The 115,343-nt window shown below is 42.5% G+C and carries 82 protein-coding genes (2 of these 82 cut by a window edge); 41 read left to right on the top strand and 41 right to left on the bottom strand.

The genetic code is table 11. From position 1 onward, the window contains the following. Positions 1–470 carry the 3' portion of a 2'-5' RNA ligase family protein gene (locus COR50_RS19625; RefSeq protein ID WP_098195573.1) on the top strand. 40 nt of this gene lie to the left of the window's left edge, so 470 of the gene's 510 nt are visible here — the last part of the coding sequence; the start codon falls outside the window, past its left edge; it ends in the stop codon at positions 468–470. Here the strand turns inward: COR50_RS19625 and COR50_RS19620 are convergent. The 6 genes from COR50_RS19620 to COR50_RS22370 all read right to left on the bottom strand — a co-directional run bounded on the left by COR50_RS19620 (position 460) and on the right by COR50_RS22370 (position 5,987). After that, entirely contained in the window at positions 460–2,655 is a 2,196-nt protein-coding gene (locus tag COR50_RS19620; protein ID WP_098195572.1) for a polysaccharide lyase family 8 super-sandwich domain-containing protein, read from the bottom strand. The genes COR50_RS19625 and COR50_RS19620 overlap by 11 nt on opposite strands. A 251-nt stretch (positions 2,656–2,906) precedes the next feature. Further along, the gene (locus tag COR50_RS19615) at positions 2,907–3,548 is read right to left on the bottom strand and encodes a LuxR C-terminal-related transcriptional regulator (protein ID WP_098195571.1); all 642 of its coding nucleotides are present in this window, start codon (positions 3,546–3,548) and stop codon (positions 2,907–2,909) included. A gap of 132 nt (positions 3,549–3,680) precedes the next feature. After that, positions 3,681–4,898 (bottom strand): lanthionine synthetase C family protein, encoded by a 1,218-nt coding sequence (locus tag COR50_RS19610; protein ID WP_098195570.1) that lies wholly within the window; start codon positions 4,896–4,898, stop codon positions 3,681–3,683. A 463-nt stretch (positions 4,899–5,361) separates the two neighbouring features. After that, entirely contained in the window at positions 5,362–5,553 is a 192-nt protein-coding gene (locus COR50_RS19605; protein WP_098195569.1) for a hypothetical protein, read from the bottom strand. 35 nt (positions 5,554–5,588) lie between these two features. After that, entirely contained in the window at positions 5,589–5,771 is a 183-nt protein-coding gene (locus tag COR50_RS19600) for a hypothetical protein (protein WP_098195568.1), read from the bottom strand. A 54-nt stretch (positions 5,772–5,825) separates the two neighbouring features. Then, complete coding sequence (locus COR50_RS22370) at positions 5,826–5,987, bottom strand: class I lanthipeptide (protein WP_157761016.1); 162 nt, start codon at positions 5,985–5,987, stop codon at positions 5,826–5,828. A gap of 221 nt (positions 5,988–6,208) precedes the next feature. Between COR50_RS22370 and COR50_RS19595 the strand changes: the two genes are divergently transcribed. Further along, the gene (locus tag COR50_RS19595; RefSeq protein ID WP_098195567.1) at positions 6,209–9,346 is read left to right on the top strand and encodes a lantibiotic dehydratase; all 3,138 of its coding nucleotides are present in this window, start codon (positions 6,209–6,211) and stop codon (positions 9,344–9,346) included. Between the two features lie 703 nt (positions 9,347–10,049). Here COR50_RS19595 and COR50_RS19585 read toward each other — a convergent pair. Genes COR50_RS19585 through COR50_RS19570 form a run of 4 tightly spaced genes read right to left on the bottom strand, consistent with a single transcriptional unit; the run spans position 10,050 to position 17,889 of the window. Then, positions 10,050–11,540: a calcineurin-like phosphoesterase C-terminal domain-containing protein gene (locus tag COR50_RS19585; RefSeq protein WP_098195565.1), complete on the bottom strand. Its 1,491-nt coding sequence runs from the start codon at positions 11,538–11,540 to the stop codon at positions 10,050–10,052. Positions 11,541–11,555: 15 nt separating this feature from the next. Beyond that, positions 11,556–13,079: a DUF5689 domain-containing protein gene (locus COR50_RS19580; protein WP_198405713.1), complete on the bottom strand. Its 1,524-nt coding sequence runs from the start codon at positions 13,077–13,079 to the stop codon at positions 11,556–11,558. A gap of 35 nt (positions 13,080–13,114) precedes the next feature. Continuing rightward, complete coding sequence (locus COR50_RS19575) at positions 13,115–14,629, bottom strand: SusD/RagB family nutrient-binding outer membrane lipoprotein (protein WP_098195564.1); 1,515 nt, start codon at positions 14,627–14,629, stop codon at positions 13,115–13,117. 11 nt (positions 14,630–14,640) lie between these two features. Beyond that, positions 14,641–17,889: a SusC/RagA family TonB-linked outer membrane protein gene (locus COR50_RS19570; protein WP_198405712.1), complete on the bottom strand. Its 3,249-nt coding sequence runs from the start codon at positions 17,887–17,889 to the stop codon at positions 14,641–14,643. 252 nt (positions 17,890–18,141) lie between these two features. Here COR50_RS19570 and COR50_RS19565 point away from each other — a divergent pair, with 252 nt between their 5' ends. Continuing rightward, a complete protein-coding gene (locus COR50_RS19565; protein ID WP_098196327.1) occupies positions 18,142–19,194 on the top strand; it encodes a linear amide C-N hydrolase in 1,053 nt (350 codons plus the stop codon). 554 nt (positions 19,195–19,748) lie between these two features. Then, the gene (locus tag COR50_RS19560) at positions 19,749–21,512 is read left to right on the top strand and encodes a hybrid sensor histidine kinase/response regulator (protein ID WP_098195563.1); all 1,764 of its coding nucleotides are present in this window, start codon (positions 19,749–19,751) and stop codon (positions 21,510–21,512) included. Between the two features lie 82 nt (positions 21,513–21,594). Here the strand turns inward: COR50_RS19560 and COR50_RS19555 are convergent, their stop codons facing one another. Beyond that, positions 21,595–22,545 (bottom strand): terpene synthase family protein, encoded by a 951-nt coding sequence (locus COR50_RS19555; RefSeq protein ID WP_098195562.1) that lies wholly within the window; start codon positions 22,543–22,545, stop codon positions 21,595–21,597. Positions 22,546–23,289: 744 nt separating this feature from the next. On the opposite strand from COR50_RS19555, the gene COR50_RS19550 reads away from it, so the two are divergent. Continuing rightward, a complete protein-coding gene (locus COR50_RS19550; RefSeq protein WP_098195561.1) occupies positions 23,290–23,715 on the top strand; it encodes an Hsp20/alpha crystallin family protein in 426 nt (141 codons plus the stop codon). Between the two features lie 91 nt (positions 23,716–23,806). Here the strand turns inward: COR50_RS19550 and COR50_RS19545 are convergent, their stop codons facing one another. Both COR50_RS19545 and COR50_RS19540 read right to left on the bottom strand, forming a co-directional pair. Beyond that, a complete protein-coding gene (locus COR50_RS19545; RefSeq protein WP_098195560.1) occupies positions 23,807–24,736 on the bottom strand; it encodes an alpha/beta fold hydrolase in 930 nt (309 codons plus the stop codon). Between the two features lie 255 nt (positions 24,737–24,991). Then, a complete protein-coding gene (locus tag COR50_RS19540; protein WP_098195559.1) occupies positions 24,992–27,418 on the bottom strand; it encodes an ABC transporter permease in 2,427 nt (808 codons plus the stop codon). Between the two features lie 570 nt (positions 27,419–27,988). On the opposite strand from COR50_RS19540, the gene COR50_RS19535 reads away from it, so the two are divergent. Next, complete coding sequence (locus COR50_RS19535; protein ID WP_098195558.1) at positions 27,989–30,511, top strand: CBM96 family carbohydrate-binding protein; 2,523 nt, start codon at positions 27,989–27,991, stop codon at positions 30,509–30,511. 173 nt (positions 30,512–30,684) lie between these two features. Then, positions 30,685–31,797 (top strand): Gfo/Idh/MocA family protein, encoded by a 1,113-nt coding sequence (locus COR50_RS19530; protein ID WP_098195557.1) that lies wholly within the window; start codon positions 30,685–30,687, stop codon positions 31,795–31,797. A 50-nt stretch (positions 31,798–31,847) separates the two neighbouring features. On the opposite strand, the gene COR50_RS19525 is transcribed toward COR50_RS19530, so the two are convergent. Further along, positions 31,848–32,162 carry a hypothetical protein gene (locus COR50_RS19525; protein ID WP_098195556.1) on the bottom strand — a complete coding sequence of 105 codons (315 nt, stop codon included), beginning with the start codon at positions 32,160–32,162 and terminating at the stop codon, positions 31,848–31,850. 441 nt (positions 32,163–32,603) lie between these two features. Between COR50_RS19525 and COR50_RS19515 the strand changes: the two genes are divergently transcribed. Further along, the gene (locus tag COR50_RS19515; RefSeq protein ID WP_098195554.1) at positions 32,604–33,389 is read left to right on the top strand and encodes a phosphosulfolactate synthase; all 786 of its coding nucleotides are present in this window, start codon (positions 32,604–32,606) and stop codon (positions 33,387–33,389) included. A gap of 80 nt (positions 33,390–33,469) precedes the next feature. Here the strand turns inward: COR50_RS19515 and COR50_RS19510 are convergent, their stop codons facing one another. The 5 genes from COR50_RS19510 to COR50_RS19490 form a co-directional block, all read right to left on the bottom strand. Continuing rightward, the gene (locus tag COR50_RS19510) at positions 33,470–34,498 is read right to left on the bottom strand and encodes an MlaD family protein (RefSeq protein ID WP_098195553.1); all 1,029 of its coding nucleotides are present in this window, start codon (positions 34,496–34,498) and stop codon (positions 33,470–33,472) included. 3 nt (positions 34,499–34,501) lie between these two features. After that, positions 34,502–35,275 carry an ABC transporter ATP-binding protein gene (locus COR50_RS19505; RefSeq protein ID WP_098195552.1) on the bottom strand — a complete coding sequence of 258 codons (774 nt, stop codon included), beginning with the start codon at positions 35,273–35,275 and terminating at the stop codon, positions 34,502–34,504. A gap of 3 nt (positions 35,276–35,278) precedes the next feature. Beyond that, positions 35,279–36,070: an MlaE family ABC transporter permease gene (locus tag COR50_RS19500; protein ID WP_098195551.1), complete on the bottom strand. Its 792-nt coding sequence runs from the start codon at positions 36,068–36,070 to the stop codon at positions 35,279–35,281. A 294-nt stretch (positions 36,071–36,364) separates the two neighbouring features. Then, entirely contained in the window at positions 36,365–37,336 is a 972-nt protein-coding gene (locus tag COR50_RS19495; RefSeq protein ID WP_098195550.1) for an NAD(P)H-quinone oxidoreductase, read from the bottom strand. Between the two features lie 78 nt (positions 37,337–37,414). Further along, positions 37,415–38,692, bottom strand: a complete 1,278-nt coding sequence (locus COR50_RS19490) for an acetyl-CoA C-acetyltransferase (RefSeq protein ID WP_098195549.1) — start codon at positions 38,690–38,692, stop codon at positions 37,415–37,417. A gap of 156 nt (positions 38,693–38,848) precedes the next feature. Here COR50_RS19490 and COR50_RS19485 point away from each other — a divergent pair, with 156 nt between their 5' ends. Next, the gene (locus COR50_RS19485) at positions 38,849–39,286 is read left to right on the top strand and encodes an ATPase (protein ID WP_098196326.1); all 438 of its coding nucleotides are present in this window, start codon (positions 38,849–38,851) and stop codon (positions 39,284–39,286) included. An 84-nt stretch (positions 39,287–39,370) separates the two neighbouring features. Here the strand turns inward: COR50_RS19485 and COR50_RS19480 are convergent, their stop codons facing one another. After that, the gene (locus COR50_RS19480) at positions 39,371–41,968 is read right to left on the bottom strand and encodes a hypothetical protein (protein WP_157761015.1); all 2,598 of its coding nucleotides are present in this window, start codon (positions 41,966–41,968) and stop codon (positions 39,371–39,373) included. An 897-nt stretch (positions 41,969–42,865) separates the two neighbouring features. Between COR50_RS19480 and COR50_RS19475 the strand changes: the two genes are divergently transcribed. The 5 genes from COR50_RS19475 (at position 42,866) to COR50_RS19455 (ending at position 51,292) form a co-directional block, all read left to right on the top strand. Beyond that, on the top strand, positions 42,866–45,997 hold the full coding sequence (locus tag COR50_RS19475; RefSeq protein WP_098195547.1) for a SusC/RagA family TonB-linked outer membrane protein: 3,132 nt from the start codon (positions 42,866–42,868) through the stop codon (positions 45,995–45,997). Positions 45,998–46,007: 10 nt separating this feature from the next. Continuing rightward, positions 46,008–47,900, top strand: coding sequence for a RagB/SusD family nutrient uptake outer membrane protein (locus tag COR50_RS19470; protein ID WP_098195546.1), 1,893 nt, complete (start codon positions 46,008–46,010; stop codon positions 47,898–47,900). A gap of 27 nt (positions 47,901–47,927) precedes the next feature. Continuing rightward, positions 47,928–48,614 carry a DUF3823 domain-containing protein gene (locus COR50_RS19465; RefSeq protein WP_098195545.1) on the top strand — a complete coding sequence of 229 codons (687 nt, stop codon included), beginning with the start codon at positions 47,928–47,930 and terminating at the stop codon, positions 48,612–48,614. A gap of 64 nt (positions 48,615–48,678) precedes the next feature. Continuing rightward, on the top strand, positions 48,679–50,007 hold the full coding sequence (locus COR50_RS19460; protein ID WP_098195544.1) for a glycoside hydrolase family 71/99-like protein: 1,329 nt from the start codon (positions 48,679–48,681) through the stop codon (positions 50,005–50,007). A gap of 52 nt (positions 50,008–50,059) precedes the next feature. Beyond that, positions 50,060–51,292 carry a hypothetical protein gene (locus COR50_RS19455; RefSeq protein ID WP_098195543.1) on the top strand — a complete coding sequence of 411 codons (1,233 nt, stop codon included), beginning with the start codon at positions 50,060–50,062 and terminating at the stop codon, positions 51,290–51,292. Between the two features lie 631 nt (positions 51,293–51,923). Here the strand turns inward: COR50_RS19455 and COR50_RS19450 are convergent. The 3 genes from COR50_RS19450 to COR50_RS19440 all read right to left on the bottom strand — a co-directional run bounded on the left by COR50_RS19450 (position 51,924) and on the right by COR50_RS19440 (position 55,950). Further along, the gene (locus COR50_RS19450) at positions 51,924–54,176 is read right to left on the bottom strand and encodes a GH92 family glycosyl hydrolase (RefSeq protein ID WP_098195542.1); all 2,253 of its coding nucleotides are present in this window, start codon (positions 54,174–54,176) and stop codon (positions 51,924–51,926) included. A gap of 385 nt (positions 54,177–54,561) precedes the next feature. Continuing rightward, entirely contained in the window at positions 54,562–55,122 is a 561-nt protein-coding gene (locus COR50_RS19445; protein ID WP_098196325.1) for a flavin reductase family protein, read from the bottom strand. 210 nt (positions 55,123–55,332) lie between these two features. Continuing rightward, positions 55,333–55,950 carry a hypothetical protein gene (locus tag COR50_RS19440; protein ID WP_098195541.1) on the bottom strand — a complete coding sequence of 206 codons (618 nt, stop codon included), beginning with the start codon at positions 55,948–55,950 and terminating at the stop codon, positions 55,333–55,335. A 268-nt stretch (positions 55,951–56,218) separates the two neighbouring features. Between COR50_RS19440 and COR50_RS19435 the strand changes: the two genes are divergently transcribed. From COR50_RS19435 to COR50_RS19405, 7 genes are all read left to right on the top strand, one after another. Continuing rightward, the gene (locus COR50_RS19435; protein ID WP_098195540.1) at positions 56,219–56,743 is read left to right on the top strand and encodes a helix-turn-helix domain-containing protein; all 525 of its coding nucleotides are present in this window, start codon (positions 56,219–56,221) and stop codon (positions 56,741–56,743) included. 65 nt (positions 56,744–56,808) lie between these two features. Beyond that, positions 56,809–57,570, top strand: a complete 762-nt coding sequence (locus tag COR50_RS19430; protein ID WP_098195539.1) for an SDR family NAD(P)-dependent oxidoreductase — start codon at positions 56,809–56,811, stop codon at positions 57,568–57,570. Between the two features lie 157 nt (positions 57,571–57,727). After that, positions 57,728–59,509: an exodeoxyribonuclease V subunit alpha gene (gene recD, locus COR50_RS19425; RefSeq protein ID WP_098195538.1), complete on the top strand. Its 1,782-nt coding sequence runs from the start codon at positions 57,728–57,730 to the stop codon at positions 59,507–59,509. Between the two features lie 16 nt (positions 59,510–59,525). Next, positions 59,526–62,720: an exodeoxyribonuclease V subunit gamma gene (gene recC, locus COR50_RS19420; RefSeq protein ID WP_098195537.1), complete on the top strand. Its 3,195-nt coding sequence runs from the start codon at positions 59,526–59,528 to the stop codon at positions 62,718–62,720. Between the two features lie 11 nt (positions 62,721–62,731). Then, positions 62,732–66,160 carry an exodeoxyribonuclease V subunit beta gene (recB, locus tag COR50_RS19415; RefSeq protein ID WP_098195536.1) on the top strand — a complete coding sequence of 1,143 codons (3,429 nt, stop codon included), beginning with the start codon at positions 62,732–62,734 and terminating at the stop codon, positions 66,158–66,160. Positions 66,161–67,367: 1,207 nt separating this feature from the next. Continuing rightward, positions 67,368–70,370: a SusC/RagA family TonB-linked outer membrane protein gene (locus tag COR50_RS19410; RefSeq protein ID WP_098195535.1), complete on the top strand. Its 3,003-nt coding sequence runs from the start codon at positions 67,368–67,370 to the stop codon at positions 70,368–70,370. A 38-nt stretch (positions 70,371–70,408) separates the two neighbouring features. Next, positions 70,409–72,097, top strand: coding sequence for a RagB/SusD family nutrient uptake outer membrane protein (locus tag COR50_RS19405; RefSeq protein WP_198405711.1), 1,689 nt, complete (start codon positions 70,409–70,411; stop codon positions 72,095–72,097). A 90-nt stretch (positions 72,098–72,187) separates the two neighbouring features. Here the strand turns inward: COR50_RS19405 and COR50_RS19400 are convergent, their stop codons facing one another. Continuing rightward, entirely contained in the window at positions 72,188–72,610 is a 423-nt protein-coding gene (locus tag COR50_RS19400; protein WP_098195534.1) for a VOC family protein, read from the bottom strand. 291 nt (positions 72,611–72,901) lie between these two features. Here COR50_RS19400 and COR50_RS19395 point away from each other — a divergent pair, with 291 nt between their 5' ends. Together COR50_RS19395 and COR50_RS19390 are read left to right on the top strand one after the other, a co-directional pair. Beyond that, a complete protein-coding gene (locus tag COR50_RS19395) occupies positions 72,902–73,711 on the top strand; it encodes a HipA family kinase (RefSeq protein ID WP_098195533.1) in 810 nt (269 codons plus the stop codon). Further along, the gene (locus tag COR50_RS19390; RefSeq protein ID WP_098195532.1) at positions 73,689–74,072 is read left to right on the top strand and encodes a DUF3037 domain-containing protein; all 384 of its coding nucleotides are present in this window, start codon (positions 73,689–73,691) and stop codon (positions 74,070–74,072) included. The genes COR50_RS19395 and COR50_RS19390 overlap by 23 nt, the downstream gene beginning before the upstream one ends. 245 nt (positions 74,073–74,317) lie before the next feature. On the opposite strand, the gene COR50_RS19385 is transcribed toward COR50_RS19390, so the two are convergent. From COR50_RS19385 to COR50_RS19375, 3 genes are all read right to left on the bottom strand, one after another. After that, positions 74,318–75,109: an SDR family oxidoreductase gene (locus tag COR50_RS19385; RefSeq protein WP_098195531.1), complete on the bottom strand. Its 792-nt coding sequence runs from the start codon at positions 75,107–75,109 to the stop codon at positions 74,318–74,320. A 143-nt stretch (positions 75,110–75,252) separates the two neighbouring features. Beyond that, positions 75,253–75,801: a hypothetical protein gene (locus COR50_RS19380; protein ID WP_098195530.1), complete on the bottom strand. Its 549-nt coding sequence runs from the start codon at positions 75,799–75,801 to the stop codon at positions 75,253–75,255. A 513-nt stretch (positions 75,802–76,314) separates the two neighbouring features. Continuing rightward, positions 76,315–77,055: an SDR family NAD(P)-dependent oxidoreductase gene (locus tag COR50_RS19375; protein ID WP_098195529.1), complete on the bottom strand. Its 741-nt coding sequence runs from the start codon at positions 77,053–77,055 to the stop codon at positions 76,315–76,317. 94 nt (positions 77,056–77,149) lie between these two features. On the opposite strand from COR50_RS19375, the gene COR50_RS19370 reads away from it, so the two are divergent. Continuing rightward, a complete protein-coding gene (locus tag COR50_RS19370; protein ID WP_098195528.1) occupies positions 77,150–77,500 on the top strand; it encodes a winged helix-turn-helix transcriptional regulator in 351 nt (116 codons plus the stop codon). 88 nt (positions 77,501–77,588) lie between these two features. On the opposite strand, the gene COR50_RS19365 is transcribed toward COR50_RS19370, so the two are convergent. From COR50_RS19365 to gloA2, 6 genes are all read right to left on the bottom strand, one after another. Further along, entirely contained in the window at positions 77,589–78,617 is a 1,029-nt protein-coding gene (locus COR50_RS19365) for a helix-turn-helix domain-containing protein (protein ID WP_098195527.1), read from the bottom strand. 708 nt (positions 78,618–79,325) lie between these two features. Further along, positions 79,326–80,318, bottom strand: a complete 993-nt coding sequence (locus COR50_RS19360; RefSeq protein WP_098195526.1) for an outer membrane beta-barrel protein — start codon at positions 80,316–80,318, stop codon at positions 79,326–79,328. Positions 80,319–80,401: 83 nt separating this feature from the next. Continuing rightward, entirely contained in the window at positions 80,402–81,277 is an 876-nt protein-coding gene (locus tag COR50_RS19355; protein WP_098195525.1) for a universal stress protein, read from the bottom strand. Positions 81,278–81,283: 6 nt separating this feature from the next. Beyond that, entirely contained in the window at positions 81,284–82,867 is a 1,584-nt protein-coding gene (locus tag COR50_RS19350) for a BCCT family transporter (RefSeq protein WP_098195524.1), read from the bottom strand. Between the two features lie 87 nt (positions 82,868–82,954). Continuing rightward, positions 82,955–83,662, bottom strand: coding sequence for a ferredoxin reductase domain-containing protein (locus COR50_RS19345; protein ID WP_157761014.1), 708 nt, complete (start codon positions 83,660–83,662; stop codon positions 82,955–82,957). Between the two features lie 105 nt (positions 83,663–83,767). Beyond that, on the bottom strand, positions 83,768–84,157 hold the full coding sequence (gene gloA2 / locus COR50_RS19340; protein ID WP_098195522.1) for an SMU1112c/YaeR family gloxylase I-like metalloprotein: 390 nt from the start codon (positions 84,155–84,157) through the stop codon (positions 83,768–83,770). Positions 84,158–84,310: 153 nt separating this feature from the next. Between gloA2 and COR50_RS19335 the strand changes: the two genes are divergently transcribed. Then, on the top strand, positions 84,311–85,459 hold the full coding sequence (locus tag COR50_RS19335) for a putative sensor domain DACNV-containing protein (RefSeq protein ID WP_098195521.1): 1,149 nt from the start codon (positions 84,311–84,313) through the stop codon (positions 85,457–85,459). Positions 85,460–85,552: 93 nt separating this feature from the next. Here COR50_RS19335 and COR50_RS19330 read toward each other — a convergent pair whose 3' ends face one another. The 3 genes from COR50_RS19330 to COR50_RS19320 all read right to left on the bottom strand — a co-directional run bounded on the left by COR50_RS19330 (position 85,553) and on the right by COR50_RS19320 (position 88,714). Further along, positions 85,553–86,359: an MBL fold metallo-hydrolase gene (locus COR50_RS19330; RefSeq protein WP_098195520.1), complete on the bottom strand. Its 807-nt coding sequence runs from the start codon at positions 86,357–86,359 to the stop codon at positions 85,553–85,555. Positions 86,360–86,680: 321 nt separating this feature from the next. Beyond that, the gene (locus tag COR50_RS19325; protein ID WP_198405709.1) at positions 86,681–87,886 is read right to left on the bottom strand and encodes a multidrug effflux MFS transporter; all 1,206 of its coding nucleotides are present in this window, start codon (positions 87,884–87,886) and stop codon (positions 86,681–86,683) included. Positions 87,887–87,949: 63 nt separating this feature from the next. Then, a complete protein-coding gene (locus COR50_RS19320) occupies positions 87,950–88,714 on the bottom strand; it encodes a LuxR C-terminal-related transcriptional regulator (protein ID WP_098195519.1) in 765 nt (254 codons plus the stop codon). 275 nt (positions 88,715–88,989) lie between these two features. On the opposite strand from COR50_RS19320, the gene COR50_RS19315 reads away from it, so the two are divergent. The 9 genes from COR50_RS19315 to COR50_RS19275 all read left to right on the top strand — a co-directional run bounded on the left by COR50_RS19315 (position 88,990) and on the right by COR50_RS19275 (position 98,635). Next, positions 88,990–91,779 carry a TonB-dependent receptor gene (locus tag COR50_RS19315; RefSeq protein ID WP_098195518.1) on the top strand — a complete coding sequence of 930 codons (2,790 nt, stop codon included), beginning with the start codon at positions 88,990–88,992 and terminating at the stop codon, positions 91,777–91,779. 42 nt (positions 91,780–91,821) lie between these two features. Next, positions 91,822–93,171, top strand: a complete 1,350-nt coding sequence (locus COR50_RS19310) for a DUF4876 domain-containing protein (RefSeq protein ID WP_098195517.1) — start codon at positions 91,822–91,824, stop codon at positions 93,169–93,171. A gap of 79 nt (positions 93,172–93,250) precedes the next feature. Continuing rightward, a complete protein-coding gene (locus COR50_RS19305; protein WP_098195516.1) occupies positions 93,251–94,816 on the top strand; it encodes a DUF6850 family outer membrane beta-barrel protein in 1,566 nt (521 codons plus the stop codon). Between the two features lie 572 nt (positions 94,817–95,388). Then, positions 95,389–95,919 (top strand): YceI family protein, encoded by a 531-nt coding sequence (locus COR50_RS19300; RefSeq protein WP_098195515.1) that lies wholly within the window; start codon positions 95,389–95,391, stop codon positions 95,917–95,919. A gap of 60 nt (positions 95,920–95,979) precedes the next feature. Beyond that, complete coding sequence (locus COR50_RS19295; protein ID WP_098195514.1) at positions 95,980–96,552, top strand: NADPH-dependent FMN reductase; 573 nt, start codon at positions 95,980–95,982, stop codon at positions 96,550–96,552. 107 nt (positions 96,553–96,659) lie between these two features. Beyond that, the gene (locus COR50_RS19290) at positions 96,660–97,028 is read left to right on the top strand and encodes a DUF1304 domain-containing protein (protein ID WP_098196322.1); all 369 of its coding nucleotides are present in this window, start codon (positions 96,660–96,662) and stop codon (positions 97,026–97,028) included. Positions 97,029–97,067: 39 nt separating this feature from the next. Next, positions 97,068–97,625, top strand: coding sequence for a Crp/Fnr family transcriptional regulator (locus COR50_RS19285; protein WP_098195513.1), 558 nt, complete (start codon positions 97,068–97,070; stop codon positions 97,623–97,625). Positions 97,626–97,739: 114 nt separating this feature from the next. Then, positions 97,740–98,057 (top strand): hypothetical protein, encoded by a 318-nt coding sequence (locus tag COR50_RS19280; protein WP_098195512.1) that lies wholly within the window; start codon positions 97,740–97,742, stop codon positions 98,055–98,057. Between the two features lie 104 nt (positions 98,058–98,161). Beyond that, positions 98,162–98,635, top strand: a complete 474-nt coding sequence (locus tag COR50_RS19275) for a hypothetical protein (protein WP_098195511.1) — start codon at positions 98,162–98,164, stop codon at positions 98,633–98,635. Position 98,636: 1 nt separating this feature from the next. Here the strand turns inward: COR50_RS19275 and COR50_RS19270 are convergent, their stop codons facing one another. Both COR50_RS19270 and COR50_RS19265 read right to left on the bottom strand, forming a co-directional pair. Then, entirely contained in the window at positions 98,637–99,533 is an 897-nt protein-coding gene (locus COR50_RS19270; RefSeq protein ID WP_098195510.1) for an NAD(P)/FAD-dependent oxidoreductase, read from the bottom strand. Positions 99,534–99,636: 103 nt separating this feature from the next. Further along, positions 99,637–100,515, bottom strand: a complete 879-nt coding sequence (locus COR50_RS19265) for a helix-turn-helix domain-containing protein (protein ID WP_098195509.1) — start codon at positions 100,513–100,515, stop codon at positions 99,637–99,639. A 249-nt stretch (positions 100,516–100,764) separates the two neighbouring features. Here COR50_RS19265 and COR50_RS19260 point away from each other — a divergent pair, with 249 nt between their 5' ends. The 4 genes from COR50_RS19260 (at position 100,765) to COR50_RS19245 (ending at position 107,872) form a co-directional block, all read left to right on the top strand. Continuing rightward, positions 100,765–103,932, top strand: a complete 3,168-nt coding sequence (locus tag COR50_RS19260; RefSeq protein WP_198405708.1) for a SusC/RagA family TonB-linked outer membrane protein — start codon at positions 100,765–100,767, stop codon at positions 103,930–103,932. A 26-nt stretch (positions 103,933–103,958) separates the two neighbouring features. Continuing rightward, a complete protein-coding gene (locus tag COR50_RS19255; protein ID WP_098195507.1) occupies positions 103,959–105,530 on the top strand; it encodes a RagB/SusD family nutrient uptake outer membrane protein in 1,572 nt (523 codons plus the stop codon). A gap of 23 nt (positions 105,531–105,553) precedes the next feature. Continuing rightward, positions 105,554–106,591: an IPT/TIG domain-containing protein gene (locus tag COR50_RS19250; RefSeq protein WP_098195506.1), complete on the top strand. Its 1,038-nt coding sequence runs from the start codon at positions 105,554–105,556 to the stop codon at positions 106,589–106,591. Positions 106,592–106,753: 162 nt separating this feature from the next. Continuing rightward, positions 106,754–107,872, top strand: coding sequence for a glycoside hydrolase family 26 protein (locus COR50_RS19245; RefSeq protein ID WP_098195505.1), 1,119 nt, complete (start codon positions 106,754–106,756; stop codon positions 107,870–107,872). Positions 107,873–107,969: 97 nt separating this feature from the next. Here COR50_RS19245 and COR50_RS19240 read toward each other — a convergent pair whose 3' ends face one another. Further along, positions 107,970–108,821 (bottom strand): ferritin-like domain-containing protein, encoded by an 852-nt coding sequence (locus COR50_RS19240; RefSeq protein ID WP_098195504.1) that lies wholly within the window; start codon positions 108,819–108,821, stop codon positions 107,970–107,972. 27 nt (positions 108,822–108,848) lie between these two features. Beyond that, positions 108,849–109,553 carry a ferritin-like domain-containing protein gene (locus COR50_RS19235; RefSeq protein ID WP_098195503.1) on the bottom strand — a complete coding sequence of 235 codons (705 nt, stop codon included), beginning with the start codon at positions 109,551–109,553 and terminating at the stop codon, positions 108,849–108,851. Between the two features lie 226 nt (positions 109,554–109,779). Here COR50_RS19235 and COR50_RS19230 point away from each other — a divergent pair, with 226 nt between their 5' ends. The 3 genes from COR50_RS19230 to COR50_RS19220 all read left to right on the top strand — a co-directional run bounded on the left by COR50_RS19230 (position 109,780) and on the right by COR50_RS19220 (position 114,803). Next, positions 109,780–110,475 (top strand): alpha/beta fold hydrolase, encoded by a 696-nt coding sequence (locus COR50_RS19230; protein WP_098195502.1) that lies wholly within the window; start codon positions 109,780–109,782, stop codon positions 110,473–110,475. A gap of 122 nt (positions 110,476–110,597) precedes the next feature. Beyond that, on the top strand, positions 110,598–111,491 hold the full coding sequence (locus COR50_RS19225; protein WP_098195501.1) for a hypothetical protein: 894 nt from the start codon (positions 110,598–110,600) through the stop codon (positions 111,489–111,491). A gap of 276 nt (positions 111,492–111,767) precedes the next feature. Then, positions 111,768–114,803 carry an AsmA family protein gene (locus COR50_RS19220; RefSeq protein WP_098195500.1) on the top strand — a complete coding sequence of 1,012 codons (3,036 nt, stop codon included), beginning with the start codon at positions 111,768–111,770 and terminating at the stop codon, positions 114,801–114,803. Positions 114,804–115,305: 502 nt separating this feature from the next. Here the strand turns inward: COR50_RS19220 and COR50_RS19215 are convergent. Next, positions 115,306–115,343 carry the 3' end of a glycoside hydrolase family 125 protein gene (locus COR50_RS19215; RefSeq protein WP_098195499.1) on the bottom strand. 1,390 nt of this gene lie beyond the right edge of the window, so 38 of the gene's 1,428 nt are visible here — the last part of the coding sequence; its start codon lies beyond the right edge, outside the window — the gene reads right to left on this strand; the stop codon is at positions 115,306–115,308.

Raw genomic sequence — 115,343 nt, 5'->3', positions numbered from 1 at the left:
AAGTGGATCCGCGTGATATGCAATATTTTAATGGCTTGCGTGCCACCCATTTCCCGGCACATGCTAACTATTTGCCGGCGCATATCACGTTATTTCACCATTTGCCGAACATCCCCTTTGTTCATGAAGCGATCGAGGCTGCCAGCCATAGGGATTGCTTTGATATTACGGTTTTAGGTCCGCGACTTTTTGCCAATGGGGTCTTGTTCGAGTTGGTTTCACCTGTTTTGACCGGGTTACATATACAGTTACAACAGCCTTTAGAACCGTATTTAAAAAGACAGGATCGCCAGTTGTTGCGCCCGCATATAACTATCCAAAATAAGGTTACACAATTTAAAGCACAACTCTTGTATGAACAATTGCTACCGGGATTCATCCCCCGAAATTTAAAAGCAACGGGATTAAAGACCTGGGAATATTTAAGGGGGCCCTGGAGAGCCTACAAAGAATATGCTTTTAAAGGCTGAACCTTGTTGATACACTTTGCCCGGCATAAGGTTCCCGTGGTAAGTTTAATCGTACCTGTCGGCTTTTACCATGTTTGTTTTTTTGTATCATGATGGTAACCTGTTGATGTGAATGGCTGGGGTCAGCAATATGCAATTCATAATTTCCCTTGGATTTTTCCCGGATCATAACCACTGCCGGGATATCCGTACTAATTTTAAAATTACCCGTGTTTAAAGGTTGCTTCGCCCTGAAGAATACCGTTTGCCACATTTTTAATTCCCGGTGGTATACTGCTTGCATATCAGCATTATTGCAAACAATGGAAATATGATTTTTCTTTAAATAGGTTTTTAAATCTCCGGGTGATTTGATAGCTGGAACTATGATGTAGCTGTACGCTGCTTGCGCTGGGAAAGTGCCATGCGGAATCGTAAGCTGAAATACCTTTTTGTTCTCTATGAATTTGTTTGACGCGGCGCCGTTTGCAGTGATGACCGTCCAATCACTTCGCCTATTTTCCACTGTTAATTCAATCATTTCATCACCGGGGAATAGGTATGCAATGCTATCATGAATTAGCCAATCGGGATGAGCTATTTTACGGTGTAGAGATGTATTCAAGTGTTCAACTGAGCCCCGGGATGATAAATATATTCCATCCCCTGTATTATATACGCATTGGTTCAGCGTGGTATTTACGTCGTTAGGCAGGGTGGAGCTGATGCTGCTGCCGAGGCAAACTATTTCTTCATCAAACATGAACCAAGATTTTTTGGCGCTGGTTCCGAGGTCATCGTTGATGACATAAGTTGTTGCGCCGTACAAGGAGTCAGATACGCCGCCGCAAAAAGGACTGGTTCCGCGGCGATCGCCGGAGCCCGGCGCCTTATCTTCCAAGATGGGAACCGTATCCGGCAGGGTCGTTCCCGGCAACTTGGCCCAATCCCAAAGTGGAAATATATTGAAATATTCATCACCCCTTACTTGCAAGTTAGTAGTTCCTTCTGCTCCCCAATAACCTTTTATATTTTCTTTATTGCCTATTTCCTGGGAAAAATTCCTAGAGGAAACGGCGTGGATCGAAAAGAAATAGTTCGGCCGGTTGTGTACCGTGTAATCAGTACTCCAATATACCGCGTGGCTAGGTTTTACCATGTAAGAAGCTGGCCGTTCTCCCGTGTTTCGCAAGCGGATCGCTTCATAGGACGCCCTTGCAGGGTAGTCGATTTTAGCGAGTTGCGAAAGGATGCCGCTGTAATTTCTTAGTAAGGTATTACGCCTTGAAATTCCCCGCCCGACAGTGTTCCAATCGATCCATTGCCCCCTCGTTATACCAAATATGGATGCCAGAATGAATTTGCGGAATAAATCCAGCTTTTCAGCTGTTACAGCGTAATCCGTACCGCGGGTATATTGCATGGCTTTCAAGATGCTATTTAAAAACACGGCTCCATAAGCGCCATTATATAAATAACCATAATGCATATCGTATGAAAGGTCGTATTGTATACCTTCTCCAGTGGTGAGCTCGATAGGGGCGAAAGCCTCCTTGCTTCCGATTGCCAACATTTTTTTATCCCGCAACAGTGCAGCGGTGTAGATCCAGCCTATGGCAATTTCGGTCTTGTTTGCCCCATAGTTGAATCGGTGCAGGGGATTGTTTCTTCCGGGACTATTGATAGCAGTATCTTTGCAAATTGCGTCGATACAACTTTGCTTAATGGAATCAACCAGTTTCTTGTGTCCAAATTCCATATTTACCAGGCTTAATGACAGTTTTTGCGGCCTGGAAATCCCTTGTATATACCAATTGTCGCAGTAAGGCAATGGATCTTGGTGGGTGAAAAAATCGATGCTTTTATTGACGGCAAACCATACAGCATCGTCCTGGTAAAACTTGCTACCGGGGAGCGTATACGCAACTGTCATACTTCTGATCCCGCCTAATATCGGGAGCCAACCCGGATTAATACGCCGGTGATCCGCATAATCAATTTTATTCCATCGACCCGTTTCTAGATCGATTCCTTTTAATATCTGTCCAACCTGTTGATCCAATTTAGTTATGCTTGGTACGGCGTCCAGTTGTTCCTTATGGATGCGTGCTAATATTGTGTCATATATATGCCGGTGAGACCTATCTTGACCGGAAGCCTTCACGAGGCCACTAATTAGCAAAATAAATATTAACAACAACCTCATAGCTGCTTCCCTATAGTTTGAATATTATTGTTGTTGGACTAAACCCTGCGAAATTTAGAGTGGTTTAGTAGAACGACAATTTTTAACACCCCCAAATATAAGCCCGCGATACCATCGATTGCAACAGTATATATGCTAATAGTAGCTTCATTTTATCAATTTAAAGGAAGGAAGCATGCTATAAATGGTGATAAGCACCGGTTTGAAGTTTTTGTTGTATAATATCCTGGAATTATATGCGCCGGGAGCGGCTATATGGAAAATTCCGGAAGCAATCGATAAGCGAAGGCGCATTTAATGAGCATAGCCGTGTTGCGGGCTTTTAATTTCCCCAGTAAATTTCTCCGGTGGCTGTCGACCGTATCGGAGCTGATAAATAATTTTTCAGCTATTTCATGGTTCGTATGGCCGTTTGCGATGAGTGACAATACTTCCTTCTCCCGCTTCGTGATATGAAATTGTTTAGAATCGGTGAGATTTTGCTTTCCACCATGATTTTTATTATCAATGCCTTTTGAGTAGTAGGTCCTGCCTTTATGGATGCTGTAGATGGCAAATAGTAATTCTTGCTTGTCTGCCGATTTTAGCAAGCATCCATGCGCTCCTGAAGCGAGGATACCTTGAATATTCGGGTCTTCATTATGATAGCTCAACGCCAAGATTTTGATCAACGGGTATTGCTGGTTAATCTCGATTGCAAGCTGAACGCTATCAATATCGGCTATATGGGTATCCATCAACAGGATATCTATAGGATGCATTTGCAGGCGATCTAAGCAGGATCGTCCTGAAGTAGCATCGCCGCAGATTTCTATATCTGCCTCGTTGGTTAACAGGGCACGCAAACCTTCTAAAATCAATGGATGATTATCCAAAAAAAATAAGCGGATCATGGTTTTTCAAGTTATCAGTAATGCAGGCTTGCGGCATAGTAGCATAGCCTAGACGGGTTTAAAATTCGAGTTCACCTTTTTTTCAATACTTCTAATTTAAATAATTTTTTAGATCAAACAATATAAGATTTATCAATTGATGAGTAATGCACCCGCCCAATTAGCTGAAAGGCTTGGTTCTAAGCAATGTATCAAGGATAACCCGATTCCTGAAACTCCTTCAAGCAAGTTGAAATTTGTAGTATAATTTGGATGGTGGTAAAATTTATAACCCGCGGCGCCATCGGGCCAGGTATTTTGTTGAAGGCTGTGTTCCCACCAAAAATTGGATCGTTGTTGTAACAATGAATTGCCAAAAGCCTTATAAGATTGTTGTAACATTAATGCGATTCCTGAACTACCATGGCAAATACAAGCATCGTGAACCGAACCATTCTGTATATCCCTATTCCTGGCAATATGCATAAACATTTCTTCTGAAATGGATATGTATTGTTGATTTTGCGTATTGATACCGACATTTAAATACATGCAGGCTATACCGAGATCTCCATAACACCAACCTAAACGGCTATGCCTGTCTCCTGCCGTATTCCCCTTTGCATCGATGAGTACAGGGTACAGGGAAATAGTAGGGGAGCTGTCATTGTTTTTAGTACTTAACAACCATTGAATGCTATCATTTATCATCGTGTGACAAAGTTCTTTTTCGATGCCTGCCTTGTAAATTTTAGACAGTATAGTAATGATGGCCGGAACGCCATGGGCTAACCCGAGGTTGAATAGATCCCTGCCGGGAGTTGTTTGGCTGATCGTAGAGAATTGATCTTTCCAGGAGATGCCCCCGTCCAAAATTATACGGTGCTCCCAAAGCTGTTTCACCAAAAATTGTAATTGTTCCCCCGCGAAACCGGAAGGCAACCTTGAAAGAAAATATAACGCGATACCTAGTCCTTGGTGTAAGAAATCTGTTTGACCATTGGCAAGATCCGTTCTCAACTCTTTAGACAGTATTGTATCGATATCACTAAAGGTACTATCAAGATCATTGGCTTCGATATAACCCATTTCGGCTAGATGCAACAATGCCCAACCGACACCTGCAAGGCCGCTGCAATGTGAGGCATGTAAACTGCTATCAGCAATACTTTGAAGACTATGCTCGATGATCTGGTAGGATTTTTCCAATAGTTTTTCATCGCCTGTGAGCTGGTAATAATATGCAAAGAACAACGCGGTACCTGTATTACCTCCTAATAAGCCATGGTAAGGATGATGTGGGTAATGTTCCTCCAGGGCCTGTACAATCTGTTGAACGACCTGGTTGGCTGATCCTTTTACATTCATCATAATTCAATCAATTAAAAATCATTACTCCTTGGTAGAACTTTATTGTTTCCCCGGCGGCACTTTACTTTTACTAGGGCTGTTATTCGATCATTCTTGAAGCATTTATCCTGCAAGACAAGTTTTTTGACACAGCTTACTGCGGGTAACATTACTTGTAAATTGGCACCAGTGCGAATAGCAAACCGGGAAAATCTAATGACCGGGATGGATATTAAAATCGATCGGCCTTCGTTTTTCCCGGTTTTACCATATGTAATCTGCTAAGGTCCTTGTTAACAGTTCATTACATGAAGGACCCCGTAACACTTAAATAGGAATGGATCCCGGGATGCAATGCTGCATCCTAAAATATAAACTCCTTGTATAATCAGTGTATTCTTGTAAATATCATGAAGCGCCGATCCTACCGTTTAGTATTAACTTAATAGTTAATAGCTTTAAAACCGGTAAAACAAACCGGATGCTAGTACCTACAAGAATCTACGCTGCATACCGGGGCAGTTTGACTGGTATTTGCATCGCAGATTCTAAAGGAACAAACCGTACTGCAAGTATTAGCTGTTTGTAACAGGGCATTCCCTTGAAGAACCGGGGATGAAAAGTTAGCCACTTTGATTTTTCCCAGGTGCAACTTTTTTTCTACCGACTTTTTCATATGAGTAATATTTCAGTGAACGAGGAATAATTATATTAGAACCTGCAGCTGTCTTCACTGCAAATTGGCGCACCTTGACTAATACAGGTAATTTTAACCGAAGCCCCTGTGCAGCCTATTTGAGTGATGAATTGTTCGCCGGAACTATTCGTTTTTTTACTCAGGTCAGCTACTTTAATTTTGCCGAGGTTCAGTTTTTTTTCAATCATCTTTTTCATGGAAAGATACTTTTACAGGTTAGACAAATAAATGATTAGATGTTCCTGCCCTTGTTAAGCGCAGGTTGTTTTTGTAGCGGGAGGTTCACATTTTGCGAACAAGCTACAACCGGTGTAGGTAGGCGCTTTTAAGTCTCCACGTTCTTTTACTTGTGAACTTAAATTAGCAACTGTTACCTTGTTGAGCGTCAATTTTTTAGCGGGTGTCTTTTTCATGACTAATTGATTTTTATGAAACAATAGATTATCCTAATTTATCTATAGCGGGTTAATCGAGTCCGGGTTAAAATGAAGCAAGCGAATAATTAAAATTAGGAAGAAAGGTTAAAGAAAATGATCCCGTAAAAACGTGATTTTTTTAAAATAGACTAAATCCCCTTTTTACGGGATATGCTTTTTCGGTTGTTCATCGTAATTTCAGTTTTCAACCATTGTGAATGCGCATGATTTCTGCTGAAAATTACGTAGTTGTTAGAACGCCCTTGTTACCCATTCAATCAGTTGCACAAGTTCGTGATTGGTCAGCCGGTAATATCAAGATTAAGCTCGGGGAGCTTTTTGCATCTGGAGATATGCAAGAAGCGATCTATTTAGCATCCCCAGAATTATATCAAGAATGGGAAAGATGGCAAGGTGGTGCAGAGTTTTCTAAGAAGGATGAATTGAAGCTACAGGTTGCCCTGGTTCGCTACCTCGATAGGATGAGTTCCAGGAGTACTCCGTATGGCATGTTCGCAGGTTGCCAAGTGTTGCAGGTGGGCGCCCGAACCGATGTATATCTGAAATCTACCGGCAATCATCTCAAACGGACGAGGCTCGATATGAATTACGTGGGAGAACTTGTCAAGGCCATAGTGGATGATCCCATCATCCGCGAACAGTTAAAGTACTTCCCCAATACTAGCTTATACAGGAGCGCTGACCGTTGGAGATATGCCACTTACTCGATTCAGAATAAAATTCGTAATTACCATCTTACCGCTGTACAATCCAGCAGTTATTTGGATGCCATTTTAAACTTCGTAGAGCATGGCGCGATGTTGAAAGATATCCGGCAATGTGTTTTTGATATTGTAGAGGATATCTCTAAAAGTGAAGTGGATGATTTTATATCGGAATTAATAGGCTCCCAAGTGCTGCTCAGTGAACTGGAGCCGAGTATTACGGGGCCTGAATTTTTCCAGGTCTTGATCGGTAAGCTAGCCGGTCTGAAAGGAGGAGAGCGCTTATGCCATACGCTGAAAACTGTTGAAAAACTACTTGAAAGTCCTTCCATCCTGCATTTCAGGGAAATTAATAAGCTGGTAAGGGGCTTGTTGCCGGGAACGGAAAGCAAAGATTTATTACAAACCGATCTTTACCTGGCAACGGATGGGCATAACATAAATAAAAATGTTTTAGATGAAATTACAGCTAGCCTCCAGGAGTTGTTACTAACTAGCCCCATTGTTTCGAATCCTGATCTAGAGGCTTTTTGTACAGCATTTTCAACACGCTACGAAGAACGTGAAGTATCCTTGGCCGAAGCCCTGGATGCGGAGGCCGGCGTCGGGTACGGGGCCTATATTGCGGGTAATGCAGATCATACTCCACTAGTTGATGATCTTGTTGTGCCAGCTAAGACGGGAAGCAGGCCGACCTTGAACGATGAATGGATGAAGTTCCAGGTGCAATTATACATGGAAGCAACCAGGGATAATGCTGCGGAGGTATGCATCTCCCGAAATGATATTACGAGGTTTAAACAAATAGAACCGGAAAATATTCCAAGTAGTATTTATGCTATCGGGAAATTGTTAGGGCAATCGGCTAGTTCGATCGACAATGGTCATTTTAAGTTCGATTTAAGTGCTTGCGGAGGCCCCTCCACCGCGAATTTATTGGGTAGGTTCTGCCACGGTCTGCCCGTACTGGAAACTTTTGTTAAGGACAGTTTGGAAAGGGAAGCAACCGCTTATGATGGTTGTATTTTGGCAGAAGTAGTACACTTGCCCGAATCGAGGACAGGTAATATCCTTGCCAGGCCAAATCTTAGGACCTATGAAATCGTTTACCTTGCCAATAGTCAAGCACCGCAACCACATCAAATCAAGTTAGACGATTTACTTGTGAAAGTGGTAAAGGGAAAAGTTTGGTTGAGATCAAAAAGTACCGGTAAATATATCATACCGAGGATGAGCACTGCCCACAATTTTCAACATGGTTTACCCGTATATAAATTTCTTTGCGATTTGCAATATCAAGGTTTACCTAGGGGCTATTCTTGGCAATGGCAATTACCATTCGATGTAAACTATTTTCCAAGGGTGAGTTATGGGAAATTGATTTTAAGCAAAAGAACTTGGATCATAAAAAAGTCGGAGTTTGAGGGGATTAAGAAAAATGATACGGCAGCTATAATTGAAAAAATACAGGAACTCGCTAAACAATTCGGATGGCCATCTAAAATTGTTATCGCGGAAGGAGATAATGAATTGTTGGTTGACCTCGAAAGCGAATTTTCATTGCATGTACTGGCTAAGCAGGTGATGAAGTACGATGTAACCAAGTTGCAAGAGTTTTTACAGGTGGAGGATCAGTGTTGGGTTGAAGGAGAGGCCGGAACTTTCTGTAATGAATTGATTATCCCGATGCATAATCCTTTATTCAAGGCTCCCGCGCCGCCGGGAATCCAGGATGTCCCGGTGATTAAGAGAACATTTTGGCCGGGATCGGAATGGTTGTATTTAAAGATTTACGCGGGTTCACGCGGTTTGGAGGACTTGTTAAAGGAAGCGGTTTGGCCCCTGGTACAAGAATTGAAAAGGGAGCATGTAATGGAGAAATGGTTTTACATAAGGTATAACGATCCGGGGCATCACCTGAGACTCCGGTTTTACCATCCATCTGATAAGCAATTCGGGCAGCGGATCGTTGAGAAATTTTACAACCTGTTGAACCGGGAAGATTTCAAGGGATTATATCATAAAATTCAATTGGATACTTACGAAAGGGAGCTGGAGAGATATGGTGATGCTACCATGGAAATGAGTGAAGAGATATTTGAAGCAGATAGCGATTGCGCTTTAGGACTGATTAGCTTATTGAATGAAGAAGAAGGGGAGCGGTACCGGTGGTTGCTAACTATTAGGGGGATCGATATGTTGTTGGAAGATTTTGGTTTCACCCTCACATTGAAACAATCATTTATGGACCGGTTAAGGGAAGCCTTCTTCCAAGAGTTTGGGGCTTCTAAAGAATTGGCGATCCAGTTGAATGATAAGTACCGCAAAGAAAAGCTAGAAGTGCATAGTATCCTCGACCCCGGGAAGGATAATGATAACGGGATTGAGGCTGCCATATTTATATTGAAGGAACGATCTGGAAAAGTGCGCCAAGCATTTAGTTCGCAAACATTAGCGCTAGATGAGAAAATGAACTTAGCGAGTAGTTATATACATATGTTTGTTAACAGGATGCTACTATCGAACCAACGGAAACACGAATTGATACTGTATCATTTTCTTGCAAAATATTATGCTTCGAAGTTGGCCATTCAAAGGAAACAAGAAAAACTGAGCCTGGCCGGCGGCTGATATTTTTAGCTTTAGACATACAGTGATGTGAATGTATTCAGATTGGGCTTGTAATGGAAGGGCGTATCGTCCTGGAGATTTTAGAAAATGCCCTGTTAGAGATAATCGCGATCAAGCTCCCTGTTGGTATTATCTAATTTCAGGATTCAATTAATTTATGTAATAGCCTCTTGGTACGGTGAGGTTGGCGAGATCAGGATATTAATATCCAAGTTTTATTTATGGACGAAATAGAAGTTGAAATGCTGTGAGTTAAATACTTATAGACAAAGGAATCAAGAGTTCCCTATGAATTGGGCCGGTCAATATTGTCAATGTTGCGAAAGTAGGGCATGCGATTACATGCCCTCTCAATATAAAATTTACATTGTTGTCCGACTAAAAATGCTTTAAAGGTACTTGAATTCCTTACCTGGTCAAGGATATAAGCGAAGGATGATACATTCATAATCCGGTGTACCCCCGCCAAGAGAACCGTGGAACTTCGCGCTGTTAATAGCGAACCGTAGCTGAGCCACACAGTAGTACAAAAGCTGGATCGCGCGATCAAATTGGCGGCCGTGATGGCCAATTTGTGCCCTTTCTTTGTACTTTTTTGGGCAAGCAAAAAAGTACAAAGAAAGGTGCAGGTGGACATTGAATCGAACTTTTGAGGCGATGATAGTTTTTTCGTTGAAAATTTAGTCGGACAATAATGTAAAATTTACATGGAAATTTCCTCTTCAAACACGTTGCCGAACCTATCCGTTGCTTTAACCTTAATTTTTTTAGCATCCGTTGATGGTTTAGCAAAGAACATATGATCGTTTAATGTAGGTTCCACGAACTTATGTTTCTTGGGCAATTGCGGACCTTCGTATAATTCTATTGCCCATGGATCTAAGGCAGTACGATGTTCCATATCGCCTTTTGCAATTCCATCTTCAAACCACTCGACCTTCCAACGGTGATCGTAGTTCCATACGTTAGCAGAAATTTCTTCAGGGGCATCTTTTAAGCGACCTTTAGAATAAATCCGAAGCTGCTTTTCCTTGGGTAAACCCGTTGATTTATAATGCCATTTTATATCCGAACCGGTTACTTCGTAAACGCCGTAGCCGCTCGGGGTACCATCGCCACAAATAGGCCCCGTCCACCATGCACCGCAAACCGTTCCATGATTATGTTCCATGATATCGCCTTCTTCCCAATTATCATTGAAATGTGTATGGCCGCTCATGATATGTACCTTGAACCCTGAAAGCATCTTGTACAGTTTTTCCCTGTTGGAAACGGTACCGCCGAGCACTTCATCCTTGTTAGCCCTCCTTGCTGCGCCCGTAAATGTCGGGATGTGCAGGCTTAGGATAATGGTGCTGCCGGGCTTTACAGTTGCCAAATCTTGCTCTAACCATTGCAGCTGATTTTCCGTAAGGTAACCGATATACCTCTTGGCTGCACCTATATAAAATACATCATCCAAAACGATATAATGTAGCTCGCCCCTGTTGAAGGAATAGTATGTAGGCCCGAATTGATCTTTAAAAGTATTTGCAGATAAGTCGTCAGTACGGGCTTCGATATCCATATCATGGTTACCGATTACATTATAGAAAGGTATTCCGCACATTTGGATGGCCTCTTTATAATCCTTGAACAGCTCGAATTTATCCCATACCAAATCACCGCAACCGATGCCGTGGAACGGGGTGCCCTTAGGATACGATTGAACTAGTGCTTGTAAATCCGGTACAGACTGTGTTTTTAACAGTTCGCAATCAGCTTTTGATCGCATTTGAGTATCGGCCCACACTACGAAGTTGTGGTTCGTATCGTCAACTGTTAATGCGGTAAGTTGAAAGTCGTTGGTTTGGACAACTTTATTTTTATCGATTTTTTTATAAAAGGACGCGATACCATTTTCACTAGGAATCTCGTAACCCCGCGGCACGCTGATATATACAAATTCGGCAGTAGGGTTGCTCGTGAGTTGATAATTCCCGTTTTTGTCTGTTTGTGTAATGTTTATACCATCGGTAACAGCTATGCCTGCCAGTCCTTTGCCATTTGCAGATACTTTACCTTTTAGGTTAATCAAAGAGAGGTCAATACGACCTCTCTTTGAAAATGGATTTGCGTTAACTATCGCGGCTGGAACGGTTAATAAAGAACCGGTTAAGCCCAAGTTTTTTAAGAAATTTCTCCTATTTAGCATTTGATAACGATATTATTATTGCTTTAATATAGTCGCACCTTCCCCTTCTATCTCTATTAAAGTAGATTCCTTTGTCAATTCCACGTTTGATTGTGTTCTCGCTTTCACCCATTTGCCAAGTTTCACGTTGTACTCCCCGCCTAGAACATAGAAGTAACCAACGTCTTTAGTGGTATAAGTCATGCACAAGGTGTTGGCGCCGCTTTTATAATAAGGCTGATTTTCCAACGTAATCGGATTGCGTACATCGTACCAGTCTGTATTGGTAATCTTGTAGCCTTTTTCCGGGGGACCGGCAGTATACAAACTTCCGCCTGATGAAATAAATATTACATCTACCGGTTTCGTATCCACCGTAATCTCGGTTCCCCTGAATACAGCTAAACCCGAAGCGTTTCCGCTATTGGCAAACAAGCCGCCTGTTTTTCTACCGAAGTCATCCCCGTCATTGTTTACATAGTCATACGACCTGATCCAATTAGAAGAGGCGATGCTTGTTGAGCCGGAGCCATTGATAGATTTCCCGGTTCCACCAACATAGAAGAAGGTTCCCTTAGCGGCAAACCCGCTAGACATATTAATTTTGTAAGTCCTCTTATCGCCGGTTGCCCACCCGTTGGCAGGGTAGCCCGTAGGTGTGGAGGCATTCGCATTATTAGTAACAACAACCGAGAACGGCGTTTTGCTGAAATCGATATCTTGCGTGGCCATCATCTGTATGTATTCATAATTACCATCGCCACCTTTCACATCACTAATAAAGCCCGTGATAATGATCGGGGTAATCTCGATCGTTGAGCTTAATGTTACGTAATCATCGCCGCTACGCATGTTAAAGACGGGGGCCAATGAATCCCCGATCATCTTGTTAAATACGATTCCGTAGAAATTAGCGCTTACGGGCATCGCGCTGTCGGCAAAAGATGCATTGGCATTCGTGTGAAGCGTAATATCCCCGAAGCCATCATTTAACAATTTATCGCCGCTTAAAACATCTGTTGGTGCGGGAAGGGGATCGAATCCTCCTTTCACGATTACCCCCAAAGTACTTTCATACTTATCGGGATTAGAGATGATGTCTGCTGTCGTGATACGGTTTACGGGGATTTCATTGCCGGAAGAAACCTTTTGAATACTGGTTAAAGGTACATCCAACAATTGCATGATGCCGTTTACCCTACTTAAAGTTGCTCCATTTACATTTACTACGATAGAATCTCCGGGCAGGAAGTTTTTAGCTTCATCGCCCAGGGGGATAGCGATTCCCCTAAGTTGGTTTAACCTGCGCCTATCTTGAACCGCGATCAAGCCTTCTGGCATATTACCCCCTGAATGATCGGAAACAACAACACCGGTAATGTAATCTGAACCGAACATGTTCCCGGTTGTAAGTTTTACATCATTGCCCTTGTAAAGTGTTTTTAAATCGTAAATAGCTATGAAGGGACTGATCTTGGCACCCGGGTAATTATCTTTTTCGCAAGACCAGAATGCTACCATGGTAAATAATAGCAGTGATAATATTTTAAAATGTTTCATTATGCTAGTTTGAATATTGAAATATGGTTCATGAATTAAGGTTTCTGCCACCATACTTGCGTTGAAATGTTATCCGGACCTTGTTCTGCTACGGCAGCTTTATAATTGGTTGGGTTGGTCGATTGAATATATACCGGGTAAGTCATCCTGGCGGGCATAACGCCATCGTTTCTCAAACCTTGTCCTTTAGGAAGTGCCGGGTGACCGGTACGGCGGTATTCGAACCATTGCTGCATATCCACCAAGAATAGTGCATAGTATTTTTGGAGATGGATTTGCTCCATTTTATCATCTAGGCTGCCGGATTCATTCCATTGCAAATCTGCCTTGATGATATATTCATCTGCTGTAAGGTCATAATCCGGTAACCAGTATTTTATACTATTGATGATGCCATCTTTGTAATAGTCTTCAGCATTTCCGCCGATCCAACCTTTAACTGCTGCTTCTGCTTTGATGAACAGTATTTCGGCGTAGTTCATGATAATACCTGTATACGGATCATTCATCAGGGTCCGGGCAGATGATGTGGAGTAGAAATAAGAACGCTTGGTTGGCGTTTCGCCAGTCACGTATCCGCTAGGTACACCTACGTAAGCACCGGAAGATGGAGCTATGCACCAACGGTTAATGTTGCTGGTTCCGTAAGTTGGTATATCGATACGTGGGTCATCCCAGGTTGCCAAATGATCGATAAAGAAACTACAGATTGCCGGGGAGCGGTAGTCTTGTTCGCGGATAGTCATCAAAGGGCTGGTATAAGGACCGCCACCGTTCCATTCTAGAAACGCGGCTTCTTCGTTGCTGGAGATGATAGGGTATGTGCCGGTTTTAGTTTCAAGGATCTCCTGGATCTTTTTTACACAGGTATCGGTTACTGCTGCTTTCCCGGAAATACGGAGCAACAACCTCAAGTATAAGGAGTTGCTGAATTTCCTCCACTTGGCGATATCGCCATGGTAAACCGGATCCGAGTTGCCGTTGATGCCGGTATTTGAAGCCAGCAAGGAGTTAGCTTGTTCCAATTTACTGAAGATATCGAAGTAAATATCTTCCTGCTTGTCGAATTGAGGTTCGTAAACTGCTGAATCCCTTCCTTGCAATGCTTGCCTATACGGGATGTCTCCATAGGTATCTGTCAACATGGAATAAATCCAAGATTGGCAAACTAGGGAGATGCCTATATATGATTTGTTATAATTCAATTCTTCGCTAGCAACATTGTAGATATCACGGAAATTCGCAAGCTCAGAATACCAACCGTTATACAAGTAATCAGACCAAGTGCTCCTGTAATCATACCTGAATACTTTACCATCGGCATCACTCATATCTACGGTTACTTGCATCAGCTCGTTATTAAAATTCCTGTTACGGATTTGATTGTAACGCATTGTACTTACCAGGGCCGGTGCAAGCAACTGTTGTGGAAGTACGTCGGGAATATTGTTAGGGTTTGTATTGATTTCTTCGAAATCCTTGGTGCAGGAAGTCAATAGCATACCAAACATGACCACTACGCCGGTTATTTTAAAAAGAATCTTCTTCATGAGATATAATATTAAAGTCCAACAACTAGGTTAAATCCAAATGTCCTGGTAGAAGGGAACTGGCCGATTTCAAAGCCCCTGATGATATCAGTACCGCTGAGCGTACCAAATTCGGGATCAAACATTGGCCAATCTGACCATATATAAAGGTTACGGCCGTATACTCCTACGCTGGCTTTTTCCAACCCTACACGTTTTAATAATTTAGGACTTAAGCTATAATCGATACGGGCTTCGCGGAACTTGATGAAGTCCGTGCTAAAAGTGCTACCCTCTGCATTGTTGCTACCATAATGGGAGCGGTAATACTCGTCGATGTCCGTCGCGATAACGTTATTCGGTACGTATGAACCGTCTTTATCTTGGATGACGCCGTTGCCGATGATTCCATTATAACGGCCGGGTAATGTTTTAGTCAGTTTACCTTGTTCTGCCATTTTATAATGCATCAGCGAATGGGCCACCGCTCCATATTGTGCATCGAATAATAAGTGAACACGGAATCTCTTATAACTGAAATCGTTACTGAAACCTAATTTGAATTTCGGCATGGTATTACCGAGGTATTGTACATCTTCGGAGATCAAAGCGAAACCTGTTTGCGGATCGTACACAACTTGACCATCGGGGGAACGAACATAGCCCCTTCCATAAAGGTCTCCCATGCTTCCTCCCACTTTGGCAACGATTTGACCGCCGCCTACAGGGCCCGTTTGCAATACGACGGAGCTATCGGCCAAGGAAACGATCTTATTTTCATTGCTGGAGAAAACGATGCCCGTTTTCCACGTAAAGCCGCTCCTCGTTTTAACCGGGGTTCCGTTTAAAGCTATTTCGATACCCTTGTTTAATACATTACCTGCATTTATTACCACTTTCTGGTTGCCTGAAGCCCGGTCTATAATACGCTCCAAGATTTGATCCGTGGTATTACTTTTATATAAAGCGATGTCGAACCCGATACGGTTACCGAGGAAACGCATTTCTGATCCTACTTCGTAAGTTGTGGTGCGTAATGGTTTCAAGTTAGGGTTGGCTAGAACGGATGGATTTTCTACGCCACCGTCATACAAACTTCCGGCAGATTGATAGTTGTAAGCGGTACGGTAAGGTACCGTTCCGCCGCTACCTACGCCCGAAACAGAAAATCTTAACTTGGCAAAATCGATTTCTTTCGGAAGTTTCCATACATCGGATGGCACGAAACTTAAGTTTGCGGAAGGATAAATAAATCCTGCATTGGTTGTTCTATATGGGGTTGCCAATACGCTACTCCAGTCTTGACGCAAGGTTAAATCGAGAAATAAATATTCCTTGTAAGCCATGGATACTAATCCATAAAAACTATTGATAGCGTATTTGCTCCTGTACGGCATTGTTACCAGCGGGCCTGCGGCATTGGATAGCGTGTAAACTCCGGGGAAAGTTAACGAGTCGGCACGTACCTCGTCTTTATTATACGTATTTCTCAGGATGCTACCACCGGCTGTTGCCGAAAGGTCGAATTTCTTATTGAAGTTTTTATGATATTTCAACAAGAAGTCTGAACTAGCTTCCATGGAGAAGATATTCTGGGTCCGGTAGCTACCTTTCGGGTATTTCGCACCTGCATCGTATGGCCTTTCTTGCGCACGTTGCTCGTAACTCATATCGATAGATGAGCGTAATTGCAAAGCTAATGCCTTCGTGAATTGATAGTTAGCAGTTACGTTTCCTGTTACTACGTGACGGTTAGAACTATTAATAAATTCATATGCTACCGCGTAAGGATTTTCAGGGTAAGTACTGTAAGGATATTCAATCTTCTTATTTTCCTGGCCATTTACCCAGTAATTGCGCAGCCAATCCAAATCGGCATTCGGTTGCCAGAAAATGTACCAGTACATAATTGACTGGTTGCCGTAACCGGTACTGGGAAGGTTGTCGCTCCATTTATTGGTATAGTTAACTTTCGATGAAATGGTAAGTTTATCATTTACCTTGGAATTGACAGACATGGCCACCGTGTTTCTTTTATACCCGGTATTGGGTATGATCCAGCTGTTGGAAACATTGGTTAATGAGAAACGCGCGGTTGTTTTATCTGTACCCCCGTCGATACTTAAGGTGTTAGTATATGTTTCACCGGGATTGAAGAAATCGTTCACCTTATTTTTATAGGCTACCCAAGGTGTTCTTTCTAAGCCTTGCGCTTGCGTTTTAGGATCGTATTGGAAAAACATTTGCCCATCGAACTTAGGTCCATAAGCAGAACTGGTACTTCCCGTATTGCTGCCATCTGCCGAGGCGCCGTAAGAATAATGAAGGGCGCCGTCTAGTCCCTGGCCATATTCAAATTGCAGGTCAGGCCAACGGTTAACAGATTCACGGGCAACATTGGAATTGAATGTTAAACCCAAGCCTTTATTTTTTCTATTACCGGATTTCGTAGTTATGATGATCGCACCGTTAGCACCTCGCTGGCCATACAGGGCTGCTGCGCCCGGGCCTTTCAGAACCGTGATGCTTTCAATGTCTTCAGGGTTGATATCATTTAATCCCGTACCGTAGTCGGCAGGCATGTTATCACTCCCGGTTCCGTACGGCACTTCACCGGAAACGCCCGTAGCGCGACCGCTACCGCTGTTTATCACCACGCCGTCTACAACGATCAGGGCCTCGTTTTCCCCGGTCAGGTTATTTTCTCCTCTTAAGATGATCTTGTTCGAACCGGTAGGGCCGCCATTAGAGCGGATCAGGTTCAAGCCGGCAACTTTACCGGAAAGGGCATCCGTCCAGTTTCCAGAAATAGCTTCGGTTACATCTTCATTTTTCAGAACGGTCGTAGCATAACCTAAAGCCTTCTGATCTCTTTTGATGCCCAGGGCAGTTACGACAACCTCGTTCAAATCCTTGGAGCTAGGCACCATTTGAATATTCAGTACGCGGGTACCTTCAATTTTTACATCCTTGTTCGTGTAACCAAGAAATGAAAACACTACTTGTGTTGGGCCGGAGAGCTGCAACGTAAATTTCCCGTTAACATCGGTGATAGCGCCCTTGTCGCCATTTTTTGGACGGATGTTTACGCCGATTAAAGGTTCACCGTTCTCGTCTGTTACGCGACCTTGAACAATGATCACGTCTTGCTTAAGACGGTACGTGGTATTAAACCCGCTCTTGGTTGGAATAAGCTTAGTATGCGTATGTATAGCATTACTAAACGCCATGCCACTGGCGCAAAACTGCAGTCCAGTGAACAGCAATAAAATTCTTTTCATTCAACAAAGGTTGTTTATGTAATAAGTAACTCTTGGACGGTATTATGATTTAGTATGAACCAGGTGCATACATGATAAGTGTGTTCTGCAAATTCTTTACAGGGCGCTAAAGTAGAAGCCTAATGTGACCAATGTGTTAAGGCCATGTTAAATAATAGTAAGCAAATGTTAACTTTAGTTGAACTAAGGGAGGAATTACTTGTTGAACAATTGGATAGTAATTACGTTAAAAATGCATACAAATTGCATCATATGAAAACGCTCCTGAAAATCACATTGGCCTTGACATGCTTTGTTTGTGCAAACATCTATTTTAAGGCATACTCTTGTACCCGCGTTGTCTATAAAGGACTCGACGGCTTAATTATCACCGCCCGCTCGATGGATTGGCGGGAAGATATCCAAACAGATTTGTGGATTGTACCCAGGGGTGTTGCCCGTAATGGCGAAGTTGGTCCCAACTCGTTGAAATGGACTTCTAAGTACGGGAGCGTTATAGCTTCAGCATATAATTTCTCTACTACGGACGGGATGAATGAGAAGGGCTTAGTTGCGAATCTACTCTGGCTCGTTGAAACACAATATCCCCATTGGGATCAGAAAAAGCCGGGCTTAACCGTAGCTGCCTGGGTGCAGTACGTGCTTGATAACTTCGCAACCGTGAATGAAGCCGTGACAGAATTAGAAAAGGAAAACTTTACCATTGTAACAGATAACATACCGGGGATGAATAGGTTAGCAACTTTGCACCTGTCTATTTCGGATGCTACCGGTGATAATGCCGTATTTGAATATCTCGATGGAAAACTTGTTATCCACCATGGTATTTCTTATACCGTTATGACGAATTCGCCGGTATTTGATAAGCAATTAGCATTAAATGAATACTGGTCTGAAATAGGCGGAACCGTGATGTTACCAGGTACGAACCGCGCTTCTGACCGTTTTGTACGCGCTTCTTTTTATATAGACGCTATTCCGAAGACGGCAGACACGAAAGTAGCAGTAGCGAGTTGTTTTAGCGTCATTAGAAATTGTTCGGTCCCTTACGGTATCAGCACCCCCGGGCAACCCAATATTTCAACCACGCGTTGGCGTTCCGTGGCAGATCAGAAAAATTTGATCTATTTCTTTGAAACGGCGTTAACACCCAATACTTTCTGGGTAAATTTTAAGGATATCGATTTTTCCAAGGGCGCTCCCGTTAAAAAATTGAGCTTGGTAAACGGTGAAACATACGCGGGTAATGCCGTGGCTTCTTTCGTTGAAACACCGATGTTTAAATTCCTCGGCCTACCCGGTTGATCACTTAATTATTTAAAGATAATCATTAGCTTTCCCTATTACCACGGTAGTAGGGAAAGCCTTTTGGTAATCTTGCCAGGCATCCCTGTTAAAGTATATAAGAATAAAATTCTTGGTAATATCAAATATTATTTGTATTATTTGAATGGAAATCAACAGTTTGAATAAAATCACACCGTATGAAGTAACAATTAGAAGTATTATTGAGTATGCCAACAATTAATGAAAAGATGGAATCGTATACAAGGGAATAATCGATCCTGAAATAATATATTATATTTAAACCTGGGTTTTATACGGTAAGGGTAATTTTACGAATGATTATTTTTGCAAGTTAAATATATATGCATCGAAATCAATAAGGTATTAATGATTCAACATCCTTTTGAAGAAAAAATTAACCGGAGAATTTTATATATCAAATTAATTGACCATATTTGTTGATATTTAACAACTGTTAACTTTAGGTTTATAATAGAACATTCCGTCTTTCCCCGTTTTGTAGCAGGTAATGGATTAACCCGTAAACGTCAAAACAAATAATATATCTATTTATGAATTGGGCATTTCGATTGAAACAACTTTTTATCGGCATATGTAACTCCGGTACAGAGAATCTTGAGCCCAGGAGAAGAAGACCTGTCCAATATATCAACGCGCTATCTTTTTTAACGAGTACATTGGTATTTAGTTTGGGAGCTGTATTCTTCTTTCTTGTAAATAGTCTCCTTATCCTTATTCCCTTGATGTTGGAAGGTTTTGGCATGTTGGGCGTTATCGCGTTCAATAGCAAGAAACGTTACAACATGGCCAATTTTACGATGTTCGCGATCCATTATGTTGCAGCCGGTTATTGGACAACCCTGCTCGGTAATGCAATCCCGATAGAAGTCGTTGTAGCTTTCTTACTTATATTCCTGACTTGCGGCTCTTTCCTCGTTTATACCGAGAAAAAGGTGCGTATTTATTCTATTATAGCAATTGTTTTATTATTAGCCTTCATACAAGTCAATGCATATTTTAAATTTATCGTACCGATTCCTTTATCTACTAATGCTGCCTTCATCATGCGGCTTTGTACCACTGGCGGTATGCTGGTGTTTATATTATTCGTGATGTTCGCATTTGTGAAAGAGATAGAATTGTTACTCGGTAGTTTGAAAAAATCTAATAAGACATTGGCAGCCCACGCTGCTTTCTTAAGGGAAACTTTTCACGAATTGAAAACCCCCTTAAACAGTATCTACGGTATCGCGCAGTTGATGCAAATGAACCTGAAAGAGCCCGGTTCCAATAAGGTTACCGATGAACAGGAACAGGAGGTGACCAACTTACTCGCTGCTAGCAGGCTCTCGAAAGATATTATCGATAATGTACTCGATATGAAAAGAATCGAGGCAGGTAAGTTTTATGATATTAAAAAGGACAATATTCATATTCGCCAATGCATAGAGCAATGCATTACCTTGAACAAATATATCGCGCAGATGCGGGGCATCAGTATACAGTTCGATTATAAACTTCCGGGCGATTGTATCAGTTGTGATGAAATACTGTTTAAAAAAATACTCAATAACCTAATTTCTAACGCGGTAAAATTTGCTGTGTCTCCCAGCACGGTAGAAGTAACTGCCTGGGCGCATAATAGTGAAATGTATTGCTCCGTGAAGAATCTTGGCGAAATAGAAAGCGATAAAATGAAGTCCCTGTTCGAAGTATTTGCTTCGGAAAGGAACACCTTGGTGGAAGGAACCGGGGTGGGGCTTTACCTGGTAAAGCAACTCGTGGAGCTACTCGGCGGGCAAATAGATGTTTATTGTAAGGACGGGGCAACCACCTTCAGCTTTAATATGCCCATTGAATACAGTACAGACATGCCGCAGCAAGTACCCTCTTCCTTGCCTAACCAACTGCCTTCCTTCGATGGAAAGAAAGTGCTTGTTATCGATGATAACCTTATGAATCAACAAATATTGGTGCGTTTTTTACAAAAGTTGGGTATAACAACACAGGTTTGCCGCAATGGTAAGGAAGCGCTCGTATTGGCCGTAGAACTTAAACCCGATATTATAATCTCCGATATGCATATGCCGGTAATGGATGGAAAAGAATTTCTTGTTCACGCCAAAACCACGCCTGCAATCGCGCAAATTCCCGTGGTTATTATATCGGGAGATGCGTTTAATAATTACAACGTAAATGAAGCCACAACTTTGATGTCCCTCGGCGCTTGCGCTTACCTGGGGAAACCCTTGAGTTTCAGCGAATTATTTACGGTGATCAGCACGCACCTCCCTGAAAAACTACCTACTTGCTAGGTAAATTTGGTTGAGTTCGTAAGCCAGTTACGACAATTACCGCTTATTAGCTTTGAAGCCTTTGCCGCGAACCCGGGTAATATTAATGCCCATTTTTATAACGGGTGGTATCTACCAAGGCCCAGTCAAAATAAGCTTTTATAACGGTGTAAAGTCCATCGATATATATTTTCAGTTGGCGATCAATGGCTGCACCGTATGATGGCATACCGGTTAACAGTTGATCGATCGTATCCAAATTCCTGAAGTATTCATCATAAATTTTATCAACCGCTTCTTCCAAACTAAGATGCAATTCCCTTTCGTAAATAAATACGAGGTTCAGTCCCTTGGTTTTAAGCGCTTTTTCCCGCTCCATGGAATGGAGATCATTGGCCAGGTTGGCAGTCAGGTTCAAGAGCAATTCTGCTTGTTTTAAATTGGGATGCTGGTATACTTCCCTGGGGATATCCAGTTGATGGAAGATGCTAATCAACGGGAACATAATGTAGAAGCCGGTTTTGGGCCGCCATTGTAGGTATTCCTTGATATTGGGCTCATGTTCTTCAAGCTGCATATCAACTTCCCAAAGGCATTCTTCGAAATAGGAAATCATCTCTTCCCCGAATGCGCGGAATAACGCCGGGTTGCTTACCGCTTCGAAACGGTGCATGATGTTTTCCAAGCTCCTGTTCAGGATACGGTGTTCCATCGAGTACAAACGCCCTTCTTGGCGGATGATATGGATGAAACCTTCAAACATAGCCTTGAGGGTTGCTGCGGCTGTGGAGTTGGATGAAGCACGGTCGCATTTATCATCAACGGTAAACAACCAGGCGATCAGGTCGCCCACGATACAGATCTCTGCATAAGAGGCCTCGGGATATTCCCTGGCGGCGTACCAGCCGAATTTGGCCTTATCAAAGAACGGCACTTTTTCTTCGCTGATCAATTCAAATTGCAAGGCCCATTGTGTTGTATGCGCCTGTACCCTCTCCGCGAACGGGCTGATTAATGATGCGGTCGGGAAATCTAATAACAAAGTCTTTTCCATGAAATGATGTTTTAAAAATTAGTAATATGTAGAGTTAAGTGAATGCTGACGCTATGTTCCATACCGGGACTTCATAGCCGGGGAACCCCGGTTAAGATTTGACATAATACTGGGTTTAGGTATGTTAAAAAAGTTACAGATAATCGAATTTCAGCCTGGGCAAACGAGTTATATATTTCTTGAAGGGAGTTGGTTCCACAAAATTCGACTACTGCCGGTAATGCTAGTATTATTTCTCAACTACGATTTTTACTGTCATTTAGTACCTCTTCATTACATTCCCGATGGATTAGATAGTCTATTTCGAAAAACTTTTCATGGCTAGTGTTGCTCAGCATCCCGTTTACATCAGTATCGATCGGCACCCAAGGGATTCCTATTTTAACCCTGTTATACTAGTGCGGTTCAAGGATAGCAATAATTCGGGTAACTGGAATTGAGATCAATTTACGAAATAAGTTACTGAGTTGGGATAACAGCTTTGCGGTTATTCGTTATTATTTTGTTTATATTGAGAATCAATATTTTGAATTGATTTATTTTGTTTAATACCCGCTTTCTACGCTTCGTAAACCCCTATTTAACCGCGGTGGGAATGCCGGTTTTTAACGGGGCATATGACGAAAATCACCTGTCAAAATTTTACCTCGGCATAACCATTCTTTAACTGTATTGTTTCTATTTTATAACCCAGGTAATTCAATTAATAACCTATTTCTAAACAATTAATAAAGGAGGTTCAAAATGAATGCCTTAGAAAAAAGGAAAAATTACGATCCCTGGAAGGACTTTTTTACATGGGAAGACTTTTTCCCCAAGGACTTGTCAAGGAATGGGCACTGGCCCGCAGTTAACATCAGCGAAGACGACACATCTTACCAGGTAGATGTTGTAGCGCCCGGGTTTAAAAAGGAAGATTTTAAAATTAGCGTGGATGAAGATGTATTGACGATCAGCGCCGAATCGAAAAAAGAAAGCGAAGAACAGGATAAGAAGAAGACCTACAGCCGTAGGGAATATAGTTACAGCGCGTTTACCCGCTCGTTCAGGTTACCTGAAAACTCCAAGGATGATAGCATTGCTGCAACTTATTTAGATGGCGTGCTTAAGTTAACCGTGCCTAAAAGTGAGCAACAGGTAAAAGCATCTAAACAAATCCAAGTACAATGAGTGAAATTTCTAACAGGGCAGCGGGCCTGGAAGGGCTCGCTGCCTTTTAACATGATCGTATTGGCAGTCAATAAAATGAAATGCCCGGCGCTCAACTAGGATTTTGCTTCGTTTCTTTTATAAAATCAAAAATCGAGCTAATAAATTCCTGGTTGTTTTCATAATACAGAATGTGTCCGCCATTAATTTTCCGAACCTTCCCATTTTTAAAATGAAACGATAAATAATGATTTTCCCCGATGGAATGATCTTTCTTTCCTGTAATTATTAAAACGGGCAACTTTACTTGTGCAGTCAGCGGTGTGTAATCTTGCCAGTAATCATCTATCGAGAATACGTGCTTGGCAAAATCAAAATCACCGGGGTTTTGACTGTCAATTTCATCTACTAGTTCTATATTCGCTTTATTATCTGAAAGTATTTTATAGTTCAAATCTTCCTGGGACAGCATTTTCTTCGCTTCAAAAAATTTAGACATTAATGAAGCTGAAGTACTGTCCGGCACAGTAAAGTCCGTTTTCAATATGCTATTTATATAATGAATTTGACTTTCAATGGAATAACCCATGTTGAGTGTTGAGTTTGCCAGGATCAAGCCCTTAACATGGTCAGGATGTTTTAGCGCATAATTAAAAGCTAGGATGCCTCCGAATGAATGGGACATGAGGTAAACTTTCTTAGCACCGTAATGTTTACGAATTAAATCGATATCCTTAACCATCCTTTCCAGGGAATAGTCTCCGCTCGCAGATTTCTCTGAGCGACCACAGCCTCTTTCATCATAATATACCATTGACAGGTTCGTCTCCAGGTTCTTCCCCTTTAATTCTTCAAATGATTTACTCCAGGCTCCCGGGCCTCCATGGATAAAAATACAAATCGGGCCATTGCCAGATTTTTTGACAAACAATCTTGTACCATCATCAGCAGTCAACAGGGAATCACTCATTTTTGTTTGGCCTTGAACATGCATGCCGATACAGACGAGTAATAAAACAATAGCGTACTTTATACTACCCATATAATAAGGTTTAAATAATCTTTAAATATACGTAACAAATCCTTCTATTTAACTTTCTTAAATCTTTATAAACCAAGAGGGATCCAAAACGATTAATTGAATACCGGGTGTTCCATGCACGGCGCCTTCTTCACGCTTTTTAACAGCGTGTTACATAACCCGGTACACTGGTAGTTCATTCCATTGCTTTAACTAAATTCCACTACCTTCTTGGGCTTAAATCTTGGAAAATATAAACAACGAGGCTGAGCATGGTTATTCTGATCGCAGTGACTTTACCGGGTTCATAAAAGCCACCTTCAATGTTTGGAAACTTACGGTTGCCAGGGCGATGAATATTGCCAGCATTCCTGCTAACATGAAAATCCACCAATGGATGGTTACGTGGTAAGCAAATCCATCCAACCACTTGTTCATAGCCCACCAAGAAAGGGGAGTGGCCAGCAGTATGGCGATCAATACCAACATTACAAACTCTGAAGACAGCAATGTAATAATGCTGGTAACGGAAGCGCCCAATACCTTGCGGACACCGATTTCCTTGATTCTTTGATGGGTTGCATAAGTGGCCAACCCGAACAGTCCCAAGCAAGCGATGATGATAGCCAGGATAGCAAAGATGCTGAAAATTTCACCAAAACGTACATCATTTTGGTATTGCTCGTTGAATGATTGGTCTAGGAAGAAATATTGGAAAGGTCGCCCCGGGATCAATCGTTCCCAGGTATGTTGCAATTCCCGGATCGTATTAGGAATATTACCTGTTTTAATACGTAAGGAAATATTACCATAAGAATCCGGGTCGGCAAAACGGAGGGCTAACGGTTCTACCTTGTTATGGAGCGATTTATAATTAAAATCTTTTACAACGCCAATCACGGTCCCGCTGCGGCCCCATTGCGAGAATTTCTTACCGATAATATCCCCGGGATTATTATATCCCAATAGTTTAGCTGCGGCTTCATTAATGATCATTGAATTTGTAGTATCCGCCATGAATTTGCGGGAATAAGCCCTGCCTGCCGCCATCTTGATCTGGTAAACAGGTATAAAGTCAAAATCAATCTCGTATAATGCAGGTGCAATAGACTGCATCTCGCCAGCAGGATTTTCAAAGTTAGATGCTGCATTCGGGAAAAAGCCGCCCGGTACAGTTCGCGATGCTGCCAAACCGATTACTTGATCATTTTTCCCAAGTTCTTGCTTGATCATTTCAAGCTTTCTATTCAAGAAGTTTTCACCTTCATCGCCGGCGTAGTTAATCACCAGCATCTGTTCTTTCATGAAACCGAGTTCGTGGTTCTTCATGTGCATCAACTGCAAATAAACGACCACGGTACTTGCCACCAGGGCAACCGATAAACTAAATTGTAAGACCACCAAGCTTTTCCTTAACAAGCTGCCGCGCGCCGAGGTATTGAATTTGCCTTTCAATACGATAACCGGATCGAAACGCGACAATACCAGCGCCGGGTAAACTCCTGCCAATAGACCTATTAGAATAGGGGTGACGAGTAAACCGGTAAGAATTTGAGAATCAAGAATAGAAATATAGCTGAATGATTTTCCGGTAATATTATTGAGGATTGGAAAGACCAACAAGCAGATGACAATTGCCAAGAGGACAGACAGGAATGTAATTAATGTAGATTCTGTCAAAAATTGATAGATTAATTTGGATTGGTGGGCTCCGACGGATTTCCGTACGCCCACTTCCTTGGCCCTTTCCATGGAGCGGGCGGTAGCAAGGTTAATGAAATTAACACATGCAATACAAAGGATAAATAAACCGACAAGCCCGAAGATGATTATGTTTGAATAATTGCCCGTAACCCCAGGTTGCCTGCCAGCTAAGGATTTGAGATAAGCATCCGATAATGGTTCAAATTTCACCCGGTAATCATTAGTATTATATTCAGGATAATATGTTTTCAAGAGATGCGGGATTCTTGCGCTCATATCAGCAATACGGACACCTGGTTTCAGGGTGAAGTAAGTGTAAAAATCTACATAACCCCAGGATCCGAATATTTGCGGGCGCCATTTTATGAATGTGCTCATAGAAATCAACCCGTTGAAATGAATATGGCTGTTCCTGGGGATATCTTTCATCACGCCTGAAACCGTAAAATAAAAGCTGTTCTCCGCCTTCAAGGTTTTACCTACCGGGTTTTGATCACCGAAATATTTCCTAGCGGTACTTTCCGATAAAACGATGCTAAACGGCGCCACTAGCGCCTGCTCCGGGTCCCCGTATAAAAGGGGCCAAGTAAAAACATCGAAAGCTGTTGAATCCATGAAAACCAGGTTCTGTTCCTGGAATCTTTTATCCCCATTTTCTAATAAAAATGAATTATTACTCGTAAACCGGACAATTTTATCGATACCCGGGAATTCATTCGTTAAGGCACCAGCTATCGGCGCATTCCCCCACACCTGGTATTCTTCCGGCGCTGGTTGCGGTGCATCGGCCGTCTTATTACCGGAACGGAAGGCATGAACGACGCGGTAAGTTCTATCGTAATTGGTATTATAGTGATCGAATGATAATTCATCCTTAATATATAAAACAATGATCAGGCAACAGGCAATCCCTAAAGCTAAACCGAAAATATTGATAATGGAATAAGCCTTTTTGTTGACTAAATTCCGGATGGCGATCTTGAAATAACTTTTTAGCATACGCTTTAATTAACCTGAAGATAAAGGATTGAATTCGTATACCCGCATAACAAAAAGGTTGCCATTTGTTGAAAGACCCCATAGCCAATGTTTCCCGGTATCGACAGGGGGGATGGGTTGTTCGTAAATGAACAAGTTTTTGTTCGATAACGGACAATCTACTACCACTGGGAGTAGCAGGAGGAATATTGCCCGCTTAGCCTGGAGGCAAAGCAGGCGATTTTTCATCGGGCTTCCCACTTCGATGCGATAATTTATAAGGATGGATTCCCAATTTTAGCAATCGATTGCAAAATGTAATGCATTCGATTGCAATTCAATATGTTGTGATTGAAAAAAGTATTAATAATTCGCTGTTTTTAATATTATAATGATTTTATATTGTAAAATATTTGTTTTTAACGTTAAAATATTATTATGATTAATGTTTAAATATGCATATTAAACAAGAGAATAATATTAATTTATTGATATAGCAATAAGTAATTTGTCATCGCGAATTTTTCCTATGAATAGTGTTCCCCGGTTTTCGCCCATTAACCTGCCTTTTTTATAACCAAAATAGAATCGATGAAAACGATGTTACCAACCTGGAAACAAGCGGTTTTTTTAGCAGCTTCCTCGCTTTGTTTCTTAAATCAACTAAAAGCCCAGTCCCCTTTTACGGACACCCTCGTCGCGATCGAGGATACTTACGTGAACAGTAATAGCGCCGATGATCAACGTAATGCAAATTACGGTTCATCTACCCAACTCCGCTTTCGCTATTCACAAACAAGTTCAGGCTCCAATTACAACCTGGTTACTTACCTGAAGTTCGATCTCAAGCAATTAGGATTGCCGGCATATGCCGTGATTGATTCGGCTTCTTTACTTGGAACCATTTACTATTCCCAATCAGGCTCCGGTCATGTTTGGAACCTGTTGCCCGTGGCCACGAACTCCTGGGGGGAGTATACCGCCACTTGGAATAATAAGCCCGGGTTCGGTCCAGACACGATCTCGGCGGTTACCAAACCTACGGTTGCGATCTCGGAAACTACTCCCTACCAAGCCACCTGGGGAGGTTTGAAGGATAATGTAAGCGCTGCCTTGAGCGGTGATTCACTGCTGTCTTTGGCATTGTACACTCGCCTTAACACGGGGGCCAATACTTCCATGTACTCAAGGGAATGGACCGATACTTCAATGCAACCGAGGCTCGTATTGCATTATAGGATAGATTCTTCTTACACCCCGCCGGCGCCGAGGGAGGTGGAATCAAGAACCAATAACCTTAATATCGTGTATTTCCTTCCAACTGATGTTGATACCGTGGCCAACTACCGGCAACGTTTGAATGGTATCATGTTGCAAGCACAGGATTTCTACCGCAAGTGGATGACCTATTGGGGGTATACCGATGAAACTTTCGGACTTAACAAGGATAGCAGCGGGATGCTCAAGATCACTATCATCAACGGTACTTATGATAAAACATATTACCCATATGATGGTGGCGGCTCCAAGATTATCCCTGAAGTGAATGCTTATTTCTCGGCCCACCCCGGGGAAAAAACCAGTACGCATACACTCGTGATATTACCGGAATCAGGGTATAATCCTTTTTATGGTTTAGGGAATGGCTGGTGTTTCGCCCTGGATAATCCTAACATCGATACCTCGTATTTTTCAACCGGCGGTACTTCGTCTTATATCGGCGGCCTTGTTCATGAACTGGGACATGGTTTGAATTTACCGCATGATAAGGAGTACGTTTCTCAAAAAAGCAATCCTGCCATGGGAACGAACCTGATGGGCTCCGGTAATTCAACTTACGGGAAGTCGGCTACTTTTATGACGGAAGCAAGCTGCGCGATCTTACATAACTGCGAGGTGTTCCGCACGCAAGATACGATCCCGGATATGTACGGCGGCGGTACAGGTTCTTTCACTACATTCCATTCCAGTTATAGCGGTGGTTATATCCATCTCTCGGGGACGTTTACTACCAACAAGGACATCAATGGTATCGTGGTATATAATGACCAGGATGATGATGGAGCTAATTATGATCAATTGGCCTGGATGGCAAACCTGGTGGGAACCGACAGTTTTAACGTGGCTATGCCCGTGGCGGAGTTTTGGAAAAAGTATAGTACATATACTTTAAGATTAAAATTCCTCTTTACCAACGGATCTTCGAAAGATGTTGTGTACCCTTATTATTTTGAAGATGAAATACCTGTATTGGATATCAACTTCGAACCCATGGACAGGCCGGAAGGGATTGAGCCTTCGGCAGATACTTATATCCGCAACGGCGGTTCGGCAAATACCAACTTTGGTACGGATTCCACGATGACCATTAAACCGGATCCAAATTCCGGTTATAAACGTGAAGCTTTCCTGAAATTTAATTTGAATGATTTCAGTGGGGATTTGGCAAATATCGATTCATTACACCTTTATATGAAGGTGAAATCGGCAAACAGTTCTTCCAACAAAACTAAGTTGATCGTGAAATGGACGACAAAATCAGACTGGGATGAAAGTGCAAGCCCCCTGACCTGGAACTCATGGGTAGCCGATTCTTCACATGTCGATTCTATTGCCGGGAATTTCTACTACGGTGGCGACTGGGTACATTGGAGTTTGAATAAAGATACTTTATTGAACGCGATACGCGCGGGAGATACTACGGTCGTATTCCATATTTATGGTGAATATAGCGGTTCATCTACCTCGACATCTGATTTGACATTTTATAGTAAAAACGCAACGGATGCCTCCGATCGCCCTTCATTAGTAATCGTGGAATCACCATCAATGTTGGCGCGTAAAGCTACTAATAGCTTGGTGTCAAGCCCTGTAAACAAGTTGCCGGAATTGATGGAAGTATATCCCAACCCTGTTCGCGACGAAGTACATATCCGCTCGCATGTAGCGGGGAGCGCGGTATTGTACAATGTTCACGGCAGCCCGGTAAAACAACTGAACCTGGTCAATGGCAATGACAACATACTCGATGTAAGCGGTCTGCCTTCCGGCCCGTATTACCTCGTATATTTAAAAGGGACATCGGCCCCGGCTAAAATTATAGTGGTTAGATAATAGATTCATATAGGTTTTATGAAATGGTCATCCTTAAAAGAGGATGGCCATTTTTATTTCATATTAAAGAGAGCGATGCCTCTTTGCCTGCGCCGATTTTTAAAATCCGGTAAAAAGCAGTATTTTATACATCCATTCTTCTAGTTATTGAAAACCACGAAAAATTCTACGTTATGCAAACCCGTCGGAACTTCATCGAAAAGTTATCATTATCGGCATTGGCGGTACCGTTCTTACAACTGGATAGCTGGGGGCAGCCTAAGCACGGATTATTTTACGAGGGGCCCGTTCTCAGGGTGGCCTTAATGGGATTAGGTAGTTATGCTACCCGCGTTGCGGATGCCATGAAAGATTGTAAGAAAGCTAAACTGGTGGGTGCTATTAGCGGTACTCCTTCTAAATTGCCGAATTGGCAAAAGAAATATAACATCCCGGCAAGTAATTGCTACAATTATTCCAATTTCGATGATATAAAAAATAACAAGGATATTGATGTGGTGTATGTTACTACGCCAAATGCCATCCATCATAATAATGTGATCCGCGCTGCCGCGGCAGGTAAACATGTAATTTGTGAAAAACCCATGGCGCTGAATGGCAAAGAAGGCCAGGAAATGGTGGATGCTTGCCGTAAAGCTGGCGTGAAATTACTTGTAGGTTACCGCATGCACTTTGAACCGAATACCTTGGAGATTATCAAGATGCGTGGGAATGGGGAGTTTGGTAAACTGAGATTTTTTAACGGCTTATCCGGCTTCAGGATTGGCGATCCAAACCAGTGGCGGCTTAATAAGGAACTGGCAGGAGGGGGATCGCTGATGGATATCGGTATTTATTCGATTAACGGTGCGCGGTATATGTTAGGGGAAGATCCCATTTGGGTCGCGGCCCATGAAACGAAAACGGATCCCGTTAAATTCAAAGCAGGGGTTGATGAAACTATTCAATTCGAAATGGGATTTCCTAGCGGCGCCGTTGCATCCTGTTTGTCAACTTATAATATGAATTACCTTGACCGGTTTTATATGGTAGGAGATAAAGGTTTTGCTTTCTTGCAACCGGCAACGGGCTATGGTCCTATTAAAGGACATACCCACAAAGGCGAACTCTCGTTTCCTCATATAGCCCATCAAACTATCCAGATGGATGAAATGGCAGGGATCATCCTGGAAAATAAAAATCCAATAGTAGCTGTTGATGGTAACGAGGGGCTCAAGGACCTTAAAATTATCGACGCGATCTACAAAGCCGTGGGAACTAATAGTAAAGTAGAAGTATCCCTTTAAAAATAATTTATTGGAGTTCGGGCTGAAGCTGAAAAAATAATTCGTTGTAATTATTGCTGTAAACGCATTAACAAGTTGCCATCGAGGTAGGCGATTACCCTAAGGTTTCTCCGGGAGTCTTTAGGGTCGGGGAAGATGATGTCGACATGCACGCCTCCACTTAATTGTTTCATGATCTGTTCGGAACTAATTCCCGATATCAGGTCCAGGAAGCCAACCTGGCCAGCCGCATCATTCGGGTGGAAATCACCATCGAAATATACTTCATCACATTTAAGTTTTGAAAGGCTACCTACTTCCGTTCCCTGCCAAAGTATCTTGGCCGCCGTGTCCAAATTTTCCGGGCATGATTCATTATGCGTCATGTATTTATAATAATTTTTAGCAGAAATTGTTTATGCTATTCATTGAAATTAAACATTATTGTCCGACTAAATTTTCAACGAAAAAATTATCATCGCCTCAAAAGTTCGACTCAAGTCCACCTGTTCATTTCTTGTACTTTTTTGCTTGCCCAAAAAAGGGCACAGATCGGGCATCACGGCCACCAATTTGATCGCTCGATCCAGCTTTTGTACTACTGTATAGCTAAACTGCCGTTCGATATCAAGGGTGCGAAGTTCCACCTTTCTCTTGGTGGTGGGGCAGATTTTGAATTTATCATCCTTCGCTCATGTCTTTGACCAGGTAAGGAATCCAAGTAAATTTAATGCAATTTTAGTCGGACAACAATGGAAATTAAATATTTTTAAGCATGCTATCCGCTTCAATTTAATAACTTTGTCCCGGAATCAAATTAGTGGTTTATGAATTATAACCTGGATAAAATGCCCGGCCGCACGCAAAAGCCGCGCAGCTTTGGTTTGAACATGGTTACGGATAAGGGTTTAAGTATCCAGGATACGAAGAATTTCCTATCGGTGGCTGCTCCCTACGTAGATTTCATCAAGCTGGCTTTCGGTACGGCATACGTGACTCCTAACTTGGGTGAAAAGATTAAACTGATTCAGTCTTATGATATACCCGTTTATTTCGGTGGTTTACTTTTTGAAGCTTTTCTGGTTAGGAATCAATTTGATGATTACCTGGATATTATCAAGGAGTACGGAATTAGCTGTGTAGAAGTGTCGGATGGTTCGATAAATATTCCGCATGCTGAAAAATGTGGTTATATAGAAAAGTTGGCTAAATTGGGAACTGTCTTGAGCGAGGTAGGCTCGAAAGATAAAGATAGGGAGCATATCACGCCACCTTATAGGTGGATTGAACTGATGAAGGCGGAGATGGAAGCAGGCGCTACCTATGTAATTGCAGAAGCCCGCGAATCGGGAACTGTTGGCCTGTACCGCGATTCGGGCGAGGTTAGGGAAGGCTTGGTTCAGGAAATCTTGACCAAGATCCCCGGTGAAAAGATCATTTGGGAGGCGCCGTTAAAAAGTCAACAACTTTATTTTTTATCCTTGATGGGATGTAATGCCAACCTCGGCAACGTGGCACCCAACGAGGTTATTGCCTTGGAAGCTATGAGAGTCGGTTTAAGGGGCGATAGTTTTCATTTTTATCTCGATGAAATAACGAAGGATTCCAAATAAGGATTTTTATAGTTAGTTAAAAATGCCCATACGCTAAATCAGTGCATGGGCATTTTTTATGTCTTCACTAGTTGTATTTATCAGTTTTTTAGCGCTCTTAAGCTGTCTTTTTCCCGCTGTTTTTCCTCTTTCTTTTTCTGTTTGTCCAGTTTCTTGAAATATCTTCTGAATAAGAAATTGCTCCGTAAAGCGGTCATATTAACATCCAGTTTTTCCGTGGTGCTTTCCAGGTTTGATATCGTGCTTTGTAAATTTTTAGCGGTAACGCTATCATTGAGCAACACACCGGCGGCAGATTGGCTGCTTTGTAACTTCGTGTTCAAGCTGCGGCTCATTTCATTGAGGTTGTTCACCGTTTCATTGGCGGCATCGCTGGCAAGTTGCAGCTTGTTCGACATGCTTTGCAGGTTAGAGAAAACAGTTGTATCGGTTACGAGTTTGTTTGCAAGCACCCCGGGTTGATTTAATTTGCGCGTATAATCAGCCAGGTTATTCGCGATAGCCCTTGTTTGCTCAGAGGTCATCTTTAAGCTATTGACAGCAAAATTAAGGTTATCATACAAGCTTTCGTCTTGCAAAATTTTCCCGATGGAACCTTTGCCATCTGCCAAGTTTTTCGTGATGGTTTTTAGATTACCGGTAATTTCCACGAGGTTCTTGTTGTTGACTTGTAATGTGTTCATCAATTCATCGCTACTCGTATTGGTTGCAACCCGGATCATATCGCCCTCCTTTATTACGGGGGATGTTCGCGTACCGCCGGCCAGTGCGATGATCTTATTACCTACCAAGCCGTCCGTGCTGATCTTGGCTATAACATCGTTATGGATATAATCCTTCGAGCTTTTTTCAATGTCCATCGACACGGTGATCTTCCCATTGGAACTAAAGGCGATTTTTTTCACGGTACCAACTTTTACACCGGAGTACCAGATATTATCACCTTTGGATAAACCGCCAACATCGTCAAAATCGGCTTTAACACTTACGGAACTGATAAATGTTTTCTGTTGGCCACCCAGCACCAAAACGGCTACTGCGAAGATCAATATACCGGTGAAGATAAAGATACCGACTACGACTGCTTTTCTATTTCTGGATGCTTTCATGGCTTACTGGATAAAGTTATAATCATAAAATTCTTTAATTAGGTCATCATTCGAGCGGAATACATCGTCGAAGCTCCCTTTTTGTATAAATTGCCCTTCTTTCAATACCGCTATATTATCGCCTGTAACCTTGGCACAGGTAAGATCATGTGTAATTATGATCGAGCTGGTCTTGAACCTTTTTTGTACTTCGTTGATCAGGTCATTGATTTCCGTGCAGGTTATCGGGTCTAAACCCGCCGTGGGTTCATCATACAACATGATGCTGGGCCTTAAAATTAAAGTCCTCGCAATGCCGATCCGTTTCCTTTGTCCACCAGATAGTTCCGATGGCATCTGGTCGATCGTTTGTGATAAGCCCACGGCATCAAGAACGATGTCGATCATTTTATCACGCTGATCTTTCCTGATACTCGGCTGGTTGCGGATGAGGGGGAAGGCGAGGTTCTCGCCAACAGTCATGCTGTCATAGAGGGCTCCATGCTGGAAACAGAAGCCTACTTTTAAACGTAAATCCCTTAACTCGCGGCTATTCAGCGTTGGAACTTCTTCGCCTAAAACATTTACCGTTCCTGCATCTGGTTTTAATAATCCCGCGATAATCTTGATCAATACAGACTTCCCGGTACCTGATCTGCCAAGTACCACGATATTTTCTCCTTTGTGCAAATCTAAATCGACCCCGCGCAAGACATGGTTTTCCCCGAAGGACTTGTAAAGACCCCTGATGGATATCACCGTTTCGTTCCAATCTATTTCAGGTGTGAATGGTTTCATACTTTAGCGGATCATGTTTACTAGTTGCACAATAATAATTTCTTCTATAAAGATCAGGAACATTGACACAACAACGGAAACATTGGCAGCTTTACCAACACCTTGCGTCCCCTGCGAGGCATGGAAACCTAAATAACAACCTACCGTACCGATCGTGAACCCGTAGATGATAGATTTTGTTAAAGATGCCCAAAGGTCGAGGAATGAAATCTTATCGAATGCATTCTGTAAAAAAGCTGCAAAGGTGGTTTGTTCGTTGAGGTGTATATCTAAATAAGAACCCATCATGCCGATGAGTCCGGAATAGCACATTAATATAGGTAAACAAACCGTACAGGCCAATATCCTGGTTACTACCAGGTATTTGAAAGGGTTAATCGCGGATACTTCCATCGCATCGATCTGCTCGGTAACTTTCATCGACGCTAATTCCGCCCCTATACTTGATCCCACTTTACCGGCGCATATTAAAGCCGTAACAAGGGGAGCCAAGGCCCTGATTACCGCGATGGCGATCAATGAAGGAAGCCAGGAGGTAGCGCCGAACTCCGCCAGGGAAGGCCGGGATTGCTTGGTGAATACCATACCGGTAATAAACCCCGTTAGGGTAATTAATCCCAACGATTTATACCCCACCATATAACATTGGCGGATAAATTCTTTAACCTCTAATGGCGGGCGCAATACTTCCGTAAAAAATCGCCAGATAAATCGCCATATATCAAAGATGCCCGAAAAAAAATTGTCGAGCCCCTTCGTTAGAAATGGTTTACTTGGCTGTCCGTTATTCTCCATTGACCAATTTTGTGGAATGATTTAAGCTATTGAATCCTAGTTGCCCACTACACAACAATCTTACAATTGAAAGGGCGTTTTTGTTGTATTGATGTAGGCCATGCTACAAGCTAACATCATGCATATACGAACCTTGCCAGGTGATTGATGATTTAAAAATCATCGCAATATATAGAGATAATTTATTATATAGATTATAAATTACTGAATAATGATGAACTAATACAATTGTTGTTCCAAAAAATAGGAATAGTACCCCCATTTACCGGGTAATTATTCCCTTGTCCTGATTTCTTATTCATTTAGTAATACTATTTTGCCAATATGGTGACTGCTTTCCATTAATTGATGCGCTGCCGCTGCTTCTTCCAATGGGAAGGTTTTATAAATGACAGGTCTAAATTTACCGGATGCAATAATTGGCCATACATTATCTAGTATATCTTTTGCCAAGGCCTTTTTAAATTCGTAAGACCTGGCCCTCAGGGTACTTCCGGTAATTGTAAGCCTTTTACGCATCATCAACTTGATATCTAAACTTACCTCGCTTCCAGCCATTGCATTGATATAAACCAAGCGGCCATCATTATGTAAAAGGTTCAGGTTCTTTTGAAAATAACTTCCGCCAACCATGTCCAGGATAACGTCGAAGCCGGTTGATTGTAACGCTTGTTCGAAATCTTGTTCTTTATAATTAATGAAGGAATCGGCGCCGAGCTTCAAACATACCTGTCCTTTTTCTTCGCTGCCGACCGTGGTATAAACTTTTGCACCGATGGCCTTGGCTAATTGTATCGCGGTAATTCCTATGCCGCTACTACCGCCATGTACAAGGAAGTCTTCTCCCATTTTTAGTTGCCCGCGCTGGAAAACATTGGACCAGACCGTGAATACAGTTTCCGGTAAACTTGCCGCTTCCATGAAATTCCAACCGGGGGGAACCGGTAAACATTGTCCTTGACGCACGTTAACATATTGAGCATAGCCACCGCCCGCAACCAGGGCGCAGACATGATCGCCCACTTTCCATTGGTCGGCACGGGGGCCGCATTTGGTAATGATACCGGCAACTTCCAGTCCCGGTATATCTTCCGGAACGCCGGGTGGTGGCGGGTAATTACCTTTTCTTTGGAATATATCGGGCCTGTTTACCCCGGCAGCTTTTACATCTATCAATACTTCATCCGCCGCTAATACAGGGGTTGGATAAGGTTGGTATTTAAGTACGTTCGGGCCTCCGGGTTGTGAAATGACAACAGCTTTCATATGCAAAGTTTAGATAGATCGATGATCACTAGGGCTTGTAAGTTAAAGTTTCCAGGATTAAATCAACGATTTGAGAAGTTATTTTTCCAAGATCATCGTAATGCCTTGTCCCCTGGCCGCGCAAATTGATATAAATCCGCGACCTCTTCCTTCCCGGTGCAATAACTTTGCCATCACTGCAATAATGCGGGCCCCGGTAGCCGCAAAAGGATGACCGGCAGCCAAGCTGCTTCCCTTGACATTCAGTTTAGCAGGATCTATGGCGCCCAGCGCATGCAATCCTAATTCTTGGCTAAGATCTTCCGAATTCCAAATTTTAAGTGTTGCCAATACTTGAGCGGCAAATGCTTCGTGAATTTCATAAAAATCGAAATCCTGTAAGCGGAGATTCGTTTTATCCAGCATCCTGTTAGCTGCATACAGGGGAGCTAGTAATAATTGTTGCTTATTTTTTACATATTCGATCGCCGCCAGCTCAGCGCAACGTATATAAGCCAGTACCGGGAGTTGCCGGGATGCGGCCCATTCTTCTGATGCCAGCAATATAGTAGCGGCGCCATCTGTTAAGGGAGTAGAGTTTCCCGCGGTTAATGTGCCGCCTTGCTTATCGAATGCGGGTTTCAACCTTGCTAATTTTTCCGAGTTAGTATCGCGCCGTAGATTATTATCCCGGTTTAAGCCAAGGAAAGGCACAAGCATATCATCCATAAAACCCTCATCATAAGCACTGGCTAATTTTTGATGGCTTGCCAGGGCAAAGGCATCTTGATCTTGCCGGGACACCTGGTAATACTTCGCCGTAAATTCGGTATGACCGCCCATGGAAAGACCGGTTAAAGGTTCTTCATTAGCGGGCGCAATAGGTTGTAAATATTTCGGGTTGGCAGAAAGAAAAAGTTTGATACGTTCCCAGGTGGATTGGCTTCTCCTGGCTCTCAATAAAATTTTGCGTAAAGGGTAGCTAACCTCCAGGGGAATATCGCTAACGGAATCTACCCCGCAAGCGATTCCGGCATCGATTTGCCCCAGGGCGATCTTATTAGCAATATAAATGGCACTTTCAGCACCAGTATCACATGCCTGCTGCAAATCGCAACCCGGTGTTCGGGGATCCAGCGTTGATTTCATTACACAGTCACGGATCAAATTGCTATCGGAACTATGTTTAATGACGGCGCCCCCGGCCACTTCCCCTAAGATTTGGCCTTTTAAATTATATTTCTGGATTAAGCCGTTCAACGCTGCCGAAAGCATGTCGGCATTGCTGGCTTCAGCATAGGCAGTATTGTACCTGGCAAAAGGAATCCTATTATATCCCACTACGGCCACCTTCCTGGCATTAGAATTGTACAGCATTCAATTATAACAATTTAACCAAACGATAGTTTGATCTAACCGTGTAACCCGGGTAATACTTGACCTTAATTTGTCGCTTTTCCCCCTCTCATTAATTCCATAATCATCCGAAATTTGTACCGTAAATTCTATCTATCAATCCAAAACATGTTCGTTATGGAAAAACTACAATTCAATGTTCGCATCAATGCAAAGCCGGCGACAGTTTGGGCTAAATTGTGGACCCCCGGATCTTATGAAGACTGGACGAAAGCTTTCAGTGAAAGCAGCAGGGCAGAAACTGATTGGCAAAAAGGTAGCAAGATTTTGTTCCTCGATGGAGACAATAATGGAATGGTTTCCCGCGTCGCGGATATGATACCCGATCAATGGATGTCGATAGAGCACTTGGGGCTGGTAAGCAAGGGCGTAGAAGATACGGAAAGCCCCGAAATAAAAGCCTGGGCCGGCGCCAAGGAAAACTATGCATTAAAAGAAGTAGATCACCAAACGGATTTGCAGGTCGAAGTGGATGTGAACGATGACTTTTCAAGTTTCTTAAGCGAAAAATTCCCCAAAGCTTTAGCCAGGTTAAAAGAAATTTCGGAAGCCTAATGCTTAGTGAAACATTTACTGCAACTAGCTAAGCCGGTTGTAGGGTATTCATTCAAAATCTAACCCGACACTGCCGTTCAATCATCAGGTATGCGTTGTTGGGCCCATTACTTCCGGGAAACTACGGTCAAATGCTTGGCCGTATGTTTCCTGGTATTCCTTGGCAAATTTGGCATAAGCATCTTTAGCTAAGCCATGGCGGCCAAGAATCATTAAACAGCGACTTTTGTGTACTAATGCTTCTTCATTCAAACTATCAAAATAGAATACATAGTTCGTGAGTCTTAGCATGAATTCAGTATCTATATTAAGGTTTGCATGATCGAGATAATTTAACAAGGTGTCGATAACTTGCCCTGAAATGGCTCCTTTGAGGTCATCCAGCCAAGTGTAGTGTACATTAGAAAGGAAAGCTCCTTTGTCGCACAGCTTGGCCATGAGCCTGACAAAGTTTTTATCAATATTGGCTTGGCTATGTATGAGTTGCGTAAATTCTTGGAAATCGATATAAACATCCGCATCCACGCATTCCAGTTTTAATTTATCGGATTCCCTGCTTAACTGAAATTCCCCTATTTTTTCCAGGATACTTTTCAGCTTCACGATATTTACGGAATAATTATTCTTCGCGTCTTTAATTGATTTGCCTGGCCAGAGCATTTCCAATAGTTTATCGGCAGATATCCCTTTGCCATCCTTGATACTATATATCAATAATAAAAGAAACAATTCTTTCAATAAGGGTGTAAACATTTGTACGATATTGTTCCCTTCCTTATCATAAACTTCGAATGGACCAAATAAGTAACAGGCTGCCCTTTCCTGTTGCAGCACCGGGATATGGACAACTTCTTCCAAAGAGGAGGCAACCGTTTCCGTTTCAACTTTCGGGATATCCCGTTGTGCATTTTGTTGCCGGGTCATTACCGGTGGTTCATCAAACTTTTTGCTATCAAGCCCTTTACCGCGTTTATTTTTTTTATTTAACCAATATGCCCATAGCCCGATGCTGGTAATAGCTACAAGGGCGAACGGCCAGTAAGGAGGGAGGGAGGTACCTTCGGGTTCCAATGCCGGCGGAGGATTGGGCGGGGTGAAAATAGAATGTACAGATATACGCGATTGGTTATCTTTCCCCGTGTAGATAGTGACGGCCAATAATTTTTGGCTACCCGTACTATAAAATAAATCGGCAAAAGATTCAATATCATAAAAATTGTAGGGAATGCTATCTCCCAACAAGGTGTATCCAGGCTTGTCGAGTGAACCTTCGATCAATTGAAGCGAAGATTTAAAACGGTCGGTAGGGTAAATTAAAGCATAATATTCCCTTGTACCCGGTATAATAGTTAAGCTGTTAGCAAAACAAAAATGTTGGCCGGAATTGGTAAGATGGTGTTTGAAATGAAATTTATGATCCCGGATACTGAAAGCCACCAAGTCATAGTAAAACCTGGGATTAATGCTTTGATCACCCGTTTTGCTTCCATATCCACCGAGTATATATGCCGTATCCTGCCCCTCATTTAGTCCCAGGGCCGCCAGGTAACGGGGTGGAAATATATCATCCTGGTCATTTTCAATCATTTCCCATGCCCGGCTAGGGAAGTGGTAACGTTGAATCCAGTTTTTATAGCGTAGCTGCCCATAACCACCGATGATATATAATGAAGAATCTACCGGCGATATAAATTTATTTGCCTGCCAAAATACGGTGAGCGTGTCGGTAGTGAAATTTTGATTCCAAGTTTTGGCCGCGGTATCGTATATGCTGACCCTTTTTTCATCGGCATAGAAATTTACCAGCCTTTGACGATTTTTATCATAAACAGATTGATTTCCCGGAACGAGGAAGCCGTGACTCTTATTTAAAGGCGTATTGTGAAAGGAAAGATCTTTTACATGGAATTGATATAGCGTATCCCTTGAAACGAAATATATAATATCCTGGTCGGGATTATAAGCCACGCTCACGGCCCCGGCAGCAGAAAAGTCCAGTTCATTGTGCCAGGCCTGGTGTTTAGGTTTGAGCCATGTAGGGTTTTTTACCTTCGCGAAATATTTCGATTGGCTGTCATGGGCTTGTTCCCCGTCCTGTTCATCAAGCGGAAATTGGCGTATAATCTTACCATCTTCCCGGGTAACGATATCCTTAATGTTCATGGGTGGCACATCCACGGCTTGAAATCTTTCGTAGTTTATAGTTCCGAAATATACTTGGTACGGATCGCCACTATGAATATTCAGTCGCCCCCTGGCAATTTCTTGCCCGTTAAGCATGAATTGTACCGATTTGTTCCGGGCATCTAGGAATATTTCTGCTTGGTTCCAATGATTATATAAGTTGGCGGAATCGATTTTAAATTTTCCAATGCAACTATCGCCCAAGATAATATTGAAATCTTGTAAACGTTGATTGTACACTAAATCGATATTCTGTAAAGTAGGACTGATAACCCGCACAATATAGCCAAAGTAAGTATCCAGGTTCGGTATAAATGAGAAGTCGAAGGTGATGGAAGCGCTATTATTAACCGGCAGGGGAGTTTCACTGGTTAGATGTAAGGAAGTCCGTTTTTCCGGCATTACTTCGTGGCTGGAAAATCTTAAACCATGTGATTGGCTATAGCCCCGGATGATAACAGTGGAGCATAGGAGTAGGCACAAAAATATTCTACGCATTGACAACCTATCTAGTCGGAATATATTATGGTTTGTATGTTCGCCCGTATTTATCGAAATATTCAATACTGTAGTCACATAGGGGTACTACCATCGAACGCTTCTTGATAAACTGGATGCTTACCCGGTTATTGCCGTCAACGTGGAGCCCTTGGAAATCTTACTTATGTACATGAATATTTTATCGATTAGTATTCAAATCACCCTTCCGAGTTCCATGATGCCAGTTTAGGAAAATAGATCGGCCCAACTGAATTATTTTACTTATCCCTTCATTACCAGGCTTCACGATAACCGGTATGTACAATATTATAAAAAAAAATCAAAAGGAGGAATTTAAATATAAACCGTCTTTTCATCCCGGCAAATTACCCGGTGGATGGGCATTAATTTGATAAGATTATTAGATTCAGCGCCAGGGATGCTTTTTTGTTAATGTATTGATAAGTACTGATTTATAATGATTAATAAAGACATTGTTCAAATTAATCAGCAGATTAATTAGTTCATTAACCCATTTATTAGGTCATCTGCCTTTTATTGCATCCAGTTTATAAACAAAAAACTGGTGCGACTATCTATGTTATGAAAATGGGTCTGCTGCCTTCTTGTCTTGCAAGGTAAAAGGCGACGCCCTGATTACCACAATGTACTTTATAAAAATATTTATTAACCAAAATCAATTCCGCGAATGATCATATTGCCTATTTACGTGCCCCCTTGAAGATGCTTGGGGAAACGCTGAAATGTTCCAGTATTAGAATCACGAAACAATATTCCTTATTACGGAAAACTATCTAGGTTCCACGAGAGTTACCACGTATGATTAATTATTTGATAAGTTCTACAACAATATGCCGTGGTAACTGGCGGCTCCATTCTTAAATATTTAAACTGATGAAAAAACTCTATCACCTTTTATTGCTACTCTGCATAGCGCCTACTTTAGCTTGGGCGCAACAACGCACTATTTCGGGTAGCGTTTCTGATGCAAAGGACGGTACCCCTATCCCGGGTGTAACTGTTTCTATTGGTGGCGCTGAAAAGAAAGGCGTTATCACGAATGCTGATGGCAAATATGAAATAAACATCGGCGCCGATGTGGATGAACTCGTATTCTCCTTTATCGGGATGAAAGACGTTATAATGAAAATCGGGGATAAGTCGGTGATCAATGTAAGGATGTCTCCTTCCGAAGACCAATTGGGAGAAGTTGTGGTTGTAGGTTACGGTACGCAAAAAAAGGAAACTTTAACCGGCGCCGTTAGTAATATTACCGCGGATCAAATCCAGACTTCCACCAACGTAAGTTTGGCGCAAAAAATCCAGGGTAAGGTGGCAGGATTACAGGTTCGCCAACTGGGTGGTGAGCCCGGGAATTTCGAAAATATGATCAATATACGTGGTTTCGGTACGCCCTTGTTCGTAATTGATGGTATAGTGCGTGATGGCGCCTCCGAATTTCAGCGGTTAAATCCCGATGATATTGAAAGTATTTCTTTCCTGAAAGATGCTTCTGCTGCTATTTACGGTTTCAATGCAAGTAATGGTGTCGTGATCGTAACTACTAAGAAAGGTTCGCAAGGTAAAACGAGCTTTAATTATTCCGGTACGGTGGGCATTATGAAACCTACGGATGTGCCGCGCATGGCAAATGCTTCCGAATGGATGCAGATGAGAAACGAGGCCGCTATCTACGGTACCGGTGCGCCTTTCGTTACCAGGGAAGAGTTGCAGAAATATATTGATGGGGAATATCCTTCCACCGATTGGTATGATTTGACGATGAAAGATTTTGCCATGCAAACAAATCATAACATATCTGCCACTGGCGGGAATGATAAAACTCAATACTTTCTCAGCTTCGGGTATTTTAAGGAAGATGGCTTATTGAAAACAAACGATATGGGATACAAGCGTTTTAACCTTCGTTCCAATATCACGACCCAATTACATAAAAACCTTAAGGCCGAGGTTTTAATCGGCGGGCGCTACGATATCAAGAAATCCCCGGGTGAAAATTTCTTCAATATTTTTAAAGGTACCCGTGTTTCATTGCCTACCGAATCTCCTTACGCTAATAACAATCCTGAATATCCCGCGGTAATTACGCCTTCAAACCAGAACCCGGTCATTCTTTCGGATAAAAACATTACGGGTTATAGTGAAATTGTAAATAGGAATGTCCAGTCCTCCGTTGCATTGACTTATACCTTTCCCTTTGTTGAAGGATTGTCGCTACGTGGTATGGCCGCTTTTGATATGAATAGTTACCAGGGTAAGGACGTCTCTAAGCCATACAACCTGTATAATTACGTTGATGGCGACTACGTACTGTCCCGTCAAAGGGATGGATCGGCCTTCATTGGTAACGGCTTCGGTAATAATAATCGTTTGACTTTGCAAGCGCAGGCCAATTACAAAACCGTTATTGCTGCTGATCATAATATCGCGGCATCTGCCGTTTACGAGCAACAGCAATATTGGGCTAGGGATGCCAACCTTTCACGTTTATATACTTTCTATACGAATGATCAAATCAACAGCGCTTCTGAAGCCGTGATGAGAAATTCCGGTATAGAGCATAGGAGCGCTTACCAATCGTTAATCGGCCGGTTAAATTATGATTTCCGTTCCAAGTACTTGGTAGAAGTTGCTTTCCGTTACATGGGGCATTACGCCTTCCCGCCGGAAAGTAGGTGGGGATTCTTCCCGGTTATTTCAGGAGGTTGGCGGATATCGGAAGAACCCTTCATTAAAAATAATATCCCGGCAATAACCAATTTGAAATTGCGCGCTTCTTACGGTGAAGTAGGTGAAGATGGTGGTATCCCGCCATTCCAATGGATACAGGGCTTCCAGATCGGGGGCGGCGGAACGTACGAGTTTAACAACGGGTCGTTGGTTAACGGCATCGCAGCTCCTGGTATCACGAATCCAAACTTGACTTGGGTCACGGCCAAAACATTAGATATAGGGTTGGATCTAAGCCTATGGGGCAATAAACTCAACATCGAAGCAGATGTTTACCGCCGCGATCGAAGCGGCTTACCCGGAAAAAGAAACACTTCTTTACCGAATACTTTCGGTACTGGGTTGCCCGATGAAAACCTGAATAGTGACCGGGTAAAAGGTATCGAGTTCACGGTATCCCATTTCAACAGGATCGGTGAGTTCTCTTATAATATCTCCGGTAATTTCAATTTCTACCGTGCCCAGAACCTGTACCGCGAACGTGCTCCTTATGTGCATAGTTATGATAAATGGAGAAACGGGGATACTTACCGTTATAATGATATTGTTTGGGGCTATACCTATGCAGGGCAGTTCCAAGATATGGACGAGATCGCTAATTACCCGATCCAGGGCGGCGACCTGGCTAATACCAGGGAACTCCCCGGTGATTTTAAATACGAGGATATCAATAATGACGGTATCATCAACGGTTATGATATGCTGCCTTTATTCACGGGGGCAGTGGGTACCAACGACAATCAAAATCCGAGCGGCAAGAACCCGAAGATCAACTATGGTCTTACCATGGGAGCGGCATATAAAGGATTTGATTTAAATATTTTATTCCAAGGTTCTGCAATGTATACCGTACGCTTCAGCGAAGTTTACGCTGAAATGCTGGCTTTCAGGGGCAATACACCTGCCTATTTCTACGATAGGTGGCACAAGGCAGATCCTTATGATCCCAATAGCGAATGGATACCGGGTAAATGGCCTGCAACACGTTTTAATGCAGATGTGGGCGCCATGTACCATGAAAGTTCCGTATGGAGAAAAGATGCTTCTTACCTCAGGTTGAAGAGCGTGGAATTAGGCTATACACTAAATGCGAAAGCCTTGAGAACCATCGGTATTCAGAAGATGAGATTTTATGCCAACGGGTTTAACCTCGTAACTTTTGCAGATGAGTTCGTGAAACCGTTTGACCCTGAAAGGTTGGAGGGGCTCTTCAATGCAGGGTTTAATTACCCCTTGACTAAGAATTTCAATTTCGGTATTAACGTCAATTTCTAAAAAACTGGTCATGAGATTTTATAAATATATAGTTGGCTTTTCCTTGAGTTTGCTTATTACTAGTAGTTGTAGCAATATCTTGGATATTGATCCGACCGACAAAATTAAAGCGGAAGATTTATTTAGCGATCCCAAGGGTGTGGAGCAGTATATGGCAAACCTATACTATCAATTGCCGATAGAAGACTTTGCTTACTTTCGAAACGGCTTCAATACTAACGGTCAAGATCCCAACAACGGCGGGTTTGCTGCCGCGATGGTTACCGATGAAGCAGTGCATTCCGATTTCGGTGATTTTTTTGGAGATGGAGATTTCGGTTGGTGGGAACCCGGTTATAAATTAATCCGGGATGTGAATTTATTATCCGATGTAATACCTGACCTGGATATTACTTCGCAAGACCGCGCCCGGTTACAAGGGGAAAGCGCTTTCCTAAAAGCTTTCGCTTACTTCGGTTTAGCCAAGCGCTACGGTGGTGTACCATTGATCAAGGAATCACAGCAATATTCTTCTAACCCGGACGATTTAAAAGTGCCCAGGAGCACCGAGAAAGAAACCTGGGATTATATTTTGCAATTATGTGATGAAGCCATCAGCAACCTGGGTGAAGAAAAGGGTAGGAGGGCTAATAAATGGACTGCCTACGCATTAAAATCAAGAGCTGCTTTACACGCGGCATCCTTAGCTAAATTCGGTAGCCGCGCGCCCATGTCGGGTGTCGCTGTTAGCCAAGGTTTAGTTGGTCTTAATGCCGGCGATGCGAACGCTTATTACCAGCAGTGTATCGAAGCTTCGATCGCGGTTATAAATTCCGGTAAATTTAATCTTTACAAACCCAATCCTTCCAGCCCCGCAGAAGCTGCCGAGAATTACAGGCAAATGTTTCAAGATCCGAATATCATCGCGGATGACGAAGCTATCATGATAAAGGGTTATACCTTGCAAGGGAATTTCTTGGGTCACAACTATGATATATGGTATCAACCAGCGCAGGTTGCAAACGGATGGCCGCATCCGGGCAGGATGAACCCTTCATTGGATTTTGTGGATATTTATGAAAATTATAATAACCCCGGGCACGATGCCCCGATCATAACTACCGTTGATGGTAATATTACCGATTACAACGGGTATACTCCATCAAGAGATTATTTAGCGTATAACCACCCTTACGATATCTTCGATGGCAAAGATGCCAGGCTATGGGGCACAGCCATCTTACCGGGTACTGAATGGAAAGGTATACCGATTATTATCCAGGCCGGTTATATCAAACCGGGCGGGCAAGTGGTAATTCGTACCACGGACCAGGTTACTGTAGATGGACAAACATATTATAGTTATGGCGCCGCGGGACCAAGTCAATATTCAGGCTTCGATACTTACGGGGGAAATAATACCCGTAGCGGTTTTTCATTTAAGAAATTTATGAATCAAAACCAACCGATTCAAGCCGGGTGGAATAATAGCACTACCGATTTTGTAGAATTCCGTTATGCCGAGATCTTACTGAATTATGCAGAAGCTGTTGTTGAAAGCGGTTTGGGGGATGCTTCCTTGGCTGCAACTTATATGAACGCCACACGCAGAAGGGCCGCACATACCGTAGACATCCCGTTAACAGTTGAGAACGTACAAAGGGAAAGGAGGGTTGAATTGTCATTCGAGAACAAGAGGTTCTGGGATTTGATCAGGCGCCGGGAATACCATACCCAATTCAATAACCGCATGATGCATGCCTTGATGCCTATCAGGGATCTTAGGGCTCTCCCGGAAGAAAAATACATCTTCTTAAGGGTAAATGTACAGAACACGAATCCTAAAACCTTTCAAACGAAAGCATATTACAGGCCTATTCCGGGTGTTGCTTCAAATGGCGCCATTCAGAACCCGGAATACTAGAATTGTTTGGATATAAAAAATTTAATCATGAAATCGATCAAAATATTGATATGTTTCCTCGCGCTGGCTTTCGCGGCTTGCGAAAAGGATAATTACGATGGCCCTACTGCCGGACTTTCCGGCAGGTTCATTGATGTGCAAACCGGGGAGTTGGTTCAACAAGATATTATCAGGGGTACCACTATCGAAATATTGGAACACGGTTATGAAAATGTGCAGCCTCAATACCTCGTGGTAAAGAATGATGGTACGTATGCTAACACCATGCTGTTTGCCAATACTTATACCATCACCCCGGTAAGGGGCAACTTTATCGCGCTAAAATCGCAGGATATTGCAATTAAGGGGCAAACGACCCTAGATTTTGAAGTGACTCCCTACATCCGTATAAAAGATGTAAATATTACCCGGAATTCCGAGAATACCGTGTTGGCCACTTTTAAATTGGAGCAAAACGTAATCAACAATGTGAAGAAAATCGGTTTATACGTTCATACTGATTCCCGCGTTGGTGAACCGATGCGCTTGGCAGCCCAGGAAGTTGAATTGAATGCCGTAAGCGATCCCGATCATTTGTATTCTATAGAAATGAATACTTATGATAGGCGCTCGGAAATCCCGGCAGGGAAAAGCTATTATTTCCGCGTTGGAGCATTGATAGATATCGGTGAAGCCAAGTTTAACTACTACCAGGCGCAGCAAATAGACCTCTAGTCATTGACCGTTTATTATTTCATTTACCGGGGGGCGCTGGCCTCCCGGGTATAATTTTATTGCCATGAAATTTTTGAAAGTATATGTATTTGTCTTGCTAGTATTTTGTGCATGTTGCTCGAAAAGCAAAGAAGATAATAACGGTTCCGCCGAACCTGGGCTGGTGGATAGTACCGAGATTGTTTATGATGAAACGGGTTGCTTGTATACAGCTTATGATAAATTGGTGATGGCCGGCTACCAAGGCTGGTTTGCCGCGGAAGGGGATGCCTCCCAAAGAGGTTGGTACCATTATGAGAATGGTAGCTGCGGTGGATTTTTACCAGGTTGCTCTACGATCGATTTTTGGCCGGATGTTTCTGAATATACCAAGACTTACCTAACACCTTTTAAATTTACTGATGGAACCGGCGCTTATTTGTATAGTCCTTATGATGCCGAATCGGTAGATCTCCATTTTAAATGGATGAAAGATTACGGTATTGATGGTGTATTTATGCAGCGTTTCGTTGTTGAAATTAAAAACAGCAACCCGAAAGGGAAAAATCATTTTAATAAGGTCTTGGAAAATGCTTTGGCTGCGGCAGAAAAATACGGCCGCGCTATTTCTATTATGTATGACCTGAGCGGCTGCAACCCTGGAGATGTTGCCTACGTGGAACAAGATTGGAACGAGTTAATTGAGAATTTTGATTTGTTCAACAACCACCAACATCCTACCTACTTGCGCCATAACGGTAGGCCAATGCTGGCGATTTGGGGCGTGGGATTCAATGATAACCGCAAGTATACCGTTGCTGATGCAAATACTTTGATTGAAAAGCTGAAGGGCCCCAACAATAAAGTGTCCATATTATTGGGAGTACCTTATTATTGGAGAACTTTCAATAATGATACCGAGAATAACCCTGGTTTGCATGAGCTCATCAAGAAGGTTGACCTGGTAATGCCTTGGGCGGTTGGTAGGTACAATAACGATAACTACCTCGATGTTGCCGGCGCTGCATTAGCCGCTGATATACAATGGTGCCGCGATAATAAGGTAGGTTACGTGCCGTTGGTGTTCCCCGGCTTTAGTTGGGGGAACCTGCAAGCAAATCCAAATGAATACCATTCTATTCCCAGGCTAAATGGCGATTTCCTTTGGAAGCAAGTGGCGGGCGCCAAGCTTTCGGGCGCACAATCATTGTATGTGGCGATGTTTGATGAAATCGATGAAGGAACCGCTATTTATAAATGTTTGAATGATAGTAAAGTGCCTCTTAATGCAGATAAAAAGTTCGTAGGTATCGAGGATGGTTTACCCACCGATCATTACCTGTGGTTAACCGGGGAAGCTGCAAAATGGTTCCATGGCCTACCGGGATATAATAGTACCCGGCCGTTAAGGTAATGGCCGGTTTCGCTTCACTGCTATCTTAAGATTTTGAACTAAACATTGGAATATGAAGAATTTATTTTGGTTGTTATGTTGTTGCTGTTTGCCGCTGTTCGGTTTGGGTAACGACAGTACTTACAGGAGTATCAGGGATTTTAACGTGTTACCGGGAAATTCGGCAGCAGAAAATGCTAAGAACTTACAGGCTGCCATCGATTGGGCTGCAAAGTCCGGCGCGGCTTTGTTCGTGGATCCTTCGGAAGAACCTTACACCGTAAAGAGCGGCATCGTCTTGAAGCAAAATGTTTCCCTAATCGGTGTACATGGTCCAACTCCCCGCGGAACGAAGCACCCGGAAAAAAATGCGCCAGTTGGGAGTGTTTTTAAAATAGTTGATGCCGATCATGCATTTATCACGGTAGAATCTGCTACGCAGATCAGGGGTATTCAATTTTGGTATGCTGAGCAGGAATTAAAAGACCCGGCTAAGGTCATTAAATACCCGCCTACCATACAGGTCAGTAAAACGCATAGTACGCAGGGAGTAACATTGTCGAACCTAACGTTTTACGGGGAGTGGATTACTTTCGATTTCAATGCTAGCCGGCGGTTTATTTGCGAGCTGATCTTAATTGAACATTGTTATGCTTATCCCTTGAGCGGTGAGTTTATCAGGATTGATTATTGTTATGACATTCCCCGGTTCTTACATTGCCATGTAAACCCGGCTATCATGAGAAAAATCGGGTTGCATTTCTCTAAGGCGGTAATTGATAATGTTGTAAATCAAGGGAGCTTTGCATATGCCATTAACCATACCGATAATGCGCAGATGATGGATGTATTTACTTTCGGTACTTATGGCGGCATTAAATTGGGCGATGAAAGCTATGGCCAGTTAACCAATTTTAACTTGGATTGCGTGGCAGTTGGGATATTGAAACAAGGCGCCAATACGAAAAATAGGAACTGGCAGATTGCCCAAGGTTCGATTATCGCGAATGCCGGTAAATCAGTCGAAGAAACCCATCCTATCATCATAGAGGGACAAGGGCATACGGCATTTACTAACGTGGAAACATTTTCAGGAGATAACGGCGCATTGACGAATGTACAGCAGTCAAATGATTTTATGCTAATCCGTGGTAACGAATTGTTGACAGTTTCCGTGATAGGTAGCCGGATGAGGAATTATATTGCTGATAAGCCGTTTACAATTTTGAACCCCAAAGCAAAAGTGCAGGCCGTAGCATGCGTTGATAAGAATGAAGACTTTTACAACGAGGTTCACGGATTGTAGGACGGATTGCACGGATTACACGGATTTCATTATACTGGTTGTTGGATTGTTTAGAAATTTAGATATTTAGATGTATTGATTATTGGAATGAATGGATTTTGTGCTGTCCATGTTTTTGAAATAGGGTTATTAGATAAAATGATATTTTTTCATTGTTGTCCGACTAAAAATGCTTTAAAGGTACTTTAATTCCTTACCTGGTCAAGGATATTAGCGAAGGATGATACATTCACCCCCCGCCAGAGAACCGTGGAACTTCGCACTGTTGATAGCGAAGGGTAGGTTGGGCATACAGTAGTAGAAAGGCCGGATCGAGCGATCAAATTGGCGGCCGTAATGGCCAATTTGTGCCCTTTTTTCGTGCTTTTTTGGGTAAACAAAAAAGTACAAGAAAAGGGCAGATAAACATTGAATCGAACTATCGAGGGATCGAATTGCTCCCCGGTTAAAATTTAGTCGGACAATAATGATATTTTTTAGGTAAAGAATTTAGAAAAGAGGTTGCCTCAAAAGTAACTTTTGCCCGATTTTATTCGGGTACACCTGATGGAGAGGAATTTCGTTTACGCAATTCTCAAGCCCTTCAGATTACTTTTGAGGCAACCTTTCTTTCTCCCTGGTTAAAATATGTTTAGTTTGTAATCCCCCAATCTTTGTTGGGTTTCGGGCCCATCTCCAACTCAAGTACGGCCCCGGACATCACTTGTTGATGATTGATGAACGGAGTTTTTAATTCTTTTCCGTTCAATTTAGCGGATTGAATGTACTTGTTAACTTTCGATGCATGGTGCGCAATCACTTTGAATTGTTTGCCATTTTCTAATCGTATCGTCGATGATTCAAATAATGGACTGCCTAATGTATAAATAGGCATGCCCGGACTAATGGGATAGAATCCCAAGGAAGAAAATACTACGAAGGCTGTCATTCCACCGCCATCTTCATCTCCGGGGATTCCGAAAATATTATCCTTGAACCAGGTGTCTAATAGGAAACGGATATGTTGTTGTGTTTTCCATGGGGCATTCGTGAAATTGTACAGGTAAGGAATGTGAAAGCTTGGCTCATTGCCCATGGAATATTGTCCAACTAAACCGGTTGCATCCGGGAATTTCGACCAAAATTCATATTTAGAACGGCCAAGACCCTCCCTGAACAGCTGGTCCAGCTTAGCTTCAAATCCATTTTTACCACCTAGTAATTCCACGAGACCCGGAATGTCCTGTTGCACTTGCCAAAGGTATGTCCAACCGTTATTTTCATCGTAATAATCCCTGCCCCCCATGCCGCCATCAAATTTAGGATCTATATTAATCCATTGACCTTTTTCATCTTTAGGCATGAAAAGTTGTTGATCAGCTTTCCATAAGGTTTTATAGTTTTGGGCCCTGCGGATATATTTTTTATAGGTATCCTGCCTGCCGATTTCCTGCGCGAACGAAGCCAATGCCCAATCGTCATAACTATGACCTAATGTTACCGCCACGGCTTGCCTTTTTTCGAAGGGATGCACCAATGGATTGCTTTCTTTTTCACCCGGATGTAATGCCGGGAAATAGCCATTTTGATGATAGAAATCTGTTAATCCCGTTTTGGGGCCATTGCGCCATGGTAGCATGGTTGCTTCTTCGGCATTTTTCAACATACCTTCGAATGCTTTCTCCCTGTCAAAATTTCTTAATCCTTTGCGGTAGCCATCCAAAAACATTACGGTGCTATGAAACCCATTCATGCATGCATGATCTCCAAACAATACCGGGAAGGTAGGCATCCAGCCGCTTTGCTCGTACATTTTTACAAATGATTGTAGCATGTCTTCTTCTTGTCCCGGATGCAATAATGTTCTTAACGGATGATGCGCCAAGTAAGTATCCCAAGTCCAATCATCAACGTAAAAAGGTCTCCCTTCAGAATTATGAACTTTTTTGTCATAGCCGCTATAATAGCGACCATCTTCGGTAATGTCAACCATGCGTTCATAACAACGGTATAGCGCGGTGTAGAATGAACGTTTCTGCGCCACTGTTCCACCGCTGACCTCTATTTGGTTAATCACATTATCCCAAGCATTTTCAGCCTCTGTATATAAATTTTTAAAGTTCTTTCCATGCAGCTCTTCCTCGAAATTTTGCTTAGCCTGTTCCGCGCTGATAAAGGAAATAGCATATTTAAAACTGAGCTGCCGAGGTTGCGCTGCCATTAGTTTTACAACTAATTTGTTGGCTGATTCCCCGTGGTTGAGCATTTTTACCTGGTTATTTTGCAATGTCCCGGCTATCACTTGCCGGTTGAAGACACCGTAGAGATAAATCGGTATATCATCATGGTAAATCTCCATACCCGTTAATACTGAATCATTTTGGAAAGAATAAGAGCCTTTCTTCCCGTTGAGTAATTGGAATAATAGGTAGGCGTCCCCGGTTTTATCAAACTCGAATTCAAAAATTCCGGCTTTTTTGCCAGGGGTAAACCTTACCGTTATTTCTTCATCGACAAGCCAGGCTTCGTAATACCAGGGCCGTGTAATTTCCAAGTCATGATCATAGGGTAGTGCCTTTTTCCAGCTTGCGGCGCTCACTTCCCCCGAAACGGGTTTGATACTGAAAGCCTCTCCCAGCCGGTGGGAAACAATTGTTAAGGGATAGGCCTTGATCCTGTCATCAAGGTAATCCTGTCTTAATGGGTACATCCTGATCACCTGGTTGGGTTGTTGCACGGTAGGGCGCGTTGGAACCAGGAGCTGCCCAACATTCCCGATCCGGGGATCTACGTATTGTAAATTTCCTTTCCCTAGGTGATTTTGGGCTTTTGCAGCATGGAAGTTTGTAAAGAATAATAACCCTAGGCATACAACTTTGCTGTGTTTAATTAAGTTCTGATACATAATTTGGTTAATAGAAATCTGGAACTGGAAACCCGGTAATGTTCCCGGTCACAATTTGTTAACTGTGCCGGGAATTCCGGGCGAAATGTAATGAAAAGAAGTTCGCTAGCACATAAAAATGTTATTCGAAGTAATATTTTTTTATGGTTGTGCAGCATTTTTCCCGTTAAGGTCTGTTGAATAAGATCTTTCGCGGTCATGAAACTTTTGCCTTTTCATCATAAGTGGAATCAATGGTAGCATAAAATTATCTGCTTGCAAATAAAAGGGAGACCCATTAACAAGGAGATTAATAAAGGGGTTAATTCCTTGATTAATAGGGAAAATAGTTTAATAAGGAGCGTCGTGATACCAAAAATGTACCCGCGAAAGGAGAAAATGGGAATTATAAATCTTTACGCTTGAATAATTTTTTATAAGATGCCGTTTCCCCGCTAACCATAAATAAGCCACTGCCCCGGTAATGTGCCGTTTGAGGATATTTGGGGGATTTTGCGACCGCAGCATAAGTTACTTCGAATATGAAGAAATTATAAGTGTTAAGCAATTTCTTATCGTACAGGCGACATTCGAAGTTGGCATAACAGTCGTCTAATACCGGTGCAGCAACCGTATGAGCATCTGAATATTTTAATTGATATTTTTTAAACTTATCAACAGAAGAGCCATGATCGTTTCCTATTCCAATAATTGTTTCAATCATGGAGTAGGTGGGCAGATTGATAACGCAGCAACCGCTTTTACGAATTAATTCGAAGCTATCATTGGCGGCGGTAATCATGCATCCCACCAAGGATGGATTAAATTCCATAACGGTATACCATCCCATTGTCATAACATTTTTTTTCTGCCCATATTGACTGCTAACCAATACAATTGGGCCCGGTTCCAAGTAAGTCCTGGCTTGATCTACCGGGAATGCTGTTTTTCTATAAACATTTTTCATATACAGGATTGTATTATAGAATTTCAACAACCTGCAAAGCGATGAGTTCACCCCGAAATAAAAAATCCGGGACATAATTACCTAGATATGAGTTATAGTTGTAAGATGAAGAAGTATTTTAGCAGAACCGCCCCATTAAATAATTAAACGATTGAACCGTTTATGAGTTCATGCTACGATAGGAAGTACATTATACAGCAAGCAAAAAGTTTATTTACGTTTCAAACGCATGGTCACCTCGTTATGAAGATAAACCGGTAGGTCTTCCTCACCGGGGTAATTGCTTTTTAGAATACCTTCCATCATCCCGGTAATGGTAATTACATCATTATCCCAGGAATATATACCCTTAAGATCGATTGGTTCGGTTGAATTGTAAGAGTAACCCGTTTGCGATATAAACATCTCCGGGTTATGCAAAATAATCGAATCCTTTCCTTTCATCGTATAATCCATCGTCGCTGCCATAGCATTGTATGGACCAACATCGGAAACACTGTCGGCATAAAACAATTCATTATCAAAATAGGTCTTGGAAACCAGTGTATAAGTATAGTCATATGTAAATTGCGAGGAAGTAAACTTCCCATTAGACATGGTTACGGTATTGGTACCGGAAAAGTTTGCCCCTTCGCCTTTCATCTCGACGATCATTTTACTCCCTTCATTTTCAATACTAGTTTGCGATTGACTTTTTAAATATACCCATTCTAAATTACCGTCAATTTGAGGGGTTCCGCCACCCGGGGGGCCAATAATATCAGCCTTGGTGCAGGATGCCAACGCTGTTAAGCAAAGCAATAAATATCTTAAATAAATAGTTTTCATGGTATTGGGATGAAAATATATGAAGTATAATGTAAATATATAACTAATTTATTATTCCTGCAAATGTCATGGAATTGTAGATTCCTTGCAAACTACAATATAAACCGGTTTCGTTCGACTACTTAGAAGGGAAAATGGTATTAGATATTGGGAATAAAATTGGGAATCGTTCAATATCTTAGTTAGTGGGAAATTGGTATGGAAACGAATTTAAAATCAAATACTTAACAGGGAATAGACGCGGTAATTAATACTTTGAAATGGATTTTTGAGATCCCTTGAATTTAAAAGCGACGTTCACAGCATTGATTACCTTGTTCCCGGCTTACCCCGCCGGGATATCAACCGTGAAAGGCGTAGTTCGATACACGGTTTCCCGGTCTACATCCGTAAAAAAGATAGGCATATGATACTACCTAATTACATATCAAATCGGCAAGCAGAGATTACGACATCTTTTATGAACCTAATGGAAGAGCACCTATCGGAATTGCAGCAACTAAAAGCGGAAAAAAGGTTTTCCGTGAAAGATTTTGCCAAGATGCTCTATATCCAGGCTAGGCATTTAACGAATACCATCACTTTGACCACCGGCAAATCGCCGTGTGAATGGATGGAAAGCAGGATTATTGAAGAAGCTTCACGGATGCTGAAAGAGACAAAAATGCCGGTAGCAGATATCGGTAACCGTTTCGGGTTTTCCGATCCGAGCAATTTTACCAAGTTTTTCAAAGGTATGGTAGGAATTACCCCCTTGAATTTCAGGAAACACGTGGAGTTGGCTAAAATCTGACGTATTCACCATTTTTTTAATCGTACCAATTCTAATTTTGCGATATATAAAAAACATATTTAGCTATGAGTAAACAAAAGATTGCCCTGGTTACCGGTGGTAGCCGCGGTTTAGGAAAAGATATGGTAATGAGCTTGGCCAAAGACGGACATGACATCATCTTTACATATCACAGTAATGAAAAAGCAGCAAAAGAAGTCCAAGCTGCCGTACACGACCTGGGACAAAAAGCTGTGATCTTGCAACTCGATGTTGCGGATATCAAGAGTTTCCTCTCTTTTAAAACGCAAGTTTCCGAAGCTTTAAGCAAGTATTGGGATGCCATGGAGTTTCACTCCCTTGTCAATAATGCCGGTGTCGGCATACATGCTTCCTTTGCTGAAACAACGGAAGAACAATTCGATACCTTGGTTAACATCCACCTGAAAAGCACATTTTTCTTAACCCAGGCCTTGTTGAGCCTGGTTGCAGACGGGGGCCATATCGTGAATTTATCTTCGGGCTTGGCCAGGTTCTGTATGCCGGGATATGCCGCTTATGGAACAATGAAGGGCGCTGTTGAAACATTGACCAAATACATGGCAAAAGAATTGGGCGCTAGGAAGATCAACGTAAACGTGGTAGCGCCGGGGGCCATCGAAACAGACTTCGGTGGAGGCACGGTGCGCGATAACAAAGATGTAAATGCGTTAATTGCTTCTCAAACAGCATTGGGAAGGGTAGGGTTACCGGAAGATATCGGTCCGGTTGTGGCCTTTTTGTGTAGTGACGCCGCGCATTGGATCAATGCTCAAAGAATTGAAGTATCGGGCGGTGTTGTACTGTAGGGCAAGATGTTCCCCTGCTTTCCGCCGCGCATATCAATAAATATATACGGAACTTTTTACGATTGGGGTATATTTTTAGGGAGGTAGTGACCTGGTCCCAACAAATCACACCCGCGGAAAATTTCGTACATTTCGATCTCAAGATCGATTTAAAAATATGCGCCCTTTCGTAACTTTCAATGATGTTCATCAACAGTTTGCAACATATTTTGATCCTGCATCCATACGGCCCTTCGCTTATTTGCTATCAAGGAAATTAAGCGAAGGGCATATTTGCCTAGACCTGGATGATATCTCGTCGATGGAAGCGTACCTCCCCGCGGGATGGACGTTACCCTCCGATATTTATGGAGCCTTACAGAAAATTCCTATCATCGGCTGGGAAGAAAATGCTTACCAGCCTTTTATAGTTGATAAGGGAAAATTGTACTTGCAGAGATATTTCAAATACGAACAACAGGTATATCGCAAGTTAAAGTCGATCATACATCATGAACAACAACTCCGCGCACAGAGAACGCAAGAATTATCGGCCCTGCGCGATTTTATCCGGCAGTTATTCCCTCCCAACAATCCCGTTTTATCTATTGATTGGCAATTAATCGCTGCATTAACAGCCGTACTCAACAATTTTACGATTATCACGGGAGGCCCCGGTACCGGGAAGACTACAACGGTAGCCAAGCTCCTCGCGATACTATATACATTAAACCCGGGGCTGAAAGTGGCCTTGGCTGCTCCCACGGGCAAGGCTGCTGCCCGTATGGCAGAAAGTTTAAGGAAGAATCCCGCTTCGGGATTACCGCGGGTAGCCGAGAAATTTCAAGAACTGGTTCCTTCAACAATCCATCGACTATTAAGATCCATTCACGGTAGCCCGTATTTCAAATATAACGCTGAAAATCCTTTACCATACGATGTGATTATCGTGGATGAATCCTCGATGATCGATGTAGCGCTATTCTCGAAATTACTGGATGCCGTAGGCGCCGGGAGCCGTTTAATTATGCTCGGTGATAAGAATCAATTGGCTTCTGTCGAAGCCGGGAGCATGTTTGGTGATATATGCCAATCCTTACCGGGAATAAACACCTTCGATGATGCTATGAAAGGTTTTTTAGAGCAATTCACGGCAGCCTCCTTGCCGTTAACTGCCGCTACCGGGGATCAAAATTTATTATTCCAGCATATAATTGAATTGCAATTTAGCCATCGATTTAAAGATACGAGCGGAATCGGTCGCTTGAGTAAAGCTATCATAAATAATGATCCGGCAGTTATCGAAGCATTCACTGGGCAAGCTGATCCCGGCGTGCTGTTTGATACCGGTAGTGATAAAAAGATATTTAACGAATTTATCGATGGGTACCGCGGGTTCATCCAAACTCCGGGTATCCACGGCGCGTTAAGTAAGCTCAACCAATTGAGGGTACTAGTAGCCGTGCGGGAAGGCGATCAAGGTCTTTACCAGGTCAATCAGGCAATAGAAGATTATTTGTCGGCTGAAAAATTGCTTCATATTCACCAGGTATTTTACGAAAACAGGCCAATCATGCTTACGAAGAATTATTATGAACACGGTTTATTTAACGGCGATACCGGTATTATCAGGAGTGATGAAGAAGGAACGATGAAGGCTTGGTTCGATGATGGTAATGGTGGCTTGATCTCCGTGTTGCCAGGCTATTTGTCGGATTCGGAAACCGCTTTCGCTATGACGATCCATAAAAGCCAGGGCTCCGAATTTAACAAGGTTTTAGTGCTGGTGCCGGCCAGGGAAGAAACGCCAATACTTACGAGGGAATTACTTTATACGGCTGTTAGCCGCGCCAAACAGCAAGTTGTCTTGCAAGGAAGCATGAAAAATATCTTGATGGCCGCTTCCCGGAAAGTGGAAAGAGCATCGGGCATCGCGCGGAGATTACAAGAAAATAATTAGGCTACGAACATTTATTATGGCATTATATTTAAAAGTATCCAATTCTTTAGAAAATCTTTCCATAGGATTTACACGCAATCTTATGGATGCCAAATCCAATGTATTTCAACCGCATTTCATCGTTACGCAAACCGATGGTATGAACAACTGGTTGAAACAACAATTGGCTGAATACTTGGGAATTGCCGCCAATTGCAAGTTCATGCGCCCGAACGAATTATTATACTTTGTATATAATATATTAGGGGGGCCGTTTACTAGTACATTGTCAAGGCAAAACCTATCCTGGTTAATATATCAATTAATGGGACAGGCGGATTTTAAAGATAAATTCCCGGCTGTAGCAGCGTATTTTCAAGGACAAAAGCACCAGGAAGAATTGATGCGGATGGGCTTGGCCGATAAGCTCTCCGATCTGTTCGATCAATACCAGGTGTACCGCCCGGAGATGATCGAAGATTGGGAAACTAAGGCGGACGAAGGTTTAGAGATGAATGATTGGCAAGCCTGGTTATGGGTGCGCTTGAAAAAGGTTACACAATCCCGTATACCCGGTACTACAACCATCGGTAATTATATACTGGAAAAGCTTTCCCATAGCGTGGAAGATAATAACTTGACAGCCCGCATGCCGGTTGTTCACCTGTTTGGCTTATCAATCATCACCGCTTTCCACGTTAAAATATTACATGAACTGTCCCGGCACATCGATGTGTATTTTCATATCCTCAATCCCGCTCCGGAAGTATTCTGGTTCGAAGATAGGGCCGAGAAACAGTTGGCCCGCTGGCGACAAAAGGGATTGTCGATCCCGGAGTATACCACTACGGGAAACCCGTTATTGACTGGCTGGGGACAATTGATTCAAAATAGCTTTTCCCAATTTTTTACATACGATAGTTTTTTAAATGCCTATGAAGAGATCGGGATTCAAGCGCCTGTATCCGGCAGCTTACTAGGTAAAATACAAGATGATATCTTCAGGGCCGCAACGGCAGACAGGCACCTGTTCTCGGCGGCGGATTTGAAAGATGGTTCATTGGTAGTAAATTCTTGTTACACGGTAGCCAGGGAGGTAGAGGTGCTGTATAATTACCTCGTGCATTTAGTTGACAAGGGAAATGAGCAACTATCACCGAGGGATATCGTGGTAATGGTCAGCGATATAGATACTTACGCTCCATATATCAAGGCCGTGTTTAATAATGCACCTTACAAGTTTCGTTATACGATAGCCGATGAAAGTTATGCTGACAGCGATAATCTTTACAATGCATTACTGGCAATATTATCGATGAACAGGGAAAATTTTACTTCTGAAAAGGTATTGCAGCTGCTCGATTTTAGTTATATCCGTAAACGTTTCGCCATACCGGATCCGCAATCGATACGCCCGGTACTGGAGGCCGCCAACATCAGGTTCGGGATAGAAGGTAGGGAATCTGATGATACGCAATATGTTAGCTGGAAATATGGCATACAAAGAATTATGTACGGTATCTGCATGAGCGGCAGCCTTGAATACGGAACCGGCAGTAAAAGTTTTTATCCACTTGATATCCTGGAAGGGGCTGAAACCCACGAAGTAATACGTTTTTGTCACTTTGCGCAGACATTGATGACCGCCGTGGAGTTACAGGAAGAAAATAAATCCATCCAGGATTGGGTAAGTTATATTGAGCAGCTGATCCAGAACCTTGTTTTCGATGCACAGGATGATATAGATGAAGATTATGCGGAGTTGATGAAACAGTTAACAGAATACAACGCGTTGCATCAACTTGTAACAGAAGCGGTTTCCTTTAACGTCTTTTATCATAGTTTGGAACAGATTTTACAAAATGCAACCCGTTCCGGTTTATTTGTAAACGGCGGTATTACGTTTTGCTCCCTCATCCCGATGAGAAGCATTCCTTTCAAAGTAGTTGCTTTGCTTGGGATGAATTTTGATAAGTTCCCGAGAACCGAAAAATCAACCAGTTTCAACTTGATGGATAAAGAACGGAGGAAGGGGGATCGTAATGTAAAGGAAAATGATAAGCATTTATTTTTAGAAACGGTTTTATCGGCAAAAGCATATCTTTATATCAGCTATATAGGCCGCAATGATAAGGATAATTCCTTGCTACCGCCTTCTCCTTTGTTGGATGAGCTATTGGATTATATCGAGGATAAATGCACCGATCCTAAGCTGGTACGAACTTTATTGGTAACCCAACACCCCCTCCAGGGTTTCAGCCGTAAATATTATCAACAGGACAATAATTTGTATAATTATTTATATAACCAGGATGCTTCCTTCGAAGAATATTTGCTACAGGAACCGCAAAAAGTTGAGATCGATGCCGGCACGATACCGCTTGATGACCTTTGTAATTTCTTTAAGCACCCAGTAAAGGCTTTTTTTAATAAAGTTTTAGGGATTTATTATAATGAAGAAAGCGTTTTACTTGAGGAAACCGAACGTTTCGACCTCGATCAGCTCGATCAATGGCAGCTGAAGAATATCCTGTTGCCGCTGGATGAAGGAGGGATACCGCATTTACAACAAAAGTTGTTGAAAACCGGGAAACTTCCCTTGAAAAATATGGCTACGGTTGCAATAGCAAATGTGGAAGAAGAACTGGCCGAGTCTAAACGTATTTACCGGCAGCTAGTTCAAGATGTGTCACCCGCAACTGTTGATATAGACTTGCAAGTTGGCGAAACGAAAATTACGGGGAGCTTAACGAATATATTTGATAAACAATTAGTATACGTTTGCTGGTCGAAAGGAGAAATGAAATATTTGATCGATGCTTATATAAAGTATTTAGTAGGTATTGCCGCCGGCGAAATATCTTCCTGCGTTTTTCTATCTACGAAGAAGGAGAATACGGTGTATAAGGCTATTAACTTGCAACCGGGGGAAGCGATCATACGTTTACAGCAATTAATTGTTTTATTTAATAGGGGAATGCAACAACCGGTGCCCTTCTTTCCCGGTTGGCGGATTAACCTGAAGAAGTTAAATGAATTGGAACCCGGTTTCGTACAAAAGTGGGCAAAGGACAGCGTTTCGGAAAATGCATTTTCATCAACAGCGGATCCTTATATAAAGAAAGCGGTAAGGATCGGTTATTTTGAACAGGACGGGTTGGATGAGGCATGCATGGAAGTAATACAGGCTACCGCGGTACAGGCGAGCAACATTTTTGACGATACTCTTTAGAATATTGAAACATGTCGAAACCAGTTATATACAAGGAATTTTCTGCAGCAAGGGTTGACTTATCCGGTAGTAATTTAATAGAGGCAAGCGCCGGCACGGGGAAAACTTATTCCATCGCGATTTTAGTATTGAGACTAATCGTGGAAAAAAAGCTTTCTATCAAGGAAATCCTGATGGTTACTTTTACAAATGCAGCCGTAGCGGAACTGCAAGACCGGGTAAGACTGTTTATCCGCCTGGCGTATAAAGCGAGCCAAGGAAAGGAGCCGATCGATGATGGAAATATCGCCTCGATTGTTGAACAAGCAATATACCAGGATACGGGGAAGGCTGTAGAGCAGCGTTTAAGGGATGCTATCTTGTTGCTCGATGAGATGGCCGTGCAAACAATTCATAGTTTTTGCGGGCAAACTTTACGGGAATTTGCATTTGAAACGGACCAGGTTTTCGGTGTAGAGATGTTGCCCAGCATCGATCCTGTTATAGAAAACGAGGTGAATAAATTCTGGAGAACACATATTACGACACTCCCGGTAAACCTTCTTTCCTTTATACGGAAAGTCGATATGAAAAAGAAGTTCTATAGCATAGTGAAAGAGCACCTGGGTGGAAAGCATTATTTTGCCTATAACCATGCTGAACAATATCAACTAAACCCTGGATTAATCGAAAGCTGGCAACGAGAAATGCAGCAATTGCAGGAACAAGATTTGCGGGTTTACGAAGAGCATATCCTGTATGTTGAATCGAATATTGAAACGTGGAAGGAGCCTGTCAGTAAAAATTCGTATGCCAAGAAGAGCTTCTTACCGGTGATGGATGATGTGGGGGCTTTTTATGAGCTGGCTGTTGTGCATTGGCAAAAACAAAGTAAGTATGTATGGAAATTGTTCCCGGAATTGATGGAGATGCTGAATATTAAAAAGGAACAAGAAGATCAGCAGGAGTTACTACGGCAAAAAATTGCCAGGTATTTATATTGCTTGGCAATACAGGAAATTTATGCCGGTGTTCAACAATTTATGGAAATTAATCAATCCCTAAGTTTTGACCAGCAGATAAACAGCTTGCATGAAGCTGTTATGCAAGGTAAAAGCGGCTTGTTAGAGGGATTAAGAAATAAGTATAAAGCTGTATTTATCGATGAATTTCAAGATACCGATAAAGTCCAGTATGAAATTTTTCATAACCTATTTCAAAATCATAGCATACTTTTTTATATCGGGGATCCGAAACAGAGTATTTACGGTTGGAGGAAGGCCGATATATTCACCTATTTCAGCGCGAGGAACGCGGTAGATCATGTATACGGTATGAACCAAAATTTTAGGAGCTCGCGCAATATGATCGAAGCGATGAACCAATTTTTTCAACCGTACGAAGGCTTCGATACCTTTTATTTCGAAGACTCCGGGGATAAAATTGAATATATACCGGTAGAAAGTCCGGATCAAGATTCCAAGGGAACCTTGAATTATGGCGATCAAGCGGTAAAGGCAATGCCGATCATTTATGATAAGACGAAGGAAAGTATACAGGAAAAAGTAGCCGGCTTGGTGTTGCATTTACTTACAGACCCGTCCTTCCATATTTACGTAAAGGGCGATAGGCGTGCAATAAAACCTTCCGATATAGGCATATTGGTTCGTGCTAACGCCGAAGGGAAGGATATTAAGAAGTATTTATCAAGGTATGGCATCCCCTCGGTAACCTTGCAGGAAACGAGAATTTTGCAATCTGACGAAGCTGTAGAATTACTGTACTTGTTGCAAGCGATCGTGCAGCCTAACCAGGCCGCGATCAACAGGGCTTTGCTTTCTAGTTTTACAGGGTTTAATATCAGGCAAATATTGCAATTGCCGCCGGAAATTACATTATCGTATTTCACCAAATATAATGACCTGTGGCAGCAAGATGGTATCTATACCGCGATGATGGAATTTATGAAGGACTTCGATACGAGGCGCACTTTATTAATGAATACCCAGGTTGACGGGGAGCGGGTGATTACCAATTTCATCCAGCTTACAGAGCTGCTGCACCAGGAACAGACCAGGAAGAACTTGTCAATGCTGGACGTAATTGCCTGGCTCCAGAAAGGAATTAGCGGTATGGAAACCGAGGGGGATGAGTATATACAAAGGGTAGAAAGTGATGAGGAAGCCGTTAATATTGTTACTGTACACAAAAGTAAGGGCTTAGAATACAAAATTGTAATCGTGCCCCATCTCGATTTCGGTAAGGGGATGGAAAGGGAATTTGTAAGCCTGCGCGATCCTGTTTCCGGGGATTATATCAGCATTGAAAGTAAACAACTCGGTGAATTAGCTACATCTTTCGAACAGCAGAAAATTCAAGAAGAACGGCGACTTATATACGTGGCTATCACGAGGGCCATTTATGCCTGCTACGTATTCCATAATACGAAAATCGCCAAAGCCGGTGAAAACGAACTTGCCGCAACCTCGCTAGGTCTCTTTATACAAGCACTGGAGAAATTGCCGGAAGGATTAAAACAAGTACAGCTTGGCGCCGAAATCCCTTCAGTAGCGGGACAAATGTACCGTGTGGAACAACGGTTGCCGGCTAAAATACCCAGTGTGGTCGCACATTTTAGCCTCTACCAGGAAAATTGGCGGAAGCTTAGTTATACTTCGCTGGCGGCAAAAAATATGCATTTCCAGGTTGCCAAGCAAAGACCCGGCTTGCAGGATTATGAGCAGTTTATTTTCCATACACTGCGGAAAGGAGCGAAGACAGGGAATTTGCTACACTTTCTTTTCGAAAATATCCGGTTCGATGAATCAAAGCATTGGGCTGAGTACATACAGCAGGCAATTGATCATTATGCGCCCAACCAGCGGGAGGTATATGCCCCGATGTTGGAGCAGTTGCTAAACGAAGTACTGAAAGCTACCATCGAGATAGATGGGTTACAGTTCCAATTGGAACAAGTTCCCCCAGGAAAGAGGTTGATGGAATTAGAGTTTGATTTCCCCGTACCTGCATTTTTCCCGGCAGCATTAAACCAATTTTCCGGGGAAGGTATCCGCGTGGAAGCCCGTCGATTTAATATTTCCGGTAATCAAGGATTGGAAGGAATAATGAATGGAAAGATTGATATGTTTTTCCAGTTCCGGCAAAAATTTTATATCCTTGACTGGAAATCCAACCACCTCGGGTATGATACGGCAGATTATAATAGGGAAGCGATAGCCAAAGCGATGAATGATAATAATTACCATTTACAATACTTGATATATACTGTTGCCGTAAAAAAATATTTGGCCAGCCGCTTGGACGATTTTGATTACGAGCAGCATTTCGGGGGCGTCATTTATTGTTACGTCAGGGGCATGAGGGCCGGTGAAAGTAATGGGGTATTCACCGCGAGACCGCCCTTGGAACAAGTAATCAATTTGGAACGCTTAATCACATAACCCCGGTAAATAAGGAATACCTGATTTAGTTTTATATCATTGTTGTCCGACTAAAATTGCTTTAAATGTACTTGAAATCCTTTCCTATCCCGGGATATAAGGAAGATCTATTCAGCCCCGCCAAGAGAACCGTGGAACTTCGCACTGTTGATAGCGAAGCCATACAGTAGTAGAAAAGCTAGATCGCGCGATCAAATTGGCGGCCGTCATGGCCAATTAGTGTCTTTTTTGGTACCTTTTTTGGGCAAGCAAAGAAGTACAAGAAATGAGCAGGTAGACATTGAATTGAACTTTTGATGGCGATGATAATTTTTTCAGTGAAAATTTAGTCGGACAATAATGGTTTTATATATGTAAAAGATAGTCCCGGTACATTTATATGTTCTGACAAATAAAAGATTTACACATTCTCCAGAAAAAAAACTAATCATGATATAAAAAAATTGAAAAACTATGTATATTGTGTTTAATACGCTTATTCATCATTGATATCAATATCATCGAATGATATAATAGTTATATGATGAGTTATTGCAGTGAGAATTAGTAAATTGATACATGTTCACGTTTGAAAGCTGGTATTTTATCCGCCGAAATCCAGTCTTGTTGTGATGTAATTATGATTAGCCAAAAATTGAAAAACGGTTGTAAATGTTAAACCAATGTCAAGCTGGGATAAGTTATCCGCGTTAAATGATTGCTTATTCCGGCAGTAAAATCACAAAAAATTTTAAAATAAGGTAGCTAAACAAATTGTGCATTGATTCCACGTTGATCAATTCCCGTAACGTTTTACATTCATTATTACCATAAGGGCTTAATTCCCCTCTGGAATATAATGATGGCTTTTAGTATGAACTTATACGGCCGATTTTTAACCATAGATCTTTAAAAATTGTTTGGATCATTTGCAAAAACGATTTAGCAGTTCATTAATGAAAAACAGATGTTTATGAATATGAAGTCCTAGTTTTCAAACATATAGCCAATTTATAAGACTGTAAAGGTAGCAGCATATAGTGACCGGTAGCACTTGAGGGGAGTGGTATGCCAGGTTGTAAAAAAATGCTTCACTGATGTTCATGTTTACAAGCAAGCGAGCTATGCTAATATCTCGCGTAGGGATTTTTTTTGCTTTACTGAAAATAATTGATATGCATATATAATATTCGCTTTACACATCCTTTATCAACCTAAAATAAATGTTATGAAAATTGCATTACAAAATCCAAAGCTTTTAATCGGTTTCTTGCTAAATCGATTTATTGCTAGCATGGCATTGAAGTGCGGGGTACTGCTACTCGCTGCTTTAATGACCGTGAGTGCTGTGCTTGCACAGTCAAAATCGGTTTCCGGTTCCGTGACCGATGAAACAACTGGGGAAAAAATGTTTAATGTCAGCATCCGGATCAAGGGGACTACAACCGGTACGCTAACCAAACAAGATGGGACGTTCAAATTAACGGTTCCCGGAGACGATGCCATCCTGGTTTTCAGTAGCATCGGATACGAATCGCAGGAGATTTCCGTGGCGGGTAAAACAACGCTCGACATCGCGATGAAGACGAATGTAAACAGCTTAAACGATGTAGTGGTAGTAGGTTATGGTACCGTGCAGAAAAGGAACTTGACGAGCGCGGTGGCCACCATATCTAGTAAAGATTTTTTGCAGGGCGGCTATAATAGTCCCATGCAGATGATCGAAGGTAAGGTTGCCGGACTTACTGTTTCGAATCCCGCAGCCGGGGATCCTAACCGTGGAACCGATATCCAGATCCGTGGAGCCTCTTCATTAAATGCCGGGAATGGACCGTTGATTATTATCGATGGAATGCCTGGGGGAGATTTACGGAATATAGCTTTGCAAGACATTGAATCCATCACGGTTTTGAAGGATGCCGCCGCCGCTGCGATTTACGGTTCAAGGGGTGCAAATGGCGTGGTGTTGGTTACTACTAAGCAAGCGAAAGCTGGAAATGTATCTGTAACATATGATAGCTATTTTGAGCATGATGTAGTAGCTAATAAACCGGATATACTTTCCGCTGAAGAATTTCTTGATAAGGGCAGGGATACCGATCGCGGCGCTAGGACGAATTGGTACGATGAACTAATCCGCACCGATAATTTCGGTCAGAACCAATTATTAGCTGTCGGTGGAGGAAATGAAAATTCGATGTTCAGAATCTCCGGTAATTTCCGTACTAAAACGGCTATCGATATTGCTACCGAAAGGAAGGAATACGGCTACCGTGCAAATTTCCGGCAGAAAGCCTTGAAAGGAAAACTGATTTTTTCGGGTAACCTTTCACAGAGAACTGCCAAGGAGGAATATACAAATTATGATGCCTTTAAACAGGCGGTAAAATTGAATCCTACACTCCCGGTAATGGATCCCGATGATCCGACGATGTTCAATACTTTTCAAGGATATGATACATATAATCCCGTGCAGGATTTATTAGCCCGGGAAAATGGCGCTGATCAGAACTATTCCATCATCGATCTCAATGCTAGGCTGAATATTTTGAGCAACCTCAGTACTGAGATTAAATTGGCAAAACAAAGTCGTGAAATGTTGAGAAGGGAATATTATACTTCGAAGTCAGCAGAATCGATCCTCAACAATCGTACTGGCCGTGCCAGGTTGCAAAATGAACGTTGGAACGATTATACCTTGGAATGGATCAATAATTACAACACCCGTATCGATAAGCATGAAATTGATGTGATGGCTGGATATTCATACCAAGAGTTCGTTACACAAGGTTTCTGGGCTGAAAACATGGACTTTCTTTCGGATGCCTTTAGCTATAATAATTTGGAAGCCGGCCAATGGAACCGGGAAGAAGGTCGCCTAGGTATGGATTCATGGAAAAGTAAGGAAAAGCTTATTGCCTTTTTAGGCCGCTTGAATTATAATTTTGACGGTAAATATTTCTTGTCGGCTTCCTTCCGTTACGAAGGAAATACCAAGTTTGGGGTGGATAATAAATGGGGGTTGTTTCCGGCGGTATCAGCTGCTTGGAGAGTCTCAAGTTTACCCTTTTTAGAAGGTAGCAAAACTGTTAATGATTTAAAATTGAGAGCGTCTTACGGTGAAACGGGGCGTTCAGGATTTGCCCGTTATACCTCCCTGGCTCGTTATGGGGGCTATGGAAGATATTTAAATGATGAAGGGGAATGGATTCAAGTATATGGACCAGCCAATAACTATAACCCGAATTTACGTTGGGAAAGAGCGGTATCGTATAATATCGGGGTAGATTTTTCCCTGTTTGATAATAAGTTATCCGGTAATCTGGACTTCTTTGATCGTAGAAGTAATGGTATACTCGATAACTACGATGTTCCGGTGGGGCCGTATTTACATGAACAAATGTTTGTTAACGTTGGAACAACGAGCGCGAAGGGCGTGGAGTTATTACTCAATTGGAATGTTTACAACTCCCGTAATTTCTCATATAGCACTACCATTGCTGCTTCTTATGCCAAATCAAAATTGGTGTCTTGGTCTAATAATGAATTCCAAGGTAATTACCGCTACTTGCAAGATCTTCCATCACCGGGTAATCCTGGTCCCGCATACCGCTTAGATCCGGGTACGGAACTTGGTAGCTTTTATGGTTATAAATATGCCGGTGTTGATGAAGATGGGAAAATCCTTGTATGGAAAGATGGGGTAGTTGGGAAAGAAAAGATCATCGCTTCCAGCGAAGCAAACGGCGATAGGGACAGGACTTATATCGGTCATGGAGCTCCCCGTTACGAATTAGGATGGGGAAATACATTAAGATACAAAAGTTTGGATTTGAACCTGTTCTTCAGGGGAAGGTTTGATTACCAAGTGTTGAACTTGTATCAAATGTATTACGGCTTACAAGCTGAACCCGGTATTAACCTGTTGAAAGATGCGTATACCCGCAATGGACATATCACTTCCGGTAAAGTCATCACGGATTATTTCTTGGAGAATGGTGATTATTTCAGGCTTGATAATCTCACCTTGGGTTGGAATCCCAAGTTTAAAACAGATTTTATTAAGAATGCCCGTATTTACGGTAGTATAAGAAATGTATTCACGGTAACGAAGTTTACCGGGCTTGATCCTACAGCAATTGGCGTCGTAGGTTTAACGCCCGGCTACGGTGCCCTCGATGTTTACCCGGTTACTCGTACTTACACCATCGGTTTACAAGTAACTCTTTAATGCGCATACTTCACATACTTCAATCAAAATGAATGATCATGAATATGAAAAAATTAAGTAGCGTATTGCTACTCCTAATAATTTCCACGGTAAGTTGTACCAACTTAGACGAGGAACCTTTTGATATTCTTCCGGCTGATAAATATTACCAGGATAAAAACTCGGTGATCGCAGCCGTAGTCCGCCCTTACGAACATGGGCATTGGTGCGGTTGGGATGGCGATCGTTGGCTCATCAGTGAACTAACCGCTGATAATTTCGTGTGGACGCAAAAAGGTAAACATGGATATGATGGCGGTGATTGGGTACGCTTACATGGCCATACCTGGACCCCTGATGATGGACATATTAACGGGGGATGGGTTGGTCCATACCAAGGTATCGGTCAATGTAACGTGATTATGCAGGATATTGCCAATTTGGATTATACTAAGATCGGGTTAACGCAGGCCGACCAGGCGCATCATATTGCTGAATTAAGAACTTTGCGCGCTTGGTTCTACCTGTTCTTAATTGATTTTTTCCGCGAGGTTCCTATTATTACAGAACCGCAAAAAATAGAGCCTCAATCGACCCCGCAAGAAGTATTCGCTTACATCGAAACGGAACTGAAAGAATCATTGCCCGATTTACCTAAAAACGGTAAAATCGGAAGGTGGGATCAAGGTGGTGCCGCAGCCCTGTTGGTAAGGTTATACCTGAATGCCGAAGCATGGACAGGAACTCCTAAATATACAGAATGTGCGGCCGTAGCCCAGGATATCATCGATGGTAAATACGGTACTTACGCTCTCGATACAGATTACCGCGGGCCATTCCGCTCAGGTATAAACGGTTACCGCTCCCCTGAAAATATTTTCGAGTTTCCACATGCTAAGAATATTTACGAATTCAGTTGGATGTATAATGCCACGATGCATTACCAGGCCCGTTATTCGCTTGACAATGATTGGGGTTCCTGGAACGGGGTGCATTTAACGCCTTCCCGTGATGAAAATGGCAACTTGTATACCTACAAGTTAGGTATGCCGTACGAGCGATTTAAAACAGGAGATAAGAGGAAGCAACCGTTTAAAACTACTTCCAGCGAAGGCGATTACGAAGGCTTCTTCCTAGTGGGAACACAATACGAGTTTAATAAAGCCCAAGGATATGGCTTCGATAGCTCCAAGGTTGTACTCGGTACCGAAGAATATAATGGCAAACCCTTGGCATATGTTGACCAAGTGGCAAGATTTTCAGAAAAACCCGGTGGCCGTTGGTCGGAAGGGTCGCATGTAATTACCGGTGAAGAAAATTCCGGTGTGCGCTTGCTAAAATTCCCTTGGCTGCCGATGTCTGAAGGATTATTCCAGTTCAACTCTGCTACCGAGATCCGGTTGGCAGAAATATATTATGCTCTAGCGGAATGCAAATACCGCGCTAGTGATAAAACTGCCGCGGCACAACTGCTGGACGATGTTCGCGAACGTAATTTTGAACCGGCTGCTTGGCCTGCTAATAGTTACGAAATGAATATCGCGAACTTGACAGATGATGAATTCGTGATGGAGTTGGGTCGCGAGTTCTTAGGTGAACGTCACCGTAGGACCGATCTTGTTCGTTGGGGCAGGTTTGGGAATGAATGGTGGGATAAACCACAAGATTCGAAAGATCGTTCCGTATTCCCGATCCCGAACAGGGCATTAAATTCAAACCCCCTTTTGAAGCCGAATGGATTTGAGTGATGTGATAAGCAGAATTTTGACTTGTGAAAAGGGCCGGTAATTCTATCGGCCCTAATTTTTTACAGTTTTATACCCTTTATTAAACAGCTATTAAGCACTACGCTTATCGTGACTGATCATCCAGTTTACGCCGAATTTATCCCTGCACATCCCGAAATAGGAACCCCAAAAAGCATCTCCCATCGGCATGATTACAGTGCCTCCTTGCGATAATCCCTTGAAATATTCATCGGCTTGCCCGTTGCTGTCTGTGCTAATGGAAATCGAAAAGTTATTACCGGTTTGCACTTTGTCCATTTCTTTAGGACTATCACTGCCCATCAAAACTGATTGTCCTATAGGTAAAGCCACATGCATGATCTTATCTTTTTCGGATGGGTCGCAAGGATGTTCTGGCGGCATTTCGCTGAAACGCATTAACATGGCAAATTCGCCACCGAATACTGATTTATAAAAATCAAAGGCTTCCATACAATTATCTTGGAAGTTCAAATAAGGATTTAACACGGCCATTGTAAACAGTTTTTAATATGAATAGATGTAGTAAAGTTAAATATTGATCAATATCATCTTGATGGTTGTTCGAGACATTTTAAAGGTGTAAATACGACAAGATTATAACACCCCGCCGGTTCAATTTGTTAGGGGGCGGTAGCTTCCATTTCTTCGCCAAGGAAATATTGATTCTGGCAGGAAAATCATTGCATGAAAGCATTTTGAAGCATAGAATATTATGTATGGATATTTTTTCTTAATTCTCGATTAGCTACATTTGTTAAATAGGTAGTATTAAACCTGCTTAAAATGGATGAAAAGAATCAAAATAAGCCTGTTTCGATCAGGCGCGTAGAAGTAATGCGCTACATCACGCCTTTGCGTGAAGGTGGATCATTGCCCGCCATCATCGAGGCTGATGATGGGTTTCAATACGTGTTGAAGTTCCGCGGAGCTGGACAAGGTGAGAAAGCGCTGATCGCAGAATTGATCGGTGGCGAAATTGCCCGTACACTGGGCTTAAAAGTGCCGGAATTGGTATTTGCAGAGCTGGATGAAGCATTTGGCCGTATAGAGGCTGACCAGGAGATCCAGGATCTGCTTAAGTTTAGCGTTGGCTTGAACTTGGGCTTACATTACCTCTCCGGGGCTATCACCTTTGATCCAGCCGCGTGCCAGGTGGATCCTTTGCTGGCATCCAAAATTGTTTGGTTGGATTGCCTTTTGACGAACGTAGACAGGACCGCCAGGAATACAAATATGTTGATGTGGCACCGGGAATTGTGGTTAATCGATCATGGCGCTTCCTTGTATTTTCATCATACATGGCATAACTGGGAGGAACAAGCAACCCGGCCTTTCATGGCTATCAAGGATCATGTCTTATTAAAAGATGCAAACGAGCTAGGTAAAGTGGATGTTTTGTTCAAAGAAATTTTAACTAGGGAAACTATCGAAAATGTCGTTGATCTTATACCCGGATCTTGGCTAGAAGATCCGTCGATCGATGAAAGCCCGCTTGAGAGAAAACGCGTGTATAAAGAATTTTTAAACAGGAGGATAGCCTCTTCGGAAATATTTGTTAAAGCAGCAGAAAATGCAAGGGAAGCACTTATATGAATACGCGATCATACGTTTGATGCCGCGTGTTGAACGTGGTGAGTTCCTCAATATCGGGGTGATACTTTATTGCAAACCGAAAAAGTTCCTCCGGTTGAAATTCGTGTTGAATGTTGACAGGCTCCGCGTATTCGGGGATGAATTAGATCTAGATGATCTTAGGACATACCTGCAAGCCATAGAACGTATCTGCCAAGGTGATAAAACTGCCGGCCCTATTGCCGGGTTAGATCTCCCGTCAAGGTTCCGGTGGTTGACGGCCACGAGAAGTACTATCTTGCAGACTTCCCGCAGCCATGCCGGGTTTTGTGATGATCCTCAACAAACCATGGAACGCTTATTCGTAGAATATGTATTATAAATCATTGTTGTCCGGCTGAAATTGCGTTAAATTTACTTGGATGCCTTCCCTGGTCAAGGACATAAGCGAAGGATGATCTATTCAGCCCAGCCAATAAAACCGTGGAACTTCGCACTGTTAATAGCGAAGCATACAGTAGTGAAAAGAAATGTGCTGGTGGACATTGAATCAAACTTTTGAGGCGATGATAATTTTTTCATTGAAAATTTTGCCGTACAATAACGTTCGATCTCCATCAATTTAATTTATACCGGTCCATATGTATTAGACTGGCCGCCATCGATAGCTATAACTTGTCCATTCAGGTAGCTGCAATCTTCGCTGAGCAAAAATGCAACTACATTGGCTACTTCTTCCGGACGGCCTAATCGCTTTGTTGGATTAAATTGTGCAAATTCTTTTTCCGCGGCCTCCGGGTTAGCGGGATTTACCTGTTTGAATGAACCGGCTACCATGGGAGTTAGGATAGCGCCGGGGGCAATGGCGTTCGTGATAATGCCTTCTTTACCATATTCCAAGGCAACATTTTTCGTGATACCTGCAACCGCGTGTTTACTGGCTACGTAAGGCGTTTGATGAAGCACACCCCTGATGCCGCCAACGGATGCAACATTTACGATTCTGCCATACTGGTTTTTCTGCATCTCGGGAATAATATAGCGAAGCCCGTAATACACGCCCATCAGGTTAATATCAATCACTTTTTTAAAAACGGAAAGATCGTAAACAGCTGCCTCTGCTTGTTTTCCTTCGATCCCTGCATTATTATAGAACCCATCTATTTTACTGAATTTTTTAACTGTCGCCGCAACATAATTTTTTACAGCGGCTTCGTCAGAAACATCGGCTTCTACGAGCAACAGCTCCGCACCGGGATAATCTTTTTGGATTTCTTCTTTGGCTTGCTCAAGGGCGACCTTGTTATAATCTACCAAGGTTAATTTCGCCCCTTTCGCTGCACACAGCTTCGCGGCCGCTAGACCCAGTCCCATGGCGGCTCCTGTAATGATAATGACCCTGTCTTGCAGTTGTTTCATGGTTAATATTATTTTAGAGTTTGAGATGTTGCTTGAGCAGTTTTTTTATAACAAATCTCTTAGGGAATGGTTGGGAACCGTATTAAAAAAGCCGTCCCTGTTAGGACGGCTTGTCTCGAAGTGTCTATGTCTCTTTATTATTTTTATAATGCCCACTTGACTTTTAAATCATGCGCTTGCGCGTACTTTTTACCTTCGCTTATCAATTGGGCATACAGCTTTTCAAATTTCTTATTATACTGGTTCGCAATTTGTTGAGCGTAAGCAGCTCTTTCATCCGCGGGATATTTTTCATCGCATTGCTTTGCGAAGTTGGTATATTCGTTTTTATAGACAGGGAGTACAAATTCAAATAATTGCTGTGCTGTTTCTATCAAGGCAGTTGTTTCCGTGTCTTTCGGTAATTTTTTTATATCGTTCAATGCTTTCTCAAGTGAAGCTATCTTGGTTTTTACCATGTCGGTTGCTTCTTCCCCGGTCTTAGGTTTGGAATCCACACCGGGATAACTAACGGTATAAGAATAGAGTGTATTTGCATATTGTTCAGAGCCAAAATCCGCTACCAAGTTGGAATTGAGGACTGTTTTTCCGAAGTATACATCCGCTGATGGACGTAGGTTGCATGCTGCCAATAAAGGCAATAAAAAGATAATCAAGGTTTTTCTAAAGCCGGTGTTAAATCGATGTTTCATCGGGTTAATTAAATTTTAGTAATCTAAATCCCCAAGATTCACAAAAAACGTGCCGTCAAGGCCATCTTAGCTTTATAACCGGTGTTTACGAGATCGCAAACTGGGTACAGTAAGTTCCGCGGTTGTAGGCTGGTAACCACAACCGAAGGGTAAAAATTATACAGGTGACTATAAGTTAATGAATCATTATTGTCCGACTAAATTTTAACCTGGGAGCAATTTGATCACTCAATAGTTCGATTCACTGTTCATTTGCTCGTTTTTTGTACACTTTTTTGCTTGCCCAATAAAGCACGAAAAAAGGGCACAAATTGGCCATTACGGCCACCAATTTGATCGTTCGATCTGGCCTTTCTACTACTGTATGGCCAAGCTAGCCTTCGCTATCAACGGTGCGAAGTTCCACGGTTCTCTTGGCGGGGGTGAATATATCATCCTTCGCTTATATCCTTGACCAGGTAAGGAATTCAAGTACCTTTAAAGTATTTTTAGTCGGACAATTATGTTAATGAATTACCAGGGTAGTAATTCCTTATCACGGAAAAATTGGCCGCTCTTATCTCCATCAGGCAGCGTAGCAGCCCACGTAAGACCGGGTAAACTTTCTTCTATAGGTCGGGCGCCCATAGCAACGAATGCTTCGTAAGTAGCTGTAAAGCCAGGGCAGGCTGCATTTACGAGGATGCCATCATCCTTTAAGTCTTTCGCAGCTTTTACAGTTAACCCGTTCATGATCAACTTGGAGAGTGAATAATTTGGGATAGTGGCTTTATCGAAATTAAGTAATCCCATATCCTTATCATGAAAAGCTCCCATCCCGCTTGAAATATTGAGAATTATCCCGCGTTCGCTCTGCTTTAACAGCGGGGTACAATATTTTATCATGGCCCAGGCGCCGATGAAATTGGTATTGATCTCCTGTTGTACAAAATCAAGATCTGTTTTATCAATACCCGTATACTGGATATCCAGTATCGCGGCATTATTGATGAGTAGGTCGAGCTTACCGAAATGAGCTGCTATCCAATCAACGAGGGACTGTATTTGGTCACGATTAGTAACATCCAGTACTTTTGCTTCCACATCCAGTTGCAAGTCTTTAAGTTGGCGGGCCAATGATGCCGAATTTTCTTCTTTACGGGAAGTTATAATAACTTTATAACCGAGGTTTGCAAGATCCTTTGTCATGGCAAATCCTAAACCGGATCCACGGCTAACGCCGGTAACTAGGGCAATTTTCTTTAATTTTGTCATGGTTTATCATATTTAAAACAGGCCAAAGGTAAACCGGTCACAGTGTATAAAAATGGGCTGTGACAATTGTTAGTTACTTACTAAAAAGTTAGAAATGAGAAAGGAGCATTCTTCCAACCATGTCAATGAAAAAGAAATTTTGCTGAATTGTGGATTGGCCTTTACGTTGAAGTTGATTAGCGGGCGTTGGAAGCCAACAATCATATGGCGGCTCAATGAAGGGGTGATGCGTTACAAGGATTTATTGCAAAGTATAGGTAATATTTCCGAGAAGATGCTTGCAGCGCAATTAAAGGAGCTGGAACAAGCCGGTTTGATCCACCGGGAAGTATTTCCGGAGGTTCCACCCAGGGTTGAATACGGGCTTACGGAACAGGGCAAATCGCTGATCCCTTTATTGGAAGGCTTGACGAATTGGGGGATTGCCATGCAGGGCAAGTTGTAGTTGTTGCATTGAAACGAAAAGGCCGTCCAAGATGAACTGGACGACCTCTTTTTGAATGTTGAACAATCACATGATGTATGCATTCGGTTCAATATAAAACCTTAACATCTTCTTTAGCGAAGCATTTGGCTGTTTTGGACGGGGGATAGCCCCAATAATATTTATAAATCCTGGCGAAATTGGCAGGATAACCTACTTGTTCCGCGATTTCTTGTATCGAATGATTATTTTGTAATAATAATTCTTGAGCTTTTTCCATTCGAACCCGGATCAAGAATTGTTTAAACGGTATATTTTCGTACTTGATAAAATCCTTTCTCAATTTAGATATCCCGACATCAAAATATTCTGAAAGACTAGCCAATGAATGCGCTTGAAACAGGCTGCTCCTAATGTATTTTGTTATTTCACGGAACTTGGGATCTACCTGGTAACTAAACTTGGATTCCGTCATCTGCTCATTATCCCTCATGGCAATTAGCAATATATTCTCCGCTTTATGCCTCAGCCAATCTTCATCCAGGTACGTTACGATTTTCGTCTTTTTAATCTCCTCGACGATCGATTTCATCTCCTTTTCATAATACCCCGAAGTTTGCATGATGATTTCAGAGTTGTCTCCATGGGCAGATTCGTACCATTCCTTGATCAAGCTTTCTTCGGAGCCCATCTTCTTTAATACTTCCAGGCTGTAATCAAAATGCATAGCCTCATATACCAGGTATGGCTTACTATCATCTTCTTTCTCAAAATATGCTTTCTGCTGTTTCTCACTATTGATCTGGTAAGCGTTATACCGTCCTTCATACATAATGGCCCTTTTCTTGCCATCAATATTTACAGGTACATTTCCTTTTAGCATAATGTTAATCGCACTAAATGCTTCGGGTACCGTTGGCTGGATCGTGCAAGGCTTTTTCACGAAGAAAATATTGTTACTTACGGTGATCCCTTCCATTGAATAAGACTGGTATAATATATCTACATAATTGGTGATAACAATTATAGGCCTGATGGCAAAATCATAAATATATTTTTTATAATCGTTCGGAATTGTATTCTTAGCAATAATAGTCCGTGGATCTTTTATGTCTAAAATTTTAAATTGCATCACCATACTATACACGAGTTTGACATTGACAGTAATCTTGATTCGTTTATGTCTCGATTCTTAGATTTTGTATCTATTAATTTTTGGGTCAGCCAAACAGTTTATGTTAACTCGGTTAGACGTAATGTTTAATTCGAGTTCAATTTCGGAATTATTTTGACAAGTTGTATAGTTCGTTTTGTTAAGTAGATGTTAATCGGTGAAAAGTGCTGTACTACTGCTTCTTAGCTATTCGAATTGCCTCTGTTGTAAGTGATGAAAAGTCACTTGCAAGGGTTTTACAAGTGACTTTTACGGTTATCCGTATTTGTTTTTTCGATTCGTTTTAATAATACCGCAATCATAGTGCAGTTGATACTTTCAAATCGTTGTTTTAATTATTACTTATAATCATAATTGTCCGGCTAAAATTGCTTTCAATGTACTTGAATTTCTTACTTGGTCAAGGATATAAACGAAGGATGATTCTATTCAGCCCCGCCAAAAATACCGTGGAACTTCGCACCGTTGATAGGGAAGCCATACAGTAGTACAAAAGCTCGATCGAGCGATCAAATTGGCGGCCGTGATGGCCAATTTGTGCCCTTTTTTGGTACTCGTTTTTTGGGCAAGCAAAAAAGTACAAGAAAGGAGCAGATGAACATTGAATCGAACTATTGAGGGATCAAATTGCTCCCCGGTTAAAATTTAGTCGGACAATAATGACTTATTATATCAAAATTTGATCTTCAGTCCTAAGTTCAATCCTAATCCGCCGATGTTAATATAAGATTTTAAGTCATTGGCAGGCTTGTTGTTATCCTTGTAATTCGTCGTTGTGCCGCTACTCCCGGTCGGGGTATTCGAATTTTGATCCAAGGTTGTTACGTAATCCGTATTCCTTTCAGCCACGCTTAAGTCGCTTAATCCCCGCCTTTGTTCTGGCAATACTTCCTCTCCCGTAGATGTATTGATAATCTTGGTTACTTCGTCGTAGGTAGTAACTTCCTTACTTTTACTTTTTACCGGTACATTCCTGTACTCGGTTTCTAGGAAAATATCGAATCTCGAGTTAATGCTGTAGCTTACCCCTAACGCTCCTTGGAACCCGATCGTGGGTGATGGCTTAATTTCTTCTTCCCTTTTGATCGTGGTTTGCGCAACAACGGTAGCGGGTTGGCCGGGTACCGCGCTCGTTTGACTGGCATCCGTATTGATGTATAAGCGCCCCCATAATGGCACTACAAAGCCGAACCTTACATATGGGTTCCACTTTTCATACCCGGGACTTACGACCAGGCTCGGCGCGAAATCAATCGCGTTTACATGGCCCCTGGACTCTATACTGCCCACCACGGTACTGGTACCTTGGATAGTGGCAAGACTGCGTGTCATCAGGTTTTTCATGCTATGGAAATAGTTGAAAGTACCCTCGATAGAAAGGTTTTTGTTCAAGGTATAACCAAAGGTTAATCCACCCCGGACCCCTTCCCCGTATGAGCCTGTTAATACTTTTTCCCTGATCACGGTACTGCTACCGTTCGTTGGGTTAATCTCCGAATGTGTATCGTGCGGTGGATAGGGGCCAACATCGGGAAATTCACCTGTAGAAACGCTGAAAAAATATCCCCCGGCTACTTTCATGTAAAATTTGCCGGATTGTGCATGGGCCATTTGTGTGACTGCCAGCAAGAATGCAGCAGCTATAAACAATTTTAAGTAGTTCATAAAATATCGTTTTGGTGTGTAAACATGATTGTTATGTTAAAGATTAGTATTGTTTATGCCATGTTAACCTATATATTGTCAATCTATTTACCTTTCACGAATAAGAAACATATATTGGTTTCAACTTGGATCAATTCATTGGCAACACTACCCATGAATAGCGTTGTTAAAGAGCTGGAGCCTTTCACGCCCAGGACCAACAGGTCATACCTATGCTGATCCGCGTAATCCATTAATGCCGATGCAATGTTTTTATCACCGGCCGGTATGATCTCCAGCTTAGGGTACTGCGCAAAATGTTGCCGCCATTTCTTTTGCTTTTCCTGCATATCTATCTTGTACGACTGTTCTACATCTTCATTTGAAAAGAACGGGAAGAAATGGTATGCCAGCTTCGAAATATATAACGGGGTGATTTTAAACCCTGCATGTTGCATATTTAATTGTTCTATCAATCGTCCCCATTGTAATATGCCGGTAGTATACCTGGAGAAATCAACGGCAAGCAATATTTTTCTTGGAACGCCCCGGAAGGTTTCCGGAACCAGTAATACGGCGCAATTGAGCATCCTGGCCAGTTTCTGGTTAATACCGCCGCTTCCTTCGAGTTGCTGTTTATTACCGAGTATCACCAGGTCGATTTTATGTTGTTTGACTGTTTCCTCGAAGGCCAGTTCTGTAAAAGCAGCCCGGCGGGTTACAATTTCGAAAGGTAAACCTGTAGGCGCCAGCTCTTTCACCAGTTGTTGCAGCTTATTATTAACCTTGCGGGAAAGTGTTTCAATTTTATCCTGGCTAGTTAAATTGCCGGGTAATTCGTTAATTTTTATATTATGGAGATAAACGATCTTTTGAACCGGGAGCCATTGCACGATTTCCCTGGCATAGCTCACCAAGATGGAATCCATCTCGGAAAGGTCTAAGCCGATCAATATATTTAATGATGATTTTAATTCCATAGCTATTTAATTATCGTCGTTTCCCGGTTCGTTTAGTAAATCATTCATCAAGTTCCGGTAACTTTTTTCCTGTCTTTGTTTTTGTTTCTTCTTAATAGCATGCAGCTCCTCCGATAGTCCTTTCTGTAAGCTGTAACACATGATTAATATAATAATGGCGAATGGCAAGCCCGCGATGATTACCGCCGTTTGTAAAGCCTTTAATCCGCCACCCAATAATAATACGATTGCCACGCCCCCTTGCAGGAAGGCCCAAAATACGCGTTGCGCAGCCGGGGTTTTAGTGGCGCCTCCAGCCGTAATATTGTCGATAACCAATGAACCGGAATCACTGGATGTAATAAAGAAAAATGCAATGAGAACGACCGCGACTACCGATAGGATAGCGGTCAATGGTATATGCTGTAAGAACTTAAATAATGCCGTTGAAATATCTTCATTAACTGCTGTAACCATGGATTGGTCGCCATGGAGTATAAATGAAAGGGCAGTGCCTCCGAATATTGTCATCCATAATAGAGTCAACAGGGCCGGTACGATCAGCACCCCCAGGATAAACTCCTTGATCGTTCTGCCTTTCGATATCCTTGCAATGAATGATCCTACGAATGGCGACCAGGCGATCCACCAGGCCCAGTAGAAAACTGTCCAGCTGTTTTGCCAACCGGATTGCCTGTAACTATCATTCCAGGTGCTGATCTCGATAAAATTAGCCAAGTATGATCCCGTGTTTTGAATGAAACTTTTCAAAAGGTAAATACTGGGACCGAGTACGAAGATGAGTAACATCAAAGCAAAAGCCAAGAACATGTTTACATTGCTCAATATTTTGACGCCTTTATCAAGCCCGGAAACCACGGAAATGGTGGCTAAGCCTGTTACGACTAATATCAGGACCGATTGTATTCCGGCATTGATGGGCCAGTTGAACAGGAAGTGCGTACCGGCATTAATCTGTTGAATGCCGAGGCCCAGGGAGGTTGCCAAACCGAAGAGTGTTGCCAATACGGATAAAACATCTATAACATGCCCCCATGTGCCGTGTATCCGTTCCCCGAGAAAGGGGTAGAACAAGGAACGGAATGTGAGGGGTAATTTTTTATTAAAAGAGAAGAAAGCCAGCGCTAATCCCACGATGGCATATATGGCCCAGGCATGCAAGCCCCAATGTAAAAATGTAAACTCCATTGCCTGCTTGGCCGCCGCTATGGGTGTTCCTACGGGGCGTGGAGGTTGTGAAAAATGGGAAATGGGTTCCGCGACGCTGAAAAACATGATTCCAATTCCCATACCGGCGCTAAAGAGCATGGCAAACCATGAGCCCGTGCTAAATTCCGGGCGGGCTTGTTCACCTCCCAAGCGTATATTGCCATACCTGCCAAAGGCTAAAGCCAAGCAAAATACCAGGATGAAATTTACCGTGATGATTAAGAACCAACCAAGGTTTTCGGTAATATTATATTGGGCGCGGTTAAACCATTCATCTACCTGGGACTTAAAAACTAGGCATAGTGTCATAGAAATTAACACCAAGATTACCGAGCTAAAAAAAACAGGTTTATTGATAATGAACTTTTGACGGTGGATCATGATTCTTCGTAATAGCGTTGAATCTATCTATAACAAACATTACCACGGGGATGTTCAATATCGCTTGGGATTTCAATCGTTTATATATTACAAGCCTTTTCTGCCTTCAATCCAGTATGTATATGTAAATAGTTGCTGCCGTTGGATGCCCCTGCTGCGCAAGACATTTCTAGTTATTTGTACTAGTTTCCCGTTACCCACCATGTAAAAAGCTCCTTGCTTTGCCGCTATCCAATACCGGTCAAGGAAAGCTTGGAAATCTTGTTCCAGCAAATGATATTGACCATTCTTAGCGTTAGTTGCGTTAAATGGAAACCGGATATTATTTACTGGTCCGGGCACATTGCCGAATGCATAAAATTCTTGCCCATTTTTGCTGCTGGCTTCAAAAACAGAGGTAGCATAGCCTAAGCCGGTTTCATCGAAGATTACGGTATGTGTAGCGAAGCTATTATCAAACATTTTGCGTCCCCTGGGGATCAACATTTTTAGCTGTGCTCCCGGCTGTATTTGTTCGAAAAAACGGCTTCCCGGACCATTGCTATGCAGGTGAACAATAATTTCACAACCGCTGTCATCCCAATAAGATGGCGTATAATTCCGGTAATCAATTTGGTTGACGCGGAATGCTACGGCATTGCCTTCATGGAAGGGGATGCCTTGTAAATTCCCTTCGAAATAGAGTTTCACGACAGCAGGAGCGACCAGTTCTTTGCCCGTTAATTTTACTTGGATGAATTTAGAAGCCATTACGGACTCCAAGGTATCTCCTAACCATTTCGCTAATGATGGCATAATTTTTTTATGCAAAGCAATGCTGAAATGAAATATTATAATTTCACGATTCATTGATTTGGTAGGACGATTCGAGGATTATACCCGGTTTGTTACCTGTGAAAGCTAAATTTCATATAGCTCTAATGGTAATCCATCGGGATCCGCGAAGAATGTAAACTTTTTTTGCGTGTAGGGATCAACCCGTACCGGTTCAACTTCAATATTTTGTTGTAACAGGTAACCGCGGGAACTTTCAATATTTTTCACGGCAAATGCCAAGTGCCTCAAGCCGGTAGCTTCAGGTCCCGATTTACGTGGCGGCGGGTTCGGGAATGAGAATAACTCTATTATATACTGATCATTCAATGCCAGGTCGAGCTTGTATGACAGCCTTTCACCGCGGTATATTTCCCTTATGATTTGCAAACCGAGGATCTGCGTGTAAAAATGCTTCGATCTTTCATAATCACTGCAAATAATAGCGATATGATGTACCCTTTCCAAAGATAGCATACCTTGTATGTTGAATAAACTAATAATACGCCACTAAAGTAATTGTATCGTAACAAATTTCGCGCAATTCCGTTGAAAATGAGGAAAATATTAAATTTGATAGATCGGTTTGCGGAATGGTAGGTAAGAAGAACGAAAAATACAATCAAGAGCATGGAAAAGAAATTTACAGCTACATACCAAGCAGCAGCAAATGTTGCGGATAAGATCGCGTTTCATTTTTCTAAACATATAGCAGTAGCAAAGGCAGAAGAGGAAACAGATATCGCGGAAGCTCCTTCTACCGAGATGGTGCAAAAGATGATCGATATCGCCTTTTGGACAAGCTTGCGTAGGGAAGAGGGCGTGGCCCCCAGGATATCTTTGGCTTTCCTATCCCCTGAACAGGTGAGCAAGCCGCTGCAATTTGCCCATAAACTGGCTTTCAGCCCCGATGTACTGACAAAATTGGCGCCCGGGGTAGAAGGGGCCGGTATTCATGTGGGCATCTGGTATGATGAAGATGGTTTATATATATGGGGAACAACGATCCGTTTGCCCAACTACTGTTTCGTGTTGGATGTACCCGAACCGGGTTTATTGGTAGTCAAACATAGGAGGATCCTCGGGTTGGCTAAATTTACCAACGTGGCGGTTTTGAAGGGCGACCAGGTGAAGGTTGTCGATGAATCCTGCTCTACGTTTACGGAAACTCCCGGTATTATCAAGGCTTTGTTGGGCTTGGAAACTTCAGCCGTTTGGAACAATCCTGTTAATATCTTGATCCAGATCGCGGTTTCCATGAGGGCGCACGGCAGGGGTGGAATTTTATTGGTTGTGCCCGCCCGGGAAGAAAAGTGGCGCTCTTCAATCATCCACCCGATGCAATACGGTATATCTCCCTCCTTTAGCGGCGTAGCAGATCTGGCCAGGTTAGACGATAGCAATGCCAGCGAAATTTTCTGGCAGAACGCGCTGCGAAGGGAAGTTGGAAACATAACGGGCTTAACGGCCGTAGATGGTGCCACTATCATCAATACCGAGCATGAACTGTTGGGTTTCGGCGCTAAGATTGCGCGGGCTAAAGGCGCTACGCAAGTAGAAAGTGTTATGATGATAGAACCGATAATCGGCGGCAGACCGAAGTATGTAAGCCCCTCTAACATCGGGGGAACCCGGCACCTGTCGGCAGCGCAATTTATTCATGATCAAAGGGATGCTATCGCCTTGGTTGCTTCGCAAGATGGATATTTTACTATTTTTTCCTGGGCAGCGGAACAGGAGATCGTTCAAGCGCACCGGGTAGATATCCTCCTTCTGTAATACAAGGACTTGCATCGCTGCATATAAAATATGTAGTGCTTTATCAAAGGTTATATCAAGGGAAATAGTATAGAATGTTATATACCACTAGCGTTAAAATAATTTCAACTGTTCCGATGCGCTGAAACTAGCGCTGGGAATAACTTTGAAGACCGGGCTGGCCTCGTAACGCGAGGCCACGACGATTTTAGTTCCACCGCAAACTTTCTCGAACATCGACTGTACCAATTGCGGGTTGTTATTATCTTTCGACAGGTGTGAAAGTAAAAGGAGGTTTAAATGTTCGGGCCGGTGCTGTAGGAATAGTTCTAATGCTTGGTGATTAGATAAGTGGCCATGGCCGCCTTTAATCCGCTGTTTTAGGTGATATGGATAATGACCTTTATCCAGCATTTCTACATCATAATTAGCTTCCAGGAAAACAGCATGGCATTGTTTGAAATGTTGTACGAGCTGTTCGCAAGGCTGGCCTATATCTGTAAATATCCCGATATGTATATCTTCATAGGAAACGGTAAAGCTATGGGGGTCAGCCGCATCGTGAAACTTGGGGAATGCCTTTACCCGCAGTTTCCCGATGTCAATTATATCGAAAGCTTTATAGGGCACATTCAAGTGCGGCAATATCTCTAAAGCCCCCGCTTGCAATGTTCCGGGAGTAATATAAACAGGCAGTTGAAATTTTTTTGATAAGACCCTGGCGCCACGGATATGATCGGTATGCTCGTGGCTAATGAAAATTGCTTTGACCTTCTCCATGGATAAGCCGTTGCACTTCATCCTTTTCTCAATCTCCCTGCATGAAATACCGGCATCGATAAGAACCGCTTCGTTCTCGTTGCCAATATAATAGCAATTGCCATTACTACCTGAATTTAACGAGCTGATATATACTGCCATGACCCTGCAAAGAAACCGAGATTTTAGTAAAATTCCACCATGTTTTTGTAGAAATTATGGATTGTACTTAGTCCGCATGTTTAAGCCGCTTCTAAATCAGACCTACATTTATTACTCTTATAAGCACCAGTTATCAGGAAAAATAAACCAACGGTTCGTTTACATGATAAGTTTAGCGTTAACTTTTTTAAATTCGATTCATATGTCGAACGAAAGTATCCCGATTTGTTACGTACCTATTGAAATTAGTTTAGCCCTATCTTTATTATATGTTTTGCCGGTAATTCGCCCGTAAAGAGGACTTACCGGCTTTTTTATCACTCATTTCCCTTTCCTGCTGATTTTTGTTCCGGCAATTAAAATAATAAAGCCGGTGCTGGCTGTAACAGTCAATGCCGTTGCGAGTGGCAACGTGGAGGTTCCGGGCGACAAGCTGATTGCCATCGAAACAATGGCACCGGCGGTCATTTGGGACGCGCCCAGCACTGCGGAAGCGCTGCCCACCTTTTGACTAAACGGCGCCAAGGACAAGGCCGCGGTATTGGGATTAATGATACCGAGACAGCTCAAATAACCCATGAGGAATAAGATGCAGGTGGTAACATTCATCCAGCCTAATAAACTGGAAACCAGGAAGCAGGAAGCGATGATTACCTGGATACAAAGCACGGTACGCACGATTTGTTCACTTCTATACCAACGTAGCAACATGCTATTGATTTGGCTGGAACCGATGAAAAAAATCGATAGAAATGCGAATACCCACCCGTAAACCTTCCCGTCAAGGCTAAAATGCTCCATGAATACATTGGGAGAAGCCGATATATAAGCAAATAGTCCCGAAAAGGTGATCGCGCCAGCCATCGCGTATGTTGAAAACTGCGGCACCTTTACAACGGCAGCAAAGTTTTGTATGATAGACTTGGGGTCAAGGGATAAAGTCCTGTCTGGTACATATTTATCCGGTAACCAAAGAACAACGTTGATGATGTTTAAAATCCCCATGCAAGTCAATACCACGAATACGGCTTGCCATCCCAGGCTACTGGTTAGGTAACCGCCAAGGGTAGGGGCAACCATCGGTGATGCGCCCACTACGAGCATCAGCAAGGCAAATACTTTCGCATTATCTTTTACTGGAAAGATATCGCGCACGGTAGCCATGGCAGCAACATTAGCAGCGCAGCTACCCAGTGCCTGGAAGAAACGCCAGGCGATCAAACCTTCGATACTGGTTACAAAAACGCAAGCCAAGGAAGCCGATACATATAATCCCAAACCGAATAATAACGGTGGTTTCCTTCCATATTTATCCAATAACGGCCCGTATAGGAATTGCCCAACGGAAATACCGATGAAATAACTGGAAAGTGATAAGGAAACTTTCGAGGGGAGCGTATGCAGGTCTTTAGCAATTGCGGGGAAACCGGGAAGGTACATGTCGATAGTAAACGGCCCTAGCGCCGTTAAGGAACCTAATATGAGTATCATGGAAACATATTGGCTCCTGGAAAACGTAGTTCCCACGGATACAATTTTTGTAAAGATGCATTAATTCTTGTTGATTTCAAATAATTTAGCCGGTTCCGGTTATATCCAACCTTCCTTGACCGCTTTAACAACGAGTTCTGCCGAAGATTTGGCCCCGGTCTTCATCAACATATTTTTCCGGTGCTTATCCACGGTTTGTTTCGTATTGCCCAGGATTGTGGCTATCTCTTTACTTGTTTTACCTTCTATAAGGAGGGTCAGTATCTGTTTTTCCCTGGGAGAAATTAGTTCCTTGTTTGGAACAAACACGGTTTTAATCTCGACATCAACATATGAAGGCGCCCCGTTCATGCCTATAAAAGAAAGCACCGGCCTACCGCTTGGTTTCAGTTCCGTAATATCCGTATGTACGCCCAGGGTTTTCATTACTAGACCTTTTTCATCGGCTAATAAGGTAACCACCTGTTGCAGGATGCGTATATAAGTGCCATCTTTCTTGCGGAGCCTGAAATCGTAGCGCACTTTATAATTCAGCACCTGGTCGGGGGGGAGTTGTTGGAAAAACTCTACGACGGTATGTTCGAAATTGACGAACCAGTGTTGATCTTCCGGGTGGATAACAGAAAAGAAGAAGGCCGGGGATACGTCTTCTGCCGGGTATCCCAGCACTTTGACCACGTTTGGGTCAACGTATTCAACCTGTGCATTCTGGGTATTAAAGATGAAATAATAAAAGTCTCCGACTTGGAAAATATTCAGTATTTGTTGGGAAACAGATTGTTCGCTTTTATAAGTAGGGCGGTTAACATGTTGGGAAATATTCTTCCAGATTTTTTCTAAGTCTTTGAATTGTACTACCTCCATAGGTCACATAAGTTTTATTTATCTACACGGGCTTTCAAGATACAACCAACCTGGGAGTGTTTCATTACTTACAAGTGGGTATTTTTTATGTGTAGAAAATGTTGTATTAAAAATTTAAAATAAGGTTTTTAATGGATTCTTGACCCCAAGACGGGGAAGTATTCCTTTTTGGATTATTTTTTTTCCCGATTCGATTAAGATTCATTTAACATATAAAATAATTTTACATCTTATGCCCTTCATCCAGCATTTTAGAACAATTTAAGAGGTCAACGTTGAGATTATTAGCTAGTATTTGCCTGCTCTTGCTTTTGGGCAACAGCACTGTTACACGGGCTCAATCAGGAACTTTCCAGTTAAAAGGTAAGATCATCGACGGCAACAATAAGCCGGTATCCTTTGCTACAGTAGTTATCGAAGAAACCAAGAATGGTGTTACCGCCGACGAAAACGGTGTTTTTACCTTGCCATTGAACGCGAGGAAAGGTGACCGCCTTAACTTGCTATTCAGCAGGATCGGTATGCAAACAGCCAAGGATTCGATTATCGTGGGCGATCTGTTGAACCAACTGGTCGTTTTTAGGATGTATGAGCTGAACCTCTCGCTGAAAGAAATCAAGGTAAGCCCCGAAAGTGGTAAAAGCATTTCCAATAGCGCCATCGTTATCGATCGTGATGTTATCGAGCAAACACCGGCCCTGAGTATTAGCGACCTGTTGAACCTGCTGCCCAACCAGAAGTTCACACCGCCTTCTTTACAGAATGTCCAAAACCTCAACCTGAGAATTGCCCCGACCGCTACGAATACGGGCAGGAGCGATTACGGTCTGAATAACGCCTTCGGTATTGCCATTATCATGGATGGTAACCTTATTAGCAACAATGCCAACATGCAATCACGCAACCCCCTAAGATCCGCTACAGGTTTATCTGGCGCGGTTGTGACAACAGGTGGTAGCGTAGGTGTTGGGAATACGGATTCATATTCGGGGGATAATACTTTCGGCGGCATAGATCTTAGGCAGATACCTACCGAGAACATCAGTAAAATAGAAGTAATCTCCGGCGTTGCTTCCGCCAAGTATGGGGAAATGACCGATGGCGCCGTTATCATTGAGCGCCAAGCGGGATATTCCCCTTTATATATCAGGACACAACTTCGGGATAATGCCAGTAATTACGGCTTCTCCAAGGGGTTTCATCTGAAAAACAACCTCGGGGCATTGAACATCGGTGCCAACTACACCAGTTCGTTTATGGATAACCGTGATAAACTGAAAGCATATAAACGTTTGACAACAAACTTGATGTGGACCAAGTATTTCGGTAAGGATGAAAAAGTGAAAAACACCTTTTCACTTGATTATAGCAAGTTCCTCGATGGTGTTAAGAAAGATCCGGATGAAGAATTGGATAAAACAGCCCGTTTCGATAGCTGGAACTTTGCCGTCGCAAACCGCCTCTTGTTCAATGTAAATAAAAATTTCATGAAAAGCGCCAGCCTGAATATGCGCTTGAGCTATGGTGAACAAGTTACCTCCACCGAAGAATATGTAAATAAACCCGTTACCCTTTATACCTTGGAAACTAGTCCAGGCATTCATGAAGGGAATTTCGGTCCCGGCCAATACACTTCACTTTCCATGATTGAAGGTAAGCCTATCAATTATACGGCAAGCCTTGATTTCAATACAGAATTTTATACCGGTAACTTAAAACACCGCTTCACATACGGCGGGAATTTTAACTATTCTGCAAATAAGGGAAGGGGGCAATTGTTTGACCCGGCACTTCCCAGGGCACAGGCTAATGTGAATTTTAATAGTAAAGCCGGCTTATCTGAAAGGTATTACGATTATTCACTTATCTATCCTCAAAAAGATGGTGGTGTTTATCTAGAAGATCGATTCATTACTTATATCCTGGGCAAACCTTTAAGTTCTAGTATCGGCCTGAGGTTGGATTTGCAGAACAAGTATAAAGTGTTGAATCCCCGGTCTAATTTCCGTTACAAATTATCGGGTAATTTCGACCTCGGTTTAGCCTTGGGCTTTTCTTCTAAAGCCCCGGGGTTGGGACAGCTATACCCCGGCCCGGTATTCTTTGATATCCCGCTCGTTATTCATTTCACGGGAAATGAAAGCACCAGCACGTATTTACTGTACACCGATCGCTACGACCAGGAGCCTAAGGATATTAAGCCGATGAAATCATTCACTACGGAACTGAACCTATCTTATCATAAAAACGGTTACAACTTCACGCTGAATGCTTTCTATAAGAATAGTACGAATGGATTCGGTACCGAGACACGGTATAAGTTCCTCCATTTGCCCAAGTATAATGTTGAAGAACAAGCCGGGACAAAGCCTAACCTTACGCCTACAGGGGAATATTTAAATACCCAGGTTAGTTATTATTCGTTGGAAAATAACCTGGCATCCAAGAATACCGGGTTAGAACTGATGATGGCTTTCCCTAAGTTCGATGCCATCGCTACAACTTTGAACGCCGCATTAGGAATAACGCGTTCGGAATTAACGAAAGAAGGTCTTAAATCAACCTCATATACGAATGATCAACCCGAGAATTTGGATTACGCAACCGTAGGGGTATATGAAAATGGCCGTACCATAAATGTTCAAAGCCGCGGAAGGTTGTCAACTAACACCCACTTCCCCAAATTGAGGCTGATGATAAGATTTACCGGAACTTTCGATCTCATCGATAAGAATAGCACACCCGGCTATAGCGGTGTACCTATCGCATACTACACGGCAGACGGCAGGTATTTCGAAGTGAAAAATTTTGATCCGGCAGATCCGGATATGATGCACCTGCTACGTACGGATAATGTGAAGTCGAGCAATAGTGATCAGCCCGCAATTTATAGCAATTTCCATGCGAATATCAGCAAGGATATTTTAAAGAATATCACCTTGTCATTTAACGTGTACAACTTTTTTAATTACAGGCCGAGATTCCGCATCGAAGGATCTACGGATGCCCGCATTCCTAACGGCAGACCGACTTTCGGAGCAGAACTGGTTTGGAAAATACCTTGATCATAATCATTAACCTGTTACAAATTATAAATATTGATAGAAATGAAAAAAATAGCTACCCTGTGTTTATTTAGTATTGCCTGGTTGGTTGCCTGCCGTAAGGATGATGCTCCTTCTATTAGGCCGATCGACTTAACCGTGGAGCTTAGTTTTGATGCTGATAATAAGGATTACGGTTTCCCTGTAGAAAATATTGAAGTGGCCTTAACAAATACAAATGGTGGCGCACCTATTTACGCTAATACGGATGCGTCCGGGGCTGCTTTGTTCCCCCAGGTCAATGCAGGGCTGTATAATATCTCTGCCGTATTTAAAGTATCCCCGGCCGCTTATTTGGCAAAAACCGGTGTGTCTGTAAAGGATTCCGTAGTTTTTAACGCGGTAGGCAACAATGTTAATATTTATGCTGCTACCAATATTTCTAAAGTGCAATTGAGCTTGGTACCCGGTAAAGTTGGTGATTGGGTTATAAAACAAGTTTATTACGCAGGCTCGGATTTGAAGGATGGCGCCAGCTTCCGTGACCAGTTCATCGAAGTTTATAATAATAGCAACGATACATTGTATGCCGATAGCTTGTATATCTCCCGTTTGTGGGGGCTTCAAACTCCAAGTAGCGGCTATAAATATTACCTTGTAAACGATGCTAACGGCCAATTTGACTGGACAAAATCATTGAACATGCCAACCGGTATCGATGCTAACAAGGACTATGTTTACATGAGGGACCTGTTCATGATTCCCGGTAATGGTACAACGTATCCCGTTGCGCCCGGTAAAGGATTGTTGATAGCATCTACCGGTATCAACCACAAGCAACCTTTTACAGATGATAATGGGAAAGATTACAGTGTCAATAAGCCTGAATTAACGGTAGATTTATCACAGGCCGATTTTGAAGCTTACCTCGGGGATGCGGTAATTGCCAACGGCGGTAATAAAGCCGCTTACGATTTGGATAATCCCGGCGTAACTAATTTGCGCGTGGTAAAATACGATGCTACAGAATGGATTTTGGATAACCTCGGCCGCGATAGTTACGTAATCTTCAAAATGCCCGGCGGTGAAGATGCGGGCAAGCTACCGGCTTATAATGATCCTTCCATAACGCCGCCGACTGCAACAAGCAAGGTGAGGATTCAATTACCGGTGGCATACATCATAGATGGGGTGGAGGTGATGCCAAATGATGTGAGCGACTTGATTCCGAAAAAGCTGCAAGCTAGTTTGGACGCCGGTTATACTTATGCGCCGGCAGGGAAATATAGCTCGCAGTCCGTTATTAGGAAAACAGCTAAAACGGTGAATGGTAGAACCATTCTCCAGGACACGAATAACTCTACCGTCGATTTCGATTATTTCGAAGTGGCTACGCCGCTAGGGTTTAAATAAGATTATCATTATATAAAAATCAACTGTTAAGCCTATATCCCGGTGGTGATCGGTATAGGCTTAACTAATTCAATTGAAGATGCGCCGGATAGTATATCTCCTCTGTGTATTTGAATTATTTTCGCTGGCTGTTATAGGCCAAGATATTCCCGGAGACTTTCGTTTAGCGGCGGATTCAACCCGCTGGAATGCCTACCGATTAGCCCGTGATCACGCTTTTTGGATGGAAGAATTAATGCCTACTAAGTACAGCCAAGCAATTATTAAAGGAAATATAGTCAACGGTAAATTGATGGACGCCCGCGATGCAACCAATATTAAACGGGTGCAGGCTTCGAGCGAAGGGATAACGGAACTCTCGGGATTTAAACTATTCGGATCGTTTAGTTATACAAAGGTCCTGGAAGATAGTACCCGCATGACCCAGCAATCCAGGGATAACCCAACGGCGCCATACGCTTTCGGATCGGTGAAATACAATCATTATGAAAGGTCCGTGTATGATCTCAAAGCAAATGCGTATAAAAATTTAACCGGTAAAAACTTGCCCTTGGCTATTGGTTTTGATTACAAAATCGGCAAACATTTTAGTAATAATGATCCACGAGCAGATATCGCCACTTTTCAGATGGATATAAATGCTACGCTCGGTTATAAATTATTGGATGATAAGCTGAAGATCGGTGCAGGGTACAGGGGTGGATACGGGAAAGAAGAGATCGCTATCGGGTTTAAGAAGGATGCTTATTATCAAAGTACCCGTTATCCCGATTATAATAACAGGCTATTTATAGGTTATGAATATGATTTTTGGCATAACAACAACCGCAGCTACCAAACCGATTTTAGACGTTCCGGGTTCGGCTTATATGCCGAGTATCAACAAGGCCACCACCGCGCATTAGGGCATTTCGAATATACCCATGAAAAGCAAGATTATGCCTGGTACGGTTCCAGTATCGATCCTTATGAATTGAGTTATTACGGTGTGGATTATAATGACCTCGGGTTGTTATATATGTACCGGCAAGATTCCAGTACGAACTTGTCAGTAAATTATAATATGAAAATGTTATACGGGAAGGATTTCGTCCTATTTAAATACCTCGGTAATATCACCATTAACGAAATTATAAACCATGAATTAACGGTGAGAAGATCACGCTCCAATCTACATAAAACTAATAATATGAGCGTAGGTGTCCGGTATAATTCCGATTCAAAGAAAAACGGGTTATATGGAAACGTGCTTGCATACGATCACCTGGTTGGAAACCTAACCTGGGGACAACAATTTTGCTTGAAGGCACCCGGCAGAAGCTTGGGTTACGATTTGAGCCTCATGTACCGCTATGTTTTAGATCAAACATTTGTTATGCCCGGTTCCAGCGAGAATGTTTTCGAACAGTACGTTATTTATCACGACTATATTTACAATGCTTCGGATATTATGGGCATCGGGGGGCAATTGCAGTATAGTTTTCTTACCGGGAAGACTGTCCATGTTGGTCTAAAGCTGGGCGCAAACTATCAATTTTCCGTTAAAGAAGGGCAGTTGCCGGGTGGTGGCATATCGAGGACCGTGTTATCAACACCGGGCAAAGAGCGTTTCAATTTAAATGCGGCATTACAATTATTTTTTTGATCGAAACTGCCGGTTAATCCCTATGTATATTCAACCTGTAATTTCTTGGAGGCTGGTACCATGGCGGATGCTTTTTGCCGGGCTGGTCACCAGGTAACTGTCAATTTTTTATTTTAGTGGAAATTTAACTACATTATACTGCTGCATTAGCTATTCTTGTTAATATATTTGAATGCCTAACAAATCGCTTGGGTAAAAAGTTATTTATATTAACAAGAGTACTATCATCATTTATAATCATTGTTGTCCGGCTAAAGATGCTTTAAAGGTACTTGAATTCCTTACCTGGTCAAGGATGTAAGGGAAGGATGATACATTCACCCCCCGCCAAGAGAACCGTGGAACTTCGCACTGTTGATAGCGAAGGGTAGCTTGGCCATACAGTAGTAGCAAGGCCAGGTCGAGCGATCAAATTGGTGGCCGTAATGGACAATTTATGCCCTTTTTTGGTGCTTTTTTGGGCAAGCAAAAAAGTACAAGAAAGGAGCAGGTGAACATTGAATCGAACTATCGAGGGATCAAATTGCTCCCCGGTTAAAATTTTGTCGGACAACAATCATTTATTATTATACATGTCTGCCTGGATTATCGACAAAGCCCATTCTGAAATACATTTCAGGATAAAATATTTAACAACAGCAACTGTAACCGGCGCGTTTAGGGAGTTCACAGGGAAAGTGCAAACCGATGGTATGAATATAGAAAACGCGGCCATAGAAGTTAAGTTGATGATTGGAAGCATCAGCACTCACCATGCAGTGCGGGATGAACACCTGCGTTCTTCCGATTTTTTCGAAGCCAGCAAGTACCCGGAAATACATTTTCAGTCAACGGGGTTTCATCATCGGTATGACGATCGTTATAATTTAGAAGGATTGCTAACGATAAAAAGATATACGGAACCCGTAAGTTTGGAAGTTGTGTACGGTGGGATGGAAAGGGATCAGCAAGGAATCTTGAAGGCCGGGTTTGAAGTGGCAGGTTTGATTAACCGCAAACAGTTCGGGCTAACATGGAACGCTTGGACGGAATCGGGGCCATTTGCTTTAGGAGATATGATCCAGCTGGAAGCAAACATTGAATTGTTGCTCGTTGATGCATAGAAAACTTATGATTATAGTGATAATTTGATTGTAAATTCAGAAATTTAACAAGAAGGATATATGTTTAAACTTAAGATTATCAGTTCTAGCGTTCGGCCGGGGAGGAAAGGTCCGATAGTTGGTAAATGGGTGGAAAGTAGCATGCAGCAGTTAGCAGGGTTCGAGGTGGAATTTATCGATTTAGGAGAATTAAATCTTCCCATGATGGATGAACCATACCATCCCAGGATGCAAAAATATCAACATGAACATACGAAAGCCTGGGCCGCTAAAATCGATGAAGCTGATGCTTTCGTTTTTGTGACGGCGGAATACGATTATAATTATCCCGCTCCTTTGAGGAATGCTTTGGAATATTTAAGTAAAGAATGGGCCTACAAACCTGCCGGTATCGTGAGTTATGGTGGTATTTCTGCCGGGACCCGCGCATTCGTCGGCCTGAAAGGGGACCTGTCTTCTTTCCGGGTTGTGCCCTTAATGGAATCAATAAATATCCCTTTTTTCGATCAATTTATTAACGATTCCGGGGAATTTGTGCCCAATAATGCCACCATGAAAGCCATGGATGCGCTGATTGCCGAATTGCCACGCTGGACTAAAGGCATGCAACTGATCCGGGAAAATCGATTATAAAAAATTGGTACAATTCATTTCGATCCATGTGATAAGGTCTTTATCGCATGGATTTTTATTTACTGGAATCCCTGGATTTGTTTAACTTTCCTTTAAATACTATCTATATGAATCTTACTTCCCAGGTACTTGTATTGATCGTATGCCTGGAACATTTATACATCCTTTGGATGGAAATGTTTGCATGGACTACCGTTGGCAAAAAGACCTTCAAAGGGGATTACCCGGAAGGTTTTTTTGAATCAACAAAATCATTAGCTGCCAACCAAGGATTGTATAACGGTTTTTTAGCGGCAGGACTGGCATGGACTTTTTTTATAGATGAAGATGCCTGGGCGCAAAAGCTGGCATTCTTTTTCCTAGTATGTATCGTGATTGCGGGAGTATACGGGGCATTAACCGCGAGTAAATCAATCTTTTTTAAACAGGGCTTACCGGCAATTATTACGATCCTGGTTATATATTTCACGAATTAGAAGCATCATCTCCTTACAAAGACTTACATATTTGAAATCATGGAGCAGTTATTGAAGGCATTCAACGATGTCTCGCCACTAGGTTCAGGAGCCGCCAAGGATTTAGCTGCACTTTTCGCAGCGGCAACCCTTTCGCAAGAAGCATTCTTTGCCCGTGAAGGCACCTTCGATTCAAAGATTGCATTTATAAAGCAAGGCATTACAAGGGCATATTTTATTAACCGTAACGGGGAAGAGCTGACTAAAATATTTAGCAGGGACCTTGGTTTTATTTGTCCTTACACATCGGTATTAACGCGCACAAAAAACATGATCAATATCCAGGCGATAACTGATTGTAAATTGTTCGTGGCTGATTATTACGAGTTGGAAGCATTATTCGATAAGTATCCCGAGATCGAAAGGGGGATCCGCAAGTTTGCAGAATATTTCTTTATACAACGCGAACGGAGGGAGGTCGGTTTGGCAACCTTGGATCCCGCCGCAAGGTTGAAAGCTTTTGAAGAAAATTATCCTGGCTTAGCCGCACAAATACCGGGTCAATATTTAGCTTCTTACCTAGATATACCGATCAAGGAGTTGAAAAATATCCTGTAATGCCGACATGTAACCGGTTTTATAAAACCTGTAGACACATGTGAAAAATTTTCAAATTATATTAAATTACCGTATATTGGTAAATATCTAATACATCCTACAAATTTATATGCCATGATTCTTACCTCCTTGTCAATTTTAGCCCTATTGTTTTTTGTGGCGCATGTTGTACTATTGTTTACTTCGTTCGGGAAAAACGGCTATCAAAAGACCAAGTATTTATGGTCGCATCTCACTTTATGGATTTGCGGTATCGTTGCTTTTTTAATTACCTGGTTTTATGCCGGGAAAGGGCTTTCTTCCACGGTAGATCTTTTTGATACCACTACCAAGAAAGTTGGTATACTGGTCGTGGTAGCGGTACTTTCGTTGATTGCACATTCAATTGTACGATTATTGGTATTACCGCGTTATATTGAGCAAAAGAAATAGATAGCAAAAGTTATTTAATAAAATGCCGGGGAAACACCCGGCATTTTTGTTTATACCAAGAAGGAAGTAAAAATATCGAATGATTATATTTGTATAAAACTGGTATGGCAAAACTATTCATACATCAACTGGCTACCGATCATGATTCGCGGCCGCCAATTTCAGGGAAAGTTCGTGAGCACCTGCAAGCTTTAGCAGATAAATGGATCATGGCTGATAAGGATGCCGGATTTGACCAGGATGTTTTAATTGACCTGTATTTTATCGATCCCAATACGGAGGGCCCCAGCGATATTTTTTTACAGCCATCCAAGAAGATTAAACCTGGGCTTGCCAGGAAACCGTTTACAGTTTTCATCCCGCAAACTTTGATCGAATCAGCTTCAGATCCATATAAAGCCACGATTCAATTAATGGTAGATACAGTCATCCTCGTATTTAGCCGCGAATTTCCCGGTCTGAAACCTGGTAGTTTACCGAAGTTCAAAAAGGCTGTCGATTATGAATATTTAATGTCATTGCCGTACCCGGCTCCATTCGATGAACAGCAATATATAAGTGATAACATCGAAGGATGATTTATTCCAAGGGTTTTAATAATTCCCGCTGGATAGCAACTCCTGCCATCTGTCCCCTGGATACCGCGTTAGCAACACTTCTTAGCATAGTGGCATTATCCCCGGCTGCAAAAATTCCTGCTACAGTAGTTCTCTGAAATTCGTCGGTAACGAGTTTCCCGTAATCATCCAATTTACAACCCAGGCGAATAGGGATATCGCAATGCTGTTCCATCTTGGGATGTGCATACATGGCTTTAAGTCCCTTGAGATGGAAAGAAGCGAACTCGATGGCTTCGAGATACCCAAGTTTATGCGTTATACGCTTGATCGGCTCCTCGATTATATTTATTTTATTCCGTGTTAACAGCTCCTTTTGCGAGGGTGTTAATTGCGATGGACCATTAGTTAAAACGGTCAATTCTGGGTTCCAATGCCGGAGTAGCTTGCTCATTTCTAAAGCATGGTCGCCATCTGCCATAATAGCGATCGGCTCGTCTTTCACTTCGTAACCGTGACAAAAGGGACAATGTATGATAGATATACCCCAGCATTCTGCAAAACCCGGGATGTTGGGCATTATATCCCGTACGCCTGTCGCAAAAATTATTTTCCTGGATGTTATTGCTTGTCCACCTTCTGTTTTGATAGTAAATGTACCATCGGTTCCTTCTACGGAAATGACCGTATCAGTTAACCATTGAACCGTTGGGTACCGCAACAGTTCTGCCTTCGCAATCGATGCAAGCTCCGCAGGCCGGATACCATCCCTGGATAAGAAATTATGGGAATGCGGCGTTTGACGGTTACACGGCAACCCTGAATCGACGATGTAAACATTCCGCTTGGATCGTCCTAATGCTAATGCCGCTGATAAACCGGCATAACTTCCCCCGATTATAATTGCATCTTGTTTCATCTGGCAAATATAATGTAATGCAACGTTGTTGCAAAAAATAATTTAGCGTGGCAATGGAAGAGGATTTAGTAATAGGCTAGGGGGTTCTACTAATCTTAACCTGTTAAATGAAGATCCTAGTTCCTGAAAACCGGTCCCTAAATTCTTTCGGAGTGCAATTCTTTTTTTTCTTAAATATCCTGTTGAAGTTGGAAATATTATTGAACCCGCAGTTATAGGCGACTTCCGCTACCGATTGCGTAGTATCTATCAGCATCCGCGTGGCATGTCCCAACCTAATATCGTTTAAACTGTCAACGAAAGTGTTGCCGGTTCGTTGTTTAAAAAAGCGGCTGAATGATACTTCGCTCATGTTGGCAATTTTGGCGAGTTCCCCGAGGCTGATCGGCTTGTCAAAATTTTGATTCATATACTCAAAAGTCTTCTCGATCCTGCGGCTGTTATATGTCGGCAGTTCGTAATTGGAAAAGTTTACATCTGCCAGCATCCTGAAATTTCTCGAAATAGATAGGTCGTGTAATATGGACATCAGTTCCAATATAGAATCGAAGCCTTGTTTTTTGTTGAGTTGCAAAATCCTCGGGGCTACTAACTGGATCGTTTCGTCTGAAAAAAGGATGCCCCGGCTCGATTTTTCAAACATGTTGCGGATAAAACTAAGCTGGTTCCTACGCAGCAGCCTGTCATCGAATAAATCTTTATGGAATTGTATAGTAACCTCGTGTATTTCCGGGCTTTTACAGTCATGCGTGAACCAGGCATGCGGTACGTTGGGACCAACCAGCACGAGCTCCCATTCGCCTATTTCATCCATATGATCACCTACAACTCTCTTGGCGTTCTTGGCATTCTTGATCAAGTTCAGTTCATATTCTTCATGTAAATGCAGCGGGAAATCAAATTTAGATTTGCGCCTGCTGAAAATAGTAAAGCAGTCACTTTGAGTGAGCGGTGTGATTTCTTTTAATATGCCAGTTTTCATAATCGATGGAATTGCAAATATAAAAGGAATTTGCCCTTTTATTGCTTCAAATGTAATGAATTGATTGTAAAATTAGTATCAGTTTGTTGATATAGCATATTATACTGAAAAATGGCTACAGTATTGATCCGGATGCGCGTTTTTTATCTTGATAGTAAGATATAAGTTGAAAAAATATAAACATAAGATAAAAAAGTATTTATATCTAGCTGCATTGTGGTCATACTTTTGAACAAATAATCCTACGTTATGAAAAAAATTCTACGCTTCAGTGTAATGCTGTGCCTATGCAGCATACTTACACATATTCCTGCCTATGCACAGGTCAAGAATATCAAGGGGGTGATTCATGACGATAAAGGAAATGCCTTGCCCGGCGCTACCGTGAAAGTAAAGAATCTAAATGTAGCGGTAGTGACGGATGCCGATGGTAAGTTTACCATCAACGTGCCTGCTGAAGGTAAGGTATTGGTATTCTCTTTTATCGGATTGGAAACCTCGGAAGAACCTATCGGTCAGAAAACCCATTTCGATATCATCCTGAAAACTGCTGCCAGGAACCTCGGTGATGTAGTCGTGATCGGTTACGGTTCCCAAAATAGGCAGGATGTAAACGGTTCCGTTTCTTCCGTTAAGGCTAAAGATATCGAGAACTTGGCCCAAAGCAGTATCGATCAAATGCTACAAGGAAAAGCCGCGGGGGTGATGGTTACCCAAAACAGCGGTCAACCCGGAAGCTTAACCTCCGTTAGGATCCGCGGCGTTACGTCGCTTACCATGAGCAATGAACCGCTATATGTTATTGATGGTGTGCAGATAAGTGGCGATGGCAGGAATGCAAGCAGCAGCGGTAGATCCGTTGTTTCCGGCCCACAATCTTTATCCGGTGGCGGACAAACAGCCTTGAGTCCATTAGCCGCCTTAAACCCCAATGATATACTATCAATTGATATATTAAAAGATGCCTCGGCTACTGCCATCTTCGGTTCACGCGCTTCAAACGGTGTCGTAATCATCACTACCAAGAAAGGAAAGAATGGCACCGGGCGACTTAATTACGACGGCTATTACGGTATTCAACAACCTTCCAAATACTTGGATGTAATGAACTTGCGCCAATATGCTACCCTTGAAAACGAATTGGCTACTGCTTACGGAGTAGAGCCCAGGCAAGAGTTTGCTGACATCAGTTTATTAGGTAAAGGAACAGATTGGCAAAGGGAAATTTTCCAGGATGCCGCCATGCAGAACCACAGCCTTTCCTTTTCAGGTGGTAAAGATGGTGTTAACTATTATTTATCCGGGGGCTTCATGGATCAAGATGGTATCGTAATCGGTTCATACTTCAAAAGGTACTCGGTACGGGCCAACGTGGATGGACAGGTAAACCGCTGGTTGAAAGTGGGGACCAATATTACGGCCAGCCGTACCAAGGAAAATATCACGGTAAACGATCTGAAGGAAGGTATCGTTAGCCTGGCACTACAGCAGGCGCCGGATATTGCCGTGTACAATATGGATGGAACATTTGCCGGGCCGGAAGCGGGAAAAGATGATGGCGAAGGGAATGAAAACCCGGTGGCCAAGGCTTTAAGTGTTAAGAACTGGGTAACGCGGAATAAAATATTGGGAAATATTTACGCCGACTTTACCTTCTCCAAGGATGTATCATTCCGATCTGAATTAAGCGGGGATTTTAACTTCGCGGGTAATACTATCTTTAAGCCGACATACAAATGGGGCCGTTTCGAAAATAAGAGCGCTACCTTATACGAAGGAAGGAACAACAGTATCTTTTGGTCTGTAAGGAATTATTTGACTTATCATCATGTTTTTGATAAACATTCCATTACTGCCATGGTCGGACACGAGGCGATGGAGTCTAGCTGGGAAGGCATTTCCGCGATGCGACAGGGATTTTATACAAATGATATTTACGCGATCGATGCAGGTAGCGTTGACGGTGCTTCGAATGGTGGCTACAAGGGTAGCGGATCGCAACAGTCTTTTTACGGCAGGGTTTTATATGATTTCAATAACCGTTACGGTTTAACTGCTACGATGCGGGCAGATGGTTCTTCAAAGTACGACCAGATCGCTAAAAATCAGTGGGGCTATTTCCCGGCTTTCGCGGCATCTTGGAAGTTGTACAATGAACCTTTTATGCAACAAATCAACAAGGTAGTGAACAACATTCGCCTAAAAGCTGGTTGGGGCGTTGTTGGAAACCAAGATATCGCGGGATTCCTTTACGGTTCTTCCTTGGCCGCGGAGCCAACCGGTATGGGTACGGGTTTCAGAACGGCGCGTTTCCCCAACCCGGATCTAAAATGGGAGTCTGCAACACAGACCAATATCGGTATCGATTTCAGTGTACTGAACGAAAGATTGTTTGCAACGGTGGAATGGTATAGTAAAATCTCGAAGGATTTCTTATACCAATTGCCATTGCCAACTTATTTAACGGGAGCGCCCGATTATAATGGTGGTGTTGCCCCGCCTTATGTCAATTTGGGTAAGATGCATAATCAGGGTATCGATGTTACGCTGACTTACAAAACGATGCCCGGGAAAGATTTTAACTGGTCGAGTACCTTAACATTCTCCCAATATAAAAACAATGTACAGGAATTATATTTAAAGGATTTTGATATAACTAAAACATTGACTTCAGGCTTCTTGTCATTTCCATTAACCAGGACGATCGAGGGGCAATCGATGGGTTTGTTCTATGGCTATAAGGCTGATGGAATATTCAAAGATGCCGCTAGCATACATGATCAACCGAGGCAATTCGGTGCCGATTTTGGCGAAGCCAACGGTGAAACTTGGCTCGGTGACGTAAAGTATGTAGATGTAAATGGAGATGGAGAAGTAAATGAGCTGGATAGGACATTTATCGGCTCCCCGCATCCGAAATTCACTTTCGGTTTTAATAATACGTTTTCATATAAAAACATCGATTTAAATATCTTCTTACAAGGTTCTTACGGGAATAAAATCTTGAATTTAACGAAAGTATCTGCCGGTGGATTACAAAGGTTATACACGAACCAATTTGCGGATGTAGCAGATTTTTACCGCGCTGATAATACGGATACTGATATCCCGCGAGCCAGGAGGGGAGATGATAACCCGAACCTTTTCCTGAGTGATCGCTTCATGGAAGATGGATCATATCTGAGGATACAAACGGTGAATTTAGGATATAATTTTAATCCCGCTTTATTACGCCGCTTGCATCTCACGAGGCTGAAGGCTTTCGCGAGCGTGCAAAACCTTTACACTTTCACGAAATATAGTGGATACGATCCCGAAGTAGGCGCCTATAACGGGGATGCCTTGCAATTGGGTATTGATAACGGTAGGTATCCAACACCGCGCGTAATTACGTTCGGCTTAAACGCGGAATTTTAATTCGTCCACCAGAAAATTTGCAGACCATGAAACTTTATTATAATTCATTAAAAATTGCCGGCTTATCGGCCATCTTGCTCCTGACAAATTGTAGCAAGGATTTCTTGAACAAACCGCCGGAAGATCAAATCGTGACGGCTAATTTTTATAAAACGGAAGAACAAGTCGTTGCTAGCACCAACATCTTGTACGGCTTGCCTTGGTTTAACTTTAATACGAAAGCTTTCTGGGCCATTACAGAACTGTCGGGCGGTAATGGCAGGAGCTGGTCGGGGGATGTTGTTAATTTTAGCGATCTTACCGTCACCGGCGACAACCAGCTTTTATACAGCGCTTGGGAATCATTATATTCTGTTGTAGCGCAAAGTAATATGTTGCTTGTAAACCTGCCGAAGTACGTGGATCCGTCTATTTCACAAACGGTAGTTAACAATGCCCTCGGGGAAGCGCATTTCATGAGGGGGATGGCTTACTTTTTCCTGGTGCGGTTATTTGGTGCGGTGCCCATAATTGAAAATAATTTTGAGCATGTGTACGATCCCTTGTTGCCAAGGCACCGGGTTGAAGATGTATATCAATTCATCATCAATGATTTTACATTCGCGGAAGCAAATTGCTATTCGAAATTGAGGACTTCCACCTATGCCAATAATACGCATGTATCAAGTGGCAGCGCTTCGGCAATGTTGGCCAAAATTTACCTTTACTTGAAAGACTATCCGAAGGCAAGGGAGAAGTCGGAATTGGTTATTAATTCAGGCGAATTTAAACTTTACGGGCTGGAAGTACCGGGTACTGATTTTGACGGTTTATTCCGCACCAAGAATAATAATAATGAAGAATCGATCGTTGCGCTTCAATGGACAGTGGACCTGGTTAAATACGGTGTACAGAACGCGGTACAAGCATCTTTCGCATTAAATTCCACGATTACCGGAACCGGCGATGGCTGGGCTGTTTTAGGTCCAACTATAGATTTGCAAAGGGCTTTTGAACCGGGTGATATCCGCAGGAAATCTACGATTATGCTTCCCGGTGATTTCTACCCGGAAATAAACCAGGCTGCCGGAGGGTTTACCGTACCAGAAGATGCAAACGCGCAAGGCACGCGTGCGGCGATCAAGAAATACGTCGTGGGAACGCCTGCCGATAACGGTGGGATTGGCGCCATGCAGAAAACGGCCAATAATACTTACCTCATGCGGATGGCAGAAGTATACCTGGTCCATGCCGAGTCGATCTTGGCAGATCAAGAAAGTACCAGTGATCCCGCGGCCTTGGCATCCTTCAACAAAATTCGTCGCCGTGCGGGGCTTGGAGATAAGCCGAACATCACCCAGGATGATATACTCCGGGAAAGAAGGGTTGAATTTGCTATCGAAGGTGATTATTGGTTCGACCTGGGACGAATTAATCGCGCGAAGGCAATTAATATCATGAATAACCAGGAAAGGGGAACCTATAGTAATGATAACCCACCGGAAATATATTCCGCGCACATCAACATGACGGAAGATAAATTCCTGTTCCCGATCCCGACCAGTGAAGTTGCGAAGAATCCAAAATTCATGGAAGCCCCGGTACCTTACGAGTTTTAACCTGGCAAAATCAAATTATTGTTATGAAAAGAATTATTCATTTACATACAGCGACCATAATCCTTAGCTTATGCTGCCTATGGATATGTTTCGGAACATCTTGCGAAAAAGATGATAATCCCGGTCCACCGATCTTGGAAAGGGTTCGATTGATAGCCAAAGATTCAACAACAAGCCTGGGTTATACCAGCAATATGTACGCGATCATCGGTCAGAATCTAGGCACAACCGTAAAAGTTTCATTCAACGGAGTTGCTGCTTACCTGAACCCAACATTAATTACTGATAATAATATCATCGTAACCGTTCCGAAAGATGCGCCTTGGAAGGATCAACCCGATAAGATAACGGTGGAAACAATGTTCGGTACGGCCGATATTGATTTTAAAATACAACAACCCGGACCTGAAATTGACAATTTCGATCCGAAAGCTGCGGGTGAAGGTGATATCGTTACAATAACAGGTGAAGTATTCGATGGTTTGGAAAGAGTGATGTTCGACAGCACCGAGGCCGAGGTAGTAAGCAGTAGCTCAACTGAAATAAAGGTCAAGGTGCCGGCGGGAATCGTACAGGCATTTATCCATGTATTTACACCCGGCGGTGTGGCTACTTCGGCGGCGGCATTCGGATTTAAATACGTTGTTTACGATGATGACCTGGCGGGAAGTTGGTGGAAAGGTGGTTGGGGAAATATTACCACCTGGAATAGCGCTGAAGTTGTAAAACGTGGGGCATCCTCAATTAAGATTGAATACACCGGCGCTTGGAGTGGTTTCCAAACTGGGTATAGCGGCGCTGAAATCAATTTATCAGAATATGCAGCTATAAAATTATCTGTGTATGGTGCTATCGGCGGCGGCAATCGGAAAGTTAAACTTGTAGTAAACGGCAACTATGATGGCGGGTACGAATTTATGGTTAATGAAGGCGAATGGCAAGATCTGACAATCCCGTTAAACGCTGTCGGAAGTCCCGCTACTTTACAGGAAATAGTTATCCAGGAGTTTGAAGGAAATGCTACCACCAAAATATACGTGGATGATATAGGATTGATCTAAGTTTTTGTTACCATTCGAATCACCATTGCTACGAATTTTCCTGGCAATGGTGATTTTAGTATATTGATTACTATTTATACCTTGATAGCGTAATGAAAACGGCCGGGGCCTGCATTTGAAACCTTTTCCACATTTAATATAAACTTTAATTATACCGGTATTATGAAGAAACTGATTACTTGTATTTTCACGATATTAATAGCACATTTTGCATTGGCCCAGCAACTAATCGATGGGGCTGCGACGCGGCAAACGAAGAATTTATACCGGAACTTGTTTAAATTATCAGGTAAAGCTGTCTTACTAGGACAGCAAGATGCACTCGCCTACGGCGTAAATTGGAAATACGTAGATGGGAAATGCGATATGAAAGAGCTTGCGGGTGATTATCCGGCGGTTTTGGGTTGGGATCTTGGGCATATTGAAAATGGTAGTGCAGTAAACTTGGATAGTGTACCGTTTGAAAAAATGCGGGCATATATCCTGGAAACATATAACAGGGGAGGGGTCAATACCATTTCTTGGCATGGTAATAATCCAGTGAATGATTCTTCGGCTTGGAATACGGCTCCGGGTACGGTGAAGTCTATCTTACCCGGCGGTGCTTACCATGAAAAATTTATTACCTGGTTAGATAAAATCGCTACGTTCTTAGAGTCCTTAAAAAATAACGATGGTGAGTATATACCGGTATTATTCCGGCCATTCCATGAACTGACAGGGGATTGGTTTTGGTGGGGAACAAAATCTTCCGGCGCGGAGGAATTTAAGGAGTTGTTCCGGTTTACAGTAATGTACTTGAGAGATGTAAAGCAACTACATCATTTAATTTATGTTTACAATACATCGCAAACTCCAAACAAAGAATCCTTTTTAGAACGTTATCCCGGCGATGCTTATGTTGATGTCTTGAGCTTCGATGCATATCAATATGTTGATCCTTCCAAGGATGACAGCTTTACCAAGTCTGTACATAAAAATTTACAAGAAGTTTACGAGCTTGCAAGCCGGAAACAGAAATTGCTGGCCTTGGCAGAAACAGGTTACGAGCGGATCCCGTATGAAAAATGGTGGACGCATTCTCTTTGGCCTGCCATCAAGGATATTCCGTTATCATACATACTGCTTTGGAGGAATGCCGGATGGCGGCCCCATGAGAAGAATATGCATTATTACGTGCCATTCAAGGGAGATGTGTCCGCCGGTGATTTTAAAAGTTTTTGTGAGAAGCCCGGTGTGTATTTATCGACGGACGCACTGAAAGAAGGTTTGTATCAATAACATAGTTATTTAACCTGTTAAATCACGTAGAGCCAAGGCTAACCTTGGCTCCTCATACGCACCGTAACATCCATGTTTTATAATGTTTAGCAATTAATTACCCGACAATAAAAGGAGCAACGATGGCCAGTACTTGGTCTTTCGTCAATCCCTCGTCAAATGACTCTGAAGCGGCAGTCATGCCGATCGTTCCGGAAACACTCGGTAGGTTCGCTATATTAACTGTTGCTTGCACCACGTTCTCTTCCCCGTTATAACTTGCTTGCACGGCGCTACCGATGCCGGCTGTTTCATTCAACGTGATCCATGGTTTGATGTTAATGCTGGTATCGGAACTCCTGGCCCTGCGCATTTGGCGGATATGGGAAGCGTGCCTTGCTTCCACGGAATGGATATTCAAAGCGGCTTCCAGTATATCACCGCCCCCAACAATTTCAGCGGCCCTGCCCTTGTAGGCCCTAACCCCGGTGTCCTCGAATGTTTGCGCTACCGCTAAAAATAGGTCATAATTCGTATATACGTCATTGAAAGCCCCGCCCGCGGTAAAATCGAATGTAGGTTTTGGAACGGGAGTACTTCCCAGGCTGTTGATAACATTTTTCAGCAGGGTAACATGCGCTGCTTCGTGATCAGCAATTACCTTGATCGCATTTTGTGCAGCTGTTGGGGCGCCCATACCTGGCAGCGCCGTTAACGAATTAGCATAAAACTCTGCCTCCAGGTATTCCAAGGTTAACGCGTAGTTGAGCACATCAAGCACCACGTTGGAAGATGGCGGTGTGCCATATGCTTTTTTGAATAGAGATCCCAATGCGAAGGGAATAGCTGTAAGAGCTAATTTCTTCCCGATGCCTGCAAACTTTTTAAGTGATTCGCGCCGGGTATCGGTGCGGGCATAAAACTCGGGATCTACTTGTTCAATCTGATTAAAAATATTTTGAAAGTTCATCGCGTAAAGATTTTGTGGGTAATGTGATTAAGAAGGCAAGCCGCCGGCATTGATCTTGGTATTGATGTAAGCTGATGCAATGGAAAGTACCTCTTTCGGTTTCCGGCTCAGGTCAAGCCCGGTATCCATTGCTACTACATCATTACCGGCGAAGCTCCCGTTGCTGATTAGATCGCGAACGTAGGCCGCATGCCTCGCTTCAACAGAAACGATTTTACCTGCTATAACTAGGTAGTCCGCCGTTTGAATATAACGGCCGGCGCCGTTATATGCCGATACGCCCAAATCTTCAAAAGCCTTTGCCGTAGCCAAAACAGAATCGCGTTTTGTAAAATCTATGGTGCTGAAATTCACGCTCAGCGCCGGGATCGCATTACTACTTAAGGCCAGTTTAAAAAATTCTCGATGCGCGATTTCGTGATCGCGGATGTCGGTCAACAAGGCTAACTCGCCATCTGTAATCCCGGAAAATGGGCTGGCCACAACTTGCGTGTAAAATGCAGCTTCCAATTGTTCCAAAGCATACGCGTAATTGAGGATGGCAACATCGCCCGTGCCTAAACTTACGCCACCACTACCATTGTCGTTATCATCATCACTACAAGCCAGGGCCACTGTTGTTAATCCACCGAAGACGCCTGCATATGCTAGGAAATGGCGCCTTGAAACATTAGGGGGAACGAAGGTTTCGTTTTGCTTGCCCGGATTTTTAGGCAAAAGGTTTCCACTCATAATTTTGAATTTAATTATGTACAATTACTAGTTAATGAATCTTACTTTATATTCTTGTAGGAGGTATATGTTCAATTACGTAGGCAGTAATAATTTGGATTGATTTTTATGTATTTAATTTTGTTTAATGTATCTGTAAGCTTGTTGGATAAAGGGTTTTAGGATAGAAATAAATTTTAAACGGAGAGCGGATATTGTTATATCATTGTAATTAAATTTAAATTGTATGACAAGTCCTATCATCCTGCTTCATGGCGCCCTTGGATCAAAAGATCAGTATCATGACTATTTGAAGATTATTGGTAAGGAATACGAAGTATATGCATTTGATTTTGCCGGTCATGGTAAACAGGTCGATCAGCCGGAATCGTTAAGTATCGAATTGTTGTCAAATCAACTATTAGGATTTATTAATGACAATGGATTGATGAAACCCCTTGTATTTGGATATAGCATGGGAGGATACGTGGCATTGTACGCGGAATTGATTTCCCCGGGAACTTTAGGCGGGGTTATTTGCCTAGGAACCAAGTTTAAATGGGACCCGGGTTCTGCCGCGGGGGAGCGTGCAAAATTGAACGCCGAAACTATTAGGACGAAAGCGCCGGGTTTCATGGACAACCTGGTTAAATTACATGGGGAGAACTGGGAATCGCTATTAGAGAAAACCGGGAGCCTAATGGAGAAATTGGGGAACCGCCCGATATTAACCAATGCAGGTTTAGGGCAGTTGGATTTACCCGTGCATATTTACCTCGGTGAATTAGATAAGATGGTAACTGTTGGGGAGTCCGAAGCAGCAGCTAGGGCGCTGCTGAAATCCGCTTTTACGGTTATCCCGGGGTTAAAGCACCCGCTGGAACAATTAAACGCAATGGTATTATTGAAAATAATTAATAATTTTATAGCTGAAAATCAATAGGTTGAAATAATTGATATATTATTTATTTGTTTAATTTAAATATAATTATTAACTTTTGACCGAATACACCTACCAGCAAATGGTGAGAGAACAACCTTTTTGCTGGGCTTAACCATCTGCCTATGCAGCTAGAACTTATTCCCCAACTTTTGGGACTACCTATACACGACCCCGGCATAATCAGCCTCATGCAAGAACTGGATGTACAACAAACAGGGAAAGATGATGCTACTATTATAGCGAACGGGCGCGGTGTACATTTGCAGTTTCAGTCAAATGATAGGCCGGCATTTTCCAGGTCGAAATCAACCGGTGATGTACCTTCTAAAAAAGGGGATTTATTCTTAGTGGCCGCCACTTTCGACAGGAAATTTTTCGATGCCCACGAAGTATTGAATGTCCATTTACCATTCCGGTTATTATTCGGTTACCAGCCACGGATGATGCAGGTTTCCAGGAAGTTCAAACAGTTTGTTAACGGCAAGAAAGCGGCCTTTGCTAATTGTTGGAGCTTTGTTTACAATACCTACGAGGTTATCGTTGCCCTGGATGAGAATGAGCAGCTTAACTGGTTCAGGGTAGAACCTAGAAATGAGTTATACGCACGCCAGGTAGATATTACCAAGTTATTTAAACAACAACAATACCGGGTGCACACTTTCAACATCGCGGAACTGAATTCGATGAAAGTGATGAACCCTACGTTAAGCTGGATATTGAGGATGAATGCTGGAGATCATACCTTCGATAAGAAAAATATCAAGGAGGTTAACTCGGTATTGGAAAAATATATAGACCAAGTTATTGCCGCTCTGCAAGCGCAGAAGGTTTCCCAAATTACTGCCGCGTTAAAGAAATCAATACTTTCTTTGAACCGTGCGGCAGCCAAAAATATGGGCATGATCGAGAATAAGGAACGCAAGGAGTTACTACAATTTTTTGAGGATACCATCCGTCTATGTGGGCTGCAATTAGAACCCGGTGTAGATTTTACATCGGATTGGAGGACTTTTTAGCCCGGTACCTTGAAAAAGAACCAACACGGTAAGATTACGTATAGCATTGAAATTTTCTTGTTACCTAACGGTTAATTTTAAATATAACCAGGTATTTATTCTATTTTTGTTCCACAATTCTTTTACATTCCCAATAAACCTGCAATAGTTACCGTTAAAATCACTAGGGATCCCCCGGTTCCCGGAATTTTTTGATTTTGCCCTGGTGGTCAAAGGAAACTTTTCCGTCTTATTATTTAATATAGCAGAGACATATAAGGATTCAAAACATCCCTGATGAATAAAACGAAGAAATGGATCAAGAGGGCCCTGTGGGGACTTTTGATAATGGTATTGTGCCTGGCGGGTATTATTGGCTTCCTGCTCAATTTTGTACTCACACCGGGGAAAATCACACCGGAAGTAACCCGTTATATCAACGGTCAAGTGAATGCTAAGGTGTATTGCGAAAGAATGGAACTGACTTTCTTTTCCAGTTTCCCGCATTTCGCGGTGCAATTGAAGAATGGTGGTATTCTGAATGAAGATTTCCGCAAATACGGTTCCGATACCTTGGCCGAGTTCAAAAACTGCCAACTCTCATTTAATGTTGTGAAGCTCCTGGCTAAGAATGTCGTGGCAATTCAACAGGTCGAATTTGATCAACCCAAGATATTTGCCGTTATTAATGAGAAGGGTAAAGCTAATTGGGAAATATTACCTACGGATACCACTACCGTGGCGGCTGCGGATACTTCCGGGGAAGGGGGGCGTTTCCGTGGGTATTATTTAAGACGTTTTGCCATTAAAGACGCGGAGGTGTATTACAAGGACGTTGCCACGAAAACAATAATCCATGTTCCCAAATATGACCTCGTATTAAAGGCTAAACAAAATAAGCGGGGTACCGCCTTCACGATCGATACCAAAAGTGAACGGCTTACCTTTGAACATGAAGGTATTCCTTTTGTTAAGTCGGTGAATTTAGCCCTAGCTTCAAAAGTAAACTATGAAGCCGCAAACCATACCATTACCATTTCCAAAAGCAAAGTGTTGATCAATGATACCGATTTTGAATTGGAAGGGAAGCTTTTGTTAGATTCTGCCAGGCGGCAAATCCATACGGACTTGCAGTTGGCATTAAATATTAACTCGCTTGAAAACCTGTGGAAGCTTTTGCCGGCTTCGGTTATCGAGAAGGATGGTGTCGATGCAACGGGTACGGTAAATGTATCGGCAAAAGTGCAAGGCATATACGGTAGAAATTTATTCCCGCAGATCGCCCTGCTGTTTCATATTAAAAACGGCACTTTAAAATATAAAGACTTCCCCGGCAAAATTGATCACTTAGAAAGTGATATGACGGCAAGGATTGATTTCAATCAACCGGACAGTTCAAATGTACGGATTAACAAATGCTTGGTGAAGGGTAGCGGTATGTACCTGGATGTAAAAGGCTTGGTGACCGATGTGCTTCAAAATCCACACGTCAATACCAATATATTGGCAGATATCGATTTCACGAAAGTGCACGGGATGTTCCCGGTCAATGATAGCCTTCAAACCGCCGGTCAAGCGCATTTGGACTTGCAGGCTAACTTTGACCTGAAGGAATTGCTTGCCGGTAAATACCATAACCTGCAAGCGAGCGGAAATGCTTCTTTACAGGAATTATCGATCAGGGACCTGGTGCATCATTTTGAATTAAATACGATCCTTACTAAGCTCGAATTTGATAATATACGTGATCAAGGCACGAAACGCAAGTTGGCAGGTCATATTCAAATGAAAGATCTCAACTTGAACTATATAAACGAACACCATGTGCAAGTACAGGATTTAAAGGTTACCGTAGGCGCTAAAAGGTCCGTTGACAGCACTTCCGCGGTTCATGCAGATCTCAGCCTGAAAAACTTGAAATACCAAGGCCCCGATTCTTTGAAAGCACTGGCCAGAACAATGGTTGCTTCCGTGGATATGACCCGGAAAAACCGCCGGTCAAAACCGGTTATCCATAGTACTTTTGAAATGGATAGCGTGGGGCTAAAGCAACAGCAACAATTTGTTGGCATCAGGAAAGGCAAATATGACCTGGAAATACTTAGGGATCAACAAAAGCATTGGAAAGCAAGGGGTAAAGTAGTGTTCAACCGCCTTTACGCATTCAGTCCCAAGTTCCCTTTGCCGATACGCATGATGCATAGCCGGATTACGCTAGACACTAATGCTGTCGAATTAAACCGCGCCCGTTTGAAGGTTGGCCATTCCGACTTTACATTGACCGGTAAGATCGAACACCTGTTCAAAAAGAAGGGCGATACCACGGATACAAAAGCATCGTTGGCATTGCAATCTACGTTCCTAGATGCCAACGAGTTGATGCAGTTTATGGCCGACTCCGCGGTGGGCAGTAAAGAGATTGCCACGGCACCCGGCAAAGCAGGGGAAGTTACCGTTGATACCAATTACGTCAAAACTGAAACCAAGACGATCTTTCAAGTGCCGAAAGGCATTGACTTTACTTTTAATATGGATGTAAAGCGCTTAAAATGGGGCGTGATGGATATAAATGATCTGACCGGGAACCTGGGAATGTACAAAGGTAAAATACAGCTGGACGATTTAAGTATGAAAACCTTGGCAGTTAATATCTTGGCCGATATCAATTACGCGGTACAGTCGGACTCCTCTGCATTGATGGACTTCGATTTTAATATGAACGATATACAGATGGCGAACCTGGTAAAGGTATTGCCTGCATTAGATTCACTGTTACCGATGTCAGAATCATTTGAAGGAACCGTTAATTTCAGGATTAAGGGCAGCGCGCAATTGGATGAGAATATGGAGATCAAGATGAAAAGTGTAAATGGCATCGCCGCTTTGAAAGCAAAGGATCTGATGGTATTAGATGGCCCAACCTTTAAGGAGCTAGCGAAAACTTTGATGTTTAAAAACAAGGAAAAGAACCCGATCGGTTATTTGAACCTTGAAATGGTAATTGAAAATAGCCATATGCAGATATTGCCGGCTTTATTGGAAATTGATCGCTACCGCTTGGCAGTGGGAGGTATTCAGCGGATGGATATGAGTTATGATTACCATATTACCGTTCTGAAATCGCCGGTTCCTTTTAAGACCGGGGTCGATATTTCCGGGAACTTAGATGATTATAAAATTCATGTTACAAAGGCGAAATACAAATATTATTTCACAGATAAAAAACGCTTGCTGAGCAAAGCAGATAGTAGCGTCATTAATAAAAGGAATGAAATTTTAGATGCATTGGGTTTCCGGGATGCCAAGGTCGACGAGAAAATAGAGGTGGAATAAATTTATGCCTAAGTTGTGAGATGCGGGCAAATTCCCTTGGCGCAGCTAACATATCATTTTAAAGTATGACCTTGTAAAATATCCTTCTTTGTAAGAACGTAGAAATAAAATCATTATTGTCCGACTAAATTTTAACCGGGGAGCAATTTGATCCCTCAATAGTTCGATTCACTGTTCATCTGCTCGTTTCTTGTACTTTTTTGCTTGCCCCAAAAGGGCACAAATTGGCCATTACGGCCGCCAATTTGATCGCTCGATCCGGCCTTTCTACTACTGTATGGCCAAGCTACCCTTCGCTATCAACGGTGCGAAGTTCCACGGTTCTCTTGGCAGGGGGTGAATGTATCATCCTTCGCTAATGTCCTTCACCAGGTAAGGAATTCAAGTACCTTTAATGCATTTTTAGTCAGACAACAATGAAATAAAATAGTCAAATTATAAAAGGAATGGCTGCCAATAACTATTATTTGGCAGCCATTTTATATTATTTTTCGTGTTGACTTTAACTTAACAAGGTCGGCTTCTCCTGGTACACTTTCC

Source organism: Chitinophaga caeni (genome assembly GCF_002557795.1).
Classification (GTDB): Bacteria; Bacteroidota; Bacteroidia; order Chitinophagales; family Chitinophagaceae; genus Chitinophaga; species Chitinophaga caeni.
The sequence above is the reverse complement of the archived record's forward strand: the minus strand, read 5'-3'. Positions and strand labels throughout refer to the sequence as shown.

What these genes read in the sequence shown, in the direction of transcription:
- COR50_RS19505 (WP_098195552.1), bottom strand. Translation starts at nt 35,275, where the DNA reads ATGAAACCATTCACACCTGAAATAGATTGGAACGAAACGGTGATATCC.
- COR50_RS19525 (WP_098195556.1), bottom strand. Translation starts at nt 32,162, where the DNA reads ATGACGCATAATGAATCATGCCCGGAAAATTTGGACACGGCGGCCAAG.
- COR50_RS19330 (WP_098195520.1), bottom strand. Translation starts at nt 86,359, where the DNA reads ATGGCAGTATATATCAGCTCGTTAAATTCAGGTAGTAATGGCAATTGC.
- COR50_RS19225 (WP_098195501.1), top strand. Translation starts at nt 110,598, where the DNA reads ATGCAGCTAGAACTTATTCCCCAACTTTTGGGACTACCTATACACGAC.
- COR50_RS19530 (WP_098195557.1), top strand. Translation starts at nt 30,685, where the DNA reads ATGCAAACCCGTCGGAACTTCATCGAAAAGTTATCATTATCGGCATTG.
- COR50_RS19270 (WP_098195510.1), bottom strand. Translation starts at nt 99,533, where the DNA reads ATGAAACAAGATGCAATTATAATCGGGGGAAGTTATGCCGGTTTATCA.
- COR50_RS19290 (WP_098196322.1), top strand. Translation starts at nt 96,660, where the DNA reads ATGAATCTTACTTCCCAGGTACTTGTATTGATCGTATGCCTGGAACAT.
- COR50_RS19360 (WP_098195526.1), bottom strand. Translation starts at nt 80,318, where the DNA reads ATGAACTACTTAAAATTGTTTATAGCTGCTGCATTCTTGCTGGCAGTC.
- COR50_RS19450 (WP_098195542.1), bottom strand. Translation starts at nt 54,176, where the DNA reads ATGTATCAGAACTTAATTAAACACAGCAAAGTTGTATGCCTAGGGTTA.
- COR50_RS19615 (WP_098195571.1), bottom strand. Translation starts at nt 3,548, where the DNA reads ATGATCCGCTTATTTTTTTTGGATAATCATCCATTGATTTTAGAAGGT.
- COR50_RS19555 (WP_098195562.1), bottom strand. Translation starts at nt 22,545, where the DNA reads ATGGAAAAGACTTTGTTATTAGATTTCCCGACCGCATCATTAATCAGC.
- COR50_RS19535 (WP_098195558.1), top strand. Translation starts at nt 27,989, where the DNA reads ATGAAAACGATGTTACCAACCTGGAAACAAGCGGTTTTTTTAGCAGCT.
- COR50_RS19285 (WP_098195513.1), top strand. Translation starts at nt 97,068, where the DNA reads ATGGAGCAGTTATTGAAGGCATTCAACGATGTCTCGCCACTAGGTTCA.
- COR50_RS19235 (WP_098195503.1), bottom strand. Translation starts at nt 109,553, where the DNA reads ATGAGTGGAAACCTTTTGCCTAAAAATCCGGGCAAGCAAAACGAAACC.
- COR50_RS19380 (WP_098195530.1), bottom strand. Translation starts at nt 75,801, where the DNA reads ATGAAACATCGATTTAACACCGGCTTTAGAAAAACCTTGATTATCTTT.
- COR50_RS19515 (WP_098195554.1), top strand. Translation starts at nt 32,604, where the DNA reads ATGAATTATAACCTGGATAAAATGCCCGGCCGCACGCAAAAGCCGCGC.
- COR50_RS19345 (WP_157761014.1), bottom strand. Translation starts at nt 83,662, where the DNA reads ATGCCATCATTAGCGAAATGGTTAGGAGATACCTTGGAGTCCGTAATG.
- COR50_RS19350 (WP_098195524.1), bottom strand. Translation starts at nt 82,867, where the DNA reads ATGATCCACCGTCAAAAGTTCATTATCAATAAACCTGTTTTTTTTAGC.
- COR50_RS19460 (WP_098195544.1), top strand. Translation starts at nt 48,679, where the DNA reads ATGAAATTTTTGAAAGTATATGTATTTGTCTTGCTAGTATTTTGTGCA.
- COR50_RS19245 (WP_098195505.1), top strand. Translation starts at nt 106,754, where the DNA reads ATGAAGAAACTGATTACTTGTATTTTCACGATATTAATAGCACATTTT.
- COR50_RS19305 (WP_098195516.1), top strand. Translation starts at nt 93,251, where the DNA reads ATGCGCCGGATAGTATATCTCCTCTGTGTATTTGAATTATTTTCGCTG.
- COR50_RS19475 (WP_098195547.1), top strand. Translation starts at nt 42,866, where the DNA reads ATGAAAAAACTCTATCACCTTTTATTGCTACTCTGCATAGCGCCTACT.
- COR50_RS19495 (WP_098195550.1), bottom strand. Translation starts at nt 37,336, where the DNA reads ATGAAAGCTGTTGTCATTTCACAACCCGGAGGCCCGAACGTACTTAAA.
- COR50_RS19560 (WP_098195563.1), top strand. Translation starts at nt 19,749, where the DNA reads ATGAATTGGGCATTTCGATTGAAACAACTTTTTATCGGCATATGTAAC.
- COR50_RS19295 (WP_098195514.1), top strand. Translation starts at nt 95,980, where the DNA reads ATGTTTAAACTTAAGATTATCAGTTCTAGCGTTCGGCCGGGGAGGAAA.
- COR50_RS19320 (WP_098195519.1), bottom strand. Translation starts at nt 88,714, where the DNA reads ATGGAGGTAGTACAATTCAAAGACTTAGAAAAAATCTGGAAGAATATT.
- COR50_RS19575 (WP_098195564.1), bottom strand. Translation starts at nt 14,629, where the DNA reads ATGAAGAAGATTCTTTTTAAAATAACCGGCGTAGTGGTCATGTTTGGT.
- COR50_RS19510 (WP_098195553.1), bottom strand. Translation starts at nt 34,498, where the DNA reads ATGAAAGCATCCAGAAATAGAAAAGCAGTCGTAGTCGGTATCTTTATC.
- COR50_RS19595 (WP_098195567.1), top strand. Translation starts at nt 6,209, where the DNA reads ATGCGCATGATTTCTGCTGAAAATTACGTAGTTGTTAGAACGCCCTTG.
- COR50_RS19405 (WP_198405711.1), top strand. Translation starts at nt 70,409, where the DNA reads ATGAATATGAAAAAATTAAGTAGCGTATTGCTACTCCTAATAATTTCC.
- COR50_RS19260 (WP_198405708.1), top strand. Translation starts at nt 100,765, where the DNA reads ATGAAAAAAATTCTACGCTTCAGTGTAATGCTGTGCCTATGCAGCATA.
- COR50_RS19605 (WP_098195569.1), bottom strand. Translation starts at nt 5,553, where the DNA reads ATGAAAAAGTCGGTAGAAAAAAAGTTGCACCTGGGAAAAATCAAAGTG.
- COR50_RS19465 (WP_098195545.1), top strand. Translation starts at nt 47,928, where the DNA reads ATGAAATCGATCAAAATATTGATATGTTTCCTCGCGCTGGCTTTCGCG.
- COR50_RS19410 (WP_098195535.1), top strand. Translation starts at nt 67,368, where the DNA reads ATGAAAATTGCATTACAAAATCCAAAGCTTTTAATCGGTTTCTTGCTA.
- COR50_RS19485 (WP_098196326.1), top strand. Translation starts at nt 38,849, where the DNA reads ATGGAAAAACTACAATTCAATGTTCGCATCAATGCAAAGCCGGCGACA.
- COR50_RS19375 (WP_098195529.1), bottom strand. Translation starts at nt 77,055, where the DNA reads ATGACAAAATTAAAGAAAATTGCCCTAGTTACCGGCGTTAGCCGTGGA.
- COR50_RS19540 (WP_098195559.1), bottom strand. Translation starts at nt 27,418, where the DNA reads ATGCTAAAAAGTTATTTCAAGATCGCCATCCGGAATTTAGTCAACAAA.
- COR50_RS19310 (WP_098195517.1), top strand. Translation starts at nt 91,822, where the DNA reads ATGAAAAAAATAGCTACCCTGTGTTTATTTAGTATTGCCTGGTTGGTT.
- COR50_RS19280 (WP_098195512.1), top strand. Translation starts at nt 97,740, where the DNA reads ATGATTCTTACCTCCTTGTCAATTTTAGCCCTATTGTTTTTTGTGGCG.
- COR50_RS19620 (WP_098195572.1), bottom strand. Translation starts at nt 2,655, where the DNA reads ATGAGGTTGTTGTTAATATTTATTTTGCTAATTAGTGGCCTCGTGAAG.
- COR50_RS19430 (WP_098195539.1), top strand. Translation starts at nt 56,809, where the DNA reads ATGAGTAAACAAAAGATTGCCCTGGTTACCGGTGGTAGCCGCGGTTTA.
- COR50_RS19585 (WP_098195565.1), bottom strand. Translation starts at nt 11,540, where the DNA reads ATGCTAAATAGGAGAAATTTCTTAAAAAACTTGGGCTTAACCGGTTCT.
- COR50_RS19255 (WP_098195507.1), top strand. Translation starts at nt 103,959, where the DNA reads ATGAAACTTTATTATAATTCATTAAAAATTGCCGGCTTATCGGCCATC.
- gloA2 (WP_098195522.1), bottom strand. Translation starts at nt 84,157, where the DNA reads ATGCTATCTTTGGAAAGGGTACATCATATCGCTATTATTTGCAGTGAT.
- COR50_RS19600 (WP_098195568.1), bottom strand. Translation starts at nt 5,771, where the DNA reads ATGAAAAAGATGATTGAAAAAAAACTGAACCTCGGCAAAATTAAAGTA.
- COR50_RS19275 (WP_098195511.1), top strand. Translation starts at nt 98,162, where the DNA reads ATGGCAAAACTATTCATACATCAACTGGCTACCGATCATGATTCGCGG.
- COR50_RS19355 (WP_098195525.1), bottom strand. Translation starts at nt 81,277, where the DNA reads ATGGAATTAAAATCATCATTAAATATATTGATCGGCTTAGACCTTTCC.
- COR50_RS19220 (WP_098195500.1), top strand. Translation starts at nt 111,768, where the DNA reads ATGAATAAAACGAAGAAATGGATCAAGAGGGCCCTGTGGGGACTTTTG.
- COR50_RS19385 (WP_098195531.1), bottom strand. Translation starts at nt 75,109, where the DNA reads ATGAAACAACTGCAAGACAGGGTCATTATCATTACAGGAGCCGCCATG.
- COR50_RS19550 (WP_098195561.1), top strand. Translation starts at nt 23,290, where the DNA reads ATGAATGCCTTAGAAAAAAGGAAAAATTACGATCCCTGGAAGGACTTT.
- COR50_RS19395 (WP_098195533.1), top strand. Translation starts at nt 72,902, where the DNA reads ATGGATGAAAAGAATCAAAATAAGCCTGTTTCGATCAGGCGCGTAGAA.
- COR50_RS19230 (WP_098195502.1), top strand. Translation starts at nt 109,780, where the DNA reads ATGACAAGTCCTATCATCCTGCTTCATGGCGCCCTTGGATCAAAAGAT.
- COR50_RS19400 (WP_098195534.1), bottom strand. Translation starts at nt 72,610, where the DNA reads ATGGCCGTGTTAAATCCTTATTTGAACTTCCAAGATAATTGTATGGAA.
- COR50_RS19490 (WP_098195549.1), bottom strand. Translation starts at nt 38,692, where the DNA reads ATGCTGTACAATTCTAATGCCAGGAAGGTGGCCGTAGTGGGATATAAT.
- COR50_RS19250 (WP_098195506.1), top strand. Translation starts at nt 105,554, where the DNA reads ATGAAAAGAATTATTCATTTACATACAGCGACCATAATCCTTAGCTTA.
- COR50_RS19565 (WP_098196327.1), top strand. Translation starts at nt 18,142, where the DNA reads ATGAAAACGCTCCTGAAAATCACATTGGCCTTGACATGCTTTGTTTGT.
- COR50_RS19570 (WP_198405712.1), bottom strand. Translation starts at nt 17,889, where the DNA reads ATGAAAAGAATTTTATTGCTGTTCACTGGACTGCAGTTTTGCGCCAGT.
- COR50_RS19500 (WP_098195551.1), bottom strand. Translation starts at nt 36,070, where the DNA reads ATGGAGAATAACGGACAGCCAAGTAAACCATTTCTAACGAAGGGGCTC.
- COR50_RS19335 (WP_098195521.1), top strand. Translation starts at nt 84,311, where the DNA reads ATGGAAAAGAAATTTACAGCTACATACCAAGCAGCAGCAAATGTTGCG.
- COR50_RS19455 (WP_098195543.1), top strand. Translation starts at nt 50,060, where the DNA reads ATGAAGAATTTATTTTGGTTGTTATGTTGTTGCTGTTTGCCGCTGTTC.
- COR50_RS19365 (WP_098195527.1), bottom strand. Translation starts at nt 78,617, where the DNA reads ATGGTGATGCAATTTAAAATTTTAGACATAAAAGATCCACGGACTATT.
- COR50_RS19580 (WP_198405713.1), bottom strand. Translation starts at nt 13,079, where the DNA reads ATGAAACATTTTAAAATATTATCACTGCTATTATTTACCATGGTAGCA.
- recB (WP_098195536.1), top strand. Translation starts at nt 62,732, where the DNA reads ATGTCGAAACCAGTTATATACAAGGAATTTTCTGCAGCAAGGGTTGAC.
- COR50_RS19265 (WP_098195509.1), bottom strand. Translation starts at nt 100,515, where the DNA reads ATGAAAACTGGCATATTAAAAGAAATCACACCGCTCACTCAAAGTGAC.
- COR50_RS19445 (WP_098196325.1), bottom strand. Translation starts at nt 55,122, where the DNA reads ATGAAAAATGTTTATAGAAAAACAGCATTCCCGGTAGATCAAGCCAGG.
- COR50_RS19545 (WP_098195560.1), bottom strand. Translation starts at nt 24,736, where the DNA reads ATGGGTAGTATAAAGTACGCTATTGTTTTATTACTCGTCTGTATCGGC.
- COR50_RS19240 (WP_098195504.1), bottom strand. Translation starts at nt 108,821, where the DNA reads ATGAACTTTCAAAATATTTTTAATCAGATTGAACAAGTAGATCCCGAG.
- COR50_RS19470 (WP_098195546.1), top strand. Translation starts at nt 46,008, where the DNA reads ATGAGATTTTATAAATATATAGTTGGCTTTTCCTTGAGTTTGCTTATT.
- COR50_RS19370 (WP_098195528.1), top strand. Translation starts at nt 77,150, where the DNA reads ATGAGAAAGGAGCATTCTTCCAACCATGTCAATGAAAAAGAAATTTTG.
- COR50_RS19300 (WP_098195515.1), top strand. Translation starts at nt 95,389, where the DNA reads ATGTCTGCCTGGATTATCGACAAAGCCCATTCTGAAATACATTTCAGG.
- COR50_RS19390 (WP_098195532.1), top strand. Translation starts at nt 73,689, where the DNA reads ATGCAAGGGAAGCACTTATATGAATACGCGATCATACGTTTGATGCCG.
- recC (WP_098195537.1), top strand. Translation starts at nt 59,526, where the DNA reads ATGGCATTATATTTAAAAGTATCCAATTCTTTAGAAAATCTTTCCATA.
- recD (WP_098195538.1), top strand. Translation starts at nt 57,728, where the DNA reads ATGCGCCCTTTCGTAACTTTCAATGATGTTCATCAACAGTTTGCAACA.
- COR50_RS19480 (WP_157761015.1), bottom strand. Translation starts at nt 41,968, where the DNA reads ATGCGTAGAATATTTTTGTGCCTACTCCTATGCTCCACTGTTATCATC.
- COR50_RS19610 (WP_098195570.1), bottom strand. Translation starts at nt 4,898, where the DNA reads ATGATGAATGTAAAAGGATCAGCCAACCAGGTCGTTCAACAGATTGTA.
- COR50_RS19440 (WP_098195541.1), bottom strand. Translation starts at nt 55,950, where the DNA reads ATGAAAACTATTTATTTAAGATATTTATTGCTTTGCTTAACAGCGTTG.
- COR50_RS22370 (WP_157761016.1), bottom strand. Translation starts at nt 5,987, where the DNA reads ATGAAAAAGACACCCGCTAAAAAATTGACGCTCAACAAGGTAACAGTT.